The organism is Pseudomonas sp. ASL4 (assembly GCF_056680395.1).
The window spans coordinates 6,038,347-6,153,193 of the sequence record NZ_CM155280.1 but is presented as its reverse complement, the minus strand read 5'-3'; the positions used below and the strand labels follow the sequence as shown (position 1 = coordinate 6,153,193).

The window sequence follows — 114,847 nt, the reverse complement described above, 5'->3', positions numbered from 1 at the left end:
GCTTTTCGGGGCTTCGGAACCGTGCAGCAGTTTTTTGTTCACAATGAAAGCGATGGTGCCGGTGTAGGCCAGGGCCCAGTTGCCGTCCTTGTCTTTCGCCCAGTCCGGGACTTGCGCCCAGGTGGTTGGTTTGTACGGTTGGGTCACGCCTTGTTTGACGGCGATCGGGCCGAAAGCGGCGCCCACGTCGCCGATGTCGGCACTGGCGTTGTCTTTTTCAGCGGCGAACTTGGCCACTTCCTGGGCCGAGCTCATGTCGGTGTCGATGTGTTTCAGGCCATAGGTCTTGGCCAGGTCTTCCCAGGTGCCTTTCCAGTTGGCCCAGTCATCGGGCATGCCGACGCTGTTGACGGCGCCTTCCGCTTTCGCAGCGGCTTCCAAAGTTTTCAAATCCGTATCAGCAGCCATGGCGGCGGTGCACATGGCAATGGTCGAGCCTAACAGTGATGCCAGGAAAAGCTGTTTCATCCGAAGCTCCTTTGGGCGTTTTCAACGCTGCGATTGCGGTTGTGTTGGTCTAGGTCAGCAATACCTGAGCCAATTTAAGGGCAGTGGATGACACTTTCATGTCGGTCGTCGCCCAGCAGGACTTTTATTTGCCCGGAATTGGCGGGTGCCCGGTAAGCGTAGACCATGGGCAAAGGCCCGCTACGCAAGGGACTTGGCCGATGTATTGCAGGGTTTGAAAAGAATTTAAAGATGACCGTTGGGCAGCTGTCATCTCTCAGTCATCTGCACTGCCTAGGCTTGCAGAACGTTCGATAAGCGGGTTTTGCCACGCGGTTCTGCCCCGAAACAGTGCTGGTCTAGTCCAGATAGGTAACGTTGATGCGTGATGAGGCAACAAAAGCGGTGACAGCCATTGGCCAGGTCCTCCAGGAGCAGCTCGACCACGGCTTGCTGGCGGCTGGCAGCAAGCTGCCGGCCGAGCGCAAGCTCAGTGAGTTGTTCGGGACCACACGGATTACCGTGCGTGAGGCGTTGTTACAGTTGGAAGCGCAGGGCCAGATTTATCGCGAGGAGCGCCGCGGCTGGTTCGTTTCGCCGCCGCGCCTGGCCTACAACTTGATGCAGCGCAGCCACTTTCACGCGATGGTCAGTGCCCAGGGGCGAGTGCCGTCCACCGAGGTGATTTCAGCGCGTTTGCAGCCGGCGTCGGCGGCGGTGTGTGCCTGGTTGCAGTTGCCGGCGTTGTCGAGCGTGATTCAGATTTGCCGTGCGCGGCGCATCGACGGGCGTCTGGTGTTGTATGTGGAGCACTATTTGAATCCACAGTTTTTCCCGGGGATTCTCGAGTTTGATTTGAATCAGTCGATTACCGAGCTGTACGCGCGGCACTACGATTTGCACTACGGGCGGGTGCGGTTCGAGATCGTGCCGACGTCGTTGTCGGTGGATGCGGCGGCAGCGCTAAGGGTGTCGGTGGGGAGTCCGGGGTTGCGGATTGCCCGGGTCAATTATGATCAGCATGAGCGGCTGATCGACTGTGATCTGGAGTTTTGGCGCCATGATGCGATTCATGTGGGTGTCGATGTGGTTTGACTGACCCTGTTATCTGCGCGGCCGTGGCGACCCCTTCGCGAGCAAGCCCGCTCCCACAGGGGACTGCATTCCAACTAATGAAATGGCTCCCCCCGCCGCCCCCTGTGATCACCCACTAAGCTTTCACAGGGGGCTCATCGGAGACCGTTGCCATGAACAAAGTAGCTATTGTCGCCATCGATCTGGGAAAACACACCTTTCATCTGCATGCACAAGATGATCGTGGTCATGAGCTTTACCGCAAAAAGTTTAATCGGGCGGCGCTCATCCAGCATCTGGCCAATCTCGAACCCTGCACCGTTGCGATGGAAGCTTGCGGCGGAGCCCACTTCATGGCGCAGGAAGTCTCAAGACTGGGGCATATACCCAAACTCATTGCTCCGCATCTCGTGCGTCCGTATGTGAAAAGCAACAAGAACGACTTCGCTGATGCCGAAGCGATCTGCGAGGCTGCAACTCGTCCAACAATGCGCTTTGTGCCGCCTAAGAATCAGGCTCAGCAGGCGCTGGCCATGCTCAACTCGACACGTGATTCGTTCATCAAAGAACGTACTGCTACCGTCAATCGGATTCACGCAGCCCTCCTGGAAGTCGGAATCAGCTTGGCCCCAGGCTTCAAGTCCATCAAAGATCTTCCAGCGCTGCTTGAAGCGCATCCACTTCCCGATTCCATCAAAAAACTACTGACCAGGCTGCGTGAGCACTTCAATTACTTGCACGAGCAGGTCAAGGCTTTGGATAAGGAAGTGGAGTGCCAAGCCGCTGAAGATGATCTGGCTGTTCGCTTGATGACGATGCCGTGTGTCGGCCCGATCACCTCCAGCGTCCTGGCTGCCGAGTTGGGCGATGGCAAACAGTTCAAGTGCGGCCGAGGCTATTCGGCCTCGATCGGGCTAGTGCCCAAACAACACTCCACGGGCGGAAAAACCGTACTTTTAGGCATCAGCAAGCGGGGTGACCGAAACCAGAGACGTCTGCTGATCCAGTGTGCCCGCGTCTATCTGATGCAGTTGGATCGACAGAAAGGAGCGCTGGCGGACTGGGTCCGACGGCTATGGGACAACCATCACTCCAATCATGTGGTCTGCGCACTGGCCAACAAACTGGCGAGAATCGCCTGGGCGATTGCAGCACACCACACCGAATTCGATGCGGGGCCAGGCGCGATGAACGCCTGACCCCGCTGTCACCCGAGCACCACCCACCTGGTTTGCGATGCTGGATAACAGATGACGTGAACGGCCAACCGGCCTGACGAAAACCCTGAGCTCCCACACGGCTGAAAGGCCGTCCAAGTAATTAGGATCGCCGGGCATCGATTCTCATCAAGGCGCGAATGGACCAACCTCCACTCAGACGCCGGATAGATGAAAGCAAGCCAAACACATCATCAAAAACAGTATTGCAGAAAAGGGGGGAACCATAGATGTGGGAGCGGGCTTGCTCGCGAAGACGGCCTGACCGCCAACCCGAATTTGTGACTGTTATTCCTTTTGTGGGCCGCCACCGGCCGTGACCACCTGCACACTCATCCGCGGCGTCGCCAGGTCCAGCCCGGCCTCATCCAGATGCCGCTTGAGCGACAAGTTAAACGCCCGTGAAACTTCCCACTGCTTGATCGGCGCCGTCTTGAACCGGGCGCGAAGAATCGCACTGCCGGACTCGAAGCTTTCCACACCCTGAATCTCCAGCGGCGACCAGATGTTGCGTCGTTGCAGCGGATCGGTGCGCATCTTCTGCCCGACTTCGCGCATCAGTTTGATCGCGTCGTCGATTTCCATGTTGTAGGGCACCGCCACCCGGAAGATCGCGTAGCCGAATTCCCGGGAGTAGTTCTTGATGCTTTTGATTTCGCTGAACGGGATCGTGTGCACGATGCCGTCGATGTCCCGCAGACGCACGGTACGGATGGTCAGGCCTTCGACGGTGCCGAGGTGGCCGCCGACATCCACGTAGTCGTCGATGGCCAGCGAGTCTTCAATGATGATGAACAGCCCGGTGATCAAGTCCGCGACCAGCGATTGCGCACCAAAACCAATCGCCAGGCCGATCACACCGGCACCGGCCAGCAGTGGCGTGACGTTCATGCCCATGTTCGCCAGCGCGACGATCAACGCAATGATAAAGATCGCCACGAACAGCACGTTGCGGATCAGCGGCATCATGGTCTGCGCCCGGGCATTGGCCAGGCCTTTGCGCGAGCGGGTGAGGGCGTGATGCACCGCGGTGTCGCTGAGGATCCAGATCAGCCAGGCGAAAATCAGCGTAAAGGCGAGGCTGAACAGTTTGACGCTGACGTCATGGCCTTCGCCTTCGGTGAAGGCAATCAGTGACATGCCCCAGACCCGCAGGCCGAGTTCGATAAACACCAGCCACACAAACAGATGGGCGAGGGTGTAGCAGAAGCTTTTCAGTCGCTCGGAATACAGTGCGTGACGCTTGATGGTCCGTTGCGGTTTGAGCGAGTGCCGGCGTACCAGCCCGTTGATGACCATGCACAACACCAGCAGCACGGTGCAGATCAGCGACTGGCGCAACGCGGTGCTGGTGTCGCCCGCCGAAATGAACGTGGCGAACAGCGAAATGCACACCAGCACCAGCGCCGGCACGTACCAGAAGGTGCCGAGGATATCGATGGTGTCGCTCAGGGCGCGGCGGGTCAGGCGGCGGGACAGTGGCTGGTTGCGGATCAGGTGAGCGATGGGCCGGCGGAAGCGCAGGATGAACAGCCCGGTGGACAGCGCCGCCAGTACGTTGGCGATGGTGGCGGCAGTGTGTGCCAGGTGCACACCAAGACTGGCGACCAGGCGCGGGTCGTTCAGGGCTTCGCCAAACGCGGCGAAACTGCCGATCAGCCACAACGGCCGGAAAGCCTGATGACGCAGGATGTACAAGGCGCGATGGCGGTGCGGGCCGTCGAGCACGGAGAAGGCAATCACGCAGATCGCCGAAAAACAGGTGCCGACCACCAACGCGTACGCCAGCACCATCGCCAGGCTTTTGCCCAATGACGAAGGCAGTGCGTAAGTCATATAAACCGTCATCACCAAGGCAATCAGCCACGGCCCGAGTTTGCGCAAGGCAAAGCGCAACATGTCGAGGGCCTTGGGGTGTTGCGGCAGTTCTTCGGTCAGGCCGAAGCGCATGCGCACCCGATGGCCAAGCCAGATCAGGGCGGCGGCCAGCAGGCTCCAGACCATCAGGATCATGGCGAAGGCAAAGATGATCGGCAGCCACTCATTGGCCGGCATCATCAGGGCCGACAGTTCATCCTTGGCCAGACCGAACTCTTCAGACCAGCGGGTGAGTGGGCTGTCGGCACCGGAAAATTGCTTTTCGAAACTGCTCAGGGTACCGCCGATCAGTCCGAGAACACCGACCTCGGTGGCCGGCTGGGCCTGTTTGGTGACGTCGCGCAGTTTCTTCAGGTCTGCCAGCAGTTTGGTCCGCTGCTGATCGTTTTCCAGGGACTTGATTACTTCGTCCAGGGATTGCCCCAGCGGTTCCTGGGCTTCGGGCTGGGTTTTCGCCGAGTTGCTGAGCAGCCCCGGCAAACTGACCGCTTGGGCAGGCGCCATCGGCAGCAGCGTCATCAGGCAGATTAGGAGGAAACACGGCAGGGCGAAAAGACGAGCGAACACTAGGCGGTCAACCTTAGGAAGAGCGGATCGGCCGAGTGTACGAGCCCGTCAAAATCAATGCGAGCCAGGCGCACGGATTTATTCGTTGAGCTTGGCGAGGATCTTGTAGACCACGGTGGCGAGGATCACCAGCATGCCGACCCACATGGCGAAGACGCCGGCGTTCTTGTCACGAAAGTTAAAGCCGATTGCCAGCATGATCATCCCGGCGAGAATGGGGATGAGCATGGCGTGGAACGAAGACATCGAAATCATGGGTGACTGCCTTGTCGTGGGGGATATTTAAAGTTTAGGTCGATTTCGAATCGTAGGAGCTGCCGAAGGCTGCGATCTTTTGATTTTGCTTTTTAAAGGCAAGATCAAAGGATCGCAGCCTCGTTTCCCTCGACAGCTCCTACCAGCTCCTACAGGGGCTATGGAAGCTCGTGGCAGGCGTAGAACGCGCTCAGCACTTTGACCAGGTGAGCCAGGTCGTGGCTGCCGCACAGTTCACGGATCGAGTGCATGGCGAAGGTCGGCAGGCCGATGTCCACGGTGCGCACGCCCAAATGACTGGCGGTGATCGGGCCGATGGTCGAGCCACAGCCCATGTCGCTGCGCACCACGAAGCTCTGCACTGGCACTTCTTCGGCCATGCACAGATGGCGGAAGAACCCGGCGGTTTCGCTGTTGGTGGCGTAACGCTGGTTGCTGTTGACCTTGATCACCGGGCCGGCGTTGAGTTTCGGGCCGTGGTTGGCGTCGTGTTTCTCGGCGTAGTTGGGGTGAACGCCGTGGGCGTTGTCAGCCGAGACCAGCAGGGATTTCTGAATGGTGCGTACGAATTCATCACCTTCGGGCAGCACGCGACGCAAAGTCTGCTCCAGCATCGGGCCGTCAGCGCCGCAGGCCGAGCAGGAACCGACTTCTTCGTGGTCGTTGGCCACAAACACGCAGGTTTCGTCGGTTTCGGTGGTCAGCAACGCTTGCAGGCCGGCGTAGCACGACAGCAGGTTGTCCAGGCGTGCGCCGGCGATGAAGTCGCCATGCAGGCCAATGACCGCCGCACTTTGGGTGTCGTAGAAGCTCAGCTCGTAGTCGAGCACCACATCGGCGTTGAGGCCGTGTTCGCGGGCGAGTTGGTCGGTGAGCACGGCGCGGAAGTCCACGCGCTCGTCACCGGCAAATTGCGCGAGGATTGGCGGCAGCTCGGTCTGGGCGTTGATTGCCCAACCCATGTTGGCTTCACGGTTGAGGTGAATGGCCAGGTTCGGGATGGTGGCAATCGGTGCCTTGAAGTCGATCAACTGGCTCTCGACCTTGCCGTCACGGCGGAAGGTCACGCGGCCGGCCAGGGACAAGTCACGGTCAAACCACGGTGCCAACAGCGCGCCGCCATAGACTTCGACGCCCAGTTGCCAGAAACCCTGGCGTTGCAGCTCGGGTTGCGGCTTGACCCGCAGGCACGGGCTGTCGGTGTGAGCGCCGACCAGGCGGATGCCGCCGTGCAGCGGAGAATGGCGGCCCATCTTGAAGGCGACGATCGAGGAGTCATTACGGGTGACGTAGTAACGACCGTTGTTTTCGATGGTCCAGGGCTCACGCTCATCAAGACGCGAAAAACCCGCCGCTTCCAGACGCTGAACGAGGCTGGCAGTGGCATGAAACGGGGTAGGGGAGGCCTTGAGGAAGTCGATCAGGCCTTGGTTCAACTCTTCGCGCATAAGAAACTCCAGACAGCAATGGGCGGGAGTTTAACGTATTGAAAGCGCAAAGTGCGGGGCGGGCACCGCACTTGTGCTGTGGGAAGTTTAGTGTGGCGAGGGAGCTTGCTCCCGCTCGGCTGCGTAGCAGTCGTAAAACCTGCACGCGCGGTGTGCCAGACAGAATGACATTGCTGGTTTTGGGGAGCGCTTCGCGCTCCAGCGGGAGCAAGCTCCCTCGCCACAAAAGCCCCTTCACCACAATAAACCATTCATTACCCGTCAGAACGGTGCAGGGCACTCAAAGCGCAAACGCTCACCGCTTTGCGGGTGGGTGAAGCTGAGCATGCTGGCGTGCAGGCACAAGCGTGGCCAGGCAGCCAGGGCTTGTTCGTGAGCGTAGAGCCCGTCACCCAGCAGCGGATGACCGATGGACAGCATGTGCACGCGCAACTGATGGGAGCGGCCGGTGATCGGCGTCAGTTCGACGCGGCACCAATCGCCGCAACGCTCCAACACACGCCAGAAGGTCAGGGCATTCTTGCCGAACTCGTGATCCACCACATGCCGAGGCTTGGTCGGCGGGTCGTAGCGCAGGGGCAAGTCGATGCTGCCGCTGTCCAGTTCCGGCTGACCCCAGCACAGGGCGGTGTAGGCCTTTTCGGTTTCACGGTCGTGAAATTGCCGAGACAATTCGCGATGGGTGTCCGGGTCACGGGCCAGCAGGATGATGCCCGAGGTTTCCCAGTCCAGCCGATGGACGATTCGCGCTTCCGGGTAGCCGTTTTCTTGCAGACGGGTAATCAGACAGTCCTTGTTGTCATCGGCCCGGCCAGGGACAGAGAGCAACAGGGTCGGTTTGTTCACCACCAGAACGGCATCGTCTTGATGGATGATGTGAACGTTGGACAACGGCATTAAAACAGCCTCGTAACAAACGCCAACGGCGGCTCAGAACCCTCGATGTCCAATGTAGGAGCTGCCGAAGGCTGCGATCTTTTGATTTTGCTTTTTAAAACAAGATCAAAAGATCGCAGCCTTCGGCAGCTCCTACAAAGGCCCGAAGGGATCTGAGCCGCCGTGGCTCCTGTCTGACCGACTAGCGATCCGGCAGGGTGATATTGAGTTCCAGAATCGAGCAGCTACCCTGGTTTTCCAGGGCGACGTGCACGTCATCGGACCCGATATTGACGTACTTGCGGATCACTTCCACCAGTTCCTTCTGCAAGGCTGGCAGGTAGTCCGGCGTACTGCGCTGGCCGCGTTCATGCGCCACGATGATCTGTAGACGCTCTTTCGCTACCGACGCGGTGCTGACCTTTTTGCTGGCACGAAAGAAGTCAAAAAGATTCATTATCTACCTCCAAACAGGCGCTCGAAGAAGCCCTTCTTCGTAACATCGAGGAAACGATGCTCCACGGTTTTGCCCAGCAGACGATCGACCGCATCGCTGTACGCCTGACCGGCGTCGCTCTGGTCGTCGAGAATCACGGGCACGCCCGAGTTGGAAGCTTTCAGTACCGCTTGGGACTCCGGAATGACGCCTAGCAGGGTCACGGCCAGAATCTCTTTAACGTCTTCGACGCCAAGCATTTCGCCGTCGCTGACGCGTTGCGGGTTGTAGCGGGTCAGCAGCAGGTGTTCCTTGATCGGCTCTTCGCCGTTCTCGGCGCGGCGCGATTTGCTGGCCAGCAGGCCCAGCATGCGGTCCGAGTCACGTACCGAGGACACTTCCGGGTTGGTCACGACAATCGCTTCATCAGCGAAGTACATGGCCAGGTGAGCACCTTTCTCGATGCCGGCCGGGGAGTCGCAGACCACGAATTCGAAGTCTTCTTTCAACGCCATCAGGACTTTTTCCACGCCTTCGACAGTCAGCGCGTCTTTATCGCGGGTCTGACTGGCGGCCAGTACGTAGAGGTTTTCCAGGCGTTTGTCTTTGATCAGGGCTTGTTGCAGGTTGGCTTCGCCGTTGACCACGTTGACGAAGTCATACACCACGCGACGCTCGCAACCCATGATCAGGTCGAGGTTACGCAAACCGACGTCGAAGTCGACGATAACTGTTTTGTGACCGCGCAGAGCGAGGCCGGTACCGATAGCGGCGCTGGTGGTGGTCTTACCCACACCACCCTTGCCGGATGTAACCACGAGAATCTTGGCCAAGGTGTTTCACCCCTAAGGAAAAAGGACATTTAGCCCCTGAAAAACATCTCTTGAAAAACTACTGCAGTCGGACAGCCTTGGCTGGAATCCGGTCCTGAGCGGCGCGTACCTGCGGTAAACACTGCTTTTGGCCTTTTTCCTACTTCGTTTGAGCCGTTTTCGCTACGTTTTAGAGATGCTTGGAAAATGCGGCAGTATCCGTTAAAGCCGAATGATGTTCAACACGTCGCCCGACAGGCTGACTTGTACGCCCGAGCCCCACAACGGATCGCGACGCAGGTCCTCGGAGACCTTGTAATGGCCCGCGATGGAGAGTAGTTCAGCGCTCATTTGCTGACAGAAAATTCGCGCTTTCGAGTCGCCCTTGACCCCGGCGAGTGCTCGACCGCGCATCGGGCCGTATACATGGATGTTCCCATCGGCGAGAAGTTCCGCCCCCGGGCTGACCGACGAAACGACGACCAAATCGCCACCCTGGGCATATATCTGTTGGCCACCACGTACTGGCGAAGTGATTACCTTCGTCGGTTTGATGGTCGGCTCCGGTGGTTTTTCCGGTTTTTTTACGACGACGCCTTCGTGTGGGTCCAGCGCACGCTCACGGGCGCCGGACGGCGGCAGCACTGGCAGGTCGACGGCAATGGCGGCGGCGATGTCTTCGATACGGCTGGCACGGATCGCGAGGGTGCGCAGGCCGTGCTGACGGCAGACGCGCATCAGCCCCGGCAAATCGACGGCGCCTTCACTGGCCGGGAGTTTGTCCAGGGCCAGCACCAGCGGCGCGTTGCTGAAGAAATTCGGCGCCTGGGCGACCTTGGCGGCCAGTTGCCGATCGAGCATCTCGAGGTCGTTGCGGGCCAGTTCCAGCACCGTAATGGCGAGCATGCTGCCCTTCAACTGGAACACGGGATCTTGGTCTAGCGGTTCGGTTTGGCTCATGGTCGGCATACAACGGCTTGTCACTAAAAGTGCCGAGACTTATAACGAGAACGCCCGCAGGCCGCAAGCCGGGTCGAACGATGTAGAATGCGCGGCCATTGTCTTTCCGGAACCTTTAATGGATCGCCCGCGTTTTCGTACAGCATTTCTTTCTCCTCGTTTCTGGCCATTGTGGTGCGGGCTGGGGCTGTTGTGGCTGATTGTTCAGTTGCCGTATCCGGCGTTGCTGTCAGTCGGTCGCGCCTTGGGTGCATTGATGTACCGAGTGGCCGGCGACCGACGGCGCATCGCCAAGCGCAATCTTGAACTGTGTTTCCCTGAAAAAACCGCTGTCGAGCGCAAGCGCCTGCTCAAGGAAAACTTCGCCTCGACCGGCATCGCCTTCTTCGAAATGGCCATGAGTTGGTGGTGGTCGCGTCAGCGCCTGGCCAAACTGGCCCATGTCGAAGGCCTGGAGCATTTGAAAAAAGCCCAGCGCGACGGCAAGGGTGTGATTCTGATGGCCCTGCATTTCACCACCCTGGAAATCGGTGCGGCGCTGCTCGGTCAGCAACATACGATCGACGGCATGTACCGCGAACACAAAAACCCATTGTTCGACTTCATCCAGCGCCGGGGCCGCGAGCGGCACAACCTCGATTCGCTGGCGGTGGAGCGCGACGACGTGCGCGGCATGCTCAAACTGCTGCGGGCCGGCCGGGCGATCTGGTACGCACCGGATCAGGACTACGGCGCCAAGCAAAGTATCTTCGTGCCGTTGTTCGGCATTCAGGCCGCGACCGTTACTGCTACCAGCAAGTTTGCACGGCTGGGCAAGGCGTTGGTGGTGCCGTTTACCCAGGAGCGCCTGGCAGACGGCAGCGGTTATCGGTTAGTGATTCATGCGCCGCTCGATAACTTCCCCGGCGAAACTGACGAGGCGGATTGTATTCGTATCAATCAGTGGGTCGAAGGCGCCTTGCGCGATTGTCCGCAGCAATACCTCTGGGCTCATCGCCGCTTCAAGAGCCGCCCACCAGGCGAGCCGAAACTGTACGCAAAACGCGGTTGAATCACCGATCCCTTTAGGCACCATGGAGTGTTGCGATGCGCCCAGCTGAACCGGTTACAGGATTGATTCTTTCCGGCGGCGGGGCTCGAGCGGCCTATCAGGTAGGGGTGCTGGCAGCGATTGCCGAGTTGCTGCCGCCCGGCGCGGACAATCCGTTTCCGGTGATCGTCGGCACGTCTGCCGGGGCGATCAACGCGGTCAGTCTGGCCAGCGGCGCGATGGACTTCCGCAGCGCTATCGAGCGTCTGACGGCCTTCTGGCAGGGTTTTCGCAGTCATCTGGTGTTGCGCAGCGACTGGCCGGGCGTGATCCACCAGGCCAGCCGGTTTGTCAGCCACAGCTTGCTCGGCATCGGCAGCCAGGTGCCGGTGGCGCTGCTCAACAGTTCACCGCTGCGGGGTTTGCTCAACGACAAACTGTCGATGGACGGCATTGCGCAAGCCATCGAGCAAAAGCAATTGCAGGCCGTGGCGGTGACCGCGTTCGGTTACGAGTCCGGTCAGGCGGTGACCTTCTATCAGGGCGGCGGCACCATCAATGCCTGGCTGCGCCATCGGCGGATTGGCGTGCCAACTCAATTGACCGTCGATCACTTGCTGGCCAGCTCGGCGATTCCGCTGCTGTTCGCCCCGGTGAAAATCGGCGAGGAGTTCTTCGGTGATGGCGCAGTGCGTCAGTCGGCGCCGATCAGCCCGGCCTTGCACCTGGGCGCCAGCAGAGTGCTGGTGGTGGGTGTCAGCGGCAACCCGCGCGGGATCGACCCTGAACAGCCGCTGGAGCGCGCCTACACCGGTCAGCAGCCAACGTTGGCGCAGATCGGCGGGCACCTGCTCAACAGCACGTTCATTGACAGCCTGGAAAGCGACATCGAGTTGTTGGAGCGTTTGAACCAGTTCAGTCACCTGATGCCCGATGGCACGCCGATTCGAACCTTGGGCGTGGCGCCGGTGGAAGTGCTGGTGATTTCGCCGAGTCAGCCAATCGATGAAATTGCCGCGCGTCATCGCCAGGAATTGCCGGCCGCGTTGCGCCTGTTTTTGCGCGGGCCGGGGGCGACCAAGACCAGTGGGGCAGGGGTGTTGAGCTATCTGCTGTTCGAGGCGGGGTATTGCAGCGAATTGATTGACCTCGGGCGGCGGGATGCGTTGGCCAAGCGGGATGAGTTGTGTCGGTTTCTTGGGTTGGCGGAGCCGGTGGTTGCGGCTACTGTCAGTTCTGACAGGTAGACGCTAATAGTCATTTGCGCCAGAGTGAATCCCTCGACAGAGGGGCATGACATGAGAGCGGAGCCGTGGATTGACACGCACACACCGACCCTTTCTGCGATGGATCCCCGTGGCCTGGCAATTCGAAACATCGCCTACTGCCGCCATCCGCTGAATCCCTCCATCGAAGCCCGCATCAGCCGCAACGGCTTCGATGCCCGCCGATTATTGGTCGCTTCGTGGGATCCGCGCCTTTGGGGGGTGGCGCCGACACCGAACCTCGCCACCCTCTATGGCTTGAATGGGCAACCTCTAATGAAGGACAGCGTTGATGCCGGTTGGCAACTGAGCCTGTCGAATCAGGCTGGCTCGGTACTCGAATTCCGGGACAGCCGCGGTAGCCAGCGTCGTACCGAATACGATGCGCTGCAGCGGCCGATCACCGTGACGGAGCAATTGGCCAATGAGTCGCCGCAAGTAACTGAGCGCCTGGACTATGGCGCGGTCGACGAAGACCGCGCGCTGCGTAACCAGTGTGGCCGGTTGGTCCGTCACGATCATCCGGCAGGCTCTCGTCAGGTCATTCAATATGGCTTGAATGGCGAGGCTTTGTCAGAGCAAACGCATTTTCTGCTCAGTCTGGAATCACCTGACTGGCCTCTCGAAATAATGGCTCGCAAAGAGTTGCTTGAAGAGACGGGCTTCGAGACCAATCTACGGTGCGGTCCCACAGGTGAGATGCTCGGCCAGATCGATGCCATGGAGAATCAGCGTCTGTTCGCTTACACGCGCGCCGGGGAGTTAAAAAGCACGCAATTGAAGTTGGCAGGCGCTGATGGATCCCCTGAGTTATTGGTCGACGAGATTCACTACGATGCGTCTGGCAATGTGGTTGGCGAGCGCATGGGTAATGATGTACGAACCACAGCGAGCTATGCCGCTGAGGATGGGCGCCTGCTGCAACTGATGTCTCGCGATGCCCGGGGCCAGGCTCTTCAGGTACTGGACTATGCCTACGATCCCGTTGGTAACGTTCGCAGTGTTCAAGACCATGCTCAATTGACGCGGCACTTCAACGGGCAACGGATCGAACCGATCAATCGTTTCCGCTATGACAGCCTCTACCAACTGATCGAAGCCACCGGCCGGGAGGTCAGCCAGCCCAGTCACGGCCCGGCCTTGCCCACCTGGAAAACATTGCCACTGGATCCCAACCAACTGCGCAACTACACCCAGAGGTTTGACTACGACGCCGCCGGCAATTTAATACGCCGTCAACATGGCGGCGCTGAAACTTTCGAAATGTTCACTTCGGACAACAGCAACCGTAGCGTCGCCGATAACGAGGACTTGGTTGACGGTTTCGATGCTAACGGTAATCAGCAGACGTTATTGCGCGGCCAGCCGATGGACTGGGATGTTCGCAATCAATTGAGTCGGGTCGCGATGGTCAGTCGAGAAAACGGGCCTGACGATAGTGAATGTTATTTTTATGCCAGCGCTGGGCAGCGCGCGCGCAAAACGCGCCTTACCCACACGGCCCGCCGCACGCTGTTGGCCGATGTTCGTTACTTGCCGGGCGTGGAGCTTCATTGCAATGCGGCCACTGGTGAAGAGTGGCATGTCATCTGCGTATTAGCGGGACGCAGCCAGGTGTGTGCGTTGCATTGGGTCACGAGACTGCCTAAAGGCCTGCAAAACAATCAACTTCGCTACAGCCTCAATGATCATCTTGGGTCAAGCACCGTGGAGTTGGATAAAGAGGGCCAATTGCTCAGTCGAGAGGGTTATTACCCCTATGGCGGCACCGCTTGGTGGGTGGGGCACGGTGACTCAGCGGGCGGGTACAAAACCATCCGTTATTCAGGCAAGGAAAGAGATGCCTCAGGGCTTTATTACTTTGGGTGGCGCTACTACGCACCATGGTTGCAGCGGTGGCTGAGTGCTGATCCGGCGGGTGATGTGAATGGTCTGAATTTGTTCGTGTTTTGCGGTAATAACCCGGTTAGTTACGCGGACCGGCAAGGACTGATGTGGGGAGATATTTCTTTTTCAGAAGCAATGCTGGATTTGAGATACGGAGTTATCAATTACTTGCATATGTTGCGGGGCCCGGACGCCGACGAGGTCAACGATCTAGTCACTTCCGGGTTCAGAACGGCGCTGGCGAGTTTGACCACGGTAACTGAAATGCTCAAACCTTCCGATACGTCGGATCCCGATATGAATGTTGTCAGGCACTACGCCAAAAACTCGTTCGGACCTGGATTCGATTCGGGGGCATTGCTTGAGAGGCTTGGTTTGTTGAAGGAGATGATGGAATTTTATGTCGAGCACCCCTCGCATATTGCGTTGGTCAAACGTTCGGACATCCAGACCGTCATGGGCAATGCGCGTGGGCAGGAAAAAAAGCTGTATGCCGGCGTGCGCATTGTTCCAAATGATGAGTTCGATCGATTGGTCATTTCTGAGAAGGAACTTTTTAGCCCTGACACGCTGGATATTGCCTTTGTTCACGCGATGGCCATAAAAGACGGTGCACATGAAGTCGTACCTTTTGACAGGGGCTATCCAATGATAGGCGCTGGTACGTTGGCTTATGGCGACGATTTGCTAAGTGGTCGTTTCGATGCTGAGTTGGTTTCTCGCGCCGCAAAGACACTATCCAGTGCAGACTTGAAAAAATATTTTGGCACCACGGACCTGAGAGAAATGGAACTTAACTTGAAGCTGGATTCTGATGTGCGCACGCGATTTATGATGGATGACGCAGGGGTAATCACTTCTTTCGTTACGACGGTTTCCCGTGCACTACAACCACCGGCGCCACCTTCGTATCCCCATGCATTGAGAGCGCGCGCCTCCGCGTCCTATCGTTCACCCAAGGCTGCGTAATAGATGGCTTTTCAACCGTGTCGACCTGCTTGCCTATTCCTCGGGCTGGAATCAGCAAGCAGGCCGCTATAACGGTTTTGATCAGAAGTGGAACTTCACCAGCAAGCTCGTCACGTTCTGATTGGTGGTGAACGAATTGGTGTCATCAATCCCGTACTTGTTCTTCCAGTAGTCGTACTCGACACCGACGTACAACTGCTTCGCGCCGAAATTCAGCGCTTTGCCCAAGTCGTATTTGACCTGCGGGTTGAAGTGCAGGTTAGCGTGGTAATCGCCACGGGCGTTTTTATCGTTGTCGACCACCCAGTCCATGTAGCCATCGATCAGGACGCTCGAATCGCCAACCGGGATGGTGTAGGACCAGACCGGTGTGATCTGCCAGACATTGTTGCCCGGACGATCACCATCAGGATGGCGCTGGTAGAAGTTCAGCTGGAAGTAGTCGAAGCCGGGGATCGCCAGGTCGAAACCCGGGCCGATCAGGTAGGACTCGACGTCGCCTTCACCAAACTCGTAAGTCATGGCCAGCAGCACGTCTTTGATCGGGCCGAACTCGATCTTTTTGTCCAGGACCTTGCCCAGCGAAATACGCGGGCTGAACTCGCCATAAGTGGAGTTCGGACCCGAGTTGGCGTCGTCCTTGCCGTTGTAGAAGATCTTGTCGACGAACAGGAAGTTATCCCCGTATTTCCAGGCGTCGGCGTGCTCAAAGGTGACGGTTTGCTGAATGGACGGGTTGACCTTGAAGCCCTTGCCGTAGAGGTAGGTCAGGCTGTTGTTCTGCCAAAGCAGCAGGTCGCCATTGTCAGCCATTGCCTGGCCCCCGGCCAACAAGGATCCCGCGAGCATCAGGCTGGTGCACGTGCGTTTCATTCGGTTGCTCCCAAAAAGTAGGTGGTTCCACGTTTTTTTTCTTAGGTCGGCGCTCTGGTGTGGCGCCTTTTGTTGCAGCTGTAAAAACTCATCCAATCGGTCAGCTTTAGTGCTCTTAGCAAGAGCTGAGCCAAGGCTTTCAAAAAGCAAAAAAACTCCCGCTCGGCTGTTCGAAAACAGTCGATTACGAGAGATTTTTGGATGCCTTGATACCGTCCAGAGCCGGGATAAGTTGGCTTTCTGGTCAGGAATTAAATCCGGGCTTTTTTTTAGACCAGATTCGGGCGGCCGCGGAGAATACTGACTCCTTGGCCAGGTCTCAAGTGCCCCGCAACAGCGCACCGACGACAGGTTTGGGGCACGGTTGTTGGCGGTGGGCCTGGCGTCGTTGAACGACAGGCTTGAGTCGGTAAAAACCATCTGATGCTTCCTCTTGTTTTTATTGTTGAGGCGCAGGCAGTTGCTGGTTGCCACAGGGCAGCCATTTCACAGGTTTTGATCAGTGCGTGTGGGCGTGGCAGTCGTTGATGGCCGCGCGTTCTCTACCGCCCAGAATGTTGAACAGCAGGTTCAACGACAGGGCGCTCAGCGTGGCCATGGCGATGCCGCTGTGGGTGATCGGGCTCATCCACAGTGGCAGGTGCGCGAAGAACTCCGGACGGACCACCGGGATCAGGCCCATGCCGATGCTCACTGCCACCAGCAGCTGGTTGCGGCGGTCACCGATGTCGGCTTCTTGCAGGATCTTGATGCCCGTGGCCGCAACCATGCCGAACATCGCAATGGCCGCGCCGCCCAGTACCGCCGGCGGAATCGACGCCACCAGGAACGCCGCTTTCGGCAGCAGGCTCAACACCACCAGCAAACCGCCGGCGACGATGGTCACCGAGCGGCAACGCACGCCGGTCATCTGCACCAGGCCGATGTTCTGGGCGAAGGAGGAGTGGGTGAACGTGTTGAAGAAACCGGCGAAAAACGAGGCGCCGGCATCACACAGCAAGCCGCGACGCAGCATCCGTGGGCAGACTTCCTGACCGGTGATCTTGCCCAAGGCCAGGAACATCCCGGTGGACTCGACGAAGATAATCACCACCACCAGGCACATCGACAGGATCGGTGCGAGTTCAAATTTCGGCATGCCGAAGTGCAGCGGCGTGACGATCTGCACCCATGGCGCTTGAGCCATGCCGCTGAGATCGACCATGCCGATCACGCCACAGAGCGCGTAGCCCAGGCACATGCCGATCAGCACGGAAATGTTGACCCAGAAACCGCGCATAAAGCGGTGGATCAATAGAATGGTCGCCAGCACCAGCGCGGCGATGGCCAGGTAAATCGGTGAACCGAATTGAGTCGCGCCAGCACCGCCGCCGGCCCAGTTCACGGCCACGGGGAACAGCGACAAACCGATCGAGGTGATGACGGTGCCGGTCACCAGCGGCGGGAAGAAGCGTACGACTTTGGACATGAACGGCGCGATGATCATGCCGAAGAATCCGGCGGCGATAGTCGCGCCGAAGATCCCTTGCAGGCCGATACCGGGCATGCCGGCCATGGCGACCATGCTGCCGACGGCGGCGAAACTGGCGCCCATCATCACCGGCATGCGGATGCCCATCGGGCCGATCCCAAGCGATTGCACGACGGTGGCAATGCCGGCGACCAGCAGGTCGGCGTTGATCAAAAAGGCGATTTCTTCACGACTCAGGCCAGCGGCCTGTCCGATGATCAGCGGTACCGCGATGGCGCCGCCGTACATCAGCAGTACGTGTTGCAGACCGACCAGGATCAGTTGCAAAAGAGGCAAACGCTGAATCGCGGGTGCGTCGGGGATGCGCGCTTCGGATAGCTCGGACATGCAACACCTCGGATCTTTTTTATTCTTGTGATTTTTTTCAGGCGAATCTGTGGCGAGGGAGCTTGCTCCCGCTGGGGCGCGAAGCGGCCCCGCTTTTCTCCAATAAGAAAGGGGACTGCTGCGCAGTCCAGCGGGAGCAAGCTCCCTCGCCACAAAAGCCCGCTTGTCACAGGCTTTTGTGTTGCTTAGTTGACTTGAGCTCCCTGATTGATCCAGGCACCAATCAGGTCACGTTCCTGCTGGGTCATCTGTGTGATGTTGCCCAGTGGCATGATCTGGCTGGCGACGGCTTGCGCCTGAATCCGCGGGGCCAATTGCTGGATTTGTTGCGGGGTATCGAACATCACGCCGGCCGGTGCTGCACTGAACAGCGGGCTGGTCGGTTTGGCCGAATGGCACACGGCGCAGCGTTCCTGAATCACGCTGTGCACTTTGTCGAACGCCGGGCCCTGGCTCGACGCTTGCGCCGGTGCGGCGGCAGGCGCTGCAGGCTTGGCCGCTTCAGGTTTGGCACCACCACCGAGGGCAGTTTCCGGCAACGGTTGGTACTCAATGGCGGCAGGGGCCTTCGCGACTTCAGGCGCAGTAGGCATCGGCGACGGGCCAGTCACGTAAGCCAGGCTGATCATGCCGACGGCTGCAACCGGCAGGGTCCAGGCAAACTTGTGGCTGTTGTGACGGGTGTTGAAGTAGTGACGCACCAACACCGCCAGCACCGCGATCCCGGCCAGGATCAGCCAGTTGTATTGGCTGCCGTAGGTGCTCGGAAAGTGGTTGCTGATCATGATGAACAGCACGGGCAAGGTGAAGTAGTTGTTGTGACGCGAACGCAGCAAACCTTTGGCCGGCAGCGCCGGATCGGGTGTGCGGTTCTCGGCAATCGCCGCGACCAACGCACGTTGCGCCGGCATGATGATGCGGAACACGTTACCGACCATGATGGTGCCGATGATCGCGCCAACGTGCAGGTACGCACCACGACCGCTGAACACTTTGCTGAAGCCGTAGGCCGCGCCGATGATCAGCACGAACAAAATTCCGCCGAGCAGGGCAGGGCGTTTGCCCAGGGCCGAGTCGCAGAGGAAGGAGTAGATGAACCAGCCGATGAACAGCGAGCCGATACCGATGGCCACGCCTTCAGGACCGCTCAGGCTGCTGCCCGGAGCCAGCAAGTACAGCGTCGGGTTGGAGTAGAACACCACGCACAGCAGCGCGATCCCCGACATCCAGGTGAAGTAGGCTTCCCATTTGAACCAGTGCAGGTTGTCCGGCATGGTCGGTGGAGCCAATTTGTATTTTTCCAGGTGATAGATACCGCCGCCGTGGATCGCCCACAGATCGCCCGCCAGACCGCTTTTCGGGTTGACCCGATTGAGGTTGTTTTCCAGCCAGACGAAATAGAACGACGCACCGATCCAGGCCACGCCAGTAATCATGTGAACCCAGCGCACGCTAAGGTTCAGCCATTCCAACAGATGTGCTTCCACAGTCTTTACCTCTCGCCTGTCACTCTGTTGTCGAGTGATCAGACCTTCTCTTATTGGTGGGGGGCAAGGATCAAACGCTCATCCTCTTTGAAAAAATGCTCATCGCAGTTATTGCCTGTGCCACTGCGATCAACCACCAGGAAGTCATCCCGCTTTTCGATCGTCAGCACCGGATGGTGCCAAACGCCGCGATGGTAATTAATGCCCTGCCTGCCGTTGGTGACGAAGGCGCGGACCAAGCCTGATACAGGTTCATCGCCAAGTGGCGCGACCACGATCAGAAAGGGGTTGCCGAGCAGCGGGATGAAAGCCTGGCTGCCCAGCGGGTGACGCTCCAGCATGCTGACGGTCAGCGGCATGTCCTGCGCGTCGGCGCGGAAGATGCTGATGATCGCGTTATCCTCTGGCGTGGCGGTTTGCACCGTCGCCAGTTTATGGAAGCGCATGGTCGAACCGTTGTTGATCATGAAGTGATCGCTACCGTCGGTTTCAATCACGTCACCGAAAGGGGCGAAGGCTTCTTTGGTCAGCGGTTCAATCGTCAATGTGCGCATGCTGGTCTTCTTACCTTGAATTCTGTGTTGTTTATTGTGGCGAGGGAGCTTGCTCCCGTTGGACTGCGTAGCAGTCCCCTTACTTCCTGGAGAAAAGCGGGGCCGCTTCGCAGCCCAGCGGGAGCAAGCTCCCTCGCCACAGGTTCAGCGCTTATTTAGCGACCTTGCCCAGTACGCGCAGGCGGCTCACACCACCATCCGGGAACACGTTCAGGCGGATGTGGGTGATCGGGCCCAGCGCCTTGATCTGCTCGGCGAAGGTGTGTTCAGCGTGCATTTCCAGTTTCTGCGCTGGCAGCAGTTCGCGCCAGAACAACGATTGGGTTTCGATCTGGCTGTCAGTGCCGCCCTTCACGAAAGCGCCCTGGATCGAGCACGTGTCCGGGTAGTTGCCCTTGAAGTGCAGGGTGTCGACGATGACTTTCTCGACTTCGCCCGCATGACCCAGCGCGACGATCACCCAGTCATTGCCTGGCGTGCGACGACGTGCGGTTTCCCAGCCGTCGCCCATGTTGATGCCACGGCCCGGGTTGAGGATGTTGCTCATGCGGCCGAAGTGTTCATCGGAGCAGGCGAGGGCGCGGCCACCGTTGAGGGCTGCGGCCAGGTCGATCTGCTCGTTGTCGCCAACGGCCGACCAGTCGCGGTGCGGAACGCCGTACACACGCAGACGCGCTACGCCACCATCCGGGTAGATGTTGAAGCGCAGGTGGCTGAATGCCCGGTCGTTGTTGATTTCGTGGAAGTGATGGCTGTTGCCTTGCAGCTCGACAGCCGACAGCACTTCAACCCACTGGGTGTTTTCAGTCGGTTCGCCTTCTGCCAGGAAGCAGGCTTCCAGGGAGGCCGACGGCGGGAAGTTGCCGGTGAAGAATGAAGTATCGATGTCCACGCCTTTGATCGAACCTGGTACGCCCAGGCGGATCACGGCACTGTCATAGCCTTCGAAGCGCTTGCGGCGCGATTCCCAGCCGTCCATCCACTTGCCATTGTCATCGAACACGCCTTCTTTCCACACCGCCGGGGTCGGCTGGAACAGGCGGTTGGCATCAGCGAACCAGTCATCGGTGACCGAGATGATTTTGGTGCCCAGACGGGCATCGGCCAGGTTGACGAACTTCTCGAAAGGTACGGCGTAAGCTTTCATTCTTCTTGTCTGCCTTTAATAAGTTGGCTTGGGATGCTTGCAGGGTCCTGGGTGTATTTCGCGTTTTTAAACACTCGGGCCAAGCTTGCTAGAGAGTCAGTAATCGGAACAACGCTATCTTGTTGATCTCCGCCAGCGCGCATTTGAATTCGGTGTCTGCCGAGTTGTGAATGCGCGTTTCGAACGCCGCGAGGATCTGATGCCGGTTGCTGCCTTTTACCGCCATGATGAAGGGAAACTTGAACTTGGCCTTGTAGGCGTCATTCAGCTCGGTGAAGCGTTGAAACTCATCGCTCGAGCATTGGTGAATACCGGCGCCAGCCTGTTCATTAGTGCTGGCTTCGGTCAGTTCGCCCTGGACGGCAGCTTTGCCGGCCAGGTCGGGGTGAGCGACGACCAGCTCAAGCTGGCTTTGGTGATCAGCGCTCAACAAAATGTCGCTCATGCGCTGGTGCAGGGTTTCGATCTCGTCGATCGCAGCGTCCTGGCCCAGGTCGAAAGCCTTTTCGGCCACCCATGGCGAATGTTCGTAGATGTCGGCGAAGGCGGCGACAAACGCATCGCGGCTCAGGGTCGACGGTTTCAGTGTCTGGAAGGTGCTCATTTGGCAGCCCCTTGGTACGGGTGGGTTTCATGCCAATGGCGAGCGATGTCGACGCGACGGCTGAACCATACCTGTTCATGACTTTTAGCGTATTCGATAAAACGCTTGAGCGAGGCCAGACGCGCCGGACGGCCGATCAGTCGGCAGTGCAGGCCGATCGACAGCATCTTCGGTGCTTCGGCGCCTTCAGCGTAAAGCACATCGAATGCATCTTTGAGGTACTCGAAGAAATCGTCGCCCTTGTTGAAACCCTGGACCTGGGTGAAACGCATGTCGTTGGTGTCCAGCGTGTACGGGATCACCAAGTGCGGCTTGCCGGTCGGGTTGTTCGGTTCCCAGTAGGGCAGGTCGTCGTCGTAGGTGTCGCAGTCGTAGAGGAAACCGCCTTCTTCCATCACCAGCCGACGGGTGTTCGGGCCGGTGCGGCCGGTGTACCAGCCCAGTGGGCGTTCGCCTGTGAGTTCGGTGAGGATGCGGATCGCTTCGAGCATGTGCTCGCGTTCCTGCGCTTCGTCCATGTACTGATAGTCGATCCAGCGATAGCCGTGGCTGCAGATTTCGTGGCCGGCATCGACCATCGCGCGGATCACGTCCGGGTGACGCTGGGCGGCCATCGCTACGGCGAAGATGGTCAGCGGAATGTCGAATTCCTTGAACAGCTTCAGCACCCGCCAGACACCCGCGCGGCTGCCATACTCGTAAAGGGATTCCATGCTCATGTTGCGCGCGCCTTGCAGCGGCTGCGCCGAGACCATTTCCGAGAGGAAGGCTTCGGACTCTTTGTCGCCGTGCAGGATATTGCGCTCGCCACCTTCCTCGTAATTGAGTACGAAGGACAAGGCGATGCGGGCATTGCCCGGCCAGTGTGGGTGCGGAGGGTTACTGCCGTAACCGACCAGGTCGCGTGGGTAGTCAGCGCTCACTGCAGTCTTCCTTCTTATTCGTGGTAGCAATTTGTGTGGCAGCCTGGCGTGGCGTCACAGCGATGGGCTGATTGTATACAACTTTATATTCACTTTGTAAGCCTGATTTTTTGCATTTTTCATTAACTGTCATGAATGGATGCTACTGCAAGAAACCTGCCTGACTGGTCAGCTAATGAATAGGAGGTTCGCTGACTGCATGGTTCGCGGGTAAATCCGCTGCAAATTCGCGGATGGCGGGGGAGGGCGTAAAAATGTCGTTTTTATTGTGTACAATTTTTTTGAAAAGTGTCTTAATCAGTCGCTCGCCGCAGCTTTTCGTGCTCCGAAACGGTGCGGTCTCCTTTTCAACTGACTTCGGGAGGCGCGAGGTCTGACTGCTCTACGCAGCCAGGCGCGCAGAATCAATGGGACGTTTGACTACACACGTTTTGGACGCTGCACACGGTTGCCCGGGCAGCTCGATCAAGGTCGAGTTGTACCGCGTTGAAGGCTCGCAGCTGGAATTGGTCGCCAGCGCGATTACCAACAGCGACGGCCGTGTCGATGCACCGCTGCTGCAAGGCGATGACTACCGTTCCGGGGTCTATCAGGTTCAGTTTCATGCGGGCGATTACTACCGCGCCCGTGGCGTTCAGCTGCCGGAACCCGCGTTCCTGGACGTAGTCGTGCTGCGGTTCGGCATCTCTGCTGAACAGGATCACTACCACGTGCCACTGCTGATTTCGCCCTACAGCTATTCGACCTACAGAGGAAGCTAGACTCCCCCAAGAATCTGCGCAAAAAGCTTCTTTGGTCTTTCGCCCGCTCACACTGCGGGCTTTTTTTTGCCTTCAGGAAAGTGGTGTTGCTAAGGACGCCTTCGCGAGCAAGCTCGCTCCCACACTGATCTGTGTCGTTCACAAATCCCCTGTGGGAGCGAGCTTGCTCGCGATGCTTTTGCTCTTAGCGGCTCAACAACGACGCGGCGCCCGCGCCACCGAACAACGCGGCACTAATCCGGTTAAACCAACTCTGGCCCTTGCCACTGCGCAGATACCGCGCCGCGCCATGGGCACCCAGCCCATACGCCAACTTGCACAGCAGATCCAACACCGTCCAGGTTGCAATCATCACCAGCAATTGCGGCAGGAACGGCTGTTCAGCGCTCAAGAACTGCGGCAGGAAAGCGGCGAAAAACAGGATGTCTTTTGGATTACTTGCGCCCAACACAAACGCGCGTCCGAACAGTGCGCGAAAGCGTGGCACAGGTGCGGCCTGGGGCACTTCGGCGCCGTGGGACGGTTGACGCGATTGTTGCCAGCTCTTCCAGGCGAGGTAAAACAGGTACAGCGCGCCAACGATCTTCAGCGCGCTGAACAGCTGTTCCGACGCCAGCAGCAAGGCGCCTAGACCCAGCGCCGACGCACTGAGCAGACAAATCGAGGCAATCACCCCGCCGAGAAACGCCGGGTACGAACGGCGCAACCCGTAGTTCAGACTGTTGCTGATCATCAGCAAAGACAATGGCCCCGGGATCAGGATTACCACCAGCGCGGCGCCGCTGAACAGCAGCCAGGTTTCCAGACTCATCACTTTCCTCCTAATGTGCAAAAGCCCCACCCGACGGGGTGAGGCTGTTTGAAACTATGACGGCTTACAAGAAAATGAACTTGGCGATGAAGATCGCGCAGAGCACCCACAAGCTGGCGGAAATTTCCTTGTACTTACCGGTACCAGCCTTCAGCACCACGTAAGTGATAAAGCCCAGTGCGATGCCGTCGGCGACCGAGAAGGTCAGCGGCATCATGATCGCGGTAACGATGGCCGGGATGCTGTCGGTCGCTTCATCCCAGTTGATGTGAGCCATACCGCTCATCATCAGCATCGCCACATAAATCAGCGCACCCGCCGTTGCATAAGCCGGAATCATGCCAGCCAGCGGTGCGAAGAACATCGCGGCAATAAATAGCACACCTACGGTCACTGCGGTAAGACCAGTCCGACCACCAGCGGCTACACCCGCGGCACTTTCTACATAGCTTGTTACTGGAGGGACGCCGACCATCGCCCCGAATACGCTGGAGGCGCTGTCAGCTTTCATGGCGCGAGAGAGGTTTTCGATCCGGCCATCAGCGTTGACCAGGCCGGCGCGCTGGGCGACGCCCATCAAGGTACCGGCGGTGTCGAACATGTGCACGAAGAGGAACGCCAGCACCACGCTGATCATGCTGACGTTGAACACGCCGGCGATGTTCATGGCCATCCAGGTCGGTGCCAGGCTCGGCGGGGCGGACATGATGCCGCCGTAATGCACCAGGCCCAGGCCCCAGCCGGCGAGGGTCACGGTGATGATACTGATGAGGATCGCGCCGAAGACTTTGTGGTAGCTGAGCACGGCAATCATCAGGAAGCAGATGGCCGCCAGCAGCGGGCCAGGCTCGCGCAGGGAGCCGAGTTTGATCAGGGTGGCCGGGCTGGCGACGATGATGCCAGCGGTTTTCAGGCCGATGATCCCTAGAAACAGTCCGACCCCGGCGCCCATGGCGTAACGGAGGCTGACCGGAATGCTGTTGAGCAGCCATTCGCGAATCTTGGAAAACGTCAGGATCATGAACAACACACCGGAGACAAACACCGCGCCGAGGGCGGTTTCCCAGTTGTAGCCCATGGTGCCGACCACGGTGTAGGTGAAGAATGCGTTCAGGCCCATGCCCGGTGCCAGGCCGACCGGCCAGTTGGCGTACAGGCCCATCAACAGGCAACCCAGTGCCGCAGCGATGCAGGTGGCAACGAACGCCGCGCCGTGGTTGATACCAGCGTCAGCCATGATGTTCGGGTTGACGAAGATGATGTAGGCCATTGTGATGAAGGTTGTCAGACCGGCAATCAACTCGGTCTTCACCGTGGTGCCATGCAAGCTGAGTTTGAAGATGCGCTCCAGCCAGCCATTACGTAACGGCGGCGAGAGATCCAGCGACGAAGCTTCGGATTTGCGGCTTTCCACAGCGAGTACTCCTCAAGAGTTTTATTTTTATTTCCAGGGCCGGACCCATGAGGGTGGCAGCGGCCCTTTGAGGCACTTGCGAATTTGTTGACCGCTTGGTCAGGAACTCGCACGAAGTGGATTATGCTTTTGTATACAAATAAAGCAAATAATGTTTTCGGTTTTGTCGGCGAAATTATTGGAAGGCGGGATATATGGAAATGAAATGTGATGTCCAGTGAGCTTTTGTGGCGAGGGAGCTTGCTCCCGCTGGGGCGCGCAGCGGCCCCGAAATCAGGCGCCTGGAGCTTTCAGGCTTAACGCAATCATCATTGCCTACGACTGCTGCGCAGCCGAACGGGACGTTTCGACAAGCTCCCTCGCCACAGTCAGGCGTCTGACCGGTCAACCCGGGTCACTTCTCCCAACGCCAGATTCACCGCCAACCACCCATTCACCGCCGTCTCCCCAGCCTCGGCAAACACCCGCTCCAGCAACTTCACCTGCTCACGCCGCAGCGACTGCTCAAACCGCGCGCCATCGTCGGTCAATTCGAGCAGCCGTTTTCGCTTGTCAGTCTCGGACGCCACGCTGTCCACCAAATGCATCTCCACCAACTGACGCAGTGGAATGTTCAACGCCTGCTTGGTCACGCCGAGCAATGCCAGCAACTCCTTCACACTCAGGTTCGGGTAACGGGCGATGAAAAACACGATGCGCTGATGCACCCGGCTCAAGCCGCGACGCTCAAGCATCTCGTCAGCCTTGGCCGTGAAAGCCTGGTAGCCGAAGAAAAACGCTTCCATCGCTTGTTGCTGGGTCGTGGGGTTTTTAAGGTCAAGCATGTTGACGTATCCGCTCAAGCTGTCGTAATTTCGGTCAACCAGTTTGACTCATTTCCTTCAGGCCCCGCTACCGGTGACCCCCATGGCTTTTTCCGAACGTGTCTCGCGCCTTAAAAGTTCTTTGATCCGTGAAATCCTTGCCGCCGCCCAGCGTCCGGAAGTGATGTCGTTCGCTGGCGGCTTGCCGGCCGAAGCGATGCTGCCGAAAGTCGAGTGGGCTGACATGCCGCTGTCCATGGGTCAATACGGCATGAGCGAAGGCGAGCCGGCACTGCGTGAAGCACTGGCGGGCGAGGCGAGGGCGCTGGGCGTGCCGTGTGAGGCGAGCCAGGTGTTGGTGGTCAGCGGCTCCCAGCAAACCCTCGATCTGGCGGCCAAGCTCTACATCGACAAAGGCACCGAAATTTTGCTCGAAGCGCCGACTTATCTGGCGGCGTTGCAGATTTTCCAGCTGTTCGGCGCCGACTGCATCACCGTGCCGCAGGAAGCAGACGGTCCGAACCTGGCACAGTTGCGTTCGCGACTGGAGAATCACAAGCCTGCGTTCATTTACCTGATTCCGACCTTCCAGAACCCGTCGGCAGTGCGCTACAGCGAAGCCAAGCGCGATGCCGTGGCCGCGTTGCTGGACGAGTTCGGCGTCACGCTAATCGAAGACGAACCCTACCGCGAACTGACCTTCGACGGCGGCAGCGCAACACCGATCGTCAGTCGCTTGAAAAACGCCAGTTGGATCTACACCGGCACCGTGTCCAAAACCCTGCTGCCTGGCCTGCGGGTCGGTTACTTGATTGCCAGTCCCGACCTGTTCCCGCACTTGCTGAAACTTAAGCAATCGGCGGACTTGCACACCAATCGCGTGGGCCAGTGGCAGGCGCTGCAATGGATTGGCACCGAGAAATTCCAGCAGCACTTGAGCGAGTTGCGGGATTTTTACCGGGTTCGTCGGGATGCGTTTCAGTCGGCGTTGGAAACGCACTTTTCTGATCTGGCGGACTGGAACGTGCCGCAAGGTGGGTTGTTTTTCTGGCTGACGCTCAAGCAACCGCTGGACACCCGGACCTTGCTCAAGGACGCACTGGCGGCGGACGTAGCGTTTATGCCGGGGGAGCCGTTTTTCCCAGACCCGGACAACAACCCCGGTCACCTGCGGTTGAATTTCAGCCACATCGACCCGGCGCGATTGGATGAAGGGCTCAAGCGGTTGGCGACGGTTGTTAGGCAGGCCCAGGCAGCAGAAGCCGCCTGACGACAGAAACAAAAAACCGGCTCAAGGGCCGGTTTATTTTTGTCCGAAATTTGCGGTGCCGGGGAGGGCCTCATCACGAGCTTGCTCGCGATGGCGTCAGTTCAAACACCCAAAAATCATCAGGCCGCTGCAAACCGCTTATCCAGATAATCAATAATCACCTTGGATTCATACATCCAGGTGGTCTGCCCATTCTCTTCAATCCGCAGGCACGGCACTTTGATCTTGCCGCCTTGCTCGAGCAGGGCCTTGCGATCCAGTTCGTTATTCTTCGCATCGCGCAACGCCACTGGCACGTTCAAACGGCGCAGGGTGCGGCGGGTTTTCACGCAGAACGGGCAGGCGTGGAACTGATACAGCGTCAGGTCCTTGGCATCCGCTTCAACCTGAGCCTGAGCGGCGGCGGGACGCTGCTTTTTGCCTGGACGGGTAATGAAGTCGATGAAGATGATCAGTTGGCCAAGGCCGACACGAAGCGCTTTAACAAACACGGTAGAAGCCTCACAAGGGCAAACAGAAGGCGCGCAGCTTACCTGATTTTTCACAGGCGAAAAAAAACCGGCGATGAGTGCCGGTTTTCTTCGTGCTGCGAGTTACTTGATCAGGCTGAGAAACTCGCTGCGAGTGGCAGCGTTTTCGCGGAACTCACCGAGCATCACCGAAGTGATCATCGACGAATTCTGCTTCTCCACACCGCGCATCATCATGCACATGTGCTTGGCCTCAATCACCACCGCAACGCCCAGGGCGCCGGTGACTTGCTGGACCGCATCGGCGATCTGGCGGCTGAGGTTTTCCTGGATCTGCAGGCGGCGGGCGTACATATCGACGATCCGCGCGACTTTCGACAACCCCAATACCTTGCCGCTCGGGATATAGGCAACGTGGGCCTTGCCGATGAACGGCAGCAGGTGGTGTTCGCACAACGAGTAGAGCTCGATGTCCTTGACCAGCACCATTTCGCTGTTGTCGGAGCTGAACAAGGCACCATTGGTGACTTCTTCCAGTGTCTGTTCATAACCGCGGCAAAGGTACTGCATGGCTTTGGCGGCACGCTTTGGCGTGTCGAGCAGGCCCTCGCGGGACACGTCCTCGCCCAATTGGCCGAGAATCGCGGTGTAATTCTGTTCCAGGGACATGAAACTACCTGTGGGATTTTTCGCAAAGGTCAAGGGTACGGTGGCGGACACGGCGCTGCAAGCGTGGCGCGACAGCTTTACTCGTCGCGGCCTTCCATCATGGTGCGTTTGAGCATCACATACACCGCGCCGGCACCACCGTGTTTCGGTTGGCACGAGGTGAAGCCGAGTACTTGGGAATGCTGGCGCAGCCAGGTGTTGACGTGGCTTTTGATCATCGGCCGCTTGCCGTCCAGGCGCACAGCTTTGCCGTGAGTGACGCGTACGCAGCGGATTTCGAATTTGGTGGCTTCGGCGAGAAAGGCCCAAAGGGTTTCCCGAGCCTTTTCCACGTTCATGCCGTGCAGGTCGAGGCTGCCTTCGAACGGGATCTGGCCAATCTTGAGTTTGCGTATCTGGCTTTCCTGAACGCCGTCGCGCGCCCACATCAACTCGTCTTCCGGGCCGACATCGATGACGAACTGATCCGACAGCCCATCAACGGTGGTGGCATCGGTGCGCACGGTGGCGGCCTGACGCAGCTTGGCGATTTGCGCGCGGTCGCTTTTGGGTTTGCCGGTTTCGGCGCGATCGTGCTTGATCGGCTTGATGCCTTGGGTCGCACTTTTAAACAGGGAAAAATCGTCGTCTTGCATGTCAGCCTCCGCGAAGGCCGCCAGTTTACCCAAGTCGAGGCGCCATCCATAACAATTGGGCCCGTCAGATCGACGGGCCGTTGATTCAGTCGTGTTTCTTCATCAGGTGCGGGGACAAATTCAGCTCCCGCGACTGGCGCGAACGGCGCCGGCAGCGACGCCAGAGCCACACGCCGATGTACAGCACGAACAGGCCAATCGCCAGAATCACAGCCGCACCGACGCGGTTGGTATTCAATTCGCCCATGGCGGGCGCGTGGCCGAACAGGCTGGCGGCACCAGCCATGGCGAGCAGCACACCGCCCATCGCCAGCAGGGCGGCAATTGCTGCGCCGAATCTATAACGCCAGTTGCTTCGGCTTTTGGGCCGCAGGCGGCGTGCGTCAAAACCATCGGATAACTTCATTCCGACCTTCCTCAATGGGTATCGGCCCTTCGACCGGGAGTTGTCCGGGATGTTCCTGAGGCTAAGACAATTGCAGAAAATGAGATGCTTTTGCGGATGAGCGGCGGCATTAGCCGCTCATCTGGAGTCGATCAGATCAGATCGTGGGTCAGGGCGAGGGTGGCGAAGTTGTCCGCCATGATCGCCATTTCGGTCTGCTGAACGTGCTCGGCGCTGAGTACACCGCCCTTGTAAGGCAGGTCGCGGGTGGCACAGGCGTCTTCGACCAGAGTGCAGCGAAAGCCCAGGTTCTTGGCGGCGCGCACGGTGGTGCTGACGCTGGAATGGCTCATGAACCCGCAGACGATCAAGTCCAGGGAGCCGAGTTCTTGCAGACGATCGTACAGCGTGGTGCCGTGGAACGCGCTCGGCAGCAACTTGCCGATGATGGTTTCGTCGGCGTGTGGCTCCAGCCCCGGGATGAACTCACCGCGCTCGCCCTGTGGATCGAACAGCCCGCCGACGGTGCCGAGGTGACGCACGTGCACAATCGGCCGACCGGCTGCACGGGCAGCGGCCACGATTTGCTTGATGTTCGCGACGGCAGCATCCATGCCGCTCAGGGCCAACGGGCCGCTGAGGTATTCTTTCTGAGCATCGATGATGATGAGGGTCGCCTGGCTCAGTTTGGCCGCCGGATAACCGCGACCGCTGAGTTGAAACATCGTTTGTGGAACGGACATTCTGGGGCTCCTTGGAGTGGGGCTTTTGCGACATTGTCCTCTGGCTGAGCGGTTCTGTGAATCGCTACCATCGTAGGCACCGTCTTTGCTGGCTTGCAGCCTTGTCAAGATGCTCGTTTTGTTCAATAGCCAACCGAAAAAATGGATAAGTCCTACATCTGATCCGGTGTTTTTCCTGCGTCGTCGGGAAGCGTTTTGGCTGTTAGAATCGCCAGTCGTTTTTCTGCCAGTCGTTTTATTTGGAGTTGCCCCCGTGATCACTTCCCGACTTCGTACCCTGCGTGACCATATCCGTTGGGCCGTCAGCCGCTTCCATGGGGAGGATCTGTTTTTCGGCCATGGGACCGACAACGCCTGGGACGAAGCCCGTCAACTGGTGCTGGGTGCGCTGCACCTGCCGTGGGAAATTGCCGACAGCTATCTGGACTGCAATCTGGAAGACGATGAGCTGGTCAATCTGCAACGCTTGCTCAAGCGTCGTATCGAAGAACGCATTCCTACTGCGTACTTGTTGGGCGAGGCCTGGTTCTGCGGCATGTCGTTCATCGTCGATGAGCGGGTGCTGATCCCGCGTTCACCGATTGGCGAGCTGATCGAAAAGCGCTTCGCTCCGTGGCTGGGCACCGACCCGGCGCGGATTCTTGACCTGTGCACCGGTTCCGGTTGCATCGGTATCGCCTGTGCCTACGAATTCCAGAACGCCGAAGTGGTGCTGGCCGACCTGTCGTTCGAAGCGCTGGAAGTGGCCAACCAGAACATCGAGCGCCATGGCGTCGATGAGCGGGTGTACACGGTTCAGGGCGATGGCTTTGATGGCTTGCCGGGGCAACGTTTCGACCTGATCGTGTCGAACCCGCCCTACGTCGATGCGGAAGATTTCGCGGACATGCCGGACGAATACCAGCACGAACCGGAATTGGGCCTGGCCTGCGGTGACGACGGTTTGAACCTGGTACGCCGGATGCTCGCCGAAGCGGCGAATCACCTGGCCGAGAAGGGCTTGCTGATTGTCGAAGTGGGCAACAGCCAGGTTCACGTCGAAGCGCTGTACCCGGAAGTCGACTTCGCCTGGCTTGATTTCGAGCGCGGTGGGCATGGGGTGTTCATGTTGACGGCGGAGCAGTGCCGCGATCATCAAGCGGTGTTTGCTTCTCGCGTCTGACATAAGAAAGCCTTCGCGAGCAAGCCCGCTCCCACATTGGAATGCATTCTCCTGTGGGAGCGGGCTTGCTCGCGAATAGCCGCGCCTCGGTCTTGAATCTTTACCGGTGCGTCGCAATCCAGATCAACAACCCCGCCTGAAACACCGCAAACGCCACCAGGCAACTGATGGTAAATCGCAGCCCGGCATCTTCGCGCTTGTACTTGGTAACTTTTTCTTCGTGTTTCTTGAGCTTCACTTCCTGCTCGGCCAGGTTCTGCTCGGCCTGCTGAAGCATCTGCGCAGCTTCGAGAATTTCCACCTGCTGCAGCTTTTCGGTATTCCAGTCGGTCAGCAAATCGCTGACCTGCACCTCTTTGACGCTGCCCTTCAAATGCTGGGCGTCGGCGTAAACCACGTCAAAACCATGCACCCGCAAAAAGTGATCGCGGCGCAGGCGCGTGTCTTCGTTCAACGCATCCTTGTTGTTCAGGTCGCTGCCGTCGACGGTGTAGCCGGGCCAGCGTTTTTTCGCCCAGGAAATGCCTTGAGCCGCCAGGTAACGGCCGATGCCACGGTTCATCGGTTCGATCTGCAAGCCGCTGGCCGGTCCGAAATGCACGCGTTTGGTCTCGTGATCGACCCAGACGTCCAGATGATTCTGTTCCTTGCGCACCCGCTGGCCTGGCAGCGAGATGGTCATGCGCATCAGGCTGTGTTCCTTGCTGTTGCGCTCGGCGTAACCGAACTCGACAAAGCGCAGTGGCCGGCCACCCGTATTGCGGTCGGTCTGCAACGGTGCCAGGCGGAGCATCTTGTGGTGCTCGACGTGGACGTCCGCCCACGGCAGCTCGACCACTGGAGGTGCGTCTTTTTCAGCGGTGGTGTCGGGTGAAGTCTGGGTATCAGTCATAACGGCGAGATCCTGTCCAAGCGCTTGCCGCCAGTCATAGCGCTGGCGACAAAGGCTTATCGGCCGTTTTTTTGAAGACTAGAGGGCTAGGGAGCGTTCTCTCCTGGTTTTCGCGGCGTGAAAACTAGTTGAGAACGCCCCCTGACAGCGCTCAACTGGTGCGAAGTCCGTCAATAAACTCGATGATTCGCGTGCCCAGTTCCGCTGCCAGGGGCAAATTAGGGTCCTTGTAGGACGCCAATTGCCGTTTCACGTCGTTCGGCACAATGCGCATCACGTGGTTCATGCCTTCGATCACCGCCAGTGTGGCGTCGGGTTTGGCGGCTTTCAGTGCCTTGGCATCGCCGACACCGACTTGAATGTCGTGGCTGCCCTGGACAATCAGCGCCGGCATTTTCAAGCGGGCGAAGGCGGCCGACGGATCCTGGCGAAACAGCGAAATCAGATACGGCTGCACACTCGGACGGAAAATCACCTCCAACTGTGGAGGCACATTATCGTCGGTGTGCCCGGCCTTGAGGCTGTCGAGCAGCTCATTGCTGCGCTGCATCAGCGGTGGCGGCAGGCGATTGCTCAATTGCTGGCGCAACACCTCATCGACCGGGCGGGCGCTGCCGGACAGGGAAATCACCCCCGCCGCATCAGCACTCGGCGCTGCCAACGTAGCAATCAACGCACCTTCGCTGTGGCCGAGCAAAATCAACTGGCCAAAGCGCGGGTCGGATTTGAGCTTGCGGCTCCAGGCTTCGGCGTCAGCCACGTAGGCTTCCACCGACAAATTGCGTTCGTCCGGCGTGGCGGCCAGGCTCGCCGCCACGCCACGTTTGTCGAAGCGCACGCTGGCGATGTTGTGTTTGGCCAGCACCCAGGCCAGCCGCTTGAGGCTGTCGTTGCGCCCGCCGTCGGGGTTATTTCCGTCACGATCCGTAGGGCCGGAGCCAGAAATGATCAGGACAACCGGTACCGGCGTGTCGGATTTTGGCAGCAACAGCGAGCCGAAAAGCTCGCCGGTGCCGGTATCCAAAGTGATTGGGCGTTGCAGGACAGTGGCCTGGACAAAGCCGGTAAACAGGGTAAGGCTCAAGGCTAGAACTCGCAGCATCATCACGCCATCATGAACAAGATGCCGGTTGGACTCGCAGGCACCCATAAGGTTCGAGGATGAACTACTTGGGTAGCCTGCGTATACTGGCGCGCATTACGTATTCAGGTTCGATTTCACGGAGCGTCCCGCATGTCCGGCAATACCTACGGCAAGCTGTTCACTGTCACCACCGCTGGCGAAAGCCATGGTCCGGCGTTGGTCGCCATTGTCGACGGCTGCCCGCCGGGTCTGGAGATCTCCCTGGAAGATCTGCAGCGTGACCTTGACCGCCGCAAACCCGGCACCAGCCGCCACACCACGCAGCGCCAGGAAGCCGACGAAGTCGAAATCCTCAGCGGCGTGTTTGAAGGCCGCACCACCGGTTGCGCCATTGGCCTGTTGATCCGCAACACCGACCAGAAGTCCAAGGACTACTCGGCGATCAAGGATCTGTTCCGTCCGGCTCATGCCGACTACACCTACCACCACAAATACGGCGAACGCGATTACCGCGGCGGCGGTCGCAGTTCGGCGCGGGAAACCGCCATGCGCGTGGCGGCGGGGGCGATTGCCAAGAAGTACCTGGCTAGCCAGGGCATCGTCATTCGTGGCTACATGAGCCAGCTCGGGCCGATTGAAATCCCGTTCAAGACCTGGGATTCGGTGGAAGAAAACGCATTCTTCAGCCCTGATCCGGACAAGGTGCCGGAACTGGAAGCCTATATGGACCAGTTGCGCCGCGACCAGGATTCGGTCGGCGCGAAGATCACCGTTGTGGCCGAAGGCGTGATGCCTGGCCTCGGCGAGCCGATTTTCGACCGCCTCGACGCCGAACTGGCCCACGCGCTGATGAGCATCAACGCAGTCAAAGGCGTGGAAATCGGCGCCGGTTTCGCCAGCGTCGCCCAGCGCGGCACCGAACACCGCGATGAAATGACCCCGCAAGGGTTCCTCAGCAACAACGCCGGCGGCATTCTCGGCGGGATTTCGTCGGGTCAGCCAATCGTTGCGCATTTGGCGCTGAAACCGACGTCGAGCATCACCACGCCGGGCCGTTCCATCGATATCCATGGCAACCCGGTGGAAGTTGTCACCAAGGGCCGCCACGACCCATGCGTCGGCATCCGTGCCACGCCGATTGCCGAAGCGATGATGGCCATCGTGCTGATGGATCACCTGCTGCGTCATCGTGGGCAGAACGCCGACGTACGCGTGAGCACTCCGGTGTTGGGTCAGCTTTAATGGCTGACCTTACAACTGCCGGGTTCTGACGAGGTTGGCGGCGCTCCCGTACTGGCGGCTTTCCAGTTTCTATCTGTTCTATTTCGCCTTGCTCGGATCGACAGCGCCGTTTCTGGCGCTGTACTTCGATCACCTGGGCTTTTCCAGCGCGCGCATCGGCGAGCTGGTGGCGATCCCGATGCTGATGCGCTGCGTGGCGCCGAACATCTGGGGCTGGCTTGGTGACTACACCGGCCGACGCCTGGCCATCGTGCGCTTCGGAGCGGTCTGCACATTACTGTCGTTCTCGCTGATCTTCGTCAGCAAGACCTACGCCTGGCTGGCGATGGTCATGGCGTTGCACGCGTTCTTCTGGCACGCGGTGCTGCCGCAGTTCGAAGTCATTACCCTGGCGCACTTGAAGGGACAGACGTCGCGTTACAGTCAGATCCGCTTGTGGGGTTCCATCGGTTTCATCATCACCGTGGTCGCGCTCGGGCGGGTGTTTGAATGGCTGAGCCTGGACGTCTATCCGGTCGCGCTGGTGCTGATCATGGCCGGGATCATCGTCAGCAGCTTGTGGGTGCCGAATGCGCAACCGGTCCAGAGCGAACGGGCGACGGGGGAGGGCTTCCTCAAGCAATTGCGCAGCCCCGGGGTGTTGGCGTTTTACGGTTGCGTTGCGCTGATGCAGATGAGTCACGGCCCGTATTACACCTTTTTGACCCTGCACCTCGAACGCCTCGGTTACAGCCGGGGTGTGATCGGCATGCTCTGGGCGGTGGGCGTGGTCGCCGAAGTCTTGATGTTCCTGGCCATGAGCAAAATCCTCGCGCGCTTCTCGGTGCGTCGGGTGCTGATGGCGAGTTTTCTACTGGCGGCCTTGCGTTGGTTGCTGCTAGGTTCGTTTGCTGAATTCCTGTGGGTGCTGCTGTTCGCGCAAGTGTTGCACGCGGCCACCTTCGGCAGCTTTCACGCGTCTGCCATCCAGTTCGTGCAACGTAGTTTCGGTGCGCGTCAGCAAGGCCAGGGCCAGGCGCTGTACGCCGCACTGGCCGGCACCGGCGGCGCACTCGGCGCGTTGTATTCCGGCTACAGCTGGAATGCCCTCGGCCCCACATTGACCTTTAGTATCGCCAGCCTCGCAGCCTTCGCGGCTGCCGTTATCATTGCTACACGTATGCAAGAGGACCGGCCATGAGCCTTACCCGTGAACACCTCGCCCAGGAAATCATCGACGCCGGGCGTTTTCTGTATGGTCGCGGCTGGTCGCCGGCCACCAGCAGCAATTATTCGACGCGCCTGTCGCCGACCGAAGCGCTGCTGACGGTCTCCGGCAAGCACAAAGGCCAATTGGGTCTCGATGATGTGCTGGCCACCGACTTGTCCGGCAACAGCCTGGAGCCGGGCAAAAAGCCGTCCGCCGAAACCCTGCTGCACACCCAACTCTACAGCTGGCGCCCCGAGATCGGCGCGGTTCTGCACACCCATTCGGTGAACGCCACAGTGCTGTCGCGCCTGACGCCGCAGGACTTCATCGAATTCGAAGACTACGAACTGCAAAAAGCCTTTAGCGGCGTCTCGACCCACGAGTCCCGAGTGCGAGTGCCGATTTTCGACAACGATCAGGACATTGCGCGCCTGGCCGCCAAGGTTCAGCCTTGGCTGGACGCCCACCCCGATTGCGTCGGCTACCTGATTCGCGGCCACGGCCTCTACACCTGGGGCGCGCGCATGAGTGACGCGTTGCGGCAGATCGAGGCCTTTGAATTTTTGTTCGAGTGCGAGTTGAAGACCCGCAGCGTCATGAACCGCCAAGGCTGACTTCACCAGAAGTAGCCCATTGCCTGATGAAACGCCTCGCCCGACCGGTCTGAAAGAACCGGACGGTGAGGCCGATACCGAGGAATTGCCCCATGAGCAGCCTGTCCGTTTATCACATCTCCAGCCCGGAAATACCGAACAAGGTCCTGACCCACCTCGAAGACATCGCCTCGACCCTGGCCGAGCAGGGCGTGCGCTTCGACCGCTGGCAAGCCACGGCGAAAATCCAGCCCGGCGCCAGCCAGGAAGAAGTGATTGCTGCTTACCAAGAGCAAATCGACAAGCTGATGACCGAACGCGGTTACATCACTGTCGACGTGATCAGCCTGAACAGTGATCACCCGCAAAAAGCCGAACTGCGGGCCAAGTTCCTCGATGAACACCGCCATGGCGAAGACGAAGTGCGATTTTTCGTCGCCGGCCGTGGGCTGTTTACCTTGCACATCGACGATTACGTCTACGCCGTGCTCTGCGAGAAAAACGACCTGATCTCGGTGCCGGCCGGTACGCCGCACTGGTTCGACATGGGTGAGCATCCGCATTTTGTTGCGATTCGCCTGTTCAACAACCCGGAAGGCTGGGTCGCCAACTTCACCGGCGAAGACATCGCCAATCGCTTCCCGCGTCTTGAGGACTGAGCCGATGCCGATCAAAGCAATTCTCACCGACATCGAAGGCACCACCAGCGCGGTGAGTTTTGTGTTCGACGTGTTGTTTCCTTACGCCGCCAAGCACCTGCCGGATTTTGTTCGTCAGCACGCCGCCCGGGCGGATGTCGCTGAGCAACTGAACGCCGTGCGTCGGGACAGCAATGAACCTGAGGCGGATGTCGAGCGCGTCATACAGATCCTGCTGGCTTGGATCGCCGAAGACCGCAAGGCCACGCCGCTCAAGGCGTTGCAAGGGATGGTCTGGGAGCAGGGTTATCAGGCCGGGCAGTTGAAGGGCCATGTTTACCCGGACGCCGTTGAAGCGCTTAAGCGCTGGCATCAGAACGGTTATCAACTGTTTGTTTATTCCTCGGGTTCGATCCAGGCGCAGAAACTGATCTTCGGCTGCTCGGAGGCGGGGGATTTGTCGCCGTTGTTCAGCGGATATTTCGACACGACGTCGGGGCCGAAGCGCGAAGTGCAGTCCTACGAGCGTATTACCCAGGCGATTGGGCTGGAGGCTTCGCAGATTCTGTTCCTGTCCGACATCGTCGAAGAACTGGACGCAGCACGCTCGGCGGGCGTTGCGACTTGCGGACTGGCCCGAGAGGGCGGCGAGTTGGCGGGGCATGTGACGGTCGACAGCTTTGCGCGGATTGATCCTGCCACGTTCTAACCGTCAACACAGAAATCTGTGGGGGCGAGCTTGCTCGCGATGGCGTCCTGTCAGTCAATACTCATGTCGACTGATACGCTGCTATCGCGAGCAAGCTCGCTCCCACAGGTATTCATAGTGCTTATGCGATTCCAGAAACAACTCAGGCCGTGAAGCGAAAGCTCTCACGGCCTGTTTGTTTACAGCGCGCTATTTACGCCGAGTGATAGGTCGGCAGCGCAAACCGTTGCTGGCTCTGCAGCATGGAGATCTGTGGCAGTTCGCTGGCCTGTTCGGCGAGGTCACGGCGAATGGCGCTGATCACCCACGAAAGTTGATCGCCAGCATGCAGTTGCTGGTAAGAAATCGAGCGTTTAAAGACTTTGCCTTCGGTGCTGCGCAGTGTCAGCAGGATGCCGCCGTCAGGTCGTGCCTGAGTGGTCACGTCGAAGTTGGAGAATAGTGAGGTAAATTTTTCTTGGATCAGGCTCATGTCTATCGGCTCCGTTAGCGCTTGATTGGCAAGCATGGAGAGGTAGTTGCAGTGATTGTGCCAGTATCTATTTTTTAAATAATTGTTATAAATCAACAGCTTGAAAATAACGCTGTTTTTTGATTTCGTGCAATCTGCATGAATGGCCATCGTGCATCCTGCATTTTGCGTGGTCGCACGGGATTCGATTGAACGAATGGCGCGGCCAGGGATCATGTTTTCGCAGGTATCGACTGCGGATACAAAACATTGCAAAAACCGCGTGTACAGCTCCAGAACCGCTGACGTATTTTCGGGCTCAATCAACGCCGCCCGACAATAAGAAGATCGAACGGGAGCTACCATGAGCGACACGATTACCTGGGGCATGATGCTCCGCAAATTGCCGACCATCGCCAAAGCCATTCCCCGCGTGGTGAAGGGCATGAAGGTCGCCAACGTCAAGGACCCGACCCAACCGTGTGGCCTCGGCTGGAGCTTCGAGCAAGCAACGTTGCGCAATCCCGACGGCCTCGCGTTGCTGCAAGACGAAGTGGCGCTGACTTATACGCAGTTCAATCAGTGGGCCAATCGGATTGCCCACCACCTGATCGCTCAAGGGATCGGCAAGGGCGATGTGGTGGCGATCTTTATCGAGAACCGCCCGGAGTTGCTGGTCACGATCCTGGCCGTGGCCAAGGTCGGGGCGATCAGCGCATTGCTCAACACCTCGCAGACCCGCGATACCCTGGTCCATAGCCTGAACCTGGTAGCGCCGGTGGCGATTATTGCCGGCGAGGAGCTGGTACCGGCGTTTTCAGCGGTTCGCGAGCGGGTTTCCATCGCGCAGACACGCACCTGGTTTGTGGCCGACTGCGATACCTACCGCCAATCGGGCATTTCGCCCGATGGCTTCATCAATCTGATGACGGCCAGCGTCGACGCCCCGGACGGTAACCCTGCCAGCAGCCAGCAGGTGTTTTTCGACGATGCCTGCTTCTATATCTACACCTCCGGCACCACCGGGCTGCCCAAGGCGGGCGTCTTCAAGCATGGTCGCTGGATGCGCAGTTCCGCCAGTTTCGGGCTGATCGCCCTGAATATGCGCCCCGACGACGTCGTCTATTGCACCTTGCCGCTTTACCACGCCACCGGGCTTTGCGTGTGCTGGGGCTCGGCCATCAGCGGCGCCTCCGGGTTCGCCATTCGCCGCAAGTTCAGCGCCAGCCAGTTCTGGGGCGACGTGCGTAAGTACCGGGCGACTACCCTCGGTTACGTTGGCGAGTTGTGCCGCTACCTGGTGGATCAACCGCAGTGCGCCGACGACAACCAGCACGGCGTGACCAAGATGATCGGCAACGGCCTGCGTCCCGGCGCATGGCGTGAGTTCAAGACGCGATTCGCGGTGGAGCATATCTGCGAACTGTACGCCGCCAGTGACGGCAATATTGGCTTCACCAACATCCTCAACTTCGACAACACCATCGGTTTTTCCCTGATGTCCTGGGAGCTGGTGGCGTATGACCACGACAGCGGCGCGCCGATTCGCAATGCCAAGGGTTTGATGAGCAAAGTCGCCAAGGGCGGGCAAGGCTTGTTGCTGGCGAAAATCGACGACAAGGCGCCACTGGACGGCTACACCGATCCGCAGAAAACCGAGAAAGTGGTGCTCCACGACGTGTTCGAAAAGGGGGATCGCTACTTCAATACCGGTGACTTGCTGCGCAACATCGGTTTCGGTCACGCCCAGTTTGTCGATCGTTTGGGTGACACCTACCGCTGGAAGGGCGAGAACGTCTCGACCACGGAAGTGGAGAACATGCTGCTGCAACACCCGAACATTGCCGAGGCGGTGGCCTATGGCGTGGAGGTCCGCAATACCAACGGCCGAGCCGGGATGGCGGCGATTACCCCGGCCGAGTCCCTGGCAACCCTGGACTTCGCTGAGTTGCTGGCCTTCGCGCGTCAGCAGATGCCCGCGTATGCGGTGCCTCTATTTCTGCGGGTGAAGGTGAAGATGGAGACCACCGGGACCTTCAAATACCAGAAGACCCGACTCAAGGACGAAGCCTTCGACCCCGGTAAAACCGGCGATGACCCGATCTACGCCTGGCTGCCGGGCACCCAGACGTACGTGCAAGTCACCGAGCAGGTGCTGGCGGATATTCACGCGGGCAAGTACCGCTATTGAATCTGGCTATGGCCGTTCATGAGAAAAAAGGAGTGACAGGCGTCGGAGCGCTCGGGAAACTGTCGGCTTTGCGAATAACCGATGATGGAGTCCCTAATGTCTGACCAAAGCCGCCAGATGACACCCGAAGAAGCTGCTGAATTTGCCGAACAGGTGTTCAACAAAGCGCGCGAGGGCGATGCGGCCATGATGGCGGCGCTGCTGACCAAAGGCCTGCCGCCGAACCTGCGCAACCACAAGGGCGACACCTTGCTGATGCTCGCCGCGTACCACGGTCACGTGGAAACGGTGAAAGTGCTGCTGGAACACAAGGCCGACCCGGAAATTCGCAACGACAACGGCCAGAGCCCGATTGCCGGCGCCGCCTTCAAGGGCGACCTGGCAGTGGTCACGGCGTTGGTCGAAGGCGGGGCGCAGGTGGAAGGTTCGTCGTTCGACGGCCGCACGGCGCTGATGATGGCGGCGATGTTCAACCGCGTTGAAATCGTCGACTACCTGATCAGCAAAGGCGCCGACCCCAAAGCCAAGGACGCCAACGGCGTGTCTGCGCTGGATGCGGCCAAGACCATGGGCGCGGCGGATACCTTGGCGCAACTCGAAAAACTGCTCGGCTGATCCGACGCGTTCTCTGTGACAACGGGGTTTTTGTGGCGAGGGGGCTTGCCCCCGTTCGGCTGCGCAGCAGTCGTAAACCCGGCGAATGCGGTTTCCCTGACGAATCGCGTCGCCTGATTTGAGGGCCGCTACGCGCCCCAACGGGAGCAAGCTCCCTCGCCACAGGTTTTGTGTCAGGCTTCACTGAGGCATCTGGGTCTTGGACCACAGGTCCGCATTTCATTCTGAATGCGCTATCCTTCGCGCCCTAAAATTTCCCTCGCTACAGGATCCATCCCATGAAAACCGCACTCGTCGAACTCATCAGCAAAATCAGCTCCGGGTGCATGGGCGATGACGAAATCCTGAAAATCGCTGATGAAGCGGCCCAGGCGTACGCCGATCCTGAAGCTTTTCTGACAGCCAATCCGGACATCAACTTCGACGACACCTTCCCGATGCCGCTGGGCGAATGGGTGGTGGTCGGCAGTCTGCCGGAAACTGTGCTGTTCCAGGCCGACACCTACATGGACCTGTTCGCCCAGATCGTCGACTCGTTCGGCCCCGGCGTTGACTTCAACATCAAGCCCAAGCAACTGGCCAAGACTGAAGCGCTGACCGCGCTCAACCGCATTCAGGTGCAGATGAGCAGCATGAACAAGGAAAACGGCGGCTATACGCTGATGAACTTCAGCCAGTTGCTCGACGATGAACTGCAAGTGGTGCTGGTCTATGGCAACGACGTGCCGCGGGTACTCGAACTGTGCGCCCAAGTCGGCATCGCCGCCGCGCCGTCCCTGGAAGCGCTGAAAGTGGCGATCCACGTTTGATGCAATAAAACGGAACCCTCGCAAGGGGCGGCTATCCTAAGACTGCATGCCACTATCTTGGGAGCGACACCATGGGTTCCACGTTTAATAGTTTGGTAGCTCTGATTATTTTCGCCCTGGACATCTGGGCAATCATCAACGTGCTGAAAAGTGGCGCCGAAACAGGGATGAAAATCATCTGGGTGCTGCTGATCCTGCTGCTGCCGGTGCTGGGCCTGATCATCTGGGCTATCGCCGGGCCACGAGGCAACGTGCGGATCTGACAGGTGAATCCTATTTACCTGTAGGAACACCGAACCTGTGGGAGCGGGCTTGCTCGCGAAAGCGGCTTATCATCCAACATCAATGTTGACTGACACTCCGCCTTCGCGAGCAAGCCCGCTCCCACATGGGATTGCGGCAAGTCATCAAGTGACGTTCGACCTGTCATGTTCCGCAACGTAGAATGCGCGCCTTTCCCGGGCAATCGAGCCTCTCGATTGGCCATCATGGGCGGGTAACCGTCCGTTGCCACCGCATTCATCGGAGCACTTCCCATGACCACCACCAAAACCAGCGAATACCTGGAAACCCTCTACGAAGGCTACGGCCAGCGTTTTCGCATGGAAAAACTGCTGCACGAAGTGCGCACCGAACACCAACACCTGGTGATCTTCGAAAACCCGCGCATGGGCCGGGTGATGGCGCTGGACGGTGTGATCCAAACCACCGAAGCCGACGAATTCATCTACCACGAAATGCTCACCCACGTGCCGATCCTCGCCCATGGCAGTGCCAAGCGCGTGTTGATCATCGGCGGTGGCGACGGCGGCATGCTGCGTGAAGTGTCCAAACACCGCAGCGTCGAGCACATCACCATGGTCGAGATCGACGGCACCGTGGTCGACATGTGCAAAGAGTTCCTGCCGAACCACTCCAAAGGTGCGTACGACGATCCACGCCTGAACCTGGTCATCGACGACGGCATGCGTTTCGTCGCCACCACCACCGAAAAGTTCGACGTGATCATTTCCGACTCCACCGACCCGATCGGTCCGGGCGAAGTGCTGTTCTCGGAAAACTTCTACCAGGCTTGCCACCGCTGCCTGAACGACGGCGGCATCCTGGTCACCCAGAACGGCACGCCGTTCATGCAACTCGGTGAAGTACAGACCACCGCCGGGCGCCTGCGCAGCCTGTTCCCGGACTGGCACTTCTACCAAGCGGCCATTCCGACCTACATCGGCGGCGCGATGACGTTCGCTTGGGGCGCGACCAATACCGCCTATCGCAAATTGTCCCGCGAAATCCTGCAACAGCGCTTCGCCGGCAGCGGCATCATCACCCGCTACTACAACCCGGAAATCCACATCGGCGCGTTCGCCATGCCGCAGTACGTGCTGCAAGCGATCAATAAGCCAAGCAACGACTAAAAGTTATCCACAACCCCTTGTGGGAGCGGGCTTGCTCGCGAAAGCGGCGTATCAGTCAATATTGAAGTCGGCTGACACACCGCATTCGCGAGTAAGCCCGCTCCCACAGGTAATGTGTTTTATTCAGGCTTGCGCGGTGTAATCCGTTTGAACGATCAGTCAGTGCAAACGTCCAGATAGATGTAAGCCCATTTGCGGGTTTGATCGAGGAGGCACTGATGCAAAAGTGGAAAATCACTTTCGTGGATGATCACGGCGTAACTGTCGATGAAGTCTTTGAGTGCGACGAGTGCCCGGATAACGAGCATGCCGCCAAACTCATCAAGGCCCGGCTCCTGCCTGTCGCTGCCGAACTGGATCTGAATGATCTGGAAGGGCGCACTGCTGATGCGAGCGTCAAAGAGCTCAAGCTCCAGAACAGCATTCAAATCCTCGGCATTACTCCCGTCTGATCCCTCTCCTGTCACATTCACAACCAGACCTTGGCAGCGGCTCTGACTTAGGGCTACTCTGCAAGCGAGATCAGCGAACGGATCGCTAAGGTCTGGTCTTGTCAGCTACATGCTTGTATCCCAATGGCAACTTGCTTGTCGTATCGCCTTCATCATTCGGTTGCGGGCGCCGGGAGTACGGAAAGTCTATCCATCAGTTCAGGAGGACGTTTCATGAGCACAGCCTATCAAGAAGACATCAGCAGCAGCGTGCTGCGCCGCATGAAAGAAGGCGGTTTCGACTTTTCACGATTCCATCCCATCGAGTTCTACGCCATTTTTCCGGACGAGGAGCGGGCGCGCAGGGCGGCAGGTTATTTCTGTGGTGAATCATTGAATGCCCAGATCAGCGTGCGCGACGACGGCGCGTGGCATCTGGAACTGAGCAAAGTGATGTACGCCACCTACGACGGCATTGGCGACTTTGAGCAGGACTTCGAGGCGGTGGTCGAGCCTTTGGGCGGGATTATCGAAGGATGGGGCGTCAAACAGGAGGTACGAGGGCTACTCGCATAACACTATGAACAGCGACAACACTCAGCAACGGCTGACCTTTGGGTTGGCCGTTTTCGTTTCCGGGTTTGTGAAGATCAAGATCAAAAGATCGCAGCCTTCGGCAGCTCCTACAGGAGAACGCATTCCAATGTAGGAGCTGCCGAAGGCTGCGATCTTTTGACTTTGCTTTATTTCACGACATTTCAGCCAGGCAAAAAAAAGCCGCCTAAACAGGCGGCTAAAGGGAAGTTCGAGAGGTTTTGCAACGAATGCGCGGATTATCCGCATCGACGCCCGAGCAGTGAAATCAACTCTGACTATGCTGTTGATAGGCGACAACATTGCTTCGCAATGAAGCGGGGGCGATCAGGTTGGGGCGTTTGCCGCACAGGATTGGTGCGGTGGGATTGGGGCGATTATCCAACTGATTGATATCAAAGCGTTTATGCCGATGGCACGGGCCTTGCGAAGCCTAGATGTCCGGGTGACAAGGAGTACGGCATGATCCGCACCTATTTTGATGAGATGTACGATGCCGGCGGCCTGGTCCGCCCACATTACCGGGAGTTTGCCCGTTGGCTGGCCGAAACGCCTGACGAGCTTTTGGCACAACGGCGACGCGAGGCCGATCTGTTGTTTCATCGTGCCGGGATTACGTTCACGCTCTACGGTGATGAGCAGGGGACAGAGCGCCTGATTCCCTTCGACACCATTCCCCGCAGCATCCCCGCCAGCGAATGGCGGATCGTCGAACGTGGCTGCATCCAGCGGGTCAAGGCGTTGAACATGTTCCTCGCCGACCTCTACCACGAGCAGCGCATCATCAAGGCCGGCATCATTCCGGCCGAGCAAGTGCTGGCCAACGAGCAATACCAGTTGGCGATGCAAGGGCTGGATCTGCACCGGGATATCTATTCCCACATCTCCGGCGTCGACTTGGTGCGCGATGGCGACGGCACGTACTACGTGCTCGAAGACAATCTTCGTACACCGAGCGGCGTGAGCTACATGCTCGAAGACCGCAAGATGATGATGCGACTGTTCCCCGAGTTGTTCGCGGCGCAACGCATTGCCCCCATCGACCACTATCCGAACCTGTTGCTCGACACCCTGAAAAGCTCCAGCCCGATCGATAACCCGAGCGTGGTGGTGTTGACGCCGGGTAGGTTCAACAGCGCGTTTTTCGAGCATGCGTTTCTCGCTCGGGAAATGGGCGTTGAACTGGTGGAAGGCGCGGATCTGTTCGTGCGCGACGACAAAGTCTTCATGCGCACCACCGACGGGCCGAAAGCCGTCGACGTGATCTACCGGCGCCTCGACGATGCGTTCCTCGATCCGCTGGCGTTCAACCCGGACTCGATGCTTGGCGTGCCGGGGCTGCTGTCGTCCTATCGCTCGGGCAACGTGGTGCTGGCGAATGCCATCGGCACCGGGGTGGCGGATGACAAGTCGGTGTATCCATTTGTCACGGACATGATCCGTTTCTACCTGGATGAAGAGCCGATCCTGAAGAACGTTCCCACGTTCCAGTGTCGCAACCCTTCAGAACTTTCCCACGTACTGGCCAATCTTCCAGATCTGGTGGTCAAGGAAACCCAAGGCTCCGGCGGTTACGGAATGCTGGTAGGGCCGGCGGCAACGGCGGCGGAAATCGAATTGTTCCGCGCGCGGATCAAAGCCAAGCCCCACGCGTATATCGCTCAGCCGACGTTGTCGCTGTCGACCTGTCCGACCTTTGTCGAAAACGGCATAGCTCCACGCCACATCGACCTGCGTCCGTTTGTATTGTCTGGCCGCGAAACCCGGGTTGTGCCCGGCGGTTTGACCCGTGTTGCCCTGCGCGAAGGCTCCCTGGTGGTGAATTCCTCCCAGGGTGGCGGAACCAAGGACACCTGGGTGGTCGAGGATTGAAGGAAGCCTGCCATGTTAAGTAGAACTGCCTCGGATTTGTATTGGATGTCGCGTTATCTGGAGCGGGCGGAAAACCTCGCACGGATGCTCGACATCAGCTATTCGCTGTCGCTGATGCCGCAGGACGGCCGCGGTGACGGTTTGCACGAACTCGCCATGCCGTTGCTGATCACCGGAACACTGGACGATTACCTGGAGCGCCACGGCGAGTTGCATGCCGAACGGCTGCTGCATTTTTTCGCCCTGGACGCGGCCAACCCGGCGAGCATCTACAGCTGCCTTGGTTCGGCGCGGGCCAGTGCTCATGCGGTGCGTGGGCGAATTACCGCCGACATGTGGGAAAACATCAACGCTACCTGGCTGGAAATTCGCGGGATCGCCGAACAGGGCTTGAGTCGCTACGGCATGAGCCGTTTCTGCGAGTGGATCAAGGAGCGTTCACACCTGTTTCGTGGAGCGTCCTACGGCACGATCATGCGTAACGATGCGTTTCGCTTCATTCGTCTGGGCACGTTTATCGAAAGGGCCGACAACACGTTGCGCCTGCTTGACGCCCGTTACGAAATGGCCGGCGATCAGGCCGAAGCGGTCAGCGACGGCACGGCTCACGCGTATTACCAATGGAGTGCGTTGTTGCGGGCGTTGTCGTCGTTCGAGGCTTACACCGAGATCTACCGCGACGCACCCGGTGCCCGGCATGTCGCTGAATTGCTGCTGTTGCGCGCCGATGTTCCACGTTCCTTGCGCGCCTGCACCGAAGAAATCGACCAGATCCTCGCCCAGTTGCCGGGGGCCAACGGCCGTCCTGCGCAACGCCTGGCGGCGGAAATGGACGCGCGCCTGCGCTACACCGGCATCACCGAAATTCTCGACGAAGGCCTGCACGCCTGGCTGACCGAGTTCATCCCGCTGGTGCGCCAGTTGGGCAACGCCATTCACAGTTCTTACCTGGAGGCTGCATGAGACTTTCCATTAGCCACGAGACCACCTATCACTACGAAGATCAGGTGCGGGCGAGCATCCAGTACCTGCGATTGACACCCCACGACAGCGAGCGCCAGCACGTGCTGAGCTGGCAGCTTGACCTGCCGCGCCCAGTGCGCGCGCAACTCGATCCGTTCGGCAACATCCTGCACGTGCTGACCATGGACGAGCCCCATGAGGCGATCATCATTGGCGCCCGTGGCCAGGTCGATATCGACGAACTGCGCGAAGCCGAGCATGAGAGCCAGTCGGCGCTGCCGTTCCTGCGTTTCACCCGGCTGACCGAAGCCGACCAGGCCCTGCGTGCGTTTGCTGAAAAGGAATGCAAAAAGCGCCGGGATCGCACGGCGCTGATCGACTTGATGCATGGCCTGAACCAGCACATGACCTACACGCCGGGTTCCACCGAAGTCGACACCAGCGCCGCCCAGGCCTTCGCCGGGCGTTCCGGTGTCTGCCAGGACCACACCCACGCGTTTCTCGCCTGCGCTCGCAGCCTGGGCATTCCTGCGCGTTATGTGTCGGGGTATTTGTACAGCGAGAACAGTGAGCACCTGGCCAGTCACGCGTGGGCCGAGGCTTGGCTTGATGATGCTTGGTATAGCTTTGACGTGACCAATCAACTGGCTCGGCCGGAGCGCCATTTGAAACTGGCGGTGGGCCTGGATTACCTGGACGCCTGCCCGGTACGCGGGATGCGCCGGGGCGGTGGTTGCGAGCAGATGCATGCCAAGGTGTTTGTCTCGCCGACGCCTGCGCCGGTGATCTCAGTCCAACAGCAGTAACCCTATTCCTTTGGGATAAGGGGATTAACTGTGGCGAGGGAGCTTGCTCCCGCTCGGCTGCGCAGCAGTCGCAAATTCGGCGAATGCGGTTTTCTGATGGACCGCATCGCCTGATTTGAGGGCCGCTTCGCGCCCCAGCGGGAGCAAGCTCCCTCGCCACAGGTTTTTTGTTACTTGGCAGGAACCTGTTTGCGCCCCGCCATATGCCTCAAATACCCCACCAGCAAATCCAGATCCCCCGCCGGCAATACCTGCTCTGAAAACCCCGGCATCTTCGCCTGCGGCCACTGACGCAAACTCTGCGGATCACGAATGTAGCGCTTGAGGAAATCCGCGCCGAAGTACTCGGTCGGGTTGTACGGGATATTCAGGTCCGGTCCGAACTGCGCATCCCCCGCGCCATTGAGCCGATGACACGCCAGGCAATTCTTCTGAAATAACGCGAACCCCTGATTCACCGGATCATCCGTCTTCAACGCCGGATCCGGCAGTAGGGCAGGGAAACGCTCGGCCACCGGCGCCATGCGCTTGATACTGGCGACTTCAAACGGCCATTGCTCGGGGCTGATGTTGCCCGCCTGCGGATGAGTCCACACCAGATAAAACGGTCCGGCGCTGTGCTTGCCCTCGGACAGCGGCGGCCACGGCTTGGCCGGGTCTTCAATCGCCAACCAGGCTTGCGCCCCTTCTTTATTCAGCAGCGGGGCCGCTGACAGTTCGGCCGCAAAACCGTCCAATGCCACCGCTTGCAGATGGTCGTCAGGCTTGATACCCGTCAACAACGCCGCCAACGGCACCGCGCGATAGCTCATGTCCCGTTTATAGGAAACGTCATTGCTGATGGTGATGGTCTGAACCTGAGGATGCTTGAGCAACTCCTCGGTCTGCCAGATGCGACTGCTCGCGCCCAGCTCAAGGTTCAGCTGTGCGGCGTAGAGGGGCGTGCCGAACAGCAAGGCCCCGAACAAAATAAGTGCTTTCAAGTGATCGCCATCCCTGTCGTGGAAAGTGCCGTAAAGGTTGGCACACCCACGCTGGCCCGGGTAGCGAGCCAGTCACATTTTTAATGAGGCGATAGCAAACCTTGGCGCCGTTTTTTACCAACCGACTAGCCGATCACCTTGGTCAGGTTCGGCAAAATCAACAACAGCGTAGTGGCGAATAGGATGAGTCCGGCTTGACGTACTTTCGAATGTTTAAACATGGCTGACCGCCTTTTTTGTTATTTCCTGATGCCTGCCTGCATATCTCCATGACGGCAAAGCGATGCACTTCCTGTGGAACGAGCGCCTCGGCAAAACCCGACGACAACTTCGTACATCTTCACCTTAGAGCCCGCGTCACACTTGGTTTAGATCCATTTCGTATGGTGTAAGCGTTAAAAGCGCTTAAAAAGGCATGAGGCTTATTGCCAGCTTCTTGGGCGCCCGTTTGCTAGACAGCTTCGTCACCTGAATCGGTTAATCCGATAGCTGGCTACCGTCCGTCTGAGCGTGACCGTCAACGTCGGTGAGCACTGCGGTCATTGAATCCGTGGCTGCTCGGCTTAAGGTGATAGTTCATTCAAGATCAAGAGATCGCAGCCTTCGGCAGCTCCTACAAAAATGCCGCAATCCCCTGTAGGAGCTGCCGAAGGCTGCGATCTTTTGATGTTACTCACACCATCAGGTTCGAGGACCACATGACCGAAGCTTTGATTTTCGACGCGTTACGCACGCCCCGTGGCAAAGGCAAGGCCGATGGCGCGTTGCACAGCGTCAAACCGGTGAACCTGGTGGCCGGGTTGCTGACAGCGTTGCAGCAACGCACGTCGCTCGATACCAGTCAGGTCGATGACGTGGTACTCGGCTGCGTTACGCCCATCGGCGATCAAGGCTCCGACATCGCCAAAACGGCGACCCAGGTCGCCGATTGGGACGTCAGCGTGGCGGGTGTGCAAATCAACCGCTTCTGCGCTTCGGGATTGGAGGCGGTGAACCTCGGCGCGATGAAAGTCCGTTCCGGCTTCGAGGACCTGGTGGTGGTCGGCGGCGTCGAGTCGATGTCTCGGGTGCCGATGGGCAGCGACGGCGGCGCCTGGGCGCTGGACCCGGAAACCAACCTGCACAGCCACTTCACCCCCCAAGGCGTGGGCGCCGACCTGATCGCCACGATGGAAGGCTTCAGCCGTCAGGACGTCGATGCCTACGCGCTGCATTCCCAGCAAAAAGCTGCGCGGGCCAGGGCGGACGGTTCGTTCAACAAGTCGCTGGTGCCGGTGCAGGACCAGAACGGCATCATCTTGCTCGATCACGATGAATTCATCCGCGCCGAATCGACAATGGAAGGTTTGGGCAAGCTCAAGCCGAGCTTCGAGATGATGGGACAAATGGGTTTCGACGCCACTGCGTTGCGGGTCTACAGCCACGTGGAGCGAATCAACCACGTTCACACGCCGGGCAACAGCTCCGGGATCGTCGACGGTGCGGCGCTGATGTTGATCGGCTCCGAAGCCAAGGGGCGGGCGTTGGGCTTGCAGCCACGGGCGCGGATCGTCGCCACGGCGGTCACCAGTACCGACCCGACCATCATGCTCACCGGCCCGGCGCCGGCCACTCGCAAAGCCTTGGCCAAGGCCGGGTTGCGGGTCGAAGACATCGATCTGTTTGAGGTCAACGAAGCCTTTGCCTCGGTGGTGCTGAAGTTCATCAAGGACATGGCGATTGACCCGGACAAGGTCAACGTCAACGGCGGCTCGATCGCCATGGGGCACCCGTTGGGCGCCACCGGGTGCGCGATCCTCGGCACCCTGCTCGATGAACTGGAAACCCGGCGCCTGCGCTATGGTCTCGCGACGCTGTGTGTCGGCGGCGGCATGGGCATTGCCACCATCATCGAACGCCTCTGAGCCCTGACTTCAAGGAAAAAGTGACATGACCGAAGCCATTCGTTACGAAAAAGGTCAGGACCAGATCGTCGTCCTGACCATCGACATGCCGGGCCAGAGCGCCAACACCATGAACGCGGTGTACCGCGAAGCCATGGCCGCCCGCGTCGCCCAATTGGTTGCCGAAAAGGACAGCATCGCCGGCGTCATCATCACCTCGGCCAAGAAGACTTTCTTTGCCGGTGGCGATCTCAATGAACTGATCAAGGTCGGCAAACCCGAAGCCAAAGCCTTCTACGACATGGTGCTCACGCTGAAAGGGCAACTGCGCACCCTGGAAACCCTTGGCAAACCGGTGGTCGCCGCGATCAACGGTGCGGCGCTGGGCGGCGGTTGGGAAATCTGCCTGGCTTGCCATCACCGCGTGGCGCTGGACAACCCGTCGGTGCAACTCGGCTTGCCGGAAGTCACCCTCGGTTTGTTGCCGGGCGGCGGCGGGGTGGTGCGCATGGTCCGCATGCTGGGCCTGGAAAAAGCCTTGCCGTACTTGCTTGAAGGTAAGAAGGTCCGGCCGCAACAGGCGTTGCTGGCGGGTTTGATCGATGAGCTGGCGGCGGATCACGATGAACTGCTGGCCAAGGCGCGGGCGTGGATTCTGGCCAACCCGAGCGTTGTGCAGCGTTGGGACGTGAAGGGTTATCAGATCCCCGGTGGCACGCCGTCGAACCCGAAAGTCGCGCAGATGCTGGCCATCGCGCCGTCGATCCTGCGCACTAAAACCCAGGGCACGATGCCGGCGCCGGAGAAAATCCTTTGCGCGGCGGTGGAGGGTGCCCAGGTGGATTTCGACACGGCGCACCTTATTGAAACCCGTTACTTCACGGAGTTGACCACCGGCCAGGTGTCGAAGAACCTGATTGGTACGTTCTGGTTTCAGCTCAATGAGATCAATGCCGGTGGTTCGCGGCCGCAGGGGTTTGCGCCTTACGTGACTCATCGCGTGGGTGTGCTCGGCGCGGGGATGATGGGCGCAGGCATCGCCTTTGTCAGCGCCTCGGCTGGTATCGACGTGGTGCTCAAGGACATTAATCTTGCGGCAGCAGAGAAGGGCAAGGCGCACTCGGCGGCGTTGCTGGACAAGAAAGTTTCCCGTGGCCAACTGAGCGCTGAGCAGCGAGACGCCGTGCTGGCGCGGATTCAGCCCACGGAAAGCGATGCCGATATGGCCGGTTGCGACCTGATCATCGAGGCCGTGTTCGAAGATCGCGAACTGAAAGCCAAGGTCTCGTCAGCAGCACAAAAAGTCGTTGGCCCGGACGCGGTGATCGCCTCCAACACCTCGACTCTGCCGATCAGCGGCCTGGCCACTGCAGTGCCGGACCAGACGAAGTTCATCGGTCTGCATTTCTTCAGCCCCGTGGAAAAAATGCCCCTGGTGGAAATCATCAAAGGCGCGAACACCAGCGACGAAACCCTGGCCCGTGGTTTCGATTTCGTCCTGCAAATCAAGAAAACCCCGATTGTGGTCAACGACAGTCGTGGCTTCTTCACGTCGCGGGTGTTTGGCACCTTCACCAATGAAGGCATCGCCATGCTCGGCGAAGGCGTGAGCGCGCCGATGATCGAGACCGAAGCGCGCAAGGCCGGGATGCCGGTCGGACCTCTGGCGATCTCCGACGAAGTTTCCCTCAGCCTCATGAGCCATATCCGCCAGCAAACGGCCAAAGACCTGCAAGCAGAAGGGAAACCGCTGATTGAGCACCCGGCCTTTGCCGTGATTGACTTGCTGCTCAACGAATACAAACGTCCGGGCAAGGCCGCTGGAGGTGGTTTCTACGATTACCCGGCCGGAGGGCAGAAACATCTTTGGCCTGAGCTGAAAAACCGTTTCGAGAAGGCCGACGGGCAGATTTCGCCGAAGGATGTACGTGATCGCCTGCTGTTCGTGCAAGCCATCGAAACCGTGCGCTGCGTGGAGGAGGGCGTGCTGACCTCGACGGCGGACGCCAACGTTGGCTCGATCTTCGGCATCGGCTTCGCGGCCTGGACCGGCGGCGCGCTGCAATTCATCAACCAATATGGCGTGAAAGATTTTGTCGCACGCGCCCAGTATCTGGCCGAGCAATATGGCGAGCGCTTCGCTCCACCGGCGCTGCTGTTGGACAAAGCGGCCAAAGGGGAGGCGTTCTAAGGGACCAGTGACGCATTCCGGGGCTTGCCTTGCCACCGTGTTTCAAGGCAGGCTCTGGGGTGTGCATTATTCCCATCACGTGTCAGGTATTTTTTATGTCGTTACGCATCTGCATTCTGGAAACCGACATCCTGCGTCCAGAACTGGTCGATCAATATCAGGGTTACGGGCAGATGTTCCAGCGCCTGTTTTCGCAGCAACCCATCGCTGCCGAGTTCACCGTCTACAACGTGATGCAGGGCGACTACCCCAGCGATGAGCTGACCTTCGACGCCTACCTGGTCACCGGCAGCAAGGCTGATTCCTTCGGCACCGACCCGTGGATTGAAACCCTCAAGACTTACTTGCTGACTCGCTATGAGCGCGGCGACAAACTGCTGGGCGTGTGCTTCGGCCATCAACTGCTGGCGCTGCTGCTCGGCGGCAAGAGCGAGCGAGCGAGCCAGGGGTGGGGCGTTGGCATCCATAACTACAAACTCGCCGCGAAGGCGCCGTGGATGAGCCCGGTGATGGAAGAACTGACACTGCTGATCAGCCACCAGGATCAAGTCACGGTGCTGCCGGAAAACGCCACGGTGATTGCCTCGAGCGATTTCTGCCCGTTTGCCGCGTATCACATCAACGATCAGGTGCTGTGCTTCCAGGGGCATCCGGAGTTCATTCACGACTACTCACGGGCGTTGCTGGAGATTCGCCAGCAGCATTTGGGTGAGCAGGTTTATTCCAAGGGTGTGGCGAGCCTTGAGCATGCGCATCATGGCGCTACGGTTGCGGAGTGGATGATGCGGTTTGTGGCGCATAAGCCTGAGACGGTTTGAGGCTAAAAGCTTCGCGGGCAAGCCTCGCTCCTACGGATCACGCTGACCAGTAGGAGCGAGGCTTGCCCGCGAATCGCACAGACGACTCGGTCTTGACTACAACCACCCGGACTTCTTGAAACTCGCCCACAAAGCCACGCAACCCACGGTGATGAAACTCAGCACCGCGAAATACCCGTAATGCCAACTCAATTCCGGCATGTTCTGAAAGTTCATCCCATAAATCCCGGCCACCGCCGTCGGAAACGCCAGAATTGCTGCCCACGCCGCAAACTTGCGCTGCACCACGCTTTGGCGTGCAGCCTCCAGCAACACCCCGACCTCAATCGTCTGGCTGGCGATATCCGCCAGGGTCGTCAGGTCTTCCATCTGCCGCGTGACGTGGATCTGCACATCACGGAAGTACGGCCGCATGTTCTTGTCGATAAACGGGAAGCTCAGCTTCTGCAGCTCTTCACCGATCTCCACCATTGGCGCCGCATATCGGCGCAAGCGCAGCACGTCGCGGCGCAGGCTGTGGAGTTTCTGGATGTCACGCTCATTCAGCGCGCTGCACAGCACGTTGCGCTCCAGCTCATCGATCTCGGCGTGAATCGCTTCGCCCACCGGCTGGTAGTTTTCGATGACGAAGTCGAGGATGGCATAGAGTACGAAATCTTCCCCGTGCTCCAACAACAACGGACGCGCCTCACAGCGTTGGCGGACATAGGCGTAGGACGCCGAATGACCGTTGCGCGCGGTGATGATGTAACCCTTGCCGGCAAAGATGTGAGTCTCGATGAACTCCAGTTTGCCTTCATGGCGGATCGGCGAGTACGTGACAATAAACAGTGCATCACCGAAGGTTTCCAGCTTCGGTCGGCTGTGTTTTTCCAGGGCATCTTCGATGGCCAGTTCATGCAGGTTGAACTGGCGTTGCAGGTTGGTCAGCTCCTCGGCGTTGGGCTCTTCGAGGCCAATCCAGACAAAGTGGCCGGTCTTGGCCGCCCAGGCGGCGCCTTCGTCGAGAGTGATATTGGTGATTTTTTTACCGGCGCTGTAAACCGCAGCAGCAACAACTCTACCCATGATGGTGGTTCACTTCTTATTAGCAGATGGCAGTGGCAGGCAGCGATCAGCTTAGCCTTGTCTGCTGCTTGAGAGTCAGTGAAATCTTAAGAGTTCGCTGGCACGAGGTCGCAGGCAAAAGAAAACCCGCACAGGGCGGGTTTCGTTTAAGCGGCTTGCAGTTGTCGATCCATCGAGGCGATGCATTCGCGCATCTGTTCTCGGCATTGGGCGATCAGCAGGGGCATGTCGTCCATGCTTAACCCTGCGGTCGGAATCGCCGGCAGCGAACGAATCAGAATTTTCCCACTGCTCCAGCGGTTCAATCGCATGTGTTTGACGTAACTGCTGACACACACCGGTACGATCGGCACCCCGGCCGCAATCGCCATCTGGAACGCGCCTTTCTTGAACGGCAGCAACTCTTCGCCGAGGTTACGCGTGCCTTCCGGGAACACCCAGATCGAGGTGTCTTCATGCTGCAAGGTGTGCGTGGTGGTCAGCATCGACTGGCGCGCCTTGTGCGCATTGCCGCGGTCGATCAACACATTACCCGCCAGCCAGAACAACTGACCGAACAGCGGCACCCACTTCAGGCTCTTCTTGCCGATGCACACGGTGCGGTGGGGCACGACGTTGCCGAACACAAACAGATCGTAGTTGGACTGGTGATTGGCGATGATCACGCAGCTCTCGGGTTTGTCCATCAACGGCCCGACATCGGTCTTCACCCGCAGACGCAAAATACACATCGCCGGCCAGGCATACAGGCGCGCGCATAAACGGCTGTTGTCCGGGTTGAACGGTCGGCACAGACCGAGGATCACCCCCGCCACACCGGCCAGAATAAAGTGCAGGCCCATCAATAACATACGAAACACAAACAGCATTTACAGGCCCCACCGGGACAAAAGGTGGCGCAGTGTACGGATGTGCACTGTTTTCGGCAATTGCCGCTATAGAGGCGGGAGATAGGCGATGTTTAAGCGCATGTTTCCGACTTGAGTGTCAGACACGGCCTAGAGTGGTTGCAGGCTTTTCAACAGAGCACGTACGAAAAGCCCGACACGAGGGCCGGGCTTTTCGTTGTAGCGGGCCGGAGCTTAGCCCAAGTGTTCCTGATCCTGGATGATCGCGTTGTCCAGCGTCTCCAGCAGCGCTTGGCGCACTTTCAGCTTGGTGTTCTTGTGCGCGGTCATGTTGATCTTCTTCAACTGACGCGCCGCGGCCAGTGCAGCACCTTGCAGCTCCTCGGCCGAGACCACCACATCGAGGAACCCGGCCGCAATCGCGCTCTGCGGATTAAACATCTCGCCATTGATCACCGAACGATGCAGCGCCGCGTTGCTCAGGCGATCACGCGCCAGTTCGATCCCGGCGTGGTGCATGGTCATACCGATCTGCACTTCATTCAGACCAATGCTGAACGGACCGTCGACACCAATGCGGTAATCCGCCGACAACAACAGGAATGCACCCTTGGCCACCGCATGCCCAGGGCACGCCACGATCACCGGGAACGGGTGCGACAACAAGCGGCGGGCCAGTGTCGAACCTGCCGTCACCAGCGCCACGGCTTCTTTAGGCCCGGCCGTCATCACCTTCAAGTCATAACCGCCCGACAGAATCCCCGGCGTACCGGTAATGATCACCACCGCACGATCAGTCACCGCCTGATCCAGCGCAGCATTAAACGCCGCAATCACGTCCGGGGAAATGGCGTTTACCTTGCCATTGCTCAACGTCAGGGTCGCGATACCGTCTTCGAGGTTGTAGGAAACTAACTCACTCATGACGCTATTCCTTGTATGAAAGTTGAGGCAGACGTTACCCACCGCCGTAGGCCAGGTAAAGCGCCGTGACTGACCCGCCAGTCACCCTTTTCCCGTCGGATAAGCGTAGCCGGCCGCACTGGCCGTGCATTCCCCTCTATATAGAAGAGGGCACGACGCCGGAGATTGGCAGGTTTGCCATGGCCCGGAACCCGCCGGAACGACTAAATCGCTAAGCGCATGAAAATTCTGAAAAAAATATTTGCCATCGGAAAAGCTTTCGACTACATTAGCGCGCCTCGACAGACAGAACTTGTTTGAAGAGATACGGTGAAGTGTCCGAGTGGCTTAAGGAGCACGCCTGGAAAGTGTGTATACAAGAAATTGTATCGAGAGTTCGAATCTCTCCTTCACCGCCACATTAAGTAAACACAAACCCCTGATTTTCCTAGAGAAAGTCGGGGGTTTGTGGTTTTTGGCGTCTGAAAAAAAGCGATGTGGGACCAATACGGAACCACGGAAGGTTTTCTGGCTTAGAAAGGAGGCCCACGCTTTCGACCGCGTTGCTAGACTGCCGGCGAACGAGCCGGAGCCGATTCAGACGCGGATGACTCAGTTGAATAGTTGGATAAGAGAGGAAGTTTTACGGCTCAAACCTTATGAGCTTAATACAATAGCTAGCAGCATCTGAACTGATCCAAGCCGCCGTTGTTGGCGGCTTTGTCGGTAGATTTCCTGCATGATTGCTGGGAGTCAATACGGGTTTTACTGTTGGCCGTTCTTTAGATCAATTAGCTTTTCACCAGCAGAGCTTGAGGTTGAGGGAAGCTCTGATAGTTCCACATAAGCCCCATTTTTCCCATAGGTCAAGTATTTGCTTGAACTTTCATTGCCTGTGTTCTCAAAGATGACTTGAGCACCTTGTGCGGAAATGCTTACCCAGCGAGGGCGGTTTCTTTCCGCGAAATCGATCCGTTCTATTTTTCCGTCCCCTGAGTTGAAATAGAACAGGACCCCTTGCAGGAAGTTCGAAGTGAATTCACCTGAAATCACAAGCACGTTCATATTTTTTCCGTCGGAAACGCACTGCCATTGAATTCCGCTTCCTCGAGACTCATTTGAACCGTTATAGATGAATTTTGTTTGTTGGGCATAACGGACTTTATAGACAAAAGAGTCTTCAGTCGGAGAAAAGCGTAGCAATGAAATTGTATTTTTCTGTCCCGCTAATTCACAGGTGATAGGGGGGCTTGGCTGAGCTGCGAATGTCGAAATACTAAAAAATACTAGTCCAAATCCGAGTATAAAATTTTTCATTTGACCATATCCCTCAAAAGTTGCATTGAGTTTGGAGCGACACGAAGCTTGTCCGCACATCCTTTGATCTTGCGGTAGTAAACACCGTTTTGACTGCCACGATAATCTTTGTAAGCTTCAACAACCGGCTCTGACTCACCCTTGTGGATATGTCGCTGTATAAGGATTTCAGTTGAGTTACTCTCTCAGGTCGTTCTCGGGTAAAAGTCTACAGACCTAGTAAGGTTGTTGCGCAGTAAGCGTCTGATTTAAATAAAATGGGCGACCAAGTGGTCGCCCATTTTTATCACCCCGGCATCTTATCCAGCCGACGCCCAATCACATCCAGCACATCGCACCCATCCCTCAAAGGAATAGAGCAAAGCAGCGCGAAGTCGCTGAGGATGACTGAGTCACTGATGATTTCACCACGCATTGCGAGGTTTTCCAGGACTTGGGTGACGGCTCTGATTCGATAGCCAGCAGCGTCTAGCAGGATATGCAAAGGTTTGGTGGTATCGACGAACAGGGTAGGTTGATCGTCGGCGTTGCTGGTGAGGGCCATGTATTGATTCATGAGTGAAGCTCCATTTGATTTGGAAAAGTTCCTTCAAATGTCATCAGGTCGCCAAACCTGGCCGCCGTTGAGCGACGTTCAAACTATAAGTGTCCGCGGCCAAAAGCAGCAATACACAACCAAGCTGATGCTTCCGAACGTTTTGTAGGACTCGGCCCCAATACCAGTACGAACTTTTCAATCCCCCCGAAAAACCTGGCTTTGAGGCGAATCCCATCCCGCCTGTTATAGACCGCCAATCCCCTCGAACGGAATCGACACTATGGCTTTCCACCGCATAGCGCTGCTGATGTGCTTCATGTCATCACTCGCCACCGCTGCCAGCACCACAACTTTTCCCGACGCCGCCGCCAGCGACCCCGCCAAGCTCGGCTGGATGATCGGTTCACCACCACCCGCTGATCGCAGCGTTCGTTTCGAAGACGGCAGCTACTTCCAGTTCCCGGCCATGCGCTGGAGCGTCTCGAACTTCCGCCAACTGATGCCGACGACCAACGTCTCACGCGGGCTTGGCGCGCCGGTGCCCTTGGAATCGTCGCTGCGCAAAGATATCGATGCCGTCAGTTTCACCCCGCTCGGCGCAAAGACGCCGATGACTTGGGACCAATCCCTCGCGGCCACTTACACCGACGGCATCGTGGTGATGCACAAGGGCAAGATTGTCTACGAACGCTACTTCGGCGTACTGACGCCGGAAGGCCAGCATGCGGCGATGTCGGTGACGAAGTCGGTGGTCGGTACGCTCGGGGCGATGCTGGTGGCGGAAGGTCGGATCGATGCGAACAAGCCTGTCGCCGATTACGTCCCTGAGCTGGCGACTTCGGCATTTGGCAGCGCCACGGTGCGTCAGGTGCTCGACATGACCACAGGCCTCAAATACAGCGAAGACTACGCAGACCCGAATGCCGAGGTCTGGTCCCACGCCAAGGCTGGCAGTCCGCTGCCCAAGCCAAAGGACTACACAGGTCCGCGAACTTACTACGAGTTTTTGCAGACGGTTCAACTACAAGGCGAACATGGCAGCGCGTTTAGCTACAAAACCGTCAACACCGACGTGCTGGGCTGGATCATCGCCCGGGCCAGCGGTCGCAACGTCACGCAGTTGTTATCGGAGCGGATCTGGAGTCGTTTGGGCGCCGAGCAGGATGCTTATTTCACCGTGGACTCCATCGGTACGCCATTTGCCAGCGGCGGTTTGAACACGGGGCTGCGGGACCTGGCCCGGTTTGGCGAGATGTTGCGCAATGACGGCAAATTCAACGACCAGCAGATCGTACCGAAAGCGGTGGTGGACGACATTCGTCGCGGTGGCGATAAACAGGCTTTCGCCAAAGCAGGCTATGAGTTGTTGAAGGGCTGGAGCTATCGGTCGATGCGGTGGGTGACGAACAAGGAGGGCGGGGCGTTCATGGCGCGCGGGGTGCATGGGCAACGGATCTATGTCGACCCGAAGGCCGAGATAGTGATCGTGCGGTATGCGTCGCATCCGGTAGCCAGTAACTCGGCTAATGATCCCGTAACTTTACCGGCGTTTGAGGCGTTGGCTCAGCATTTGTCCAAGTTGCTTTAATTGCCTTGCAGCAAAGATGATACGAACACCACTCAATTAAATGGAGGGATAAGGCGCATTAGATATTTTTCCTACCGACGTCATGTAATGAGCCTACCTGGGCCGTCCCTATTTGCTATGTCAGTTATGCGCTCATCCGACTAGCGTTTGCTGGCTAAGTTAGTTCAAGCTCGTAAGACATTTTGGACGCGCGTCTTCGTGGCGTTGAGTGTGCGTTTATGGTCTTACGTCGGCGAAGGCGCAAATGGAGCAGAGTGCTGAAATGACTCCCGAAGAAAAAGCGATTGAAGAAGCAGCCTTTCAGTTTGCCAAAGTACATTGAGCCAGATTGGCTAGGGATATTGCAGATACGAAGGTGTTTCCTTCGGAGGTATCCCCACTCACCGTTTTTATGGCCGGGTCGCCCGGAGCAGGGAAGACCGAAATTTCAAAGGCTATGGTAGACATACTTGAGCAGGGGACTGTTAGCGTTGAGGCAAAGAAAATTCTACGGATTGATCCTGATGATTTTAGATGTCTGATTCCAGGTTACTCAGGTAGGAAGTCCTATTTGTATCAACGTGCAGTGACGAAGATACTTGAAAGAGTTTTAGATCGCGTTTTTGAAAAACGTATCTCGTTCCTGCTTGATGGAACGTTGGCCAACCTCGATGTGGCAAAGCGCAATATCAATAGGGTATTGGCTAGTCAACGAATTGCTCAGATCATCTACGTTTATCAGGAGCCGAGGCTTGCGTGGCAGTTCGTTCAGGCACGCGAGATCACGGAAGGGCGCAACATTCCGTTGGAAGCCTTTGTTGCGCAATATCTTGCTGCCAGAAGGAACGTGATCGAGCTACGAAGATACTACGACAAGCAGTTTTTCGTGGATCTCATCATCAAAAACACGGATGGTACGGCTTCGCTTTTTGAAGGTGATGTCAGCGTGGAGCGGATTGACGCTCTGGTTCCCCAGACCTATGATCAATTCGAGCTCGTAGAGCTATTAACTGGAGTACAGAGCCATGAGCGCAGCTAAAGATGGGGTAACCAGTCCCTTGGCTGACTTTTTTACCAAAGCATCTGCCGAGACGAAGCGAGATGTCTATAACGCTGTGATCAGCAAAGCTATCGCATCTCAACGAGCAGTTCTTGAGAAGGCTGAGGCTATCAAGAAGGCGAACGTATCAACGGAAAAAGACGCCTGAGAACAAGCGATTCCTCAATTTCAAAGCCCAGCTAATTGCTGGGCTTTTTGTTTTAGCTACCCATTTACCTGACGCCAATGTCTGCCTAGATGAAAAGGGGAACCAATGATCACCACCACAACCCACACCATCGAAGGCCGCCAAATCACCGCCTACCTGGACATTGTCAGCGCCGAGTCGGTGCAGGGCGTCAACGTTATCCGCGACATGTTCGCCGGGATGCGGGATTTTTTTGGGGGGCGCTCTCAGACGCTGGAGCGAGCATTGAAAGAGGCGCGTATTCAGGCGACCGACGAGATCAAGGAGCGCGCTCAGGCGTTGCAGGCAGATGCGGTGGTGGGGCTCGATTTCGAGATCAGCATGCCGGCGGCCAAGGGCGGGATGGTGGTGGTGTTTGTGACCGGGACGGCGGTCAAGTTGAGGTGACTCGGCCCGTGACGCTTTGCACACGGGCCCTGCCGGTCTAATCAGAAGGGGTGCGGAGCGCGTTCGCCTTTGGTCATCACCTGTTGGGCGAAGAAGTTGCCCATGTTGCTCTTGCCCGACTTTTGATACGTATACATCTGGCCGAGATCGACGGTTTTTTCAAAGTTGTTCATGTTCAGCACGAAGCCGCCAGTGCCCTGGTATTCCTTGTCTTCCTTCACATAGTCGAATGAGCTTTGTGCAAATTCGTTGGCGGCGTCTTTCAAGGAGTCGGAGCGGTTCATGTAGTCGGTGAGGCGTGCAAGGTCGTCGGCGTTTATTGAGCCAGAGAGTGAGGTGGCCTTTAGATTGCCTTGTGGATCAACGGTGAAGCCGAAGTCCTGTTCTTCAAGCGCCGGATCGATGTTTTTCAGATCGTCCAGAAACTGCATGTAGTTCGTCTTGAGGCTGTCATTGGCTGCAATCAGTCGACTTTCAGCCGCCGGAAAGTTTGCGGTCGGCGAGGTACTGCCGATCCAGGTGATGACAGCATCTATGACCTGCCCGGGCTCTGTTGGTTGAGACGGCGACGGGTTGCTGGGGTGGTAAATGACCCCATCCGAGTCCGGGTTGGCTTCACGCCATTTTCTGGCTGCCTCTTTCATGGCCTCGGTGGTCGCGGTAGGCGGGGTCGCGGTGAGGACTTTGTCGGATATCGTCAGATCTTTAGATGACGGGACAATGGTGGAGGTCGATTGATTGATATTCACGGCTCTTTCCTTGAGATTTTTCAAATGACAACAGTGCAGCGGCGTTGAATTGAAATTCTTGATAGGGGAAGGGGGCTGGAAACCAGCTAATAAGTAATAAAATGTTTCAGCTTCGACACAAAGCCATTCGTCGGCCTTTGGGTCATGTGAATCACAAGTCCAGTAATGACCGGCTAGTCTCACAAGCCTTGGTGGTCGATATTTTTCAGGCAAAAAGGGCTTGCCGGTATTGACCCTGTTTTGAAAGGGGCGAAGAAATGGCTGATCCGTATATCGAAGACGACGGGGCTGAGTTTCCAATCAACAATTGTGTGCAGTGTGGCCAGACCGAGTACGTGGCTGGCTTTGGCGAGGATCAGGTCGAGACGGACAAGATCAAATCGACGGCCCCTCGAGGGCCGAAATCGAAATTTCTGCCCAAAGTCGCAGCGCCTTCCAGGAAGTAATCGCTGACAAAACAAACCCCGCGCAATTGAGCGGGGTTTTTCATTTTTGGCGGTCAGGTTTATGGGAAATGTCCTACATACGAATCGCGCTTTTCTTTCACAATCTTTTCACAACGCCCTACGTAGTCTCAGCTCATCCGTTAGAAAGCAATACTCCAGCCCGTCTCCCCAGCGGGCTTTTTTTTGCCTGCGATAAAACCTTTTCCATAAACGTGGTCCAACCGACGCCCACAGCGATGTCGAGCTCATTTGTGTCTGGACTTTGCCATCTCTAAAGCATTCAATCTCGGCCCTTTCGTTCTCCCCCTTTTTTTGAGGTTTTCGTCATGCGTTTAACACTGCCCGCCCTGGTTCTGGGGCTTCTGGTTACTCAAGGTGCGATGGCTGCCGGTCAAGGTACTGCCGCGCTCGGTGGTGGTCTGGGTGGCGCGCTGGGTAATGTGGTCGGTCAGAAAATGGGCGGCAGCACCGGCGCAGCGATTGGTGCTGGCGTAGCGGGCGCAGCAGGCAGTGCCATCGCGGCACCGAAAGGCAGCCGTACCAAAGCAGCCATTGGCGGTGGCGTCGGCGCGGCTGGCGGTTCGGTTATCGGCAACAGTCTGGGCGGCAAGACCGGTGCAACCATCGGCGCTGGCCTGGGCGGCGCAGCGGGCGGCGCGGTAGGTACCAACCTGTCGAAAGGTCACAAGCGTCACTGATCCTGATTGGTCAGCGCAAAAAGCCCGGCTTGATGCCGGGCTTTTTCGTTTGTGAACGAATCTCCCCGCATGAGCCTCCAATCTCATATAACCGGGCGCACCTTTCATTTGAATGCGCTCTATTCCCGAGTTCGGAAATTTTGAGGTTCATATCATGCGTTTGACATTGTCTACGTTGGTTTTTGGACTTCTGGTCGCTCAGGGCGCAATGGCTGCCGGCGATGGCACCGCGGCGGTCGGCGGTGGTCTGGGTGGCGCGCTGGGTAATGTGGTCGGCCAGCAAATGGGCGGCAGCACCGGTGCAGCCATCGGCGCAGGAGTCGGCGGCGCGGCGGGCGGTGCCGTCGGCGCACGCAAGGGCAGTCGCACAGAAGCGGCGGTGGGCGGTGGTGTCGGGGCGGCGGGCGGCTCGGTGGTCGGCCATAGTCTGGGCGGCTCCACCGGTTCGACAATTGGCGCAGGCCTGGGTGGCGCGGCGGGTGGCGCGGTCGGTAACAATTTGGGTAGCGACGGCCGCAGTTCTCATTCCGGCGGCCGCGATAAACACAACAACAGGTACAAGCACGACAACAGGTACAAGCACCACAAAGGTCACTGATTCGATATCGTGACAGCAGAAACCCGGCCAAGCGCCGGGTTTTTCGTATCTGTGGGTAGGGTGCTGGAACGTTTGGTTGTAGGACGCCTCGAACTTCATACACTCCCTGAACTATGTGAGGCGTGCCATGACGCTTGAAACCGAAGACGACTCAGACGAACTCAACGATCCGGGTAATGAAGACCCAGGTTCGTTGATGGACGATGCGACGGTACCGCTTAACGATGCCGATGATGCCGGAGACGTGGGTAATACCGAGAATGAAGAGGAAGACGAAGATTGATCACGTGCCGACCGATCGTCTCTCGGACCGAACGCTTGGATAGCCACTTCCTCGAACTATCAAGGGCCTGCTTTTCAGGCCCTTCGAGAGGTGCTTTATGAACGCAGACCCGAAAGTCGCCGACGTCGACGAAACGCCTGAATATCCGCTGCCTTCTCCTACTGACTCGCTGAGTCGTGACCAGCGTCCGCCAGACGATGAGGATGACGCGGGAGTGGAGCAGGTTGCGGAGGATGATGTGAAGCAGGGTGATGGTGATGTTGAGGCGAGTCCTGATGATCCGGATATTGCGGGGGAGGATGGGTCGGGGGAGCCGAGTTGAAGGCATATAGGGGTTGAACCGCTCGACCCCTAGCACCCCATGCTAGTGCGCTAACGAAGCGAGCCAGCGCCTATTGAATTCTCGTTGTTGCTCAATGTCGTTTGTGATGTCTGTATCCTCATAGTCGAAGATGTTGACGATATCTTCCTGTTCGGCGGGTTTTCCCATGCTGACTTCATACGCTACTACTCCACCAGCCATCTGAGAACTCATGCGCGAGGGGTGGACGTTAAGCTTAGCGCCTTTACATAGAAATTTTATATCCGGAAAGTCAGCCCTCAACATCCCTAGACAAATATAAAGATCAGAAGCTGCATATGTTTTTTTTAAGCCGCTCTGCATTGTGAAAGTTAGCACGAGTTTTTGTCGGTCACATTCGATCTTGGCTGTCTCAGTGAGTTTGTCTTTATTTATAGATATTTCTATTTCTATTGTCTTCAAAGCTGTTTTCCGTACATGTTTTGGTTGTGGAATAACCATTGTAATGTAAATAAATCTGTCCCGTTTTCGATGCGCTTAACTTACACCGAGTTCGCTTTCGTACTCTTTGACTTTTCACGGCTTTCCATTGGTGATGGGTGAGCCATTTTTATAGTGGTTTGGCCGGGATTTTTATTAAACAAATCTGTTTCATTTAACTACGTAAAGCCCATCTGATGGCGATATTTTTTCAAGCTTGCCCATCTCAATATATTCTTCGATATCGGATTTAAGTACTTGAATGTCAGTGTATTTTTCGTGTTGGAGTGGTAGCTCACACGCAAGCAGGTATAGTCGCCAAACATCAAAGCCGTCAGTTCTTCCGTTCGGGCCATAGTCGAAATCGATACATGCTTCTGGTAAATAAACAGCACAGCCAACGCCATGTAGTTCATATGTTATGTTGTCAGAAATTGTTCCGCACTGTTCTATTTTTTTTGAGTGCCAGAGCCTCAAAATGCATCGTGTGCCAAATTTTTCCTGGAGTAATACAGCGGCCTTTTCTACTTTCGAAAGGAAATCGACGATTAGCTTTTCGAGGAGTTCATTTTTGTAGCTCATCTTCTCCGATGCTCCAGTCTGTCGTGCCAAACGTTATTCGCGGATTCTAAAATCTCATCGAGATTGTTCAGGTTTCCTTCGTGTTCCTTAATGTCGGTCACAAACTTTATTATCACGCTAATGTAAATAAATCTGTCCCCCAATTGGGCGCAAGGTTCCAATTATTCATTCTTCCGAAATATCTGATGCAACCCAGCGTAAAAAGAAGTCTCTCTGCACCTCGGGATCATTCGTCAGGTTGTTTTCCTCGTAGTCAAAAATATTTACGATGTCGCTTCTTAATGCATATTTTCCAAGCGTGAGTTCATATGCTTTAACTCCCAGAGACATCTGTGAAGACATACTGGAAGGGTGGACGTTTACTTTTGCGCCCTTACATAGAAATGTTACGTCGCAATGTTCCTTTCTGATGTGACCAAGGCATTCGTAGAAATCATCCCCCGAATAAGTTTTACTGTGTCCACCCTCCAAAGTGAAGTTGATCGTCAGCATTTCAGTGTTGCAGAGAAGTTTGGCAACTTGGCGTCTGCCGTCTTTGATAATAAAAATCTCTACCGTATCCATATTTTATTCCCTGTTTGGATTCAAAGTGCTGTGGCTAGAGGCGCGGCCATTAGCTCCAATAGGTGTTACTCCGAGAATATCTTCCCGTTTAATGCCACCTTGAATTGCTATTTCTCGCTCACCAGCAAATTTATATTTTTTTCCCAGCTCCGTGTTTAAATCTCGGCCAGGAATCATCCGAATGGTGTATAAAAACCCGCTTCTCATATTGAACTTCGTCGCAAAGTCGATCGCTACCTCTCTAGCCGGTGAAGTACTGACAAAATTGCTCGGGGGCTTGTTGCTGTCGAGCGAATGAAGCAGCAAATCATTGCTATCTCCTTTGGTTCGAAAGCCCTGCTCAAAAATCACATCTGGATGACGATCGTCTCCACGGTACAAATACTGTTCTTCACGGTATATGGGAAGCGTTGCCTCCCCCTCATCAACCCTAACCTCCCCAGCCGGATCCCTCTCCCCAACCCCCGGCCTCTTACACCCACCCCCACCCGGACAATTACTCAACCCCAACGGATCAACCCACCCCGTCGGATTCAGCCCATACCGATACCCGTTCAGCCCACCCGCCAACTTCAGCGGATCCTGCGTCAGATACCGCGCAACGTCCGGGTTGTAGTACCGATGCCGGTTGTAATGCAGCCCTGTCTCCGCGTCGAAATACTGACCCTGAAACCGCAATGGCTGATCCAGCACCTGATCGGTGTCGCGGTTGAGGCGGGTCAGTCGGCCATGGGCGGTGTACTGCGCCGCCCAGACTATGTCGCCGCTGTAGTCGGTCAGTTCCTGCGGCGTTCCGAGATGGTCGAGTTGGTAGTAGAACGGGCAGGCCTGGCGCGGGCCTTTGCCATCGAGCATGGCCAATGGACGGAAGGTGCCAGGCTCATATACATAGCTGCGGTAATGCTCGCGACTGCTTTCAGCGACGAGGTGATCGCCTTGCCAGAAGAATTCGGTGGTTTTACCGTCGACGGTTTTGCTGATGCGACGGCCAAAGGCGTCGTAGCGATAACTCACACAACGACCATCCGGCGGCGTGACGCCGATCAGGCGGTGCTGACAGTCATATCGATACTCTGTAACTAACTTCTGCCCAGTGCCGCGGCGTTCACGAATCAGGTTGCCGAAGGGGTCATAGTCGTAATGTCGATCACCCTGCATGAGCAGTCGATTACCCAAAACCTGCGCCGGGCCCGGGCGATCCTGCATCAGCAGATTGCCTGCCGGGTCGTGGGCGAAGCCTTCAGGCAGGTGATCGCGGGAGTGTCGGACGCGGATCAGCCGGTCGAGCGCGTCGTACTGGTAGCTGCGTTGGCCATGGCGGGTGTCGGCAATGTGGTCGAGATTGCCGTTGGCGCTGTAGGCATAATCGCGACGGTAGAGCGGTTGTCGCTGTTGGCTGACGGAGTGGACTTTCAGGCGACCCTGGTCGTCGTATTGGTAGTCGCTGAGCAACAGGCCCTGTTGGCGATGTTGCTCGCGGCCGACGGAGAACGTGTGCGACGTCAGCCTGGTGCCATTGAGGTCGATGGCCGTGAGTGCGCCGCCCTTGGCGTGGTGGTAATCGAGTTTGCTGTTGTCCGGCAGGCGAATGTGGTTGAGCCGGCCGCAAGCGTCGTAGCCATAGCGCAGCGTGCCCCAGCCCTGGTGCTCGGTGATGAGGCGGTCTTGCTGGTCGTAGGCAAATTCCAGCGGATGTTCATGACTGTCATCAACGCTGACCAGGCGACCGAGGCTGTCGTAGCGATACTCGACCTTGAGGCCATCGGGCAGGGTCTTGATCAGCAACCGCCCAACCGAATCGCGCTGGTAACCGGTGACTAGTTGCGAGCCGTCATCGCCGAACTCGGTTTTTTCCAGCAGGTGCCCGTTAAGGTCGTAGGCATACGCGGTGCGCCGGCCATCGAAACCGGTTTCTTGCCGGATCAAACCGTTGGGCGTGTAGTCCAGCTGATAGTGTTCGCCGGATTCGTTTTCGATCTCGGTCAGAAGAAGCTGCGCGTTGTCGTAGCGATACTTCAGCTGCGTGCCGTCAGGGTTTATCCGGCGGCTGACCAGGTGCAAGTCGTCGGCATACTCGTAACGGGTGATGCGGCCGAGTTCGTCACGTTCGGCGCTGATCTTGCCGTAGGCGTTGTAGCTAAACGTGCGCGTAGCACCGCAAGCCTGGGTGCTCTGAATCAGGCGTCCGACGGCGTCCCATTGGTAGTGAGTCAGGGTGCCGTGTTCGTCCTGCCGCGTCGTCTGCCGGCCCAGCACATCGTAGGAAAACTGTCGCCGACCACCGTTCGGCAACGTCTCTTCGATCAGTTGCCCCAAGTCATTCCAGGCGAACAGGTGCCGGCTGATGTCCGGATAACGGATCGACAGCAATCGACCCTGAGCATCGTAGTAATAGTGGCTGACCTGCCCATCAGGATCGGTCGCCTCGGTCACGTCACCCTGGGCATTGCGCTGATACTTCCATACCGCGTTGCCGCGAAATCGCGCATAGAGGAAACCGTTGCGGTACTCGTAGGACGTCGGCTCGCCTTCGGGTGGAATCAGCGCAATCAGCCGTCCGACCTCGTCGTAGCGATAGCGGGTTATCGCCCCGAGCGGACTTTGCTCGGTGACCAACCGGCCCTGGTCGTCATAGGCCTTGAGATGTTCGCCACCCTCCGGTTCAACCCGGCGCACCAGCCGCGCCTGACCGTCATGGACGTAGGCTTCTTCGCTGCCGTCGGCGTTTTTCACCACGACGCCGCCCTGGTCATCCCAGGTATAAGCCGTGTCCATCTGCGAAAACGACGCCCAATGTCGGACACACCGCGCAGCCTTGCCGGACTTTTCCCACTCCCAGAAGAAACTCGCCCCACCGGCCAATTGCCGTTGCAGGATCACGTGCTGATCGTCGTAGTCATACCGTTCGCTTTCGCCAGCGGCATTGGTCGTTTCGATCAGGCGATGACGGGCGTCATAGTGGTAGGAAACCAGCGTCTGCTCTGTACGCCATGCGTGACCCTGCGCATCCGCCGGATGAAATATCTGATACTCGATGGCGATGAGGTGTCGACGCTCGTAACACAACAGCAGCGAGCGCCCGGCACCGTTGTCGAGGCGTTGAATTCGCTCCTGATGATCGCGGATGATGCGTAGCCGGTTTCCGTAAGCGTCGCTGATCGTCGTCAGGCGCCCGTTATGAAAGTGGTAGAACCTGGACGTTGCGCCGGCCAATGCGACGATCAGTTCTTGCGGCGCATCCCCCAGATAAATCGCTGCCCGCGACAGGCTGTTGTGGATCGCCGGGCGCTCGACACTCGGCAGCGGAAACTTCGTACGACGGTTTTCATGGTCGATCCAGATGACGCTATCGCCATCGATTTCCAGGCGGTGGGCAAGGGAATGGCTCCAACCCCAGCCCAGCCCACAGTCGAGTTCCACCGCACTGGTGCGATACAGCCGGGTGAACTCAAATGTCAGCAAACCGTCGAGGGCACCATCGGTCAGGGTCAGCAGTTCTTCGCCGGTGACCATCGACACCGGACAGCCATTGGTGCAGGTCAATGGCCCGCAATCGGCACTGTCGCCGTTGGGGTTTTTCGCCTGGTCCGGCGCATCGTTGTGAGGTTCGTGTCGGACCATTCGGGTTTGCGCGTCACCTTTATCGCGCACGATAGGTGTCGGGTTTTTCACTACTAGCACCGGTGCTTGACCGTTGCGGATCTCCAGCGGCAACGTCGGCGTCGGATTCAACTGCACATGGCGGGCGTTGACTGCCAAGGGTTTGAACGCGCCTGCGTGGGCGGTCAGCCTGGATTGCGCGGTCAACTCGCTCAGGCGCAAGGTGGCGGCCGCCAGCCATTGCCGTGCGCGTGGGGATTTGATTTTGTCGAGCGCTTTGGTGCTTAAACCCAGCGTCGTGCCTAATGTGCCGGTCACGCTTGTCAGTAGGAAAGCGATCAGCAAGTCTGTGCGAATTTCCGCCACCACCTCGGCGGCGAATTGCGGCGGCAGCATCCTCAGCCAACTGGTAAACGCGGCGAGGTGAATGAACAGTAGCGGCTCATCGCTCAGCACCAGCAAGCCATTGGCGATGGCCTCTGCAGAGGCATTGAGCAGCGCGTCCAGCTCGGCTTGAGTCAAGTACTCCAGCAGCTTCTCGCTGTTGGCTTGCAGATCGGCGAGCAGGGCGTAGACCTGCTTCACGTCATCCCATACGCCCTGCAACGAATTGCCCACACCTCGCCAGTCCGCCTCTTGCAGCAGGCCGTAGCGATCCAGGAACCCGGCGCTGGAAAACTCGGCCCACAACGGCTCGAACTCGCTGATCCACTCATTGCGCAGCCAGCCGTCGAGCTCGTCGATCAAGCCTTGATAAGAGGCGTAGAGCACTTTGACGTGCTCGGCCGAAACATCGGGAAAGAAGGTGATGCGATAACGCTGGCCCCGCGAGCAGTCGGATACTTCGAGAATGCCGCTCGGGCCGATGGTCTTGTGGATGGGTTCACCGAATGTCAGCGCACCTTTGCGGTCCGCGATCACTGGTTCGAGCATTACCGGCGTGTTGCCGATCGGCACGAAACGCGCGGCCTCGAACATATGCACCAGGGTCAACGGACCCTCGGCCGGGCATTGGGTGACGACCGAACTGACAGGCGTGGTGGAATTCAGCGGTGCACTGAGGCGAACGTCGTTACCCACCTTGAACACCTGCTCGACATCCAGGGCCCAACCGGTCCAGAAGTTTTCCGCCCAGCGTTCGTAATCGTTAAGGCAGAGGCGAAACTCACCGAGCAACGCCTCGACGTTTGGCTGATCGGGATTCATGGCGGCGACCACCAGCAGGCCGATGGTGTTGTTCAGGGCCAGCAGTCCTTTGGGGTCGAACATTCGCAGTCACTCGCGCGCATCAATTGGGAACGCGAGACTTTGCGGTGGATCAATCCGGAAAGAAGTCAGGAAAGGAGGTGTTTGCTGTAGGGATAATCGCTAAATCATGGATGCAGGTTTTTTCATCCGCAGGGCATTGCCCGTTGCCCTAAGCCAGCCGCGCTCGTTATGCTGCTGAACCCTTTAATCGATCCGAGTACTGGCCGTACCTGAGCCGCCTGGGATGTCATTAAAAACGGATCAGATGCGATGAATGCACCACTGAAAGCGTTCGGCCCGATCAAGGCCGTGATTTTCGACATGGATGGCTTGCTGCTGGACACCGAGGGCATCTACACCGAGGTCACCTCCATGATCGCCGAGCGTTATGGCCGGACCTTCGACTGGAGCATCAAACAGAACATCATCGGCCGTGGCGCGGGTGACCTTGCGCGCTACGTGGTCGAGGCGCTGGACCTGCCGATCACCGCCGAAGAGTTTCTGGTGATCCGTGAACCCCTGATGCGCGAGCGTTTCCCCTCGGCACTGGCGATGCCGGGCGCCGAGGAATTGGTTCGGCACTTGAAGGCCAACAACATTCCGATTGCGGTGGGCACCAGCTCTTCTCGCCAGTCGTTTGGCCAGAAAACCACGCTGCACCGCGACTGGTTTGCGCTGTTCGACTTCATTGTTACCGCCGATGACCCGGAAGTCGGGGCGGCCAAACCGGCGCCGGATATTTTCCTGACGGCGGCGCGGCGCCTGGGTGTCGCGCCCGAGGACTGCCTGGTGTTTGAAGATTCACCGTTTGGCGTCACGGCGGCGAAAGCGGCGGGGATGACCGCGATTGCGATCCCGGATGCGGCCATGGCCGATGAAAAGTACGCACACGCTGATGGCATTCTTCGTACGTTGAAGGCCTTCAAACCGGGCGAGTGCGGCTTGCCAGCGCTTGAATGGGCCTAAACGCGGCGCATAAAAAAACGCCGGTAACCTGATGAAGGTTACCGGCGTTTTTGTTTCAGCGATTTAGATCATCAAGCGCCAAAGCCACCGTCGATCGTCAAGCTGGCACCGGTGATGTAACCGGCTTCCGGGCCGACCAGGTAAGCGACGAAACTGGCGATTTCTTCGGCTTTACCGTAACGCCCCACGGACATCAACGGGATCAGGCTCTCGGCGAAGTCACCGTCGGCCGGGTTCATGTCGGTGTCGACCGGGCCCGGTTGTACGTTGTTGATGGTGATGCCCCGTGGGCCGAGGTCGCGGGACAGGCCTTTGGTCAGGCCGACCAGTGCTGATTTACTCATCGCGTACGGGCCGCCACCGGCGAAGGGCATGCGGTCGGCGTTGGTGCTGCCGATGTTGATGATGCGACCGCCTTCGGTCATGTGCTTGGCCGCGGCCTGGGTGGCGACGAATACGCTGCGCACGTTGATGGCCAGGGTTTTATCGAAGTCTTCGAGTTTGAAATCTTCCAGCGGTCCGACAGCCAGCACGCCAGCGTTGTTGACCAGTATGTCCAGGCGGCCAAAGGCTTCGACGGTAGCGGTCACGGCGCTACGAATGGCTTCGGCGTCGGCGCTGTCGGCCTTGATGGCGAGGGCTTTGCCGCCGTTGCCGGTGATGCTGTTTTGCAATTCTTCAGCCTTGGCGGCGGAGCTGACGTAAGTGAAGGCGACTGCCGCGCCTTCAGCGGCCAGGCGTTTGACGATGGCGGCGCCGATACCGCGGGATCCGCCTTGAATCAGAGCTACTTTACCGCTGAGGTTTTGAGTGGTCATGCCGATCTCCAGAAAATTCAAGGCGGGCTGCCTTGTTGTTGGAGTCGAGTATCGGCCTCGCATTACCCTCTGTGTAGGCCTTAATTGTATAGTCTGTGTAAACCAGTTGTTTATAGTGGTGCTTATGGAAACCTTCAACTGTATCGAATGCTTCGTACGCAGCGCCGAAGTCGGCAGCTTCGCCGAAGCCGCGCGGCGCCTGAGCCTGACCCCGGCAGCGGTAGGTAAAAGTGTTGCCAAACTTGAGGCGCGATTGGGTGTGCGGCTGTTTCAGCGCAGTACCCGGAGCCTGACGTTGACCGAGGCTGGTCAGTTGTTTTTGGGCGAAGTCAGCGCCAGCCTGAACACCATTCAAAACGCCGTGGCCAACCTCGCCAGCGCCGAAGGGCGACCGGCCGGTACGCTGAAAGTCAGCATGGGCACGGTGTTCGGGCGTTTGTATGTCGTGCCGTTGCTGGGGGAGTTTCTGCGGCGCTATCCGGCGATCAATCCGGACTGGCATTTCGACAATCGTCAGGTTGACCTGATCGCTCAGGGGTTTGATGCGGCGATTGGCGGCGGATTCGAGCTGCCCCAGGGCGTGGTGGCGCGCAAGCTGACCCCGGCTCATCGAGTGTTGGTGGCGTCGGCCGAATATCTGGCAGGGCGCGAGGCGATTGTCGAACCTGATGACCTCAAACTGTGCGACGGGATTCTCATCCGCTCACCGCAAACCGGTCGCGTGCGCTCCTGGCAACTGACCAGTCGCACCCAGCAACACAGTCCATTGGTGCTCAAGGCACGGATGACCATGAGCGATTCGGAAGCAGCGTGTGCCAGCGCCGCCCAGGGTTTGGGCATCGCGCTGGTGAGTATGCCGTTTGCCGTGGGCTATCTGCAGGCCGGGACGTTGCAGCGGGTATTGCCGGATTGGTACGTCGATGATGGCAACATTTCGATCTATTACGCGGACCACAAACTGCTGCCGGGCAAGACCCGGGCGTTTGTGGATTTCATCATTGAGCAGTTTGCGGCGCAGGGGTTGGGGGAGCGGTTTAGTGCGCTTTGAGCCGGGCTTAAGACCGAGTTGTGGCCTTCGCGGGCAAGCCTCGCTCCTACAGAGGATTTGTATACGACGCAGATCCAATGTGGGAGCGGGCTTGCTCGCGAAGAACGATAACTCGGTCTACCTGCCAAACCGCCCCGGCCAACCAATAATCGTCTTCGGCCGCGGTGTCGCATAAGTCCGCACTTTCGACGTCGACAACCCCAACCGCACCAACGACTCAGCAATGGTCACCGCCGCCGTCACGCCATCCACCACAGGCACGCCGGTGCGCTGACGAATCTGCTCATCCAGCCCGGCCATGCCGCCGCAGCCCAGGCAAATGACTTCGGCTTTATCCTCCAGCACCGCCAATTCCGCCTGGCGAACAATCGCCTCCAGCGCGCGTTGCGGATCGGACTCCAGTTCCAGAACCGCCAACCCACTGGCCCGCACCGACGCGCAACGGTCCCACAGTCCCGACAACTTGAGGCGATCCTCGATCAGCGGCACAGTGCGATCCAGCGTAGTGACCACCGAGTACGCATGGCCGAGGAACATCGCGGTGCTGGCGCCAGCATCAGTGATGTCGACGACGGGCACATTGAGCAATTCCTGCAAGCCTTCGCGACCGTGTTCACCGTAGCCAGCCTGAATCACCGCATCGAACGGCTGGTCGTAGGACATGACCCGGTCCATCACCGCGATGGCGGCCAGGTAGCTTTCGAAATTGCCTTCGATGGAATCGGCACCGAAATGCGGCGTCAGGCCGATGATTTCGGTGCCGGGCGCGGCCACGGACTGGGCCTGGCGGGCGATGGCCTGGGTGATGGATTCGGTGGTGTTGACGTTGACCACGAGAATTCGCATGGAAAGTCCTTATAGCGGGGTGGTTCTGCGGCCCGACACTGCCGGGCCGCGATGGGATTAATGGCTGACGTTATCGACCGCGATGGCTTCACCGCTGACGTCGGCGTAATAAGGCTGCCGCTTGGCGATGATCAGGTAGAGCATCCCTGCAATCCCGGCGCCAATCAGCCAGGAGAACGGCGATACCAAGTGGAAACCCGGCATCAGCGCCAGGACGATGGCGATCAACGCTGCAGGAATAAACGCCGCCACGGCGCGCAGATTGACGCCTCGGCTGTAGTAATAAGCGCCGTTGGGGTCTTCGCTGTACAACTGCGGCACGTTGACCTGACCTTTTCGTACAAGCCAGTAGTCGACCATGATCACCCCGTACAACGGGCCGAGCAGAGCGCCGAGGCCGGACAGGAAATACACGATCACTAACGGGCTGTTGTAGAGGTTCCACGGCAGGATCAACACGGCGATGGTCGCGCTGATCAGCCCGGCGCGGCGGAAGGTCAGGTATTTCGGCGCCAGGTTACTGAGCACGAAGGCCGGGGCGACGAAGTTGGCCATGATGTTCACCGCCACGGTGACGATCAGGAACGCCAGGCAACCGAGCACCAGGAAGAAGGTGTTGGGGATCGAGGCGATGATTTCCGTCGGGCTTTCGATGATCCGGCCGTTGATCTGAAATTGCGCGCCGCAGAGCAGGACGGTGATGCTGGCGAACACCAGAATATTGACCGGCAGGCCCCAGAAATTTCCGACCTTGATGGTTTTGCGGCATGGCGAAGAACGGGCGAAGTCGCAGAAGTTGAGGATCAGCGTGCCGTAGATCGACAGCCACAGCGCACCGCCGGCGAAGATGTTGCGCCACATCTCGCCACCGCTCAGCGGTTCGCGGATCGACCAGGCGATGGTCGCGTTGGCCTGGAAGTACATCCATCCGGCGAGGGAGGCGACGGTCAGCAGAATCACCGGCCCGGCAAACGCCTCGTAGCGCCGCACCATCTCCATGCCGTACGCCAGAATCCCCAGTTGCACGAACCAGATCGCCACGAAACACACCCAGCCCAAGGTCGACAGGCCGAGGATCGAGTTGTGGTCGTAATCGGCGAAACCGGGATGCACCGCTGTCAGTAATACCCGAAAGACCACCGACGCGAGGTACGTCTGAATTCCGAACCAGGCGATGGCGATAATGGCGCGAATCAGTGCAGGAATTTGCGCCCCGTGAATGCCGAAACTGATCCGGCTGATGACCGGGAACGGCACACCGGTTTTCTGGCCCATGTAGCCGGAGAGGTTCATGAAGCTATACACCAGCGCCGCGCCGATCCCCAACGACAGCAAGATCTGCCAACCGCCCAGCCCCAAGGCATACAGGCCGATGGCGAACGAGTAGTTGGCGATGTTGTGAACGTCATTTGTCCACAGGGCAAAGATGCTGTAACGACCCCAGCGCCGGCCTTCAGCCTTGGTGGGTGCCAGGTCTTTGTTATGCAAACGGGGGCTGAGCACCACCGGGGCCTGAAGTGTTTGATCGTGAAGGTTGTGGGCAGGTTGAGAGGAGGGCAGATCCAGCGCGATGTTGTTATTGGATAGGCTAGTACGCATTCCGGCAGGCTCCTGATGCTCGAAGGCCGCGATGACTGTGCATGAGCGTGGGCTCGACAAATCTTCGTCGCGGGTGGCGAGCATCACTGGTTACGGGGCATCTGCAGCCTGTACGGGATAGGGCGCTTCAGGCTTGCGGATCTAAAGTGTGTGTATGTTTTGATTATAATTGTATACAAAACATAGGTGCACTAAAGCCAGATCTATGCCATCTCCGGATCTATGAATGTCGGCTGTAATTTCGATTTGTTATTGATTGAAGATAACTAACTGAAAATAAGGCGATATAAATTGACCGTTTGAACAGGTATTTATTTTCTTACGGGATTCGTTGGAAAGATCGACTGAGGAAGTCAGGAAAGGAGGATGTAACTTTTCGGGGCGAAGAAACTAAAAGTGCACACATAAATGGCACTTATGGTGACATTCGTGTGTACACATTAATTTGAAGTAGACATCGAACCTGTGGGAGCGGGCTTGCTCGCGAAGGGGCCGGCACATTCAGCATCATTGTTGAATGTCAGACCGCTTTCGCGAGCAAGCCCGCTCCCACATTTGGATCTCACTAGACTGATGGTTAAGCCTTGGATTTACTGATGATATTCCCCGCATGCAACCCGCATTCTTTCTGCGTCGCTTCTTCCCACCACCAGCGACCTTCACGTTCATGCTGGTTCGGCAGCACCGGGCGCGTGCAAGGCTCGCAGCCGATGCTGATGAACCCACGCTCATGCAGGCTGTTGTACGGCAGCTCCAGCATGCGGATGTAACCCCAGATTTCTTCGCTGGTCATTTGCGCCAACGGGTTGAACTTGTACAGGGTGCGCTCGGGCGTGGAGAACGCGGTGTCTATCTCCAGCACCGCGACGGTGCTGCGGGTGCCCGGGCTCTGGTCCCGGCGCTGGCCGGTGGCCCAAGCGGTGACGCCGGACAGTTTGCGACGCAGCGGTTCGATCTTGCGGATGCCGCAGCATTCGCCATGGCCGTCCTTATAGAAGCTGAACAGGCCTTTTTCCTTCACGAACGGTTCAAGTTTCGTGTAGTCCGGCGACACCAGTTCGATGTCGATCTTATAGTGCTCGCGCACTTGATCGATGAAACGGTAGGTCTCGGGGTGCAAGCGCCCGGTATCGAGGCTGAACACTTTGACGTTCTTGTTCAGCTTCCAGGCCATGTCCACCAGCACCACGTCTTCGGCGCCGCTGAAAGATATCCACAGATCATCGCCAAACTCGGCGAACGCGAGCTTCAGGATGTCCTGCGCGGATTTGTTGGCATAGGTCGTGGCGAGTTCCACGACGTCGAACGTTGGGCTCATCAGGGCGGCTTCCTACAGGTCAGTGGCGCTTGGCGCTCTATATGGACCAGATGGTACCAAAATCCTACAGCCGCTGGCGCCCCCTCTGCGTTGCGCAGGCTGGCCCGAGTCGCTAGAGTTCGGCAATCTTTTTGCTCGCTCGACTCAATAATCAATACAAATGGGAGTGTCTTGTGGAAATTGCCTGTCTGGATCTTGAAGGTGTGCTGGTCCCGGAAATCTGGATCGCCTTCGCCGAAAAAACCGGAATCGAATCCCTCCGGGCCACCACCCGGGACATTCCCGATTACGACGTGCTGATGAAGCAGCGCCTGCGAATCCTCGACGAGCATGGCCTGAAGCTCTCCGACATCCAGGAAGTGATCGCCACGCTGCAGCCGCTGGACGGCGCCATCGAGTTCGTCAACTGGCTGCGCGAGCGCTTCCAGGTGGTGATTCTGTCGGACACGTTCTACGAGTTTTCCCAGCCGCTGATGCGTCAACTGGGCTTCCCGACCTTGCTTTGCCATCGTCTGATTACCGACGATGCCGGGCGGGTGACGAGCTATCAGTTGCGTCAGAAAGATCCCAAGCGTCAGTCGGTATTGGCTTTCAAGAGTCTTTACTACCGGGTGATCGCGGCGGGTGATTCCTACAATGACACCACGATGCTGGGCGAGGCGGATGCCGGGATTCTGTTCCATGCGCCGGACAATGTGATTCGCGAGTTCCCGCAGTTCCCGGCGGTGCATACCTTTGCGGAGTTGAAGCAGGAATTCATCAAGGCCTCGAATCGGGCGTTGAGTTTGTAAACACAACATTGTGGCGAGGGAGCTTGCTCCCGTTCGGCTGCGAAGCAGTCGCGAGGATTTTGGGGGCGCTTCGCACCCCAGCGGGAGCAAGCTCCCTCGCCGCAAAAAGCTAAAGGTTTTGCAGGGTATCGAGCAACACCTTCACCTTGGTTATCGATTCCTGATACTCAGCCTGCCACTCCGAATCAGCAACAATCCCGCCGCCGCCCCAGCAACACACCTGCCCATCCTTGACCAGCAAACTGCGAATGGCGATGGAGCTGTCCATCTCGCCGCGCACGTCCAGGTAAACCAACGAACCGCAGTACAACCCACGCCGGGTCGGCTCCAGTTCATCAATGATCTGCATCGCGCGGATTTTCGGCGCGCCGGTAATCGAACCGCCGGGGAAGCTGCCGGCGATCAGGTCCAATGCGTCCTTGTCTTGCGCCAGTTCACCGGTAACGCTGCTCACCAGGTGATGCACGTTCGGATAGCTTTCCAGGCTGAACAACTCCGGCACCCGCACCGAACCGATGCGACAGGTGCGACCGAGATCGTTGCGCAGCAGGTCGACGATCATCAGGTTTTCCGCGCGATCCTTGGGACTGGCCAAGAGTTCGGCGGCGTTTGCGGCGTCTTCGGCAGGTGTCAGACCGCGAGGGCGGGTGCCTTTGATCGGGCGGGTTTCCACCTGACGCTCACTGACTTTGACGAAACGCTCCGGTGACAGGCTCAGCACCGCACCGCCGTCAGGCAGGCTCTGGAAACCGGAAAACGGCGTCGGGCAGGCCGCCCGCAGCGCGCAATACGCGGTCCATGGGTCACCCTGGCATTGCGCGCGAAAGCGCTGGGCGAAGTTGACCTGATAGCAGTCGCCGGCCTGGATGTACTGCTGGATCCGTTCAAGGGCCTGGCGATAATCGTCGGCGCTGAGATCGGCACTCATTGGGGCTTTCAGCTTGAACGGTTCGGCCGGTTCAGAGGCTGGCTGGCTGAACAGCGCGATCAAACGTTGCCGCTCGCTTTCGATCAGCGTCGGGTGGAACACCAACTGACTTGTAATCAGTTGGTGATCGCTGATCAACGCCCAGTCATACAGACCGAAACGCGCATCCGGCAAGTGCAGGTCGTCTTGCGCCTGGCTCGGCAGATTCTCCAGATGACGGCCGAAGTCGTAGCTCAGGTAGCCAATCAAACCGCCAGCGAAAGGCAGGTCATTCGGGACTGACGCTTTACCCAGTCGTGTCAGATTGTCCCGAAGACGTTGCAGGAAATCGCCGCCGCTTTCGTTCGGCAACACGGCTAACTGCGCCAACGGCCAAGCGCTGAACAGGTCAAAACGACCGCGATCAGCCGTTGGCCGGCCACTGTCGAGCAGCACGGAGCCGGGGGCATGACGAATCGCCGCGAAGTACTCGGCGGGGTTGGCGCGATAGGGCAGCGGGTGTACGGAACAGGTCAACATGGGCGGGGCAGATCAGCCATCGAGGCGGGGTGGCGATTGTAGTCCTCTGCAGGATTTGCTCCTAGAGGGGATGTCGGGAAGAGACACATCCATAGCGGCTGGCAAGAAACCTGTGGCGAGGGAGCTTGCTCCCGCTGGGCTGCGAAGCGGCCCCAAAACCATTCACCTCAACAGTGTCAGGCAGGCCGAGTCGGACGGTTTTACGACTGCTGCGCAGCCGAGCGGGAGCAAGCTCCCTCGCCACAAAAGAATGTGTGTAACCACAAAGTATCAACCCTCAACCGGCGGAATATGCCCAAACATCTCCTGAACAAACGCCACCCGTTCCTGCGCGGTCTCGCTAATCCCGCGAGCCTTCAATTCTTCCAGCCGCGCCTCGACCGCATGGGTACGCAACGTCAGCCCACAATCGTTGGCAATCTGAATGTTCAACCCCGGCCGGGCGTTCAGCTCAAGAATCAGCGGGCCTTTCTCCTGGTCGAGCACCATGTCCACGCCGATGTAACCCAGCCCGCACAGCTCATAGCAACCGGCGGCGAGTTTCATGAAGCCGTCCCAGTAGGGCAATTGCACGCCGTCCACTGCGTTGGTGGTGTCCGGGTGTTTGGCGATGATGTTGTTCAACCAGGTGCCGCGCAGGGTCAGGCCGGTTGCCAGGTCGACACCGACGCCGATGGCGCCCTGGTGCAGGTTAGCCTTGCCGCCAGACTGGCGAGTCGGCAGGCGTAGCATGGCCATCACCGGGTAACCCATCAGCACGATAATGCGAATGTCCGGCACGCCTTCGTAGCTGATGCTCTTGAAAATCTGGTCCGGGGTCACGCGGTATTCGATCAGCGCCCGGTCACGGTGGCCGCCCAGGGAATACAGGCCGGTGAGGATGCTGGAGATATGGTGCTCGAGTTCCTCATGGCTGAGGATCTTTCCGGACACCGTGCGATAACGGCCCTCGAAACGGTCGGCCACCACAATAATGCCGTCACCGCCCGCGCCCTGGGCCGGTTTGATCACGAAGTCGTTACGCCCGCCGATGATCTGGTCGAGGTTGTCGATTTCTTTCTCGGTGGAAATGATCCCGTACAACTCCGGCACGTTAATCCCGGCGGCAATCGCGCGTTCCTTGGTGATGATCTTGTCATCGACAATCGGGTACAGGCTGCGCTTGTTGTACTTGAGCACGTAGTCTGCGTTACGCCGATTGATCCCCATGATGCCCCGGGCTTCCAGGGCCTTCCAGGTCTTCCAGAAACCGAACATTACGAGTCAGCCTTGAGAAACGCTTTGAAGCGGATCAGCTCGGTCAGGCGGTAGCCGCGATAGCGACCCATGGCCAGCATGAAGCCCACCAGAATGAACAGGATCGCCGGGAAGGTGAACACGAAGTAGACCAGTTCCGGAACACTCATGATCAGGTGCGCCAGGGAGGCGGCGAACAGCGTACCGATTGCCACTTTCAGGGCATGCCCGGAGCCGCGTTCTTCCCAGGTGATCGATAGGCGTTCGATGGTCATGGTCAGAATCACCATCGGGAACAGCGCCACCGATAACCCGCGCTCCAGCCCAAGTTTATGGCTGAACAGACTGATCGCCGCGATCAGTACCACGACAAAGGTCAGCACCACCGACAGCCTCGGCAGCATTTGCAGCTTCAAGTGTTCAAGATAGGAACGCAGCGACAGCCCCAGTGCGGTAATGATCGTAAACAGCACAATCCCGAAGCCCAGCTGCGTCTCGCGGAAGGCCAGGGCAATCAGCACCGGGGTAAAGGTGCCGAGGGTCTGCAGGCCGATCAGGTTGCGCAGGATCAGGATCACCAGCACGCCAATCGGGATCATCACCATGATCATGAACGTCTGCTGGGTTTGCAGCGGCAGGCCGTACAGCGAGTATTCGAGGAAGTTGGCGTCGGTGTTTTCGTCGGTCAGCTTGGCCAGGCGAATGGCGTTCATTTCGCTGTTGTTCAGGCTGAAGGTTACGTTGGCTTTCTTGCCGCCATCAACGGTGATCAGGTTTTCGTCGCCGGTCCACCACAGCAGGCGGTCGGTCGGCATGCCCTGTTCGCCGGTTTCCGGGTTGAAGTACAGCCAATCGGTGCCGTTGAAGCTGCGCAACCAGAGTTCAGGGATTTGCGGTTGGTCGGCCACCAGACGGATGGTGTGGACCTTCTCCACTGGCACGTGGGCGATGGACAGCACCAGCTCGACGATCCGGGCTTTGTTCGCGGTGGAAGGATCACCGCCGAGCAACAGCTTCACGTTGTCGTCGTTGAGATTGTTGACGCGCTTGATCGCTTCGCCGACGAAGGTTTCGACGTCGGCCGAGTGCTGGCGAATCGGCGCGAGCAGGGCTTCGGCGGCGACTTTTTCCGCACCTTCGACGGCGATGCTGTCGCGGAAGGTCGGGCCTTTGATCTTGGATTTTTCGCCGGAATAACGTTTGGTCAGCACCAGGCGGTAATAAAGGGTCTGGTTGCCCTTGGCCCGACGTGCCGACCACGTGACCTTGCGGTTGCCATCGATCCGGTTCACCGCCACGCCGTAGTTATTGGAGATAAAGCTTTCGTTCAGGCTCACAAAGTCGCGGCTCAGCGGCGGCACGAACATCTGGATCTTGACCGGGTCCTTGGCACTGGCGACGAACTCGACCTTGGCGTCGATGTTCCACAAGTCGTCAGTGGCGTCTTCGGTCACGGGAATCCCGAGCACGAAGATCTGATAGGCCGTAACTGAAATGCCCAGCACCACCAGAATGGCGATCAGGATTTTCAGGTGGAGGTTAAGAGAGCGCATTGGAATTACTCTGCGGTATGAGCGTCGGTGGCGCAGGCGGGTTTGCCAGCAGCGTATTTAAGACTGGGGTCGACCAGCGCATCGAAGCGTTTAAGTGCTTCGGAGCCGATCAGGAGCGGGTATTGGAAGGCGCTGCGGTCGGTCAGGTTCACTTCGATGCTGCGCGATGCCGAACCCATGCAGATATCCAGCTCGATCACCGGGCGGGCGGTGTATTTCTTGCCTTCTTCCGGGTCGTAGTCGCCGGCGCGGCGCTTGATTTTGCTGACCCGGGCCAATGGCCGTTCGATCGGGTGCGAATGCGCGGCGTCGATGGCCAGGTAGAAACGCACCCAGGATTCGCCATTGCGTTTGAAACGTTTGATGTCCCGTGCGCTTAAGGAAGCGGTTTTCGCCCCGGTGTCGAGTTTGGCCGCGACTTCCAGGTCAATGCCATCCAGCGAGGCGTACTCGTTGAGGCCGTACACAGTCTTTTCCCCTGCCGCAGCAACACCGGGCAGGCAAAGAAGATAAAGGAATGTGGGGAAGGGCTTGAGTCTCATAAATCCTGGTGCGCAGCGGTCCGTACTTCGATTCAAGGCCCTGGCATCGCTGCGCAAGCTCCCTCGTATGCCTATCAGCTATTTATGACAAGCCGTGCAGATGCAGATGACAAGCAAATGCGGGCGGCATTCTAGCACGGTGGTTTTATGGCGCCAGCGCTGGCAGGCGGCTATAAACAGGTGTGCTGCGTTGTTATGGTGCAAGCGGTTATTAGACGATTGTCGACAATACCTATTTATCCTTTGACTGTTCGGCCTGTATTCGCTAGTTTTTGCCGCATTAGCTTACAAGGTGTCGACAATATGTTGGGTCAACTCGATCCCCCCGTCGCAGTGCAGGACGATTCGGAGACACTCTCCGAGAACGTCTTCCGGCGTATCCAGGCGGCCATCGTCAAAGGCGAGATCGCCCCGGGCAGCAAAATCTCCGAGCCTGAGTTGGCGCGCACCTATGGCATCAGCCGCGGACCGCTGCGCGAAGCGATCCATCGCCTGGAAGGCCAGCGCCTGCTGGTTCGCATACCGCACGTCGGCGCGCGGGTAGTGTCGCTGAGTCATGCCGAGCTGCTGGAACTCTACGAAATCCGCGAATCCCTGGAAGGCATGGCCTGTCGCCTGGCCGCCGAGCGCATGACCGTCGAAGAAATCGACGAGCTGCGCCGGGTGCTCGAAACCCACGAGCGCGACGCGGCGTTTCAGGCCGGCGTCGGCTACTACCAGCAGGAAGGCGATTTCGACTTTCATTACCGAATCATTCAGGGCAGCGGCAACCGCACGCTGACCCAGATGCTCTGCGGCGAGCTGTATCAACTGGTGCGCATGTACCGCATCCAGTTTTCCACCACGCCCAATCGGCCGCGCCAGGCCTTTGCCGAGCACCACCGGATTCTCGATGCCATCGCCGACCGTGACGGTGAACTGGCCGAGTTGTTGATGCGCCGCCACATCGGCGCCTCCAAACGCAATATCGCCCGTCACTACCAGGACGGCGCCAATAAGACAGCCACTGAACGAGGTGAGTCATGAGTTCCAACAAGAGCACTCCAGGCCAGCGTTTCCGCGATGCGGTCGCCAGCGAGCATCCGCTGCAAGTGGTCGGCGCGATCAACGCCAACCACGCGCTGCTGGCCAAGCGCGCCGGTTTCAAGGCGATTTACCTGTCGGGTGGCGGGGTGGCTGCTGGCTCCCTCGGCCTGCCGGACCTGGGCATCACCGGTCTGGACGACGTGCTGACTGACGTGCGTCGCATCACCGACGTGTGCGACCTGCCGCTGCTGGTGGACGTGGACACCGGTTTCGGTTCTTCGGCGTTCAACGTGGCGCGCACCGTCAAGTCGATGATCAAGTTCGGCGCAGCGGCGATTCACATCGAGGATCAGGTCGGCGCCAAGCGCTGCGGTCACCGTCCTAATAAAGAGATCGTCTCGCTGCAGGAAATGGTCGACCGCATCAAAGCGGCTGTTGATGCTCGTACCGACGACAGCTTCGTGATCATGGCCCGCACCGATGCACTGGCGGTGGAAGGTCTGGAATCTGCCCTGGATCGCGCCGCGGCGTGCATCGAGGCTGGCGCCGACATGATCTTCCCGGAAGCCATCACCGAACTGGACATGTACAAGCTGTTCGCCAACCGCGTGAAAGCGCCGATCCTGGCCAATATCACCGAATTCGGCGCGACGCCGCTGTACACCACCGAGCAACTCGCCGCTGCCGACGTGTCGCTGGTGCTGTACCCGCTGTCGGCCTTCCGCGCGATGAACAAAGCGGCGGAAAACGTCTACACCGCGATCCGCCGCGACGGCACGCAACAGAACGTGATCGACACCATGCAGACCCGCATGGAGCTTTACGACCGCATCGACTACCACACCTTCGAGCAGAAGCTCGATGCGTTGTTTGCTGCGAAGAAGTAATGAAAGCCCTGTAGGAGCGAAGCTTGCTCGCGAAGACTGACTGACATTCACCATAAATGTCACCTGAGACAACGCCTTCGCGAGCAAGCTTCGCTCCTACACGTTTCCCTAACAAACTCAAAAAACTGGAGACAGCAATGGCCGAAGCAAAAGTACTCAGTGGCGCCGGGCTCCGTGGCCAGGTTGCCGGGCAAACCGCACTGTCCACCGTGGGCCAGTCGGGCGCAGGCCTGACCTATCGTGGCTACGACGTTCGTGAACTGGCGGCTGACGCGCAATTCGAAGAAGTCGCCTACTTGCTGCTGTACGGCGAACTGCCAACCAAAGCGCAACTCGCTGCTTACGTCGACAAACTGAGCAAGCTGCGCGATCTGCCGCAAGCGCTGAAAGAAGTACTGGAACGCATTCCCGCCGACGCCCACCCGATGGACGTGATGCGCACTGGCTGCTCGTTCCTGGGCAACCTCGAACCAGAAAAAGACTTCAGCGCACAACACGACGTCACCGACCGCCTGCTGGCCGCGTTCCCGGCGATCATGTGTTACTGGTATCGCTTCAGCCACGACGGCAAACGCATCAATTGCGTGACTGACGAGGCGTCCATCGGCGGCCACTTCCTGCACCTGCTGCATGACAGGAAGCCGAGCGAGTTGCACGTCAAAGTGATGAACGTGTCGCTGATCCTCTACGCGGAGCACGAGTTCAACGCCTCGACGTTCACCGCCCGTGTTTGCGCCTCGACCCTGTCGGACATGTATTCCTGCGTCACCGCTGCCATCGGTTCCCTGCGTGGTCCGCTGCACGGCGGCGCCAACGAAGCGGCGATGGAAATGATCGAGCGCTTCAAGTCGCCGGAAGAGGCGATCAAAGGCACCCTCGGCATGCTTGAGCGCAAGGACAAGATCATGGGCTTCGGTCACGCGATCTATAAGGACAACGATCCGCGTAACGAGGTGATCAAGGGCTGGTCGAAAAAACTCGCTGACGAAGTGGGCGACACTGTGTTGTTCCCGGTTTCCGAAGCCATCGACAAGACCATGTGGGAGCAAAAGAAACTGTTCCCGAACGCCGACTTCTACCATGCGTCGACGTACCACTTCATGGGCATCCCGACCAAGTTGTTCACCCCGATTTTCGTCTGCTCGCGCCTGACAGGCTGGGCGGCGCATGTGTTCGAACAACGAGCCAACAACCGCATCATCCGCCCGAGTGCCGAATACATCGGCGTCGAACAGCGCAAGTTCGTGCCAATCGAACAACGCTGACCGGTGGAGGCGCTAGCACCGGCAACTGAAGGAACCGAGAACCCCTGTGGGAGCGGGCTTGCTCGCGAAGACGGACTGACATTCAACAGTGATGTCGACTGATACACCGCTTTCGCGAGCAAGCCCGCTCCCACATTTGATCCGGTTTCAGTTCAGCAGCGGTGCCAGGCCCCACCCTTTGTAATTACCGTGACCGAGTCCTGACGATGAACACAGAATTTCGCAAACCGCTGCCCGGCAGTCATCTGGATTACTTCGACGTCCGTGCGGCTGTCGAAGCCATCCAGCCTGGCGCCTACGACACTCTGCCGTACACCTCCCGCGTACTCGCGGAAAACCTGGTGCGCCGCTGCGACCCGGCCACGCTCACCGATTCCCTGAAGCAGTTCATCGAACGCAAGCGTGACCTCGATTTTCCGTGGTTCCCGGCGCGCGTGGTCTGCCATGACATTCTCGGCCAGACCGCGCTGGTGGACCTCGCCGGCCTGCGCGACGCCATCGCCCTGCAAGGTGGCGACCCGGCGCAAGTGAACCCGGTAGTGCCGACCCAATTGATCGTCGACCACTCCCTGGCCGTCGAGCGTGGTGGCTTTGATCCAGAGGCGTTCGAGAAGAACCGCGCCATCGAAGACCGTCGCAACGAAGACCGTTTTCACTTCATCAACTGGACCAAAAAAGCCTTCAAGAACGTCGACGTGATTCCGCCGGGCAACGGGATCATGCACCAGATCAACCTGGAGAAAATGTCTCCGGTGATTCAGGTGCGCGACGGCGTTGCGTTCCCCGACACCTGCGTCGGCACCGACAGCCACACTCCGCACGTCGATGCCTTGGGCGTGATCGCCATCGGCGTTGGTGGCCTGGAAGCCGAGAGCGTGATGCTCGGCCGCGCCTCGTGGATGCGTCTGCCGGAAAGCGTCGGCGTTGAACTGACCGGCAAGCTGCAACCGGGCATCACCGCCACCGACATGGTGCTGGCGTTGACCGAGTTCCTGCGCAAACAGAAAGTCGTCGGCGCATGGCTGGAATTCTTCGGTGAAGGCGCCTCCGCGCTGACCCTCGGCGACCGCGCAACCATTTCCAACATGGCCCCGGAATACGGCGCCACCGCGGCGATGTTCTACATCGACCAGCAAACCATCGACTACCTGAAACTCACCGGCCGTGAAGACGAACAGGTGCAACTGGTCGAGAACTACGCCAAAACCACCGGCCTCTGGGCTGACAGCTTGAAGCATGCACAATACGAGCGCGGGTTGACGTTCAACCTGTCCTCTGTAGTGCGTAACATGGCCGGCCCGAGCAACCCGCACGCTCGCGTCGCGACCTCGGATCTCGCCGCCCAAGGCATCTCCGGCCAGTGGGATGAAGTGCCGGGCCAGATGCCGGACGGTGCGGTGATCATCGCCGCCATCACCAGTTGCACCAACACCAGCAACCCGCGCAACGTCATCGCTGCCGGCCTGCTGGCGCGCAACGCCAACCAGCTCGGGCTGACCCGCAAGCCGTGGGTCAAATCGTCCCTGGCGCCGGGCTCGAAAACCGTCGCGCTGTACCTCGACGAAGCCGGCCTGACCAGCGAACTGGAGCAACTCGGTTTCGGCATCGTTGCCTTCGCCTGCACCACCTGCAACGGCATGTCCGGCGCACTCGATCCGGTGATCCAGCAAGAGATCATCGACCGCGATCTGTACGCCACGGCTGTGCTGTCCGGCAACCGTAACTTCGACGGGCGGATTCACCCGTACGCCAAGCAAGCATTCCTCGCGTCGCCGCCGCTGGTGGTCGCATACGCCATCGCCGGGACCATCCGTTTCGACATCGAAAAAGATGTGCTGGGCGTGGTCGACGGCAAGGAAATCCGCCTGAAAGACATCTGGCCAAGCGACGAAGAAATCGACGCAGTGGTGAAAGCCTCGGTGAAGCCGGAGCAGTTCCGCCAGGTCTACATCCCGATGTTCGCCATCCACGAAGACACCGGCCCGAAAGTCACGCCGCTGTACGACTGGCGGGAGATGAGCACCTACATCCGCCGTCCGCCGTACTGGGAAGGCGCGCTAGCCGGCGCGCGTCCGCTCAAGGGCATGCGCCCGCTGGCGGTGCTGCCGGACAACATCACCACCGATCACCTGTCGCCGTCGAACGCGATCATGCTCGACAGCGCCGCCGGCGAATACCTGGCGAAAATGGGCTTGCCGGAAGAGGACTTCAACTCGTACGCGACCCACCGTGGCGACCACTTGACCGCGCAACGCGCAACCTTCGCCAACCCGAAACTGTTCAACGAAATGGTCCAGGAAAACGGCAAGGTCAAGCAGGGTTCGCTGGCCCGCGTCGAGCCGGAAGGCCAAGTGATGCGGATGTGGGAAGCCATCGAAACCTACATGGAGCGCAAGCAGCCGCTGATCATCATCGCCGGCGCCGACTACGGTCAGGGTTCGTCCCGGGACTGGGCGGCCAAAGGCGTGCGTCTGGCCGGTGTGGAGGCGATTGCCGCGGAAGGTTTCGAGCGCATTCACCGCACCAACCTGGTGGGCATGGGCGTGTTGCCGCTGGAATTCCTGCCGGGCACTGATCGCCACACATTGGCCATCGACGGCAGCGAAACCTACGACGTGATCGGTGATCGCACTCCACGTGCGCAACTGACGCTGGTGATCAACCGCCTCAACGGTGAACGCGTCGAAGTGCCAGTGACCTGTCGCCTCGACACCGCCGAAGAAGTGTCAATCTACGAGGCTGGTGGCGTGTTGCAGCGTTTCGCTCAGGACTTCCTTGAATCGGCAGTAGCCGTTTAAAACGCAGAGCCACAGGGGACTCAAATCCCCTGTTGGCCAATAGAGGAATGACATGTCTCACGCACCTCAAATCAAAATCCCTGCCACCTACATGCGTGGCGGCACCAGCAAAGGCGTGTTCTTCAGCCTGCAAGACCTGCCCGAAGCGGCACAGATTCCCGGCCCGGCCCGCGATGCCTTGTTGCTGCGAGTGATCGGCAGCCCCGACCCGTACGACAAGCAAATCGACGGCATGGGTGGCGCGACGTCCAGCACCAGCAAAACCGTGATCCTGTCGAAAAGCATCAAGGCTGATCACGACGTCGATTATCTGTTTGGTCAGGTGTCCATCGACAAGCCTTTTGTGGACTGGAGCGGCAACTGCGGCAACTTGTCGGCGGCGGTCGGTTCGTTCGCGATCAGCAATGGTTTGGTAGATGCCAGCCGCATTCCGCAAAACGGTGTGGCGGTGGTTCGTGTGTGGCAGGCCAACATCGGCAAGACCATCATCGCCCACGTGCCGATCACCAACGGTGAAGTGCAGGAAACCGGTGATTTCGAACTCGACGGCGTGACCTTTCCGGCGGCCGAAGTGCAGGTCGAATTCATGGACCCGGCCGCAGAAGAAGAGGGCGGCGGTGGTTCGATGTTCCCCACGGGCAACCTGGTTGATGACCTGGAAGTGCCCGGCGTCGGGACCTTCAAGGCGACCATGATCAATGCCGGCATTCCGACGATTTTCGTCAATGCCGAAGACATCGGCTACACCGGTACCGAGTTGCAAGGCGCGATCAACAGCGACCCGAAAGCCCTGGCGATGTTCGAGACCATCCGCGCTTACGGCGCGCTGCGCATGGGCCTGATCAAGGACCTGGACGAAGCGGCCAAGCGGCAGCACACGCCGAAAGTTGCGTTCGTGGCCAAACCGGCGGCTTACGTGGCATCCAGCGGCAAGGCGATTGCGGCGGGTGATGTCGACCTGCTGGTGCGCGCGTTGTCCATGGGCAAGTTGCACCACGCGATGATGGGCACGGCGGCGGTGGCGATTGGTACGGCGGCGGCGATTTCCGGGACGTTGGTGAACCTGGCGGCGGGCGGGATCGACCGCAATGCGGTGCGCTTTGGGCATCCGTCCGGCACGTTGCGCGTCGGCGCGGAGGCCAGTCAGGTGAACGGCGAATGGACCGTAAACAAAGCCATCATGAGCCGCAGTGCGCGGGTGTTGATGGAAGGCTTTGTGCGCGTGCCGGGCGACTCGTTCTGATCCAACACATGAACCCATGTGGGAGCGGGCTTGCTCGCGAATACGGACTGACATTCAACATTGATGTCGACTGATATACCGCTTTCGCGAGCAAGCCCGCTCCCACATTTTTGATTGCATTACCAAAAAAAGAACGCTGTAACTAACCTGAGATTACCCCTGAACCGAGGTCCCATTAACGAACCACTTCAAGAGTGAATCGAACATGAGCGCCAACGTCGACCTGAACAACCGTCCCGACTACGACACCGTCCTGCAGGACATCGCTGACTACGTCCTCACCTTCAAAATCCAATCCCAAGAAGCTTTGGACACCGCCCGCAACTGCCTGATGGACACCCTCGGCTGCGGCCTGCTGGCCCTGCGCTTTCCCGAATGCACCAAACACCTGGGCCCGATCGTCGAAGGCACCGTCGTCCCGTTCGGTGCCCGCGTGCCCGGTACCAGCTACCGCCTCGACCCAGTGAAAGCCGCGTGGGACATCGGTTGCATCGTCCGCTGGCTCGATTACAACGACACCTGGCTCGCCGCCGAGTGGGGCCATCCGTCCGATAACCTCGGCGGAATTCTCGCGATAGCCGATCACCTTTCGCAAAAACGCTTGGCCAACGGCGAAGCACCGCTGACGATTCGCGCGGTGCTCGAAGCGATGATCATGGCCCACGAGATTCAGGGTGTGATTGCCCTGGAAAACTCCTTCAACCGCGTAGGCCTTGATCACGTGCTGCTGGTGAAAGTCGCCTCAACCGCCGTCACCGCCAAACTGATGGGCGCCAACCGCGAGCAACTGTTGTCCGCGCTGTCCCACGCCTTTGCCGACGGCCAGGCGCTGCGCACTTATCGCCATGCGCCGAACGCCGGGTCGCGAAAATCCTGGGCCGCAGGCGATGCCTCCAGCCGAGGCGTGCGGCTGGCGGATATTGCGATGCGCGGCGAGATGGGCATTCCCGGCGTACTGACGGCCAAACAGTGGGGCTTCTACGACGTGTTGTTCAGTCACACCAACAACGATTTGGCGCTGAAACCGGAAGACAAACGCACGTTCAGCTTCTCCCGCCAGTACGGCAGCTATGTGATGGAAAACGTGCTGTTCAAAATCAGCTTCCCCGCCGAGTTCCACGCGCAAACCGCTTGCGAGGCTGCCGTCACCTTGCATCCGCAAGTCCGGAATCGCCTGCACGACATCGACAAAATCGTCATCACCACCCACGAATCGGCGATCCGAATCATCTCCAAAGTCGGCCCGCTGGCGAATGCCGCTGACCGCGACCATTGCATTCAGTACATGACCGCCGTGCCGCTGGCCTTCGGCAATCTGGTGGCCGAGCAGTACGAAGATGAGTTCCATGCCGCGCACCCGATCATCGACGTGCTACGCGAGAAAATGGTCATCGTCGAAGACCCGCGCTTCACTCGCGAATACCTGGAAGCCGACAAACGCTCCATCGCCAACGCGATCCAGGTGTTTTTCAAGGACGGCTCCAGCACTGAGAACGTGGTGGTCGAGTACCCGATCGGCCATCGCCGCCGCCGTACCGATGGGATTCCGCTGCTGGAAGACAAGTTCAAGACCAACCTGGCGACACGCTTCACCGGTCAGCGCAGTGCCGAGATTTTTGCGTTGTGCAAGGATCAGGCAGCGCTGGAGGCAACGCCGGTGAACCGGTTTGTCGATCTATTCGTGATCTGATCGGCTGCACGCAATCCCTGTAGGAGCCAGGCTTGCCGGCGAAGTCGGATTCAAGGACGCGTTCGCCGGCAAGCCTGGCTCCTATGAGGGCTGGGGCGTATTCAGGATTTTAGCCATTTCTCGACGGGCAATTTGGTGATCGCAAACCCCGTCAGCAGCACCGCCGAATACATCATCAGCTCCCGCGAAATACTTTGCCCCTCGTACCACGCGCCAATCACCACCGCGAACACCGGAAAAATAATGAACACGAACGACAGAATGATCGGGCTCAGGCGTTTGAGCAGCAAAAAATAAACGATAAACCCGCCCACCGACGCCACCAGCCCCAGATAGAGCAGGGCGCCCCACGAGCGCGTTGTAATGTCGCCAAACACCGGCGCTTCAAAGCGCAATCCCGCGACAAACAACATCAACCCGGCCAGGCCGATGGGCAGCGTGTTGTAGGTAATCACGCTGATCGCGCTGCCTTGCTTCTTGGTAATCACGTAACACAGCGCATGCATCACCGCCGCAGCGAGAATCGCCAGTACGCCGAAGAACTCGGCGTGGTCCAGGTGCAGCCCTTGGCTGCGGATAATCATGAACAGGCTGCCGAAACCGATAGCGATGCCGACGACTTGCGAGGGGTAGATTTTCTCCCGCAGAAACATCGCGGAAAAAATCAGGATAAACACCGGCATGCAGCTGAACAGCAGGGCAGTCAGGCCGGATGACACGTGCATCTCGCCGTAGTTGAGCAAGTAATACGGCAGGCTGAAATACGACAGCGTCACGAACACGAAAAACCAGCGACTTTGCCTTGGAAACAGCAACGGTTCGCGCCGCAGCAGGGCGAAGCTCAAAAACAACGGAAACGCGATCAGAAAGCGCAGGCCGGCGGCGGTCAGTGGCGGCACGCTTTCGACGGCAATTTTGATCCCCAGCCATGTCGTACCCCAGCTCAGGCAAACGATCAGAAACAACGTGCTGGTGACCAACCCGGCCAACCACGGTTTTCGAAGACTGGAAGAGGCGCTGAGGGCGACGGACATGATCGAGTTCCTTTCGTTGTTGGAATTGACCTGGATGCTGAATAGGTCTATCCCTGATTGAACCTGTTTTCAGCACGCTATTCGGGATGGAAATGACTGTCAAAGTAAGTATTGCCACGGTGTCAATCCTGCGCGAGGGCCTGGCTCAAGGACGTGGCGTCAAGTACAAGCGTTTGGCCGAGGCTCTGGAAAAAAGCATCGGCGAAGGCTTGATCGAGCCGGGCAGCAAGTTGCCGCCCCATCGACTGCTGGCCGACAGTTTGGGCGTGACCATCGGCACCATCAGCCGCGCCTATGGCGAACTGGAGCGGGTCGGGTTGGTGGTGGCCCGTGTAGGAGACGGTACTTATGTGCGTCAGCGCGGGATGGAACGCTCGCGCGATGGTGGCTTTCGCAACGTCAGTGATGAGCCGCAAGCGCTGTTCGACATGAGTCGGAACCAGCCAATTCCGGGGCAGGAGGCGATCTTGCTGAGTCAGGGCCTGCAAGCCTTGGCCAGCGACCCGCAGACCTTGCAACACATTGCCGGCTACACCGCCGATGCCGGGTTACTGCGCCACCGTGCAGCGGGTGCCGAGTGGTTGCGGCACAAGGCTTTTACGCCGAGTGCTGATCAGATTGTTTGCGTCAATGGCGGCCAGCACGGCTTGTTGTGCGTGCTGATGGGGTTGCTCAAGGCCGGCGATACCTTGGTGACCGAGCATTTGACCTACCCAGGGTTGATCAGCGTCGCACGCATGCTCGGGATAAAACTGATCGGTGTCGGGATGGATGACGAAGGACTGCTGCCCGAGGCGCTGTCGGATGTTTGCCAGAATCATCGAGTGTCAGCGTTGTACTGCACACCGACGATCCAGAATCCTACGGCGGCAGTGATGTCAGTCCCACGGCGCGAGGCGATTGCCGAGATCTGTCGTCAGCACAATTTGCTGATCATCGAGGACGAGGCCCACGCCGTGCTGGCGCAGCAGCGGCCATTGCCCTTGAGTCACTTTGCCCCGGAGCGTTCGGTGTTGATCGGCAGTTTGAGCAAAGCCGTTTCGGCCGGTTTGAGGGTTGGTTACCTGCACGCGCCGCAACCGTTGATCGGACGTTTGAGCGCCGCAGTGCGCGGGACGTGCTGGATGGCCAGTCCGTTGTCGATGGCATTGGCGAGTGAATGGGTCGAAAACGGCATCGCCGGGCAGTTGCTGGGGCAGCAGATAGCCGAAATCAGCCGCCGCAAGCAGTTGGTCAGCGCCGTGTTAGAAGATGTCGGATACAAGACCCATCCCAATAGCCCACACTTCTGGATCGAAGTGCCCGAGCCGTGGCGGGCGTCGCAGATTGCGGCGGAGCTCAGGGAGAACAATTATTTGGTGGCGACTGCCGAGGCCTTTGCGGTCGGGCATGGGGCGGTGCCGCAGTTTATTCGGGCGAGTGTGTGTAATTCGGCGGGGGATGATGGGTTGTTGCTGGGTGGGTTTGAGGCGTTGGTGGGGGCACTCATGGAAACCGTGTAATCGTTCTTCGCGAGCAAGCCCACTCCCATATTTGATCGTTTTCGTACACAAATATTGTGTTCGCTGAAGATCCAATGTGGGAGCGGGCTTGCTCGCGAAGGCGGTTTTAAAGTCGCCGACAACCTACTTGAACCGCCGCTCCACACCTTTCTCCACCAGAATTTTGGCCGAGATTTCTTCCACCGAAAAATGCGTGGAATTGATGTGCGCAATGTTCTCGCGGCGGAACAGATTCTCCACCTCGCGTACTTCAAACTCGCACTGGGCATAGCTCGAATAGCGGCTGTTGGGTTTGCGCTCGTTGCGGATCGCGGTGAGGCGGTCCGGGTCGATGGTCAGGCCGAACAGCTTGTGCTGGTGGGCGCGCAGGGCGCTCGGCAGGGTCAGGCGCTCCATGTCGTCTTCGGTCAGCGGGTAGTTGGCCGCGCGGATCCCGAATTGCATGGCCATGTACAGACACGTCGGCGTCTTACCACAACGCGACACACCCACTAGGATCAAGTCGGCCTTGTCGTAATAATGCGTGCGCGCACCGTCATCGTTGTCGAGGGCGAAGTTCACCGCCTCGATTCGCTCCATATAATTGGAGTTACCACCGATGGAGTGGGACTTGCCGACTGTGTAGGAAGAATGCTCGGTCAATTCCTGTTCAAGCGGTGCCAGGAACGTCGAGAAAATGTCGATCATGAAACCATTGGAGGTCGCGAGGATCTCACGGATGTCCTGATTGACGATGGTGTCGAAGATGATCGGCCGAAAGCCGTCGGTTTCGGCGGCCTTGTTGATTTGTTGTACCATGGCCCGCGCTTTATCGACGTTGTCGATGTACGGACGTGTGAATTTGCTGAAGGTAATGTTTTCGAACTGCGCCAACAGGCTTTGACCGAGGGTCTCGGCGGTAATACCCGTGCCATCGGAGATGAAGAAAGCAGATCGTTTCATTTGCACCTTGGGCCTTAAGCTAGTGAAGATTTCTGGATATGATAGGCGCGATTTGCCGGCCGCCAGTGGCCCGCATTCTCACTTATTTTCCAGGTCCAGGCCATACAGTCGGCAAACGCTCCCCCGAGCCGCCGGCTTCTGAGCTTTTCCAACACAGTTAGTGGAGAGATCACCTTGGTAGAGTACGTAGTTTCCCTCGATAAGCTCGGCGTCCATGATGTAGAGCATGTGGGGGGCAAGAACGCATCCCTGGGCGAGATGATCAGTAACCTTGCAGGTGCCGGTGTATCGGTGCCCGGTGGCTTCGCCACGACAGCTCAGGCTTATCGTGATTTTCTGGAACTGAGCGGCCTGAACGATCAGATCCATGCCGCCCTCGACGCGTTGGACGTCGATGATGTCAACGCCCTGGCCAAGACCGGTGCCCAGATCCGCAAGTGGATCATGGAAGCCGAGTTCCCCGAGAAGCTCAACGCCGAGATCCGCACTGCGTTCGCCACGCTGTCGGCCGGCAACCCTGACATGGCCGTGGCCGTGCGCTCTTCCGCTACCGCCGAAGACTTGCCGGACGCTTCCTTCGCCGGTCAGCAAGAAACCTTCCTGAACATCCGTGGCGTCGAAAACGTCATTCGCGCCGCCAAAGAGGTGTTTGCCTCCCTCTTCAACGACCGCGCCATTTCCTACCGTGTTCACCAGGGCTTCGACCACAAGCTGGTCGCCCTGTCGGCCGGCGTGCAGCGCATGGTCCGCTCCGAAACCGGCACGGCCGGCGTGATGTTCACCCTCGATACCGAATCGGGCTTCCGTGACGTGGTGTTCATCACCGGCGCCTACGGCCTGGGTGAAACCGTCGTACAAGGCGCGGTGAACCCGGACGAATTCTACGTCCACAAACAAACGCTTGAAGCCGGTCGCCCGGCCATCCTGCGCCGTAACCTGGGCAGCAAAGCCATCAAGATGATCTACGGCGAAGTGGCCACGGCCGGCAAGTCGGTCAAGACCATCGACGTGGACAAGGCTGATCGTGCGCGTTTCTGCCTCAGCGACGCCGAAGTCAACGAGCTGGCCAAGCAAGCGATGATCATCGAAAAGCACTACAAGTGCCCGATGGACATCGAATGGGCCAAAGACGGCGACGACGGCAAGCTCTACATCGTTCAGGCCCGTCCTGAAACCGTGAAGAGCCGTACCCAGGCCAACGTCATGGAACGTTACCTGTTGAAAGAAACCGGCACCGTGCTGGTTGAAGGTCGCGCCATCGGCCAGCGCATCGGCGCCGGCAAGGTTCGCATCATCAAGGACGTGTCCGAGATGGACAAAGTCCAGCCCGGCGATGTACTGGTTTCCGACATGACCGACCCGGACTGGGAACCGGTCATGAAGCGCGCCAGCGCCATCGTCACCAACCGTGGCGGCCGTACTTGCCACGCGGCGATCATCGCTCGCGAACTGGGGATCCCGGCCGTAGTCGGTTGCGGCAACGCCACCCAGCTGTTGAAAGACGGCCAGGGCGTGACGGTTTCCTGCGCGGAAGGCGACACCGGTTACATCTTCGAAGGCGAACTGGGCTTCGACATCAAGAAAAACTCCGTTGATGCCATGCCTGATCTGCCGTTCAAGATCATGATGAACGTCGGCAACCCGGACCGTGCATTCGACTTCGCGCAACTGCCGAACGCCGGTGTGGGCCTGGCCCGCCTGGAATTCATCATCAACCGCATGATCGGCGTGCACCCTAAAGCACTGTTGAACTACGACGGTCTGCCCCAGGACATCAAGGACAGCGTCGACAAGCGCATTGCCGGTTACGACGATCCGGTTGGCTTCTATGTCGATAAGCTGGTCGAAGGCATCAGTACCCTGGCCGCTGCGTTCACCCCGAAAAAGGTCATCGTGCGTCTGTCGGACTTCAAGTCCAACGAGTACGCGAACCTGATCGGCGGCAAGCTCTACGAGCCGGAAGAAGAAAACCCGATGCTGGGCTTCCGTGGTGCTTCGCGTTACATCAGCGAAGCGTTCCGTGACTGCTTCGAACTCGAATGCCGCGCGCTCAAACGCGTACGCAACGAGATGGGCCTGACCAACGTTGAAATCATGGTGCCGTTCGTCCGTACTCTGGGCGAAGCGAGCCAGGTTATCGATCTGCTGGCCGAAAATGGCCTGGCCCGCGGCGAGAACGGTCTGCGCATCATCATGATGTGCGAACTGCCGTCCAACGCGATCCTGGCTGAAGAGTTCCTCGAATTCTTCGACGGCTTCTCCATCGGCTCCAACGACCTGACCCAGCTAACATTGGGGCTGGACCGTGACTCCGGGATCATCGCTCACTTGTTCGACGAGCGTAATCCGGCCGTCAAGAAGCTGCTGGCCAACGCGATTCAGGCCTGTAACAAGGCTGGCAAGTACATCGGCATCTGCGGTCAGGGTCCTTCGGACCACCCGGACCTCGCCAAATGGCTGATGGAGCAGGGCATCGAAAGCGTTTCGCTGAACCCCGATTCCGTACTGGAAACCTGGTTCTTCCTGGCTGAAGGTCAAGCGCAGGCTTGATCGGTGAGTGAAGAGGCCGGTCACTGACCGGCCTCTTTTGATTCAAGTAGGGCGAGCTCCTCCGGATGCCGCCCTTTTTTGTGCAAGAGCATTATGCAAAGCAGCAGCAACCTATTTCCTGTCGCCCTGATCAGCGCCGAGCGGCGCGGCGATCTGAGCGAAGACGTGTATCGATTGAAACCCGCCAATAGCCCTGACGGTACTGTCGAGCTGGCGGTAACGCGCCTCGGCATGGCGGATGGCACGGATGCGCGCGGCGTACCGGTCATTTTGCTTCATGGCAGCTTTTCCAATCGCCGGTTCTGGTATTCGCCCAAAGGCTTGGGTTTGGGGGCGTATCTGGCGCGGCTCGGGTTCGATGTGTGGATCCCGGAGATGCGCGGTCACGGCCTGTCCCAGCGCAACCAGAACTACCGCAAGAACCGCGTCGCCGACTACGCCCGTTACGATCTGCCGGCCATCGGTGCGTTCGTGCGCGAGCAAAGTGGCCAGGTCCCGCACTGGATCGGTCACTCGCTGGGCGGCATTACCCTGGCCGCCGCGTTGGGTGGTCAATACATCGGCGAGCCGGTGGTGGCTTCGGCGGCGTTTTTCGGCACGCAGGTCAGCCGCACCTATTGGCCGCTGAAAATCCCGCCGGTCGAGTGGAGCGGGCGCTTTATTCTCAAGCGTTTTGCCCAGTTGTCCGGTTCACGGCTCAAGCGCGGCCCGGAGGACGAGCCGATTGGCCTGGCCCTGGAAAGCATGCGCTGGTACGGCCTGTTCGGGCGCTTTGGCGATGCCGACAAGGACTGGTGGGCCGGTTTGGCCGAAGTTCAATTGCCGGTACTGGCCGTGAGCGCGGCTGGCGATCATCAGGACCCGGCCTGGGCCTGCCGTAAACTGTTCGATCAGCTCGGCTCCGAGCACAAGCAGTTCATCAATCTGGGGCGCGAGCAGGGCTTTGCTGACAATTTCGGTCATGTTGAAATGCTAGTCAGCAAAGCCGCCCAGGCTGAAACCTGGCCATTGGTGGCTCGCTGGTTGGCCGATCAACAGACGCCATTGCTGGGCGAAAAGCCGGATTTGGCCACGGCGGTCTGAGCCCAATGCTCTAACAAGGGCATTTCGCTCTGGTCGGCTTGCGGCTAAGATATGACGCATTGCGCTTTTTCGGTCACTTTGCGACATCCTCGATTGTCTTCCTCTTTACAGGAGTTTCTCGATGAACCATTACGTTACGCCTGACCTGTGCGACGCCTATCCGGAGCTGGTGCAGGTGCTGGAACCGATGTTCAGCAATTTCGGCGGCCGTGATTCGTTCGGCGGCGAAATCGTGACCATCAAATGTTTCGAAGACAACTCGCGGGTCAAGGAGCAGGTCGAGCTCAAGGGTGATGGCAAGGTGCTGGTGGTCGACGGTGGCGGTTCCCTGCGCCATGCGTTGTTGGGCGACATGCTGGCTGAAAAAGCCGCGAAAAACGGCTGGGAAGGGCTGGTGATCTACGGTTGTATCCGCGACGTCGATATCATCGCGCAGACCGATCTGGGCGTGCAGGCCCTCGCGAGTCACCCGAGGAAGTCCGACAGGCGCGGGCTCGGCGACCTTAACGTTTCAGTGACCTTCGCCGGCGTGACGTTCCATCCAGGTCATTACATTTATGCGGACAACAACGGCGTGATTATCTCGCCAAGCCCGCTGAAGATGCCTGAATAAAGCATCGATGCGAATTTTTGTGGCAAAAACGGGGTGAGGATGTTCGAGGAAGAAAACGCGCAGTGGGGGCTGGTGCATGCCCTGGTGCTGGACGGTAAAGGCGGTGCGCGTTCGATAGCCCGAACTGAGCTCGATGACTTGCAGTTGCAGGCCCATGAAAGCCTGTGGCTGCACTGGGATCGCAGTCATCCGCAAACCCAGACCTGGCTGCGTAAATCCAGCGGTCTGACTGAGTTCAGCTGTGACCTGTTGCTCGAAGAAAACACCCGACCTCGGCTTTTACAGCTTTCCGACAGCGAGCTGCTGCTATTTTTACGCGGGATCAACATGAACCCCGGTGCCGAGCCGGAAGACATGGTCTCGGTGCGCATTTTTGCCGCGGCCCAGCGGGTTATTTCGCTGCGTTTGCGCCCGTTGCGCGCCACCGACGAATTGCTGGTGCAGCTTACGGAAGGCAAGGGACCGAAAACCGCCTCCGAACTCATCCTTTATATGGCTCAGTACCTGACCAATAAGGTCCAGGATCTGATCACTTGCCTCTCGGAAATCGTCGATGAGGAAGAAGAAAAACTGGATGCCGACGAACGGTATACACCCGAACACGGCGCCATTTTGCAGATCCGTCGCAGGGCAGCCGGGCTGAAACGTTTCCTTGCACCTCAGCGGGATATTTTTGGTCAGCTGACGCGTATAAAACTACCCTGGTTCGTCGAAGACGACGGTGATTACTGGAACGAATTGAACAACAGCCTGACCCGATATCTCGAAGAGCTGGAATTGACCCGCGAGCGAGTGGGGCTGGTCCTCGAGACCGAAGACCGGCGTTTGAGCGTGCGCATGAACCGCACGATGTACCGCTTCGGGATCATCACCGGGATCTTTTTGCCGATGAGTTTTCTGACCGGTCTTTTGGGTATCAACGTTGGCGGTATTCCGTTCTCCGGCAACCCGTATGGCTTCTTGATTGCCTGCCTGATGATGGTCTCGGTAGCGGTCGGTCAGTGGTGGTTATTCCGACGTTTGCGCTGGGTGTGATGATGAGCCATGTGACCCCGGCAAATTTGATCGCGTCTTTCACAGACATCACGAGAGGTGCGTATGCACGATCCGTTTGAACAGTCTTTACGTGACATGCTCAAGGCATCTCCGTCCACTCGGGACGACGATGCGTGCCTTGGCCGTGTACTGAAAACCGCCAACCGCCAGGTCGGCGCTGGCGATCTGTTCAGCCTGCTGGGCCGCTGGTTGCCCGCGCTGATGATTGCCGTGAACAATGGATCGGCCCACGTCACGCCGGTTTCCCGTCACCGTAAACCTACCGTTCGTACTGCTGATAAGGCTGATTGAATATGGAACTTGATCTCTGGACTCAGAGCCTCGTCACTGCAATGACCGCGTTGTGGACCAAGGTTGCGAATTTCATTCCGAACCTGTTCGGCGCACTGGTTGTGCTGCTGTTGGGTTTTGTCGTGGCCAAGCTGCTGGACACCTTGCTGTCCAAATTGCTCGCCAAGTTGGGCCTTGATCGCCTGATGGGCGGTACCGGTTTGACCAAATTACTGTCCCGTGCCGGCCTTCAAGTGCCGATTTCGACCCTGATCGGCAAAATCGTCTATTGGTTCGTTTTGCTGATTTTCTTGGTGTCCGCCGCAGAATCCCTTGGACTTGAGAGAGTTTCAGCTACGCTGGATATGCTTGCGCTGTATTTGCCGAAGGTATTTGGCGCCGCGCTGGTGTTGCTGGTGGGTGTTTTGCTGGCGCAACTGGCCAACGGGCTGGTGCGCGGTGCAGCAGAGGGCGTAGGGCTGGATTACGCTTCGGGCCTGGGGCGAATTGCCCAGGGCCTGGTGATTATTATCAGTTTGTCGGTTGCGATCAGCCAGTTGGAGGTCAAGACTGACCTGCTGAACCATGTAATTGTGATCGTATTGATTACCGTTGGTCTGGCGGTTGCGCTGGCAATGGGATTGGGAAGCAGGGAAATTGCCGGTCAGATTCTTGCGGGAATCTATGTGCGAGAGTTGTATCAGGTTGGGCAACAAGTGCGTGTTGGCGAGGTCGAAGGCCAGATCGAAGAGATCGGCACGGTTAAAACCACATTGCTGACCGATGAGGGTGAGCTAGTCTCTCTCTCCAATCGGATTCTCCTGGAGCAGCATGTGAGTAGCCGCTAACCCGGCAAACCCTGCTAATGTATGCCGCCGCAAAATGCCCTGAAAGGGCTGCGGCGGACATTGACCTGACTGTCGGCCCGACTTGTTTTGAATAAAGCTCAATCGCTCTCCACGCGCTACGACCCCCGCGAGCTCTCTGATGAGGAGTTGGTCGCGCGCTCGCATACCGAGCTGTTTCACGTAACACGCGCCTATGAAGAACTGATGCGGCGTTACCAACGAACATTATTTAACGTTTGTGCACGATATCTTGGGAACGATCGCGACGCAGATGATGTCTGTCAGGAAGTGATGTTGAAGGTGTTGTACGGCCTGAAGAATTTCGAGGGGAAATCGAAGTTCAAGACATGGCTCTATAGCATCACGTACAACGAATGCATCACGCAGTATCGGAAGGAGCGGCGAAAGCGTCGCTTGATGGACGCTTTGAGTCTGGACCCCCTCGAGGAAGCGTCTGAAGAAAAGACGCCGAAACCAGAGGACAAGGGTGGACTCGATCGCTGGCTGGTGTATGTGAACCCGATTGACCGTGAAATTCTGGTGCTACGATTTGTCGCAGAGCTGGAATTTCAGGAGATCGCAGACATCATGCACATGGGTTTGAGTGCTACAAAAATGCGGTACAAACGCGCTCTAGATAAATTACGTGAGAAATTTGCAGGCGTTGCTGAAACTTAGTTCAGCGCAAATATCTCTTACGTGTAGGCAAGTTCTGATAGACTTGCCGCCGAGTTGTCCCCCGGTTTGAGGGACTGCTTTACAATCACCAGATGGGGATTTAACGGATGAAACTGAAAAACACCTTGGGCTTGGCCATTGGTTCTCTTATTGCCGCTACTTCGTTCGGCGTTCTGGCACAAGGCCAAGGCGCAGTTGAAGGCGAGCTTAACTACAAGAAGCAGTATAACGACAGTGTTGACCACGTCGAAAACGGCTTCAACCCAGGCGCCAAAATCGGTTACTTCCTGACCGACGACGTGTCGATTAACCTCGGCTACGACACCAACAACCACACCCGTTCGAACGACGGCACTGGCAGCCAGAAAATCAAAGGCGACAACTTTGGTCTGACCGCTCAGTACCACTTCAACAACGCTGGTGACGCTCTGCGCCCATACGTTGAAGGCGGCGTTAAACACGGCAGCCTGACCAACGTAGCCGCTGACGGCCACACCGGTCGCGACCAGTCGACTTTCCTGACTGCTGGCGCTGGCGTTAAGTACTACTTCGCCGAAAACTTCTTCGCCCGTGCTGGCGTTGAAGCTGACTACAAACTGGACAACGGCCGTTGGGACTACGCTCCTTCCGTTGGTCTGGGCGTGAACTTCGGTGGCGGCAACAAGCCTGCTGCTGCTCCAGTTCCAGCTCCAGCTGAAGTCTGCACCGACAGCGACAACGATGGCGTTTGCGACAACGTTGACAAGTGCCCGAACACCCCAGCCAACGTAACTGTTGACGCTGATGGCTGCCCTGCAGTTGCTGAAGTTGTTCGTGTTGAGCTGGACGTTAAGTTCGACTTCAACAAGTCGGTCGTTAAGCCTAACAGCTACGCTGACATCAAGAACCTCGCTGACTTCATGAAGCAGTACCCATCCACCACCACTACTGTTGAAGGTCACACTGACTCCGTCGGTCCTGACGCTTACAACCAGAAACTGTCCGAGCGTCGTGCAAGCGCCGTTAAACAAGTTCTGACCAACCAGTACGGTGTTTCGCCATCCCGCGTTCAGTCTGTTGGCTACGGCAAATCCCGCCCAGTTGCTGACAACAAAACTGAAGCTGGTCGCGCTGTTAACCGTCGCGTAGAAGCGAAGGTTGAAGCTCAAGCTAAGTAATTAGTTTGTAGCGCTGAAAAGCCCGGCTTAGGCCGGGCTTTTCTTTGTCTGCGATTTGGTATTTCAGTCTGGATTGAGCGGTGTTCCAACGGATCGCAGCCTTCGGCAGCTCCTACAGAGCCGTACACCGAACCCATGTAGGAGCTGCAGCAGGCTGCGATCTTTTGATCTCATCGCGAGCCGCCACCGCTCCAATCACCAAAATCGCCGGGCTCTTGAGTTCGAAGCTATGGGCATCGGCTTCCATGGCTGTCAGGTCGCTGCGGCACTCCCGCTGATGTGGCAGTGAAGCGTTTTCAATCATCGCCACCGGCGTATCCATCGCCATTCCGCCCGCCAGCAATTGCTCGCGGATCACACTCAGCTTCGCCACCCCCATGTAAATCACCAGCGTCGTGCCACCCTGGGCCAAGGCTCGCCAGTTCAGGCTGCTATCGTCCTGAGTGTGGGCGGTGACCAGCGTCACACCGCGTGCCACACCGCGCAAAGTCAACGGGATATCGCATTGCGTTGCGCCAGCCAGTCCAGCGGTGATGCCATTGACCAATTCCACCTCGACCCCATGCTCGCGCAGCCACTGCGCCTCTTCGCCGCCGCGACCAAAAATGCACGGATCACCTCCCTTCAGTCGCACCACACATTTGCCATGGCGGGCATAACGCAGCATCAACCGATGAATGAAGGCTTGAGGTGTGGAACGACAGCCGCCGCGCTTGCCGACGGGAATGATTCGGGCATCAGGACAATGCTCCAGAACCGCGTCGTTGACCAAGTCATCGATCAGCACCACATCCGCTTCCCTCAGCGCTCGAACAGCTTTGAGGGTCAGCAATTCCGGGTCGCCGGGACCCGCACCCACCAGCCAGACTTTTGCGCTCATCGTATTTTCCTCACGAGATGACGGCGGCTGGCTGCGCAGTGGCGGCCAGCAAACGCTTGATTTCCGGGACGCAGGAGCCGCATTGCGTACCGCAGCCCAGTTCTTGTTTCAGACCCTGCAAATCCAGGCCACGGCTGATGCCGGCGCAGACCGCGCTTTGGCTGACGTTTTTGCAGTTACACAGGATTTTGTTGCCGGCGGCTGGCGTGTCGACGTTGCCCGGTGGTGCGCTCAATGGCGCCAGCAGCCAGCGCCGCAATTGGTCGTCGGCGCGGCCTTCGAGCCATAGGCTTTGCAACCAGTGTTGGGCGAGGGTTTCACCGGCCAGGCGAATCGCGGTGATCCGGCCGTTTTCGATACGTACCCGTTTGCCAATAGCGCGCCGCGGGTCGTCGTAGGCCAATACCGGGCCATCGTTAAGCCCCAGGCATTGATCGATATCACGCAGTAATTGCGCCTCGGGTGGCGTGGCGCTGGCAGCGCGTATCAGCAGCGCGGGGCGTTCACGCCCTGTCAGGCTGAGGCTAACGTAGGAAAACGCCTCGCAGAGTGGTCGTAGAGTCTCAACATGTCGTTGAACATCACCCTCGATCAAGGCGAAAAGGTGCCAAGGCAGTTGCACCGGTTCCAGGCGCACGCCGCTGTGTTTGAGTTCCGGTTGTTTCGACAGCGGGTCGAATGCCGGTTGGGTAATCGTATTGACGCCGCCCTTGAGAAAACGATCACCCCAATGCATCGGCAGAAAGGCTTGGCCGGGACGCACGCTGTCGTCGCTGCCGACGGCCACAATCACCGCGCCGCGACGACTTTTCAGGTTGACCAGGTTGCCCGGTTGCAGCCGATGCCGGCGCAGTTCATCCGGGTGCAGGCTCAACACCGCTTCGCTGACGTGACCGAACAACTGGGCGGCGGTGCCGGTGCGGCTCATGCCGTGCCATTGATCGCGCAAGCGGCCGGTGATCAAGGTCAGTGGGAACCGAGCGTCCCGTTGTTCCTTGGCTGCACGGTACGGGTCGGCGACGAATTGCGCGCGGCCGCTGGCGGTCGGGAAGATCCCGTCCAGGTACAACCGCGCCGTGCCTTCGTTGGCGCCGGTGGGGAAGGGCCATTGCTGCGGGCCGATCCGGTCAAGCAAGGCATGACTGATACCGGACAGGTCCAGATCCCGACCCAGGGTCAGTTGCTTGTATTCGTCGAAGACCTGCGCCGCTGTGTCAAAGGCAAACAGGCTGGGCAGTGCCGGGCGCAGACGTTTTTCCAGGCGTTGTGCGAAATCCACTGTGATCGCCCAATCAGATCGCGCCTCACCCGGTGCGCTAATGGCCTGGCGGACGTGGGAAATTCGCCGTTCGGAGTTGGTCACCGTGCCGTCCTTTTCACCCCAACTTGCGGCTGGCAGCAGCAGGTCGGCGAACGCTGCGGTTTCGGTGGTGCGAAAGGCCTCTTGCAAGATCACAAACGGGCAGGCCTCCAGGGCGGCGCGCACATTGTTTTGATCCGGCAAAGACTGCGCGGGGTTGGTGCAGGCAATCCACAGCGCTTTGATCTGCCCGCTACGCACCTGTTCGAACAGCTCGATGGCTGTAAGCCCGGTGTTTGCCGGCAGTTGCTCAACACCCCAGTAAGCCGCTACTTCGGCGCGATGCTCGGCATTGGCGGCGTCGCGATGACCGGGCAGCAGGTTCGACAAACTGCCGGTTTCCCTCCCACCCATGGCGTTTGGCTGACCGGTCAGGGAGAAAGGTCCTGCGCCGGGGTGACCGATTTGCCCGGTGGCCAGGTGCAGATTGATCAGTGCGCTGTTCTTCGCGCTGCCGGCGGTGGACTGGTTCAGCCCCATGCACCACAGCGACAGAAAACTCGGTGAAGTGCCAACCCATTCAGCGCACTGCTGCAGTTGCTCGACGCCAATCCCGCACAGCTGCGAAACCATCTGTGGGGTGTAATCGCGCACCAGGTTTTTCAACTCGGCCAAGCCTTCGGTGTGGGCCTTGATGAAGTCGCGGTCGATCCAGTCTTCCCACAGCAGCAGGTGCAAAATCCCATGGAATAACGCGACATCGGTGCCCGGAAGAATCGCCAAGTGCAGGTCGGCCAAATCGCAGGTGTCGGTACGACGTGGGTCGATGACGATGACTTTCATCTGCGGGCGGTGGGATTTGGCCTCCTCCAGGCGACGAAAAAGTACTGGGTGGGCGTAGGCCATATTACTGCCGACGATCATCACGCAATCGCTCAGTTCCAAGTCTTCATAACTGCACGGTGGCGCGTCGGCGCCCAGGCTGCGTTTGTAGCCGACCACCGCCGACGACATGCACAGCCGGGAATTGCTGTCGATGTTGTTGGTGCCCACCAGCGCCCGCGCCAGTTTGTTGAAGGCGTAGTAGTCCTCGGTCAGCAATTGCCCGGAGATATAGAACGCCACGCTGTCCGGGCCGTGTTCAGCAATGGTGTCGGCAAAAACGTTGGCGGCGTGGTCGAGTGCGGTATCCCAATCGGTGCGGCTGCGGGCCAGGCCTTTGCCCAGACGCAATTCCGGGTACAGCGCCCGGGCGGCAAGGTCGCCGGTCAGATGCAGGGTCGAACCCTTGCTGCACAGTTTGCCGAAGTTGGCCGGGTGGGCCGGATCGCCGCTGACGCCGAGAATGCGCTCGCCGTCATGCTCGATCAGCACGCCGCAGCCGACCCCGCAGTAGCAGCAGGTGGAGGCGGTGACCTGGCGGTCCATCAGCCTGCTTCCCGCAGGGCCAGCAACACCCGGCCATTCTCGACCCGCGCCGTATGGTGGTGAGCGCAACCGATGTCCGGGGCCTGGGCTTCGCCGGTTTGCAGGTCGATCTGCCAGTTGTGCAGCGGGCAGGCAACGCGTTTGCCGTAGATCAGGCCTTGGGACAGTGGCCCACCCTTATGCGGGCAGCGGTCATCGAGTGCGAAAACTTCGTCGTCGCTGGTACGAAAAATCGCGATGTCACCTTTCGGGCCGGCGATGATCCGCGAGCCGAGGGCGTTGATTTCTTCCAGTGCGCAGATATCCAGCCAGTTCATGCCAGCACCTCCAGGTTCTTCACGGGAATGACGTCGAATTCTTTCTTCAGCAGCGGCTGTTCCAGGCGCTCTTTCCACGGGTCCTGTTCGAACGACAGGGAAAATTGCAGGCGATCGTTGAGTGCCTTGCGGTGTTCCGGATCTTCCAGCACGGCTTTCTTGATGTGTTCCATGCCGACCCGTTGCAGGTAGTGCACGGTGCGTTCGAGGTAGAAGGCTTCTTCGCGGTACAGCTGTAGGAAAGCGCCGTTGTATTCGCGGACTTCTTCGGCGGTTTTCAGCTTGACGAAGAACTCGGCGACTTCGGTTTTAATCCCGCCGTTGCCGCCGATGTACATCTCCCAACCGGAGTCCACGCCGATAATTCCGACATCCTTGATGCCCGCTTCCGAACAGTTGCGTGGGCATCCGGAGACCGCCAGTTTCACTTTGTGCGGCGACCACATGTTGAACAGGTCGTGCTCCAGTTCGATGCCCAGTTGCGTCGAATTCTGCGTGCCAAAGCGGCAGAACTCACTGCCGACGCAGGTCTTCACGGTGCGGATGGATTTGCCGTAGGCGTGGCCGGACGGCATGTCCAGATCTTTCCAGACCCCCGGCAGGTCCTGTTTCTTGATCCCCAGCAAGTCGATGCGCTGGCCGCCGGTGACCTTGACCATCGGCACGTTGTACTTGTCGGCGACGTCGGCAATGCGCCGCAACTCCGACGGGTTGGTCACGCCGCCCCACATCCGCGGGACGACAGAGTACGTGCCGTCTTTCTGAATGTTGGCGTGGGCGCGTTCGTTGATCAGCCGTGATTGCGGATCGTCCTTGGCTTCGCCGGGCCAGGTCGAAATCAGGTAGTAGTTGAGCGCCGGGCGGCATGTGGCGCAGCCGTTGGGCGTGCGCCAGTTCAGGTAACCCAGGGTGTCGGCGATGGTCAGCAGATGTTGCTCGCGAATGGCTTGGCGGATCTGCCCGTGATTAAGGTCGCTGCAACCGCAGATGGCTTTTTCGCTTTTCGGTTTGACGTCAGCTGCGCCGCCCACGGTGTTAATCAGGATTTGCTCGACCAGCCCGGCACAGGAGCCGCAGGAGCTGGCAGCCTTGGTGTGCTTCTTCACGTCGTCGACGCTGAACAGCCCGTGCTCCTGAATCGCCTTGACGATGGTGCCTTTGCACACGCCGTTGCAGCCGCAGACCTCGGCGGTGTCGGCCATGCTCATGGCTTTGTCCTGGCCCTGATGTCCTACGTCGCCCAAGGCGTTTTCGCCGAACATCAGGTGATCGCGGATCTCGCCGATGGCGTGATTCTCACGGATCTGTCGGAAATACCAACCGCCATCTGCCGTATCGCCGTACAGACAGGCACCGACCAGCACGTCATCCTTGATCACCAGTTTTTTGTAGACCCCACCGATCGGGTCGGAAAGGGTGATGGTCTCGGTGCCTTCGCCGCCCATGAAGTCGCCGGCGGAGAACAGGTCAATGCCGGTGACCTTCAGCTTGGTCGACGTCACCGAGCCCTTGTAGGTGGCGAAGCCCAGTTGCGCGAGGTGGTTGGCGCAGACCTTGGCCTGTTCGAACAACGGCGCCACCAGTCCGTAGGCGATACCCCGGTGGCTGGCACATTCGCCGATGGCATAGATGCGAGGGTCGTAGGTTTGCAGGGTGTCGTTGACCAGGATCCCGCGATTGCACGGGATGCCGGACTTTTCCGCGAGTTCGGTGTTGGGACGAATGCCGGCGGCCATCACCACCAGGTCGGCGGGGATGATGTCGCCGTTCTTGAACTGGACCGAGCCAACCCGGCCATTGCCGGCGTCGTGCAGGGCCTGGGTCTGTTCGCAGAGGCGAAAGTGCAGGCCCCGGGCTTCGAGAGCGGTTTGCAGCAACTGGCCGCTGGTTTTGTCCAGTTGCCGTTCCAGCAGCCATTCGCCGATGTGCACCACGGTGACGTGCATGCCGCGCAGCATCAGGCCGTTGGCGGCTTCGAGGCCCAGCAGGCCGCCGCCAATCACCACCGCGTGCTTGTGGGTTTTTGCGGTGTTGATCATCACCTGGGTGTCGGCGATGTCGCGGTAGCCGATCACGCCGTGCAAGGTGTTGCCGGGGATCGGCAGGATAAACGGAGTCGAGCCGGTCGCGATCAGCAGGCGATCGTACTCGGCTTCGGTGCCGTCCTCGGCGATCACGCGGCGCTTGATCCGGTCGATCTCCACCACTTTGCGGTTAAGCAGCAATTTGATGTTGTTGCTCAGGTACCAGTCCAGGTCGTTGAGCACGATCTCTTCGAAAGTCTGCTCCCCGGCCAGTACCGGCGAGAGCAGGATGCGGTTGTAGTTGGTGTGGGGTTCGGCGCCGAAGACGGTGATGTCGTATAGCTCGTTGCTCAGCTTGAGCAGCTCTTCCAGGGTGCGAACCCCGGCCATGCCGTTGCCGATCATCACCAGTTTTAGTTTTTTCATCAGGTTCTCCGGGGAGCTCAGACTCGCCTCATCAGGGCTTTCAGGTCGTGCTCGACAAATTTTGCGCAAACAAAAAAAGGCGTCCCGCTAGTTGCCTAGCGAGGACGCCTTTGTCCTGGTCCCGTTCTCTCGGGAAGCACAGCCTTCGTCGTTGAAGGCTGGGCTTTATGTGTGGTGGGTAAGGTAATGCAGTGGTTGTGCCAAGTCGTTCAAGGCTTGGTTTTACCGGGCTCATGGTGGGTGTTCAGGATCAAATTCAGTGTTTGTGCACTGATTCGAGGCGAATCGCCCGGTCCTGGGGCATATGAACCGTGTGGCGAGGGAGCTTGCTCCCGCTGGGCTGCGAAGCAGGCCCCGAAATCAGCGAGCGCTGCGCACTCGAACGGGAGCAAGCTCCCTCGCCACATTGGATCGTGATCGAATCAGAATGAGTGAAATGCTAGAACCAGCAATAGAAGATTCACCACCAACGACACCAGCGCCAATGTCCGCCAAACCTTCAGCGGCTCGCGCTCCAGCAGCGGTTTGGGTCTCACACTCAAACTACGTCGCTCGCCCTGTTCCAGTAGCAACAACCATTCTTCCGCTGTTTCAAAACGCTGCTGCGGATCAACCGCAACCGAGCGCTCCAGGCTTAACGCCAGCCACTCAGGCAAATCGGGACGATAGCGATTGGCACTGACTGGCACACCAAAGCGTGGTCGTTGAAACGCTTCGATTTCGCCGTAGGGATAGTGCCCGGTCAGCAGGAAAAACAGCGTCACGCCGGCCGCGTACAAATCCTGTTGCGGCGTCGGCGCTTCTCCGTGAAAGGCTTCCGGGGCGATATAGCTTGGCGTGCCGGGCAGGGCGCAGGGCTGGTCTTCGGACAGGCCAGGGCAATAGGCGAGACCAAAATCGAGCAGCCGCAACTCACCGTCGTCCCCCAGCAGCAAGTTCTCCGGTTTGATGTCGCGATGCAGGATTTGTCGTCGGTGCAACATGCCCACCGCCCGCAGCAGGCGTTCGGCCAATTCCTGCCATTGCGCCAGTGGCAGCGGTCCGGTTCGGGCCTGCAATTCGGCCAGGGTCTGTCCCGAATATTCGCGCATCACGTAGTACAAATGCTGACGCTGGCTGGCGGCATGGACTTCAGGGAAATGCCGCCCGGCCACCCGTTTGAGAAACCATTCTTCCGACAACAGCGCCTGCCCGGCCAGGTGATCGTTATGCAAATGGCCGGGCAAGGTTTTCAGCAGCCAGGGTTGTTGTTGCCCGTCCCGCACCCGATAGAGCAGTGATTGCTGGCTCTGGCCGAGGACTCCCTCGACCTGCCAGCCTTCGAACGTCTGCCCCGGTTTCAGCGCGGGCGGCAGTGGCCACTGCTGCAAATGAATCAACGCATCGCCAATGTTTGTTTCGCCGAGGGCATCGACGCGCACCAGCAGGGCGCTGGCATTGTCCTGACTGCCGGCCAGGTGCGCGGCGATGACCAGCGTTTGCGCAGCACTTTGCAGATCAGGCTGGTCGCGCAAGATCCCGGCAATGGCGGTGTCGCCCAACACCGCCCAGATCCCGTCGCTGAGCAGCACGAAACTTTCATTGAGGCGTAATTCGCCATCAAGGAAATCCAGCACCAGATGCTGATCCAGCCCGAGGGCGCGTTTGAGCACATGTTGCATGCCCGGTTGGTCCCAAACGTGATCCTCGCTGACCCGCTGCAACTGATCGGCGTGCCAGCGATAAACCCGGCAATCGCCGACATGGGCCAGGGTAAAACGCCTGCCGCGCATGACCAAAGCACTGACAGTGGTGAGCAGCGGTTGCCCACCGCCATTGGCCTGAAGCCAGCGATTCTGCGCTGACAGCAGGCGATCCAGAGCCTCGGCGACTGCCCAGGTTTCCGGGGTGGCGTAATAGTCCAGCGCCAGTGCCTGCAAGGTCGAACGGGCGGCGAGCCCGCCATCGGCGCACTGGCTGACGCCGTCGGCAATGGCGAACAGGTAACCCTTGCTCGCCGCCAGCGCCGGGGCCGGGGTGACCAGGCGCAAAGCGTCCTGATTTTCCTCGCGCGGGCCGATGGCGCTGGCTTCGGCGAAACTCAGTTGCAGACTCATTGAGGTTTCAGACCCGCGCCGCCGTCACTGCGGCCGAACCCCAAGTGGTTCTCCAGCGACGTTTCACGCCGTGCAGGCCAAACCAGGCGAGCACGCCAAGGCTGGCGAACAACCACAAAGCCAGTTGATAGCTGCCGGTGCTTTGCTTGATTGCGCCCATGCCCGCCGCGAGGGCGAAGCCACCGATGCCGCCAGCCATACCGATCAACCCGGTCATCACGCCGATCTCGCGACGAAAACGCTGCGGCACCAGTTGGAAAACCGCGCCGTTACCGGCCCCCAAACCGAGCATGGTGCAGACGAAAAGGGCCAGCGCCGCGTAGGAATTCGGCAGGTTGAAACCCACTGCCGCGATACAAATCGCTGCCACTGTGTACATCCCGAGCAAGGTGCGGATGCCACCAAAACGATCCGCCAGAGCGCCGCCCAACGGACGCATCAGGCTGCCGCCGAACACGCAGGCAGCGGTGTAGTAACCGGCGGTCACCGGACTCAGGCCATATTGATCGTTGAAATAGCCGGGCAGGGCGCTGGCCAGGCCGATGAAGCCACCGAAGGTCACGCTGTAGAAAAACATGAACCACCAACTGTCGCGATCACCCAAGGCCTTCAGGTAGTCGGCCATGGATTTGGCTTTCGGCCGTTGCGGGGCGTTTTTGGCCAGCCAGGCGAAGACGATCAGGGTCAGGATCAGCGGGATCAGGGCAAAACCGAACACGTTGCTCCAGCCGAAGGACGCCGCCAACACCGGGGCAATCAGCGCCGCGAGGACCGTGCCCGAGTTACCGGCACCGGCGATGCCCATGGCTTTGCCCTGATGCTGCGGCGGATACCATTGCGAGGCCAGCGGCAGGGCGACGGCGAAGGACGCCCCGGCCATGCCGAGGAACAGGCCCAGCACCAGCGCCTGTTCGTAACTGTGGATGCCGAGTTTCCAGGCGCCGAACAATGCGCAGATGACGATGACCTGGCCGATGATCCCGGCGGTTTTTGGCGACAGGCGATCCGCCAGCAGGCCCATCGCAAAACGTAATACCGCGCCGGCCAGAATCGGCGTGGCCACCACCATCCCGCGTTGTTGAGTGGTCAGGTGCAGGTCGGCGGCGATCTGCACTGCCAGCGGCCCGAGCAGGTACCAGACCATAAAACTCAGGTCGAAATAGAGGAAGGCCGCGAACAATGTCGGGGTATGGCCGGATTTCCAGAAGCTTGAATTCATCGCGCACCTCAGCTGTAGGGAGTCTCGAGAAGGAGTCATGAGCTAGCAGGTGGGGCGCCGCCACGGCCGCACCACCGGCCCCGGTCACTGGGGCCAAAACGAAAAAACGCCGCTACCGGATCCGCCATGGAGCGAACGAGGTGAGCGACGTCTTTGTCGTTGGTGGGGCAACCGCCGTTGGTTACCTGTGTGGATTACTTAGCGAGATTTGTGCCAACAGCCGGTTTTTGTGGCGAGGGGGCTTGCCCCCGTTGGGTGGCGAAGCCGCCCATGCATTCTTTCAGGCAAACCTTGCACACAGATTTTGCGACGGCTTCGCCGCCGAACGGGGGCAAGCCCCCTCGCCACAGTGATCGATTACCCAAGCAACTCACTCATGGCAATAATCTGCTCAGCCACTTGAATCAGCTTCTGCTGGCGGCTCATGGCCTGGCGGCGCATCAGGGTGTAGGCCTCTTCCTCGTTGCAGTTTTTCATCTTCATCAACAACCCCTTGGCCAGCTCAATGCGCTTGCGCTCCGCCAGTTGCTGGTCCCGGGCATGGAGTTGGGCGCGCAGGGCCTGGTCGCTTTCGAAGCGGGCCATGGCCACGTCGAGAATCGGCTGCAAGCGTTGTGCGTGAATGCCTTCGACGATGTAGGCACTGACCCCGGACTTGATCGCCTGGCGCATCACGCCGGGGTCGTGCTCGTCGGTGAACATCACGATCGGCCGTGGCTGATCACGCGTCACCAATACCACTTGCTCCATCACATCACGGCTCGGTGACTCGGTATCGATCAGAATCACGTCCGGGCGCACCGTTTCGACGCGTGCGGGCAGGTCGATGGTCAGGCCGGATTCGTCGATCACTTCGAACCCGGCTTCGGTC

107 protein-coding genes and 1 tRNA gene (2 of these 108 running past the window's edge) are annotated in these 114,847 nt (G+C 58.6%); 54 read left to right on the top strand and 54 right to left on the bottom strand.

Features of this window, described 5'->3' with window-relative positions; translation table 11 throughout:
- On the bottom strand, positions 1–468 hold the 5' end (the start) of the coding sequence (locus AC1MEW_RS28100; RefSeq protein WP_201255948.1) for an ABC transporter substrate-binding protein. The gene continues 600 nt to the left of window position 1, outside the view; only the first 468 of its 1,068 coding nucleotides appear in the window; it begins with the start codon at positions 466–468; its stop codon lies off the left edge, out of view.
- Between the two features lie 360 nt (positions 469–828).
- Between AC1MEW_RS28100 and AC1MEW_RS28095 the strand changes: the two genes are divergently transcribed.
- Positions 829–1,542 carry a UTRA domain-containing protein gene (locus AC1MEW_RS28095; protein WP_201201950.1) on the top strand — a complete coding sequence of 238 codons (714 nt, stop codon included), beginning with the start codon at positions 829–831 and terminating at the stop codon, positions 1,540–1,542.
- A 152-nt stretch (positions 1,543–1,694) separates the two neighbouring features.
- Entirely contained in the window at positions 1,695–2,720 is a 1,026-nt protein-coding gene (locus tag AC1MEW_RS28090; protein ID WP_201256610.1) for an IS110 family RNA-guided transposase, read from the top strand.
- 306 nt (positions 2,721–3,026) lie between these two features.
- Here AC1MEW_RS28090 and AC1MEW_RS28085 read toward each other — a convergent pair whose 3' ends face one another.
- From AC1MEW_RS28085 to minC, 7 genes are all read right to left on the bottom strand, one after another.
- A complete protein-coding gene (locus AC1MEW_RS28085; RefSeq protein WP_201255947.1) occupies positions 3,027–5,183 on the bottom strand; it encodes a mechanosensitive ion channel domain-containing protein in 2,157 nt (718 codons plus the stop codon).
- Between the two features lie 78 nt (positions 5,184–5,261).
- On the bottom strand, positions 5,262–5,438 hold the full coding sequence (locus AC1MEW_RS28080) for a hypothetical protein (protein ID WP_201201957.1): 177 nt from the start codon (positions 5,436–5,438) through the stop codon (positions 5,262–5,264).
- 158 nt (positions 5,439–5,596) lie between these two features.
- Positions 5,597–6,886, bottom strand: coding sequence for a M18 family aminopeptidase (locus tag AC1MEW_RS28075; protein WP_201201958.1), 1,290 nt, complete (start codon positions 6,884–6,886; stop codon positions 5,597–5,599).
- A 261-nt stretch (positions 6,887–7,147) separates the two neighbouring features.
- Positions 7,148–7,783 (bottom strand): RluA family pseudouridine synthase, encoded by a 636-nt coding sequence (locus AC1MEW_RS28070; protein WP_201194812.1) that lies wholly within the window; start codon positions 7,781–7,783, stop codon positions 7,148–7,150.
- Positions 7,784–7,964: 181 nt separating this feature from the next.
- The gene (minE, locus tag AC1MEW_RS28065; RefSeq protein WP_007898843.1) at positions 7,965–8,219 is read right to left on the bottom strand and encodes a cell division topological specificity factor MinE; all 255 of its coding nucleotides are present in this window, start codon (positions 8,217–8,219) and stop codon (positions 7,965–7,967) included.
- Entirely contained in the window at positions 8,219–9,031 is an 813-nt protein-coding gene (gene minD, locus AC1MEW_RS28060; RefSeq protein ID WP_150631077.1) for a septum site-determining protein MinD, read from the bottom strand. Before minD ends, minE begins: the two co-directional genes overlap by 1 nt.
- 201 nt (positions 9,032–9,232) lie before the next feature.
- A complete protein-coding gene (gene minC / locus AC1MEW_RS28055; RefSeq protein ID WP_322267826.1) occupies positions 9,233–9,970 on the bottom strand; it encodes a septum site-determining protein MinC in 738 nt (245 codons plus the stop codon).
- 118 nt (positions 9,971–10,088) lie between these two features.
- Between minC and AC1MEW_RS28050 the strand changes: the two genes are divergently transcribed.
- From AC1MEW_RS28050 to AC1MEW_RS28040, 3 genes are read left to right on the top strand one after another with little or no spacing between them, the layout of a single operon-like run.
- Positions 10,089–11,021 (top strand): lipid A biosynthesis lauroyl acyltransferase, encoded by a 933-nt coding sequence (locus tag AC1MEW_RS28050; protein WP_201201960.1) that lies wholly within the window; start codon positions 10,089–10,091, stop codon positions 11,019–11,021.
- 35 nt (positions 11,022–11,056) lie between these two features.
- Positions 11,057–12,247 carry a patatin-like phospholipase family protein gene (locus AC1MEW_RS28045; RefSeq protein WP_201255946.1) on the top strand — a complete coding sequence of 397 codons (1,191 nt, stop codon included), beginning with the start codon at positions 11,057–11,059 and terminating at the stop codon, positions 12,245–12,247.
- 51 nt (positions 12,248–12,298) lie between these two features.
- Entirely contained in the window at positions 12,299–15,121 is a 2,823-nt protein-coding gene (locus tag AC1MEW_RS28040) for an RHS repeat domain-containing protein (RefSeq protein WP_323570333.1), read from the top strand.
- An 81-nt stretch (positions 15,122–15,202) separates the two neighbouring features.
- Here the strand turns inward: AC1MEW_RS28040 and AC1MEW_RS28035 are convergent, their stop codons facing one another.
- The 7 genes from AC1MEW_RS28035 to puuE form a co-directional block, all read right to left on the bottom strand.
- Positions 15,203–15,994: an outer membrane protein OmpK gene (locus tag AC1MEW_RS28035; RefSeq protein WP_201201967.1), complete on the bottom strand. Its 792-nt coding sequence runs from the start codon at positions 15,992–15,994 to the stop codon at positions 15,203–15,205.
- A gap of 499 nt (positions 15,995–16,493) precedes the next feature.
- The gene (locus tag AC1MEW_RS28030; RefSeq protein ID WP_201201969.1) at positions 16,494–17,852 is read right to left on the bottom strand and encodes a nucleobase:cation symporter-2 family protein; all 1,359 of its coding nucleotides are present in this window, start codon (positions 17,850–17,852) and stop codon (positions 16,494–16,496) included.
- Positions 17,853–18,037: 185 nt separating this feature from the next.
- A complete protein-coding gene (locus tag AC1MEW_RS28025; RefSeq protein WP_201201970.1) occupies positions 18,038–19,339 on the bottom strand; it encodes a urate hydroxylase PuuD in 1,302 nt (433 codons plus the stop codon).
- A gap of 50 nt (positions 19,340–19,389) precedes the next feature.
- Entirely contained in the window at positions 19,390–19,893 is a 504-nt protein-coding gene (locus AC1MEW_RS28020; RefSeq protein ID WP_010456681.1) for an ureidoglycolate lyase, read from the bottom strand.
- Between the two features lie 151 nt (positions 19,894–20,044).
- On the bottom strand, positions 20,045–21,040 hold the full coding sequence (gene alc / locus AC1MEW_RS28015; RefSeq protein ID WP_323570332.1) for an allantoicase: 996 nt from the start codon (positions 21,038–21,040) through the stop codon (positions 20,045–20,047).
- Positions 21,041–21,128: 88 nt separating this feature from the next.
- On the bottom strand, positions 21,129–21,644 hold the full coding sequence (gene uraD, locus AC1MEW_RS28010; RefSeq protein WP_322267831.1) for a 2-oxo-4-hydroxy-4-carboxy-5-ureidoimidazoline decarboxylase: 516 nt from the start codon (positions 21,642–21,644) through the stop codon (positions 21,129–21,131).
- Complete coding sequence (gene puuE, locus AC1MEW_RS28005; RefSeq protein ID WP_163909161.1) at positions 21,641–22,567, bottom strand: allantoinase PuuE; 927 nt, start codon at positions 22,565–22,567, stop codon at positions 21,641–21,643. Before puuE ends, uraD begins: the two co-directional genes overlap by 4 nt.
- A gap of 407 nt (positions 22,568–22,974) precedes the next feature.
- Between puuE and uraH the strand changes: the two genes are divergently transcribed.
- Positions 22,975–23,328 (top strand): hydroxyisourate hydrolase, encoded by a 354-nt coding sequence (gene uraH / locus AC1MEW_RS28000; RefSeq protein WP_010456673.1) that lies wholly within the window; start codon positions 22,975–22,977, stop codon positions 23,326–23,328.
- Positions 23,329–23,512: 184 nt separating this feature from the next.
- Here the strand turns inward: uraH and AC1MEW_RS27995 are convergent, their stop codons facing one another.
- The 3 genes from AC1MEW_RS27995 to AC1MEW_RS27985 form a co-directional block, all read right to left on the bottom strand.
- Positions 23,513–24,139: a LysE family translocator gene (locus tag AC1MEW_RS27995; RefSeq protein WP_322267832.1), complete on the bottom strand. Its 627-nt coding sequence runs from the start codon at positions 24,137–24,139 to the stop codon at positions 23,513–23,515.
- Positions 24,140–24,203: 64 nt separating this feature from the next.
- A complete protein-coding gene (locus AC1MEW_RS27990) occupies positions 24,204–25,553 on the bottom strand; it encodes an NCS2 family permease (protein ID WP_201201981.1) in 1,350 nt (449 codons plus the stop codon).
- A 368-nt stretch (positions 25,554–25,921) separates the two neighbouring features.
- Positions 25,922–26,377: a MarR family winged helix-turn-helix transcriptional regulator gene (locus tag AC1MEW_RS27985; RefSeq protein WP_480424385.1), complete on the bottom strand. Its 456-nt coding sequence runs from the start codon at positions 26,375–26,377 to the stop codon at positions 25,922–25,924.
- An 82-nt stretch (positions 26,378–26,459) separates the two neighbouring features.
- Here AC1MEW_RS27985 and AC1MEW_RS27980 point away from each other — a divergent pair, with 82 nt between their 5' ends.
- The gene (locus AC1MEW_RS27980) at positions 26,460–27,626 is read left to right on the top strand and encodes an aminotransferase-like domain-containing protein (RefSeq protein WP_322267834.1); all 1,167 of its coding nucleotides are present in this window, start codon (positions 26,460–26,462) and stop codon (positions 27,624–27,626) included.
- A 119-nt stretch (positions 27,627–27,745) separates the two neighbouring features.
- On the opposite strand, the gene AC1MEW_RS27975 is transcribed toward AC1MEW_RS27980, so the two are convergent.
- The 5 genes from AC1MEW_RS27975 to AC1MEW_RS27955 form a co-directional block, all read right to left on the bottom strand.
- Positions 27,746–28,117 carry a glutathione S-transferase N-terminal domain-containing protein gene (locus tag AC1MEW_RS27975; protein WP_201201992.1) on the bottom strand — a complete coding sequence of 124 codons (372 nt, stop codon included), beginning with the start codon at positions 28,115–28,117 and terminating at the stop codon, positions 27,746–27,748.
- 102 nt (positions 28,118–28,219) lie between these two features.
- Positions 28,220–28,765, bottom strand: a complete 546-nt coding sequence (folE, locus tag AC1MEW_RS27970) for a GTP cyclohydrolase I FolE (RefSeq protein WP_003204506.1) — start codon at positions 28,763–28,765, stop codon at positions 28,220–28,222.
- Between the two features lie 77 nt (positions 28,766–28,842).
- Positions 28,843–29,400 carry a Smr/MutS family protein gene (locus AC1MEW_RS27965; protein ID WP_201194699.1) on the bottom strand — a complete coding sequence of 186 codons (558 nt, stop codon included), beginning with the start codon at positions 29,398–29,400 and terminating at the stop codon, positions 28,843–28,845.
- A gap of 85 nt (positions 29,401–29,485) precedes the next feature.
- Positions 29,486–29,806 carry a hypothetical protein gene (locus AC1MEW_RS27960; RefSeq protein ID WP_201201994.1) on the bottom strand — a complete coding sequence of 107 codons (321 nt, stop codon included), beginning with the start codon at positions 29,804–29,806 and terminating at the stop codon, positions 29,486–29,488.
- 131 nt (positions 29,807–29,937) lie between these two features.
- Positions 29,938–30,528 (bottom strand): cysteine hydrolase family protein, encoded by a 591-nt coding sequence (locus AC1MEW_RS27955; protein ID WP_201194695.1) that lies wholly within the window; start codon positions 30,526–30,528, stop codon positions 29,938–29,940.
- A gap of 253 nt (positions 30,529–30,781) precedes the next feature.
- On the opposite strand from AC1MEW_RS27955, the gene prmB reads away from it, so the two are divergent.
- The gene (gene prmB / locus AC1MEW_RS27950) at positions 30,782–31,690 is read left to right on the top strand and encodes a 50S ribosomal protein L3 N(5)-glutamine methyltransferase (protein WP_480424381.1); all 909 of its coding nucleotides are present in this window, start codon (positions 30,782–30,784) and stop codon (positions 31,688–31,690) included.
- A 100-nt stretch (positions 31,691–31,790) separates the two neighbouring features.
- Here the strand turns inward: prmB and AC1MEW_RS27945 are convergent, their stop codons facing one another.
- Together AC1MEW_RS27945 and AC1MEW_RS27940 are read right to left on the bottom strand one after the other, a co-directional pair.
- Positions 31,791–32,582 carry a hypothetical protein gene (locus tag AC1MEW_RS27945; RefSeq protein ID WP_322267836.1) on the bottom strand — a complete coding sequence of 264 codons (792 nt, stop codon included), beginning with the start codon at positions 32,580–32,582 and terminating at the stop codon, positions 31,791–31,793.
- A gap of 151 nt (positions 32,583–32,733) precedes the next feature.
- On the bottom strand, positions 32,734–33,732 hold the full coding sequence (locus tag AC1MEW_RS27940) for an alpha/beta hydrolase (RefSeq protein WP_201201999.1): 999 nt from the start codon (positions 33,730–33,732) through the stop codon (positions 32,734–32,736).
- Positions 33,733–33,816: 84 nt separating this feature from the next.
- Between AC1MEW_RS27940 and aroC the strand changes: the two genes are divergently transcribed.
- The 5 genes from aroC (at position 33,817) to mtnC (ending at position 38,037) form a co-directional block, all read left to right on the top strand.
- Positions 33,817–34,908, top strand: a complete 1,092-nt coding sequence (aroC, locus tag AC1MEW_RS27935) for a chorismate synthase (protein WP_201202001.1) — start codon at positions 33,817–33,819, stop codon at positions 34,906–34,908.
- A gap of 34 nt (positions 34,909–34,942) precedes the next feature.
- Complete coding sequence (locus AC1MEW_RS27930) at positions 34,943–36,088, top strand: MFS transporter (protein ID WP_201202002.1); 1,146 nt, start codon at positions 34,943–34,945, stop codon at positions 36,086–36,088.
- Positions 36,085–36,711, top strand: coding sequence for a methylthioribulose 1-phosphate dehydratase (locus tag AC1MEW_RS27925; protein ID WP_054048583.1), 627 nt, complete (start codon positions 36,085–36,087; stop codon positions 36,709–36,711). Before AC1MEW_RS27930 ends, AC1MEW_RS27925 begins: the two co-directional genes overlap by 4 nt.
- Positions 36,712–36,803: 92 nt before the next feature.
- Entirely contained in the window at positions 36,804–37,349 is a 546-nt protein-coding gene (locus AC1MEW_RS27920; RefSeq protein ID WP_480424376.1) for a 1,2-dihydroxy-3-keto-5-methylthiopentene dioxygenase, read from the top strand.
- 4 nt (positions 37,350–37,353) lie between these two features.
- Entirely contained in the window at positions 37,354–38,037 is a 684-nt protein-coding gene (gene mtnC / locus AC1MEW_RS27915; protein WP_480424374.1) for an acireductone synthase, read from the top strand.
- Positions 38,038–38,230: 193 nt separating this feature from the next.
- Here mtnC and AC1MEW_RS27910 read toward each other — a convergent pair whose 3' ends face one another.
- Entirely contained in the window at positions 38,231–38,509 is a 279-nt protein-coding gene (locus AC1MEW_RS27910; protein WP_054048577.1) for a DUF3509 domain-containing protein, read from the bottom strand.
- 343 nt (positions 38,510–38,852) lie between these two features.
- Between AC1MEW_RS27910 and AC1MEW_RS27905 the strand changes: the two genes are divergently transcribed.
- The 10 genes from AC1MEW_RS27905 to AC1MEW_RS27860 all read left to right on the top strand — a co-directional run bounded on the left by AC1MEW_RS27905 (position 38,853) and on the right by AC1MEW_RS27860 (position 48,181).
- Positions 38,853–40,679: a long-chain-acyl-CoA synthetase gene (locus tag AC1MEW_RS27905; protein ID WP_480424371.1), complete on the top strand. Its 1,827-nt coding sequence runs from the start codon at positions 38,853–38,855 to the stop codon at positions 40,677–40,679.
- Positions 40,680–40,775: 96 nt separating this feature from the next.
- A complete protein-coding gene (locus AC1MEW_RS27900; protein WP_201202010.1) occupies positions 40,776–41,294 on the top strand; it encodes an ankyrin repeat domain-containing protein in 519 nt (172 codons plus the stop codon).
- A gap of 278 nt (positions 41,295–41,572) precedes the next feature.
- Positions 41,573–42,103, top strand: a complete 531-nt coding sequence (locus tag AC1MEW_RS27895) for a hypothetical protein (protein ID WP_322267839.1) — start codon at positions 41,573–41,575, stop codon at positions 42,101–42,103.
- A gap of 71 nt (positions 42,104–42,174) precedes the next feature.
- A complete protein-coding gene (locus tag AC1MEW_RS27890) occupies positions 42,175–42,366 on the top strand; it encodes a PLDc N-terminal domain-containing protein (RefSeq protein ID WP_201196203.1) in 192 nt (63 codons plus the stop codon).
- Positions 42,367–42,639: 273 nt separating this feature from the next.
- A complete protein-coding gene (gene speE / locus AC1MEW_RS27885) occupies positions 42,640–43,515 on the top strand; it encodes a polyamine aminopropyltransferase (protein ID WP_201196204.1) in 876 nt (291 codons plus the stop codon).
- Positions 43,516–43,733: 218 nt separating this feature from the next.
- The gene (locus tag AC1MEW_RS27880) at positions 43,734–43,967 is read left to right on the top strand and encodes a hypothetical protein (protein ID WP_201202016.1); all 234 of its coding nucleotides are present in this window, start codon (positions 43,734–43,736) and stop codon (positions 43,965–43,967) included.
- A gap of 213 nt (positions 43,968–44,180) precedes the next feature.
- Positions 44,181–44,522, top strand: coding sequence for a ribonuclease E inhibitor RraB (locus AC1MEW_RS27875; protein ID WP_201255941.1), 342 nt, complete (start codon positions 44,181–44,183; stop codon positions 44,520–44,522).
- 480 nt (positions 44,523–45,002) lie between these two features.
- Positions 45,003–46,412 carry a circularly permuted type 2 ATP-grasp protein gene (locus tag AC1MEW_RS27870; protein ID WP_201202019.1) on the top strand — a complete coding sequence of 470 codons (1,410 nt, stop codon included), beginning with the start codon at positions 45,003–45,005 and terminating at the stop codon, positions 46,410–46,412.
- 12 nt (positions 46,413–46,424) lie between these two features.
- Positions 46,425–47,375 carry an alpha-E domain-containing protein gene (locus tag AC1MEW_RS27865; protein WP_150711766.1) on the top strand — a complete coding sequence of 317 codons (951 nt, stop codon included), beginning with the start codon at positions 46,425–46,427 and terminating at the stop codon, positions 47,373–47,375.
- Complete coding sequence (locus AC1MEW_RS27860; RefSeq protein WP_201255940.1) at positions 47,372–48,181, top strand: transglutaminase family protein; 810 nt, start codon at positions 47,372–47,374, stop codon at positions 48,179–48,181. Before AC1MEW_RS27865 ends, AC1MEW_RS27860 begins: the two co-directional genes overlap by 4 nt.
- 170 nt (positions 48,182–48,351) lie before the next feature.
- Here AC1MEW_RS27860 and AC1MEW_RS27855 read toward each other — a convergent pair whose 3' ends face one another.
- On the bottom strand, positions 48,352–49,164 hold the full coding sequence (locus AC1MEW_RS27855) for a c-type cytochrome (protein ID WP_480424365.1): 813 nt from the start codon (positions 49,162–49,164) through the stop codon (positions 48,352–48,354).
- A 698-nt stretch (positions 49,165–49,862) separates the two neighbouring features.
- Here AC1MEW_RS27855 and AC1MEW_RS27850 point away from each other — a divergent pair.
- From AC1MEW_RS27850 to AC1MEW_RS27840, 3 genes are all read left to right on the top strand, one after another.
- Positions 49,863–51,068, top strand: coding sequence for an acetyl-CoA C-acetyltransferase (locus AC1MEW_RS27850; protein WP_323570522.1), 1,206 nt, complete (start codon positions 49,863–49,865; stop codon positions 51,066–51,068).
- A 25-nt stretch (positions 51,069–51,093) separates the two neighbouring features.
- On the top strand, positions 51,094–53,238 hold the full coding sequence (locus AC1MEW_RS27845) for a 3-hydroxyacyl-CoA dehydrogenase NAD-binding domain-containing protein (RefSeq protein ID WP_480424363.1): 2,145 nt from the start codon (positions 51,094–51,096) through the stop codon (positions 53,236–53,238).
- A 95-nt stretch (positions 53,239–53,333) separates the two neighbouring features.
- Positions 53,334–54,056 (top strand): amidotransferase, encoded by a 723-nt coding sequence (locus AC1MEW_RS27840; RefSeq protein ID WP_201202033.1) that lies wholly within the window; start codon positions 53,334–53,336, stop codon positions 54,054–54,056.
- Between the two features lie 96 nt (positions 54,057–54,152).
- On the opposite strand, the gene AC1MEW_RS27835 is transcribed toward AC1MEW_RS27840, so the two are convergent.
- From AC1MEW_RS27835 to AC1MEW_RS27825, 3 genes are all read right to left on the bottom strand, one after another.
- Complete coding sequence (locus AC1MEW_RS27835) at positions 54,153–55,124, bottom strand: magnesium and cobalt transport protein CorA (protein ID WP_480424361.1); 972 nt, start codon at positions 55,122–55,124, stop codon at positions 54,153–54,155.
- A gap of 146 nt (positions 55,125–55,270) precedes the next feature.
- Positions 55,271–55,993, bottom strand: coding sequence for a 1-acylglycerol-3-phosphate O-acyltransferase (locus AC1MEW_RS27830; RefSeq protein ID WP_201202036.1), 723 nt, complete (start codon positions 55,991–55,993; stop codon positions 55,271–55,273).
- 213 nt (positions 55,994–56,206) lie between these two features.
- Entirely contained in the window at positions 56,207–56,896 is a 690-nt protein-coding gene (locus AC1MEW_RS27825; protein WP_201202038.1) for a crotonase/enoyl-CoA hydratase family protein, read from the bottom strand.
- Positions 56,897–57,204: 308 nt separating this feature from the next.
- On the opposite strand from AC1MEW_RS27825, the gene AC1MEW_RS27820 reads away from it, so the two are divergent.
- Positions 57,205–57,294 (top strand) — tRNA-Ser (locus AC1MEW_RS27820).
- A gap of 346 nt (positions 57,295–57,640) precedes the next feature.
- On the opposite strand, the gene AC1MEW_RS27815 is transcribed toward AC1MEW_RS27820, so the two are convergent.
- Both AC1MEW_RS27815 and AC1MEW_RS27810 read right to left on the bottom strand, forming a co-directional pair.
- Positions 57,641–58,192: a hypothetical protein gene (locus AC1MEW_RS27815; RefSeq protein WP_480424358.1), complete on the bottom strand. Its 552-nt coding sequence runs from the start codon at positions 58,190–58,192 to the stop codon at positions 57,641–57,643.
- A gap of 286 nt (positions 58,193–58,478) precedes the next feature.
- Positions 58,479–58,748 (bottom strand): short-chain dehydrogenase, encoded by a 270-nt coding sequence (locus AC1MEW_RS27810; RefSeq protein ID WP_201255936.1) that lies wholly within the window; start codon positions 58,746–58,748, stop codon positions 58,479–58,481.
- 262 nt (positions 58,749–59,010) lie between these two features.
- On the opposite strand from AC1MEW_RS27810, the gene AC1MEW_RS27805 reads away from it, so the two are divergent.
- From AC1MEW_RS27805 to AC1MEW_RS27790, 4 genes are all read left to right on the top strand, one after another.
- On the top strand, positions 59,011–60,318 hold the full coding sequence (locus AC1MEW_RS27805) for a serine hydrolase domain-containing protein (RefSeq protein WP_480424356.1): 1,308 nt from the start codon (positions 59,011–59,013) through the stop codon (positions 60,316–60,318).
- Positions 60,319–60,646: 328 nt separating this feature from the next.
- A complete protein-coding gene (locus AC1MEW_RS27800) occupies positions 60,647–61,336 on the top strand; it encodes a zeta toxin family protein (RefSeq protein ID WP_480424354.1) in 690 nt (229 codons plus the stop codon).
- The gene (locus AC1MEW_RS27795) at positions 61,323–61,505 is read left to right on the top strand and encodes a hypothetical protein (RefSeq protein WP_480424352.1); all 183 of its coding nucleotides are present in this window, start codon (positions 61,323–61,325) and stop codon (positions 61,503–61,505) included. Before AC1MEW_RS27800 ends, AC1MEW_RS27795 begins: the two co-directional genes overlap by 14 nt.
- A gap of 105 nt (positions 61,506–61,610) precedes the next feature.
- Positions 61,611–61,931: a YbjQ family protein gene (locus AC1MEW_RS27790; protein ID WP_480424351.1), complete on the top strand. Its 321-nt coding sequence runs from the start codon at positions 61,611–61,613 to the stop codon at positions 61,929–61,931.
- A gap of 41 nt (positions 61,932–61,972) precedes the next feature.
- On the opposite strand, the gene AC1MEW_RS27785 is transcribed toward AC1MEW_RS27790, so the two are convergent.
- Positions 61,973–62,680 (bottom strand): hypothetical protein, encoded by a 708-nt coding sequence (locus AC1MEW_RS27785; protein WP_201255935.1) that lies wholly within the window; start codon positions 62,678–62,680, stop codon positions 61,973–61,975.
- Positions 62,681–62,937: 257 nt separating this feature from the next.
- Here AC1MEW_RS27785 and AC1MEW_RS27780 point away from each other — a divergent pair, with 257 nt between their 5' ends.
- From AC1MEW_RS27780 to AC1MEW_RS27760, 5 genes are all read left to right on the top strand, one after another.
- Entirely contained in the window at positions 62,938–63,126 is a 189-nt protein-coding gene (locus AC1MEW_RS27780; RefSeq protein ID WP_242486290.1) for a hypothetical protein, read from the top strand.
- A 326-nt stretch (positions 63,127–63,452) separates the two neighbouring features.
- On the top strand, positions 63,453–63,824 hold the full coding sequence (locus AC1MEW_RS27775; RefSeq protein ID WP_201196239.1) for a bacteriocin: 372 nt from the start codon (positions 63,453–63,455) through the stop codon (positions 63,822–63,824).
- 154 nt (positions 63,825–63,978) lie between these two features.
- Entirely contained in the window at positions 63,979–64,422 is a 444-nt protein-coding gene (locus tag AC1MEW_RS27770; protein ID WP_201255934.1) for a hypothetical protein, read from the top strand.
- Between the two features lie 127 nt (positions 64,423–64,549).
- Positions 64,550–64,705 (top strand): hypothetical protein, encoded by a 156-nt coding sequence (locus tag AC1MEW_RS27765; RefSeq protein WP_201255933.1) that lies wholly within the window; start codon positions 64,550–64,552, stop codon positions 64,703–64,705.
- A 97-nt stretch (positions 64,706–64,802) separates the two neighbouring features.
- Entirely contained in the window at positions 64,803–65,027 is a 225-nt protein-coding gene (locus AC1MEW_RS27760) for a hypothetical protein (protein ID WP_322267845.1), read from the top strand.
- A 42-nt stretch (positions 65,028–65,069) separates the two neighbouring features.
- Here AC1MEW_RS27760 and AC1MEW_RS27755 read toward each other — a convergent pair whose 3' ends face one another.
- The 4 genes from AC1MEW_RS27755 to AC1MEW_RS27740 form a co-directional block, all read right to left on the bottom strand.
- Positions 65,070–65,468, bottom strand: a complete 399-nt coding sequence (locus AC1MEW_RS27755) for a hypothetical protein (protein ID WP_480424350.1) — start codon at positions 65,466–65,468, stop codon at positions 65,070–65,072.
- 189 nt (positions 65,469–65,657) lie between these two features.
- Entirely contained in the window at positions 65,658–66,068 is a 411-nt protein-coding gene (locus tag AC1MEW_RS27750) for a DUF6896 domain-containing protein (RefSeq protein ID WP_480424348.1), read from the bottom strand.
- A gap of 165 nt (positions 66,069–66,233) precedes the next feature.
- Positions 66,234–66,632: a hypothetical protein gene (locus AC1MEW_RS27745; protein ID WP_480424346.1), complete on the bottom strand. Its 399-nt coding sequence runs from the start codon at positions 66,630–66,632 to the stop codon at positions 66,234–66,236.
- A 3-nt stretch (positions 66,633–66,635) separates the two neighbouring features.
- Positions 66,636–71,501, bottom strand: coding sequence for an RHS repeat-associated core domain-containing protein (locus AC1MEW_RS27740; RefSeq protein ID WP_480424345.1), 4,866 nt, complete (start codon positions 71,499–71,501; stop codon positions 66,636–66,638).
- Between the two features lie 249 nt (positions 71,502–71,750).
- On the opposite strand from AC1MEW_RS27740, the gene AC1MEW_RS27735 reads away from it, so the two are divergent.
- Positions 71,751–72,446: an HAD-IA family hydrolase gene (locus AC1MEW_RS27735; protein WP_480424344.1), complete on the top strand. Its 696-nt coding sequence runs from the start codon at positions 71,751–71,753 to the stop codon at positions 72,444–72,446.
- A 71-nt stretch (positions 72,447–72,517) separates the two neighbouring features.
- On the opposite strand, the gene AC1MEW_RS27730 is transcribed toward AC1MEW_RS27735, so the two are convergent.
- On the bottom strand, positions 72,518–73,264 hold the full coding sequence (locus AC1MEW_RS27730; RefSeq protein ID WP_480424342.1) for a 3-oxoacyl-ACP reductase family protein: 747 nt from the start codon (positions 73,262–73,264) through the stop codon (positions 72,518–72,520).
- Positions 73,265–73,388: 124 nt separating this feature from the next.
- Here AC1MEW_RS27730 and AC1MEW_RS27725 point away from each other — a divergent pair, with 124 nt between their 5' ends.
- Positions 73,389–74,312, top strand: coding sequence for a LysR family transcriptional regulator (locus tag AC1MEW_RS27725; protein ID WP_480424340.1), 924 nt, complete (start codon positions 73,389–73,391; stop codon positions 74,310–74,312).
- Between the two features lie 117 nt (positions 74,313–74,429).
- Here AC1MEW_RS27725 and AC1MEW_RS27720 read toward each other — a convergent pair whose 3' ends face one another.
- The 3 genes from AC1MEW_RS27720 to AC1MEW_RS27710 all read right to left on the bottom strand — a co-directional run bounded on the left by AC1MEW_RS27720 (position 74,430) and on the right by AC1MEW_RS27710 (position 78,075).
- Positions 74,430–75,158 (bottom strand): aspartate/glutamate racemase family protein, encoded by a 729-nt coding sequence (locus AC1MEW_RS27720; protein ID WP_201202055.1) that lies wholly within the window; start codon positions 75,156–75,158, stop codon positions 74,430–74,432.
- Between the two features lie 57 nt (positions 75,159–75,215).
- Positions 75,216–76,757: an NCS1 family nucleobase:cation symporter-1 gene (locus AC1MEW_RS27715; protein WP_480424339.1), complete on the bottom strand. Its 1,542-nt coding sequence runs from the start codon at positions 76,755–76,757 to the stop codon at positions 75,216–75,218.
- Between the two features lie 577 nt (positions 76,758–77,334).
- Positions 77,335–78,075, bottom strand: coding sequence for a phosphoadenylyl-sulfate reductase (locus AC1MEW_RS27710; RefSeq protein WP_201202058.1), 741 nt, complete (start codon positions 78,073–78,075; stop codon positions 77,335–77,337).
- A gap of 173 nt (positions 78,076–78,248) precedes the next feature.
- Between AC1MEW_RS27710 and thrH the strand changes: the two genes are divergently transcribed.
- Positions 78,249–78,866: a bifunctional phosphoserine phosphatase/homoserine phosphotransferase ThrH gene (gene thrH / locus AC1MEW_RS27705; RefSeq protein ID WP_201202060.1), complete on the top strand. Its 618-nt coding sequence runs from the start codon at positions 78,249–78,251 to the stop codon at positions 78,864–78,866.
- A 109-nt stretch (positions 78,867–78,975) separates the two neighbouring features.
- Here the strand turns inward: thrH and pabB are convergent, their stop codons facing one another.
- The 4 genes from pabB to rloA all read right to left on the bottom strand — a co-directional run bounded on the left by pabB (position 78,976) and on the right by rloA (position 83,644).
- A complete protein-coding gene (gene pabB, locus AC1MEW_RS27700; protein ID WP_480424338.1) occupies positions 78,976–80,313 on the bottom strand; it encodes an aminodeoxychorismate synthase component I in 1,338 nt (445 codons plus the stop codon).
- 270 nt (positions 80,314–80,583) lie between these two features.
- Positions 80,584–81,570, bottom strand: coding sequence for an alpha-L-glutamate ligase-like protein (locus tag AC1MEW_RS27695; protein ID WP_201202064.1), 987 nt, complete (start codon positions 81,568–81,570; stop codon positions 80,584–80,586).
- On the bottom strand, positions 81,570–83,102 hold the full coding sequence (gene rloB / locus AC1MEW_RS27690; RefSeq protein WP_201202065.1) for an osmotic stress tolerance membrane protein RloB: 1,533 nt from the start codon (positions 83,100–83,102) through the stop codon (positions 81,570–81,572). The genes AC1MEW_RS27695 and rloB overlap by 1 nt, the downstream gene beginning before the upstream one ends.
- 5 nt (positions 83,103–83,107) lie before the next feature.
- A complete protein-coding gene (gene rloA, locus AC1MEW_RS27685; protein ID WP_201202067.1) occupies positions 83,108–83,644 on the bottom strand; it encodes a retropepsin-like aspartic peptidase RloA in 537 nt (178 codons plus the stop codon).
- 303 nt (positions 83,645–83,947) lie between these two features.
- Here rloA and AC1MEW_RS27680 point away from each other — a divergent pair, with 303 nt between their 5' ends.
- The 6 genes from AC1MEW_RS27680 (at position 83,948) to prpD (ending at position 92,553) form a co-directional block, all read left to right on the top strand.
- Positions 83,948–84,670 carry a GntR family transcriptional regulator gene (locus AC1MEW_RS27680; RefSeq protein WP_416195263.1) on the top strand — a complete coding sequence of 241 codons (723 nt, stop codon included), beginning with the start codon at positions 83,948–83,950 and terminating at the stop codon, positions 84,668–84,670.
- Complete coding sequence (gene prpB, locus AC1MEW_RS27675; protein ID WP_201202069.1) at positions 84,667–85,557, top strand: methylisocitrate lyase; 891 nt, start codon at positions 84,667–84,669, stop codon at positions 85,555–85,557. The genes AC1MEW_RS27680 and prpB overlap by 4 nt, the downstream gene beginning before the upstream one ends.
- Positions 85,558–85,694: 137 nt before the next feature.
- Complete coding sequence (gene prpC / locus AC1MEW_RS27670) at positions 85,695–86,822, top strand: bifunctional 2-methylcitrate synthase/citrate synthase (RefSeq protein WP_201202071.1); 1,128 nt, start codon at positions 85,695–85,697, stop codon at positions 86,820–86,822.
- A gap of 206 nt (positions 86,823–87,028) precedes the next feature.
- Positions 87,029–89,620: a Fe/S-dependent 2-methylisocitrate dehydratase AcnD gene (acnD, locus tag AC1MEW_RS27665; RefSeq protein ID WP_201255924.1), complete on the top strand. Its 2,592-nt coding sequence runs from the start codon at positions 87,029–87,031 to the stop codon at positions 89,618–89,620.
- 52 nt (positions 89,621–89,672) lie between these two features.
- Positions 89,673–90,863, top strand: a complete 1,191-nt coding sequence (gene prpF, locus AC1MEW_RS27660; RefSeq protein WP_201255923.1) for a 2-methylaconitate cis-trans isomerase PrpF — start codon at positions 89,673–89,675, stop codon at positions 90,861–90,863.
- A gap of 205 nt (positions 90,864–91,068) precedes the next feature.
- The gene (gene prpD / locus AC1MEW_RS27655) at positions 91,069–92,553 is read left to right on the top strand and encodes a 2-methylcitrate dehydratase (protein WP_201202081.1); all 1,485 of its coding nucleotides are present in this window, start codon (positions 91,069–91,071) and stop codon (positions 92,551–92,553) included.
- Positions 92,554–92,654: 101 nt separating this feature from the next.
- On the opposite strand, the gene AC1MEW_RS27650 is transcribed toward prpD, so the two are convergent.
- The gene (locus tag AC1MEW_RS27650) at positions 92,655–93,542 is read right to left on the bottom strand and encodes a DMT family transporter (RefSeq protein ID WP_201205188.1); all 888 of its coding nucleotides are present in this window, start codon (positions 93,540–93,542) and stop codon (positions 92,655–92,657) included.
- A gap of 137 nt (positions 93,543–93,679) precedes the next feature.
- On the opposite strand from AC1MEW_RS27650, the gene AC1MEW_RS27645 reads away from it, so the two are divergent.
- On the top strand, positions 93,680–95,089 hold the full coding sequence (locus tag AC1MEW_RS27645) for an aminotransferase-like domain-containing protein (RefSeq protein WP_201202084.1): 1,410 nt from the start codon (positions 93,680–93,682) through the stop codon (positions 95,087–95,089).
- Positions 95,090–95,212: 123 nt separating this feature from the next.
- On the opposite strand, the gene ppsR is transcribed toward AC1MEW_RS27645, so the two are convergent.
- Positions 95,213–96,031: a posphoenolpyruvate synthetase regulatory kinase/phosphorylase PpsR gene (ppsR, locus tag AC1MEW_RS27640; protein ID WP_201202085.1), complete on the bottom strand. Its 819-nt coding sequence runs from the start codon at positions 96,029–96,031 to the stop codon at positions 95,213–95,215.
- Positions 96,032–96,205: 174 nt separating this feature from the next.
- On the opposite strand from ppsR, the gene ppsA reads away from it, so the two are divergent.
- From ppsA to AC1MEW_RS27600, 8 genes are all read left to right on the top strand, one after another.
- Positions 96,206–98,581 carry a phosphoenolpyruvate synthase gene (gene ppsA, locus AC1MEW_RS27635; protein WP_201255922.1) on the top strand — a complete coding sequence of 792 codons (2,376 nt, stop codon included), beginning with the start codon at positions 96,206–96,208 and terminating at the stop codon, positions 98,579–98,581.
- A 93-nt stretch (positions 98,582–98,674) separates the two neighbouring features.
- Positions 98,675–99,664, top strand: coding sequence for an alpha/beta fold hydrolase (locus tag AC1MEW_RS27630; RefSeq protein WP_201202088.1), 990 nt, complete (start codon positions 98,675–98,677; stop codon positions 99,662–99,664).
- Positions 99,665–99,785: 121 nt separating this feature from the next.
- On the top strand, positions 99,786–100,277 hold the full coding sequence (rraA, locus tag AC1MEW_RS27625) for a ribonuclease E activity regulator RraA (RefSeq protein ID WP_322267849.1): 492 nt from the start codon (positions 99,786–99,788) through the stop codon (positions 100,275–100,277).
- Between the two features lie 39 nt (positions 100,278–100,316).
- On the top strand, positions 100,317–101,312 hold the full coding sequence (locus AC1MEW_RS27620; protein WP_201202092.1) for a zinc transporter ZntB: 996 nt from the start codon (positions 100,317–100,319) through the stop codon (positions 101,310–101,312).
- 63 nt (positions 101,313–101,375) lie between these two features.
- Positions 101,376–101,624, top strand: a complete 249-nt coding sequence (locus tag AC1MEW_RS27615) for a CrfX protein (protein WP_201202094.1) — start codon at positions 101,376–101,378, stop codon at positions 101,622–101,624.
- Positions 101,625–101,626: 2 nt separating this feature from the next.
- Positions 101,627–102,451: a mechanosensitive ion channel family protein gene (locus AC1MEW_RS27610; RefSeq protein WP_054054005.1), complete on the top strand. Its 825-nt coding sequence runs from the start codon at positions 101,627–101,629 to the stop codon at positions 102,449–102,451.
- An 87-nt stretch (positions 102,452–102,538) separates the two neighbouring features.
- Positions 102,539–103,129: an RNA polymerase sigma factor SigX gene (gene sigX, locus AC1MEW_RS27605; protein ID WP_163909195.1), complete on the top strand. Its 591-nt coding sequence runs from the start codon at positions 102,539–102,541 to the stop codon at positions 103,127–103,129.
- A 107-nt stretch (positions 103,130–103,236) separates the two neighbouring features.
- Positions 103,237–104,286 carry an OmpA family protein gene (locus AC1MEW_RS27600; protein ID WP_201202096.1) on the top strand — a complete coding sequence of 350 codons (1,050 nt, stop codon included), beginning with the start codon at positions 103,237–103,239 and terminating at the stop codon, positions 104,284–104,286.
- Positions 104,287–104,398: 112 nt separating this feature from the next.
- Here AC1MEW_RS27600 and cobA read toward each other — a convergent pair whose 3' ends face one another.
- From cobA to AC1MEW_RS27565, 7 genes are all read right to left on the bottom strand, one after another.
- Positions 104,399–105,166, bottom strand: coding sequence for a uroporphyrinogen-III C-methyltransferase (cobA, locus tag AC1MEW_RS27595; RefSeq protein ID WP_480424333.1), 768 nt, complete (start codon positions 105,164–105,166; stop codon positions 104,399–104,401).
- Positions 105,167–105,176: 10 nt separating this feature from the next.
- Positions 105,177–107,894, bottom strand: a complete 2,718-nt coding sequence (locus tag AC1MEW_RS27590; protein WP_480424331.1) for a nitrate reductase — start codon at positions 107,892–107,894, stop codon at positions 105,177–105,179.
- Entirely contained in the window at positions 107,894–108,211 is a 318-nt protein-coding gene (gene nirD, locus AC1MEW_RS27585) for a nitrite reductase small subunit NirD (RefSeq protein ID WP_201255919.1), read from the bottom strand. Before nirD ends, AC1MEW_RS27590 begins: the two co-directional genes overlap by 1 nt.
- Complete coding sequence (gene nirB / locus AC1MEW_RS27580) at positions 108,208–110,661, bottom strand: nitrite reductase large subunit NirB (protein ID WP_480424329.1); 2,454 nt, start codon at positions 110,659–110,661, stop codon at positions 108,208–108,210. The genes nirD and nirB overlap by 4 nt, the downstream gene beginning before the upstream one ends.
- Before the next feature lie 422 nt (positions 110,662–111,083).
- Complete coding sequence (locus tag AC1MEW_RS27575) at positions 111,084–112,757, bottom strand: bifunctional protein-serine/threonine kinase/phosphatase (protein WP_480424328.1); 1,674 nt, start codon at positions 112,755–112,757, stop codon at positions 111,084–111,086.
- Between the two features lie 7 nt (positions 112,758–112,764).
- Complete coding sequence (locus AC1MEW_RS27570; protein WP_480424326.1) at positions 112,765–113,976, bottom strand: nitrate/nitrite transporter; 1,212 nt, start codon at positions 113,974–113,976, stop codon at positions 112,765–112,767.
- A 357-nt stretch (positions 113,977–114,333) separates the two neighbouring features.
- Positions 114,334–114,847, bottom strand: partial view of an ANTAR domain-containing response regulator gene (locus tag AC1MEW_RS27565; RefSeq protein ID WP_322267854.1) — the 3' portion only. The gene runs 62 nt beyond the window's last position; only the last 514 of its 576 coding nucleotides appear in the window; its start codon lies beyond the right edge, outside the window; it ends in the stop codon at positions 114,334–114,336.

Bases quoted from the DNA above. Each gene is read 5' to 3' on its own strand.
- AC1MEW_RS28095 (WP_201201950.1), top strand. From the start codon at position 829: ATGCGTGATGAGGCAACAAAAGCGGTGACAGCCATTGGCCAGGTCCTC.
- AC1MEW_RS28090 (WP_201256610.1), top strand. From the start codon at position 1,695: ATGAACAAAGTAGCTATTGTCGCCATCGATCTGGGAAAACACACCTTT.
- AC1MEW_RS28080 (WP_201201957.1), bottom strand. From the start codon at position 5,438: ATGATTTCGATGTCTTCGTTCCACGCCATGCTCATCCCCATTCTCGCC.
- AC1MEW_RS28075 (WP_201201958.1), bottom strand. From the start codon at position 6,886: ATGCGCGAAGAGTTGAACCAAGGCCTGATCGACTTCCTCAAGGCCTCC.
- AC1MEW_RS28070 (WP_201194812.1), bottom strand. From the start codon at position 7,783: ATGCCGTTGTCCAACGTTCACATCATCCATCAAGACGATGCCGTTCTG.
- minE (WP_007898843.1), bottom strand. From the start codon at position 8,219: ATGAATCTTTTTGACTTCTTTCGTGCCAGCAAAAAGGTCAGCACCGCG.
- minC (WP_322267826.1), bottom strand. From the start codon at position 9,970: ATGAGCCAAACCGAACCGCTAGACCAAGATCCCGTGTTCCAGTTGAAG.
- AC1MEW_RS28050 (WP_201201960.1), top strand. From the start codon at position 10,089: ATGGATCGCCCGCGTTTTCGTACAGCATTTCTTTCTCCTCGTTTCTGG.
- AC1MEW_RS28045 (WP_201255946.1), top strand. From the start codon at position 11,057: ATGCGCCCAGCTGAACCGGTTACAGGATTGATTCTTTCCGGCGGCGGG.
- AC1MEW_RS28040 (WP_323570333.1), top strand. From the start codon at position 12,299: ATGAGAGCGGAGCCGTGGATTGACACGCACACACCGACCCTTTCTGCG.
- AC1MEW_RS28035 (WP_201201967.1), bottom strand. From the start codon at position 15,994: ATGAAACGCACGTGCACCAGCCTGATGCTCGCGGGATCCTTGTTGGCC.
- AC1MEW_RS28030 (WP_201201969.1), bottom strand. From the start codon at position 17,852: ATGTCCGAGCTATCCGAAGCGCGCATCCCCGACGCACCCGCGATTCAG.
- AC1MEW_RS28020 (WP_010456681.1), bottom strand. From the start codon at position 19,893: ATGCGCACATTGACGATTGAACCGCTGACCAAAGAAGCCTTCGCCCCT.
- alc (WP_323570332.1), bottom strand. From the start codon at position 21,040: ATGAAAGCTTACGCCGTACCTTTCGAGAAGTTCGTCAACCTGGCCGAT.
- uraD (WP_322267831.1), bottom strand. From the start codon at position 21,644: ATGAGCACCTTCCAGACACTGAAACCGTCGACCCTGAGCCGCGATGCG.
- uraH (WP_010456673.1), top strand. From the start codon at position 22,975: ATGGGACGTTTGACTACACACGTTTTGGACGCTGCACACGGTTGCCCG.
- AC1MEW_RS27995 (WP_322267832.1), bottom strand. From the start codon at position 24,139: ATGAGTCTGGAAACCTGGCTGCTGTTCAGCGGCGCCGCGCTGGTGGTA.
- AC1MEW_RS27985 (WP_480424385.1), bottom strand. From the start codon at position 26,377: ATGCTTGACCTTAAAAACCCCACGACCCAGCAACAAGCGATGGAAGCG.
- AC1MEW_RS27980 (WP_322267834.1), top strand. From the start codon at position 26,460: ATGGCTTTTTCCGAACGTGTCTCGCGCCTTAAAAGTTCTTTGATCCGT.
- folE (WP_003204506.1), bottom strand. From the start codon at position 28,765: ATGTCCCTGGAACAGAATTACACCGCGATTCTCGGCCAATTGGGCGAG.
- AC1MEW_RS27965 (WP_201194699.1), bottom strand. From the start codon at position 29,400: ATGCAAGACGACGATTTTTCCCTGTTTAAAAGTGCGACCCAAGGCATC.
- AC1MEW_RS27960 (WP_201201994.1), bottom strand. From the start codon at position 29,806: ATGAAGTTATCCGATGGTTTTGACGCACGCCGCCTGCGGCCCAAAAGC.
- AC1MEW_RS27955 (WP_201194695.1), bottom strand. From the start codon at position 30,528: ATGTCCGTTCCACAAACGATGTTTCAACTCAGCGGTCGCGGTTATCCG.
- AC1MEW_RS27945 (WP_322267836.1), bottom strand. From the start codon at position 32,582: ATGACTGATACCCAGACTTCACCCGACACCACCGCTGAAAAAGACGCA.
- AC1MEW_RS27940 (WP_201201999.1), bottom strand. From the start codon at position 33,732: ATGGGTGCCTGCGAGTCCAACCGGCATCTTGTTCATGATGGCGTGATG.
- aroC (WP_201202001.1), top strand. From the start codon at position 33,817: ATGTCCGGCAATACCTACGGCAAGCTGTTCACTGTCACCACCGCTGGC.
- AC1MEW_RS27925 (WP_054048583.1), top strand. From the start codon at position 36,085: ATGAGCCTTACCCGTGAACACCTCGCCCAGGAAATCATCGACGCCGGG.
- AC1MEW_RS27920 (WP_480424376.1), top strand. From the start codon at position 36,804: ATGAGCAGCCTGTCCGTTTATCACATCTCCAGCCCGGAAATACCGAAC.
- mtnC (WP_480424374.1), top strand. From the start codon at position 37,354: ATGCCGATCAAAGCAATTCTCACCGACATCGAAGGCACCACCAGCGCG.
- AC1MEW_RS27910 (WP_054048577.1), bottom strand. From the start codon at position 38,509: ATGAGCCTGATCCAAGAAAAATTTACCTCACTATTCTCCAACTTCGAC.
- AC1MEW_RS27905 (WP_480424371.1), top strand. From the start codon at position 38,853: ATGAGCGACACGATTACCTGGGGCATGATGCTCCGCAAATTGCCGACC.
- AC1MEW_RS27900 (WP_201202010.1), top strand. From the start codon at position 40,776: ATGTCTGACCAAAGCCGCCAGATGACACCCGAAGAAGCTGCTGAATTT.
- AC1MEW_RS27895 (WP_322267839.1), top strand. From the start codon at position 41,573: ATGAAAACCGCACTCGTCGAACTCATCAGCAAAATCAGCTCCGGGTGC.
- AC1MEW_RS27890 (WP_201196203.1), top strand. From the start codon at position 42,175: ATGGGTTCCACGTTTAATAGTTTGGTAGCTCTGATTATTTTCGCCCTG.
- speE (WP_201196204.1), top strand. From the start codon at position 42,640: ATGACCACCACCAAAACCAGCGAATACCTGGAAACCCTCTACGAAGGC.
- AC1MEW_RS27880 (WP_201202016.1), top strand. From the start codon at position 43,734: ATGCAAAAGTGGAAAATCACTTTCGTGGATGATCACGGCGTAACTGTC.
- AC1MEW_RS27875 (WP_201255941.1), top strand. From the start codon at position 44,181: ATGAGCACAGCCTATCAAGAAGACATCAGCAGCAGCGTGCTGCGCCGC.
- AC1MEW_RS27870 (WP_201202019.1), top strand. From the start codon at position 45,003: ATGATCCGCACCTATTTTGATGAGATGTACGATGCCGGCGGCCTGGTC.
- AC1MEW_RS27865 (WP_150711766.1), top strand. From the start codon at position 46,425: ATGTTAAGTAGAACTGCCTCGGATTTGTATTGGATGTCGCGTTATCTG.
- AC1MEW_RS27860 (WP_201255940.1), top strand. From the start codon at position 47,372: ATGAGACTTTCCATTAGCCACGAGACCACCTATCACTACGAAGATCAG.
- AC1MEW_RS27850 (WP_323570522.1), top strand. From the start codon at position 49,863: ATGACCGAAGCTTTGATTTTCGACGCGTTACGCACGCCCCGTGGCAAA.
- AC1MEW_RS27845 (WP_480424363.1), top strand. From the start codon at position 51,094: ATGACCGAAGCCATTCGTTACGAAAAAGGTCAGGACCAGATCGTCGTC.
- AC1MEW_RS27840 (WP_201202033.1), top strand. From the start codon at position 53,334: ATGTCGTTACGCATCTGCATTCTGGAAACCGACATCCTGCGTCCAGAA.
- AC1MEW_RS27835 (WP_480424361.1), bottom strand. From the start codon at position 55,124: ATGGGTAGAGTTGTTGCTGCTGCGGTTTACAGCGCCGGTAAAAAAATC.
- AC1MEW_RS27830 (WP_201202036.1), bottom strand. From the start codon at position 55,993: ATGCTGTTTGTGTTTCGTATGTTATTGATGGGCCTGCACTTTATTCTG.
- AC1MEW_RS27825 (WP_201202038.1), bottom strand. From the start codon at position 56,896: ATGAGTGAGTTAGTTTCCTACAACCTCGAAGACGGTATCGCGACCCTG.
- AC1MEW_RS27815 (WP_480424358.1), bottom strand. From the start codon at position 58,192: ATGAAAAATTTTATACTCGGATTTGGACTAGTATTTTTTAGTATTTCG.
- AC1MEW_RS27810 (WP_201255936.1), bottom strand. From the start codon at position 58,748: ATGAATCAATACATGGCCCTCACCAGCAACGCCGACGATCAACCTACC.
- AC1MEW_RS27805 (WP_480424356.1), top strand. From the start codon at position 59,011: ATGGCTTTCCACCGCATAGCGCTGCTGATGTGCTTCATGTCATCACTC.
- AC1MEW_RS27795 (WP_480424352.1), top strand. From the start codon at position 61,323: ATGAGCGCAGCTAAAGATGGGGTAACCAGTCCCTTGGCTGACTTTTTT.
- AC1MEW_RS27790 (WP_480424351.1), top strand. From the start codon at position 61,611: ATGATCACCACCACAACCCACACCATCGAAGGCCGCCAAATCACCGCC.
- AC1MEW_RS27780 (WP_242486290.1), top strand. From the start codon at position 62,938: ATGGCTGATCCGTATATCGAAGACGACGGGGCTGAGTTTCCAATCAAC.
- AC1MEW_RS27775 (WP_201196239.1), top strand. From the start codon at position 63,453: ATGCGTTTAACACTGCCCGCCCTGGTTCTGGGGCTTCTGGTTACTCAA.
- AC1MEW_RS27770 (WP_201255934.1), top strand. From the start codon at position 63,979: ATGCGTTTGACATTGTCTACGTTGGTTTTTGGACTTCTGGTCGCTCAG.
- AC1MEW_RS27765 (WP_201255933.1), top strand. From the start codon at position 64,550: ATGACGCTTGAAACCGAAGACGACTCAGACGAACTCAACGATCCGGGT.
- AC1MEW_RS27760 (WP_322267845.1), top strand. From the start codon at position 64,803: ATGAACGCAGACCCGAAAGTCGCCGACGTCGACGAAACGCCTGAATAT.
- AC1MEW_RS27750 (WP_480424348.1), bottom strand. From the start codon at position 66,068: ATGAGCTACAAAAATGAACTCCTCGAAAAGCTAATCGTCGATTTCCTT.
- AC1MEW_RS27745 (WP_480424346.1), bottom strand. From the start codon at position 66,632: ATGGATACGGTAGAGATTTTTATTATCAAAGACGGCAGACGCCAAGTT.
- AC1MEW_RS27740 (WP_480424345.1), bottom strand. From the start codon at position 71,501: ATGTTCGACCCCAAAGGACTGCTGGCCCTGAACAACACCATCGGCCTG.
- AC1MEW_RS27735 (WP_480424344.1), top strand. From the start codon at position 71,751: ATGAATGCACCACTGAAAGCGTTCGGCCCGATCAAGGCCGTGATTTTC.
- AC1MEW_RS27730 (WP_480424342.1), bottom strand. From the start codon at position 73,264: ATGACCACTCAAAACCTCAGCGGTAAAGTAGCTCTGATTCAAGGCGGA.
- AC1MEW_RS27725 (WP_480424340.1), top strand. From the start codon at position 73,389: ATGGAAACCTTCAACTGTATCGAATGCTTCGTACGCAGCGCCGAAGTC.
- AC1MEW_RS27720 (WP_201202055.1), bottom strand. From the start codon at position 75,158: ATGCGAATTCTCGTGGTCAACGTCAACACCACCGAATCCATCACCCAG.
- AC1MEW_RS27715 (WP_480424339.1), bottom strand. From the start codon at position 76,757: ATGCGTACTAGCCTATCCAATAACAACATCGCGCTGGATCTGCCCTCC.
- AC1MEW_RS27710 (WP_201202058.1), bottom strand. From the start codon at position 78,075: ATGAGCCCAACGTTCGACGTCGTGGAACTCGCCACGACCTATGCCAAC.
- pabB (WP_480424338.1), bottom strand. From the start codon at position 80,313: ATGTTGACCTGTTCCGTACACCCGCTGCCCTATCGCGCCAACCCCGCC.
- AC1MEW_RS27695 (WP_201202064.1), bottom strand. From the start codon at position 81,570: ATGTTCGGTTTCTGGAAGACCTGGAAGGCCCTGGAAGCCCGGGGCATC.
- rloB (WP_201202065.1), bottom strand. From the start codon at position 83,102: ATGCGCTCTCTTAACCTCCACCTGAAAATCCTGATCGCCATTCTGGTG.
- rloA (WP_201202067.1), bottom strand. From the start codon at position 83,644: ATGAGACTCAAGCCCTTCCCCACATTCCTTTATCTTCTTTGCCTGCCC.
- AC1MEW_RS27680 (WP_416195263.1), top strand. From the start codon at position 83,948: ATGTTGGGTCAACTCGATCCCCCCGTCGCAGTGCAGGACGATTCGGAG.
- prpB (WP_201202069.1), top strand. From the start codon at position 84,667: ATGAGTTCCAACAAGAGCACTCCAGGCCAGCGTTTCCGCGATGCGGTC.
- prpC (WP_201202071.1), top strand. From the start codon at position 85,695: ATGGCCGAAGCAAAAGTACTCAGTGGCGCCGGGCTCCGTGGCCAGGTT.
- acnD (WP_201255924.1), top strand. From the start codon at position 87,029: ATGAACACAGAATTTCGCAAACCGCTGCCCGGCAGTCATCTGGATTAC.
- prpF (WP_201255923.1), top strand. From the start codon at position 89,673: ATGTCTCACGCACCTCAAATCAAAATCCCTGCCACCTACATGCGTGGC.
- prpD (WP_201202081.1), top strand. From the start codon at position 91,069: ATGAGCGCCAACGTCGACCTGAACAACCGTCCCGACTACGACACCGTC.
- AC1MEW_RS27645 (WP_201202084.1), top strand. From the start codon at position 93,680: ATGACTGTCAAAGTAAGTATTGCCACGGTGTCAATCCTGCGCGAGGGC.
- ppsR (WP_201202085.1), bottom strand. From the start codon at position 96,031: ATGAAACGATCTGCTTTCTTCATCTCCGATGGCACGGGTATTACCGCC.
- AC1MEW_RS27630 (WP_201202088.1), top strand. From the start codon at position 98,675: ATGCAAAGCAGCAGCAACCTATTTCCTGTCGCCCTGATCAGCGCCGAG.
- rraA (WP_322267849.1), top strand. From the start codon at position 99,786: ATGAACCATTACGTTACGCCTGACCTGTGCGACGCCTATCCGGAGCTG.
- AC1MEW_RS27620 (WP_201202092.1), top strand. From the start codon at position 100,317: ATGTTCGAGGAAGAAAACGCGCAGTGGGGGCTGGTGCATGCCCTGGTG.
- AC1MEW_RS27615 (WP_201202094.1), top strand. From the start codon at position 101,376: ATGCACGATCCGTTTGAACAGTCTTTACGTGACATGCTCAAGGCATCT.
- AC1MEW_RS27610 (WP_054054005.1), top strand. From the start codon at position 101,627: ATGGAACTTGATCTCTGGACTCAGAGCCTCGTCACTGCAATGACCGCG.
- AC1MEW_RS27600 (WP_201202096.1), top strand. From the start codon at position 103,237: ATGAAACTGAAAAACACCTTGGGCTTGGCCATTGGTTCTCTTATTGCC.
- cobA (WP_480424333.1), bottom strand. From the start codon at position 105,166: ATGAGCGCAAAAGTCTGGCTGGTGGGTGCGGGTCCCGGCGACCCGGAA.
- AC1MEW_RS27590 (WP_480424331.1), bottom strand. From the start codon at position 107,894: ATGGACCGCCAGGTCACCGCCTCCACCTGCTGCTACTGCGGGGTCGGC.
- nirD (WP_201255919.1), bottom strand. From the start codon at position 108,211: ATGAACTGGCTGGATATCTGCGCACTGGAAGAAATCAACGCCCTCGGC.
- nirB (WP_480424329.1), bottom strand. From the start codon at position 110,661: ATGAAAAAACTAAAACTGGTGATGATCGGCAACGGCATGGCCGGGGTT.
- AC1MEW_RS27575 (WP_480424328.1), bottom strand. From the start codon at position 112,757: ATGAGTCTGCAACTGAGTTTCGCCGAAGCCAGCGCCATCGGCCCGCGC.
- AC1MEW_RS27570 (WP_480424326.1), bottom strand. From the start codon at position 113,976: ATGAATTCAAGCTTCTGGAAATCCGGCCATACCCCGACATTGTTCGCG.